Origin of the sequence: Marinobacter sp. CHS3-4, from assembly GCF_030053415.1 — a bacterium.
In the GTDB taxonomy this organism is placed as follows: Bacteria; Pseudomonadota; Gammaproteobacteria; order Pseudomonadales; family Oleiphilaceae; genus Marinobacter.
In genome coordinates this window covers 1,441,737-1,557,079 of record NZ_JASGBJ010000001.1, presented here as the reverse complement: position 1 = coordinate 1,557,079, position 115,343 = coordinate 1,441,737, and the positions used below count along the sequence as shown (strand labels likewise).

At 51.9% G+C, this 115,343-nt stretch carries 101 protein-coding genes (2 of these 101 cut by a window edge); 30 read left to right on the top strand and 71 right to left on the bottom strand.

The annotated features are described in order from the left end of the window. Positions 1 to 467, top strand: partial view of a response regulator gene (locus QLQ17_RS07175; protein ID WP_283208862.1) — the 3' end only. Its footprint begins 505 nt before the window's first position; 467 of the gene's 972 nt are visible here — the last part of the coding sequence; the start codon falls outside the window, past its left edge; the stop codon is at positions 465 to 467. A gap of 282 nt (positions 468 to 749) precedes the next feature. Here QLQ17_RS07175 and QLQ17_RS07170 read toward each other — a convergent pair whose 3' ends face one another. The 6 genes from QLQ17_RS07170 to QLQ17_RS07145 form a co-directional block, all read right to left on the bottom strand. Then, positions 750 to 1,961 carry an argininosuccinate synthase gene (locus QLQ17_RS07170; protein ID WP_283208861.1) on the bottom strand — a complete coding sequence of 404 codons (1,212 nt, stop codon included), beginning with the start codon at positions 1,959 to 1,961 and terminating at the stop codon, positions 750 to 752. A 75-nt stretch (positions 1,962 to 2,036) separates the two neighbouring features. Beyond that, complete coding sequence (locus QLQ17_RS07165) at positions 2,037 to 2,903, bottom strand: substrate-binding periplasmic protein (RefSeq protein WP_283208860.1); 867 nt, start codon at positions 2,901 to 2,903, stop codon at positions 2,037 to 2,039. Beyond that, positions 2,860 to 3,258, bottom strand: a complete 399-nt coding sequence (gene fliS, locus QLQ17_RS07160; protein ID WP_283208859.1) for a flagellar export chaperone FliS — start codon at positions 3,256 to 3,258, stop codon at positions 2,860 to 2,862. Before fliS ends, QLQ17_RS07165 begins: the two co-directional genes overlap by 44 nt. A gap of 18 nt (positions 3,259 to 3,276) precedes the next feature. After that, positions 3,277 to 5,253, bottom strand: coding sequence for a flagellar filament capping protein FliD (gene fliD, locus QLQ17_RS07155; RefSeq protein ID WP_283208858.1), 1,977 nt, complete (start codon positions 5,251 to 5,253; stop codon positions 3,277 to 3,279). A 218-nt stretch (positions 5,254 to 5,471) separates the two neighbouring features. Further along, positions 5,472 to 5,906, bottom strand: coding sequence for a flagellar protein FlaG (locus tag QLQ17_RS07150; protein WP_283208857.1), 435 nt, complete (start codon positions 5,904 to 5,906; stop codon positions 5,472 to 5,474). An 80-nt stretch (positions 5,907 to 5,986) separates the two neighbouring features. Further along, a complete protein-coding gene (locus QLQ17_RS07145; protein WP_283208856.1) occupies positions 5,987 to 7,495 on the bottom strand; it encodes a flagellin N-terminal helical domain-containing protein in 1,509 nt (502 codons plus the stop codon). A gap of 376 nt (positions 7,496 to 7,871) precedes the next feature. On the opposite strand from QLQ17_RS07145, the gene QLQ17_RS07140 reads away from it, so the two are divergent. Both QLQ17_RS07140 and QLQ17_RS07135 read left to right on the top strand, forming a co-directional pair. After that, on the top strand, positions 7,872 to 9,398 hold the full coding sequence (locus QLQ17_RS07140) for a flagellin N-terminal helical domain-containing protein (protein ID WP_283208855.1): 1,527 nt from the start codon (positions 7,872 to 7,874) through the stop codon (positions 9,396 to 9,398). Positions 9,399 to 9,442: 44 nt separating this feature from the next. Beyond that, on the top strand, positions 9,443 to 11,440 hold the full coding sequence (locus QLQ17_RS07135) for a tetratricopeptide repeat protein (RefSeq protein WP_283208854.1): 1,998 nt from the start codon (positions 9,443 to 9,445) through the stop codon (positions 11,438 to 11,440). Positions 11,441 to 11,461: 21 nt separating this feature from the next. Here the strand turns inward: QLQ17_RS07135 and sbcB are convergent, their stop codons facing one another. Both sbcB and QLQ17_RS07125 read right to left on the bottom strand, forming a co-directional pair. Continuing rightward, positions 11,462 to 12,907: an exodeoxyribonuclease I gene (gene sbcB / locus QLQ17_RS07130; protein WP_283208853.1), complete on the bottom strand. Its 1,446-nt coding sequence runs from the start codon at positions 12,905 to 12,907 to the stop codon at positions 11,462 to 11,464. A 47-nt stretch (positions 12,908 to 12,954) separates the two neighbouring features. Next, entirely contained in the window at positions 12,955 to 13,830 is an 876-nt protein-coding gene (locus QLQ17_RS07125) for a hypothetical protein (RefSeq protein WP_283208852.1), read from the bottom strand. A gap of 256 nt (positions 13,831 to 14,086) precedes the next feature. Between QLQ17_RS07125 and QLQ17_RS07120 the strand changes: the two genes are divergently transcribed. Both QLQ17_RS07120 and QLQ17_RS07115 read left to right on the top strand, forming a co-directional pair. Next, positions 14,087 to 15,103: a response regulator gene (locus QLQ17_RS07120; RefSeq protein WP_283208851.1), complete on the top strand. Its 1,017-nt coding sequence runs from the start codon at positions 14,087 to 14,089 to the stop codon at positions 15,101 to 15,103. A 2-nt stretch (positions 15,104 to 15,105) separates the two neighbouring features. After that, positions 15,106 to 16,071 (top strand): sensor domain-containing diguanylate cyclase, encoded by a 966-nt coding sequence (locus QLQ17_RS07115; RefSeq protein ID WP_283208850.1) that lies wholly within the window; start codon positions 15,106 to 15,108, stop codon positions 16,069 to 16,071. Between the two features lie 42 nt (positions 16,072 to 16,113). Here the strand turns inward: QLQ17_RS07115 and QLQ17_RS07110 are convergent, their stop codons facing one another. The 46 genes from QLQ17_RS07110 to QLQ17_RS06885 form a co-directional block, all read right to left on the bottom strand. Further along, positions 16,114 to 16,482, bottom strand: coding sequence for a histone-like nucleoid-structuring protein, MvaT/MvaU family (locus tag QLQ17_RS07110; RefSeq protein ID WP_283208849.1), 369 nt, complete (start codon positions 16,480 to 16,482; stop codon positions 16,114 to 16,116). Between the two features lie 172 nt (positions 16,483 to 16,654). Further along, positions 16,655 to 17,917, bottom strand: a complete 1,263-nt coding sequence (tviB, locus tag QLQ17_RS07105; protein WP_283208848.1) for a Vi polysaccharide biosynthesis UDP-N-acetylglucosamine C-6 dehydrogenase TviB — start codon at positions 17,915 to 17,917, stop codon at positions 16,655 to 16,657. Positions 17,918 to 17,952: 35 nt separating this feature from the next. Further along, positions 17,953 to 19,350 (bottom strand): MBL fold metallo-hydrolase RNA specificity domain-containing protein, encoded by a 1,398-nt coding sequence (locus QLQ17_RS07100; protein WP_283208847.1) that lies wholly within the window; start codon positions 19,348 to 19,350, stop codon positions 17,953 to 17,955. Between the two features lie 5 nt (positions 19,351 to 19,355). Then, complete coding sequence (locus QLQ17_RS07095; protein ID WP_283208846.1) at positions 19,356 to 21,125, bottom strand: SLC13 family permease; 1,770 nt, start codon at positions 21,123 to 21,125, stop codon at positions 19,356 to 19,358. Between the two features lie 20 nt (positions 21,126 to 21,145). After that, positions 21,146 to 21,766: an adenylyl-sulfate kinase gene (cysC, locus tag QLQ17_RS07090; protein ID WP_283208845.1), complete on the bottom strand. Its 621-nt coding sequence runs from the start codon at positions 21,764 to 21,766 to the stop codon at positions 21,146 to 21,148. Between the two features lie 43 nt (positions 21,767 to 21,809). Beyond that, a complete protein-coding gene (wecA, locus tag QLQ17_RS07085) occupies positions 21,810 to 22,880 on the bottom strand; it encodes a UDP-N-acetylglucosamine--undecaprenyl-phosphate N-acetylglucosaminephosphotransferase (RefSeq protein WP_283208844.1) in 1,071 nt (356 codons plus the stop codon). Positions 22,881 to 23,023: 143 nt separating this feature from the next. Further along, positions 23,024 to 24,199, bottom strand: coding sequence for a glycosyltransferase family 4 protein (locus QLQ17_RS07080; protein ID WP_283208843.1), 1,176 nt, complete (start codon positions 24,197 to 24,199; stop codon positions 23,024 to 23,026). Beyond that, positions 24,196 to 25,611, bottom strand: coding sequence for a heparinase II/III family protein (locus tag QLQ17_RS07075; RefSeq protein WP_283208842.1), 1,416 nt, complete (start codon positions 25,609 to 25,611; stop codon positions 24,196 to 24,198). The genes QLQ17_RS07080 and QLQ17_RS07075 overlap by 4 nt, the downstream gene beginning before the upstream one ends. Before the next feature lie 248 nt (positions 25,612 to 25,859). Next, positions 25,860 to 26,954, bottom strand: a complete 1,095-nt coding sequence (gene wecB, locus QLQ17_RS07070; protein ID WP_283208841.1) for a non-hydrolyzing UDP-N-acetylglucosamine 2-epimerase — start codon at positions 26,952 to 26,954, stop codon at positions 25,860 to 25,862. Then, positions 26,954 to 29,113: a bi-domain-containing oxidoreductase gene (locus QLQ17_RS07065; RefSeq protein ID WP_283208840.1), complete on the bottom strand. Its 2,160-nt coding sequence runs from the start codon at positions 29,111 to 29,113 to the stop codon at positions 26,954 to 26,956. Before QLQ17_RS07065 ends, wecB begins: the two co-directional genes overlap by 1 nt. Positions 29,114 to 29,249: 136 nt before the next feature. Further along, positions 29,250 to 30,401 (bottom strand): glycosyltransferase family 4 protein, encoded by a 1,152-nt coding sequence (locus QLQ17_RS07060; protein WP_283208839.1) that lies wholly within the window; start codon positions 30,399 to 30,401, stop codon positions 29,250 to 29,252. Next, positions 30,394 to 32,268, bottom strand: a complete 1,875-nt coding sequence (gene asnB, locus QLQ17_RS07055) for an asparagine synthase (glutamine-hydrolyzing) (RefSeq protein WP_283208838.1) — start codon at positions 32,266 to 32,268, stop codon at positions 30,394 to 30,396. The genes QLQ17_RS07060 and asnB overlap by 8 nt, the downstream gene beginning before the upstream one ends. 510 nt (positions 32,269 to 32,778) lie before the next feature. Beyond that, positions 32,779 to 33,660, bottom strand: a complete 882-nt coding sequence (locus QLQ17_RS07050) for a sugar nucleotide-binding protein (protein ID WP_283208837.1) — start codon at positions 33,658 to 33,660, stop codon at positions 32,779 to 32,781. A 12-nt stretch (positions 33,661 to 33,672) separates the two neighbouring features. Continuing rightward, positions 33,673 to 34,932 (bottom strand): class I SAM-dependent methyltransferase, encoded by a 1,260-nt coding sequence (locus tag QLQ17_RS07045; RefSeq protein WP_283208836.1) that lies wholly within the window; start codon positions 34,930 to 34,932, stop codon positions 33,673 to 33,675. A 62-nt stretch (positions 34,933 to 34,994) separates the two neighbouring features. After that, positions 34,995 to 36,011, bottom strand: a complete 1,017-nt coding sequence (locus QLQ17_RS07040) for a polysaccharide biosynthesis protein (RefSeq protein WP_283208835.1) — start codon at positions 36,009 to 36,011, stop codon at positions 34,995 to 34,997. A 949-nt stretch (positions 36,012 to 36,960) separates the two neighbouring features. After that, positions 36,961 to 38,118, bottom strand: a complete 1,158-nt coding sequence (locus tag QLQ17_RS07035; RefSeq protein ID WP_283208834.1) for a glycosyltransferase — start codon at positions 38,116 to 38,118, stop codon at positions 36,961 to 36,963. Further along, positions 38,119 to 38,652, bottom strand: a complete 534-nt coding sequence (locus QLQ17_RS07030) for a hypothetical protein (RefSeq protein WP_283208833.1) — start codon at positions 38,650 to 38,652, stop codon at positions 38,119 to 38,121. Positions 38,653 to 39,478: 826 nt separating this feature from the next. Next, positions 39,479 to 40,912: an asparagine synthetase B family protein gene (locus QLQ17_RS07025; protein ID WP_283208832.1), complete on the bottom strand. Its 1,434-nt coding sequence runs from the start codon at positions 40,910 to 40,912 to the stop codon at positions 39,479 to 39,481. Then, entirely contained in the window at positions 40,900 to 42,054 is a 1,155-nt protein-coding gene (locus QLQ17_RS17165) for a glycosyltransferase family 2 protein (protein ID WP_502867356.1), read from the bottom strand. Before QLQ17_RS17165 ends, QLQ17_RS07025 begins: the two co-directional genes overlap by 13 nt. Next, positions 42,051 to 43,307 (bottom strand): lipopolysaccharide biosynthesis protein, encoded by a 1,257-nt coding sequence (locus QLQ17_RS07015; RefSeq protein WP_283208830.1) that lies wholly within the window; start codon positions 43,305 to 43,307, stop codon positions 42,051 to 42,053. Before QLQ17_RS07015 ends, QLQ17_RS17165 begins: the two co-directional genes overlap by 4 nt. A 436-nt stretch (positions 43,308 to 43,743) precedes the next feature. After that, entirely contained in the window at positions 43,744 to 44,703 is a 960-nt protein-coding gene (locus QLQ17_RS07010) for a Wzz/FepE/Etk N-terminal domain-containing protein (protein WP_283208829.1), read from the bottom strand. Continuing rightward, positions 44,703 to 47,198 (bottom strand): SLBB domain-containing protein, encoded by a 2,496-nt coding sequence (locus QLQ17_RS07005; protein WP_283208828.1) that lies wholly within the window; start codon positions 47,196 to 47,198, stop codon positions 44,703 to 44,705. Before QLQ17_RS07005 ends, QLQ17_RS07010 begins: the two co-directional genes overlap by 1 nt. Positions 47,199 to 47,213: 15 nt before the next feature. After that, the gene (locus tag QLQ17_RS07000; RefSeq protein ID WP_283208827.1) at positions 47,214 to 48,707 is read right to left on the bottom strand and encodes a capsule assembly Wzi family protein; all 1,494 of its coding nucleotides are present in this window, start codon (positions 48,705 to 48,707) and stop codon (positions 47,214 to 47,216) included. A gap of 209 nt (positions 48,708 to 48,916) precedes the next feature. Continuing rightward, positions 48,917 to 50,824 carry a nucleoside-diphosphate sugar epimerase/dehydratase gene (locus QLQ17_RS06995; RefSeq protein WP_283208826.1) on the bottom strand — a complete coding sequence of 636 codons (1,908 nt, stop codon included), beginning with the start codon at positions 50,822 to 50,824 and terminating at the stop codon, positions 48,917 to 48,919. Further along, positions 50,821 to 51,996, bottom strand: a complete 1,176-nt coding sequence (locus tag QLQ17_RS06990; RefSeq protein ID WP_283208825.1) for a DegT/DnrJ/EryC1/StrS family aminotransferase — start codon at positions 51,994 to 51,996, stop codon at positions 50,821 to 50,823. The genes QLQ17_RS06995 and QLQ17_RS06990 overlap by 4 nt, the downstream gene beginning before the upstream one ends. Before the next feature lie 25 nt (positions 51,997 to 52,021). Then, the gene (locus QLQ17_RS06985) at positions 52,022 to 52,642 is read right to left on the bottom strand and encodes an acetyltransferase (protein WP_283208824.1); all 621 of its coding nucleotides are present in this window, start codon (positions 52,640 to 52,642) and stop codon (positions 52,022 to 52,024) included. Continuing rightward, positions 52,642 to 53,238 (bottom strand): sugar transferase, encoded by a 597-nt coding sequence (locus tag QLQ17_RS06980; RefSeq protein ID WP_283208823.1) that lies wholly within the window; start codon positions 53,236 to 53,238, stop codon positions 52,642 to 52,644. The genes QLQ17_RS06985 and QLQ17_RS06980 overlap by 1 nt, the downstream gene beginning before the upstream one ends. After that, entirely contained in the window at positions 53,231 to 54,499 is a 1,269-nt protein-coding gene (locus tag QLQ17_RS06975; protein WP_283208822.1) for a glycosyltransferase family 4 protein, read from the bottom strand. Before QLQ17_RS06975 ends, QLQ17_RS06980 begins: the two co-directional genes overlap by 8 nt. Before the next feature lies 1 nt (position 54,500). Then, positions 54,501 to 55,364: a glycosyltransferase family 2 protein gene (locus QLQ17_RS06970; RefSeq protein ID WP_283208821.1), complete on the bottom strand. Its 864-nt coding sequence runs from the start codon at positions 55,362 to 55,364 to the stop codon at positions 54,501 to 54,503. 78 nt (positions 55,365 to 55,442) lie between these two features. Continuing rightward, on the bottom strand, positions 55,443 to 56,414 hold the full coding sequence (fcl, locus tag QLQ17_RS06965; RefSeq protein WP_283208820.1) for a GDP-L-fucose synthase: 972 nt from the start codon (positions 56,412 to 56,414) through the stop codon (positions 55,443 to 55,445). After that, entirely contained in the window at positions 56,414 to 57,538 is a 1,125-nt protein-coding gene (gene gmd, locus QLQ17_RS06960; RefSeq protein ID WP_283208819.1) for a GDP-mannose 4,6-dehydratase, read from the bottom strand. Before gmd ends, fcl begins: the two co-directional genes overlap by 1 nt. Before the next feature lie 57 nt (positions 57,539 to 57,595). Next, a complete protein-coding gene (locus QLQ17_RS06955; protein ID WP_283208818.1) occupies positions 57,596 to 59,008 on the bottom strand; it encodes a hypothetical protein in 1,413 nt (470 codons plus the stop codon). Next, the gene (locus QLQ17_RS06950; RefSeq protein WP_283208817.1) at positions 58,998 to 59,708 is read right to left on the bottom strand and encodes a cytidylyltransferase domain-containing protein; all 711 of its coding nucleotides are present in this window, start codon (positions 59,706 to 59,708) and stop codon (positions 58,998 to 59,000) included. Before QLQ17_RS06950 ends, QLQ17_RS06955 begins: the two co-directional genes overlap by 11 nt. Further along, complete coding sequence (locus QLQ17_RS06945) at positions 59,705 to 60,778, bottom strand: N-acetylneuraminate synthase family protein (protein WP_283208816.1); 1,074 nt, start codon at positions 60,776 to 60,778, stop codon at positions 59,705 to 59,707. The genes QLQ17_RS06950 and QLQ17_RS06945 overlap by 4 nt, the downstream gene beginning before the upstream one ends. 10 nt (positions 60,779 to 60,788) lie before the next feature. Then, on the bottom strand, positions 60,789 to 61,613 hold the full coding sequence (locus tag QLQ17_RS06940; RefSeq protein ID WP_283208815.1) for a hypothetical protein: 825 nt from the start codon (positions 61,611 to 61,613) through the stop codon (positions 60,789 to 60,791). A 101-nt stretch (positions 61,614 to 61,714) separates the two neighbouring features. After that, entirely contained in the window at positions 61,715 to 62,818 is a 1,104-nt protein-coding gene (locus QLQ17_RS06935; RefSeq protein ID WP_283208814.1) for a polysaccharide pyruvyl transferase family protein, read from the bottom strand. 44 nt (positions 62,819 to 62,862) lie between these two features. After that, positions 62,863 to 64,041, bottom strand: a complete 1,179-nt coding sequence (locus QLQ17_RS06930) for a glycosyltransferase family 10 domain-containing protein (protein WP_283208813.1) — start codon at positions 64,039 to 64,041, stop codon at positions 62,863 to 62,865. Positions 64,042 to 64,138: 97 nt separating this feature from the next. Next, a complete protein-coding gene (locus QLQ17_RS06925; RefSeq protein WP_283208812.1) occupies positions 64,139 to 64,669 on the bottom strand; it encodes a class I SAM-dependent methyltransferase in 531 nt (176 codons plus the stop codon). Between the two features lie 30 nt (positions 64,670 to 64,699). After that, positions 64,700 to 66,499, bottom strand: coding sequence for an ABC transporter ATP-binding protein (locus QLQ17_RS06920; protein WP_283208811.1), 1,800 nt, complete (start codon positions 66,497 to 66,499; stop codon positions 64,700 to 64,702). A gap of 109 nt (positions 66,500 to 66,608) precedes the next feature. Beyond that, positions 66,609 to 67,094, bottom strand: coding sequence for a transcription/translation regulatory transformer protein RfaH (gene rfaH / locus QLQ17_RS06915; RefSeq protein ID WP_283208810.1), 486 nt, complete (start codon positions 67,092 to 67,094; stop codon positions 66,609 to 66,611). An 87-nt stretch (positions 67,095 to 67,181) separates the two neighbouring features. Next, positions 67,182 to 67,961 carry a 3'(2'),5'-bisphosphate nucleotidase CysQ gene (cysQ, locus tag QLQ17_RS06910; protein WP_283208809.1) on the bottom strand — a complete coding sequence of 260 codons (780 nt, stop codon included), beginning with the start codon at positions 67,959 to 67,961 and terminating at the stop codon, positions 67,182 to 67,184. Between the two features lie 58 nt (positions 67,962 to 68,019). Next, the gene (locus tag QLQ17_RS06905) at positions 68,020 to 68,937 is read right to left on the bottom strand and encodes a glycosyltransferase (protein WP_283208808.1); all 918 of its coding nucleotides are present in this window, start codon (positions 68,935 to 68,937) and stop codon (positions 68,020 to 68,022) included. Further along, complete coding sequence (locus QLQ17_RS06900) at positions 68,934 to 69,995, bottom strand: DUF354 domain-containing protein (protein WP_283208807.1); 1,062 nt, start codon at positions 69,993 to 69,995, stop codon at positions 68,934 to 68,936. Before QLQ17_RS06900 ends, QLQ17_RS06905 begins: the two co-directional genes overlap by 4 nt. Beyond that, positions 69,979 to 70,911: a glycosyltransferase family 2 protein gene (locus QLQ17_RS06895; RefSeq protein ID WP_283208806.1), complete on the bottom strand. Its 933-nt coding sequence runs from the start codon at positions 70,909 to 70,911 to the stop codon at positions 69,979 to 69,981. Before QLQ17_RS06895 ends, QLQ17_RS06900 begins: the two co-directional genes overlap by 17 nt. Further along, on the bottom strand, positions 70,904 to 72,829 hold the full coding sequence (locus QLQ17_RS06890; RefSeq protein ID WP_283208805.1) for a tetratricopeptide repeat protein: 1,926 nt from the start codon (positions 72,827 to 72,829) through the stop codon (positions 70,904 to 70,906). Before QLQ17_RS06890 ends, QLQ17_RS06895 begins: the two co-directional genes overlap by 8 nt. Before the next feature lie 119 nt (positions 72,830 to 72,948). After that, positions 72,949 to 73,386 carry a pilin gene (locus QLQ17_RS06885; RefSeq protein WP_283208804.1) on the bottom strand — a complete coding sequence of 146 codons (438 nt, stop codon included), beginning with the start codon at positions 73,384 to 73,386 and terminating at the stop codon, positions 72,949 to 72,951. 329 nt (positions 73,387 to 73,715) lie between these two features. On the opposite strand from QLQ17_RS06885, the gene pilB reads away from it, so the two are divergent. From pilB to yihG, 12 genes are all read left to right on the top strand, one after another. Further along, positions 73,716 to 75,431: a type IV-A pilus assembly ATPase PilB gene (pilB, locus tag QLQ17_RS06880; RefSeq protein WP_283208803.1), complete on the top strand. Its 1,716-nt coding sequence runs from the start codon at positions 73,716 to 73,718 to the stop codon at positions 75,429 to 75,431. A 2-nt stretch (positions 75,432 to 75,433) separates the two neighbouring features. Next, the gene (locus QLQ17_RS06875; protein ID WP_283208802.1) at positions 75,434 to 76,654 is read left to right on the top strand and encodes a type II secretion system F family protein; all 1,221 of its coding nucleotides are present in this window, start codon (positions 75,434 to 75,436) and stop codon (positions 76,652 to 76,654) included. A 66-nt stretch (positions 76,655 to 76,720) separates the two neighbouring features. Continuing rightward, a complete protein-coding gene (locus QLQ17_RS06870) occupies positions 76,721 to 77,599 on the top strand; it encodes a prepilin peptidase (RefSeq protein ID WP_283208801.1) in 879 nt (292 codons plus the stop codon). Further along, positions 77,596 to 78,204 (top strand): dephospho-CoA kinase, encoded by a 609-nt coding sequence (gene coaE, locus QLQ17_RS06865; protein ID WP_283208800.1) that lies wholly within the window; start codon positions 77,596 to 77,598, stop codon positions 78,202 to 78,204. Before QLQ17_RS06870 ends, coaE begins: the two co-directional genes overlap by 4 nt. An 81-nt stretch (positions 78,205 to 78,285) precedes the next feature. Next, positions 78,286 to 79,302: a hypothetical protein gene (locus QLQ17_RS06860; RefSeq protein ID WP_283208799.1), complete on the top strand. Its 1,017-nt coding sequence runs from the start codon at positions 78,286 to 78,288 to the stop codon at positions 79,300 to 79,302. Between the two features lie 30 nt (positions 79,303 to 79,332). Then, positions 79,333 to 80,079, top strand: coding sequence for a tRNA (N6-threonylcarbamoyladenosine(37)-N6)-methyltransferase TrmO (gene tsaA, locus QLQ17_RS06855; RefSeq protein ID WP_283208798.1), 747 nt, complete (start codon positions 79,333 to 79,335; stop codon positions 80,077 to 80,079). Positions 80,080 to 80,230: 151 nt separating this feature from the next. Continuing rightward, the gene (locus tag QLQ17_RS06850) at positions 80,231 to 82,465 is read left to right on the top strand and encodes a response regulator (protein ID WP_283209058.1); all 2,235 of its coding nucleotides are present in this window, start codon (positions 80,231 to 80,233) and stop codon (positions 82,463 to 82,465) included. A 41-nt stretch (positions 82,466 to 82,506) separates the two neighbouring features. Then, the gene (yacG, locus tag QLQ17_RS06845) at positions 82,507 to 82,695 is read left to right on the top strand and encodes a DNA gyrase inhibitor YacG (protein ID WP_283208797.1); all 189 of its coding nucleotides are present in this window, start codon (positions 82,507 to 82,509) and stop codon (positions 82,693 to 82,695) included. A 125-nt stretch (positions 82,696 to 82,820) separates the two neighbouring features. Further along, positions 82,821 to 83,378 (top strand): YfaZ family outer membrane protein, encoded by a 558-nt coding sequence (locus tag QLQ17_RS06840; RefSeq protein ID WP_283208796.1) that lies wholly within the window; start codon positions 82,821 to 82,823, stop codon positions 83,376 to 83,378. A 130-nt stretch (positions 83,379 to 83,508) separates the two neighbouring features. Beyond that, complete coding sequence (locus tag QLQ17_RS06835; RefSeq protein ID WP_283208795.1) at positions 83,509 to 85,773, top strand: hypothetical protein; 2,265 nt, start codon at positions 83,509 to 83,511, stop codon at positions 85,771 to 85,773. 84 nt (positions 85,774 to 85,857) lie between these two features. After that, positions 85,858 to 86,790 (top strand): glucosaminidase domain-containing protein, encoded by a 933-nt coding sequence (locus tag QLQ17_RS06830; RefSeq protein ID WP_283208794.1) that lies wholly within the window; start codon positions 85,858 to 85,860, stop codon positions 86,788 to 86,790. Between the two features lie 20 nt (positions 86,791 to 86,810). Then, positions 86,811 to 87,704, top strand: coding sequence for a 1-acylglycerol-3-phosphate O-acyltransferase, YihG family (yihG, locus tag QLQ17_RS06825; RefSeq protein ID WP_283208793.1), 894 nt, complete (start codon positions 86,811 to 86,813; stop codon positions 87,702 to 87,704). Here yihG and QLQ17_RS06820 read toward each other — a convergent pair. The 5 genes from QLQ17_RS06820 to zapE form a co-directional block, all read right to left on the bottom strand. Beyond that, positions 87,699 to 90,395: a LuxR C-terminal-related transcriptional regulator gene (locus QLQ17_RS06820; protein WP_283208792.1), complete on the bottom strand. Its 2,697-nt coding sequence runs from the start codon at positions 90,393 to 90,395 to the stop codon at positions 87,699 to 87,701. The genes yihG and QLQ17_RS06820 overlap by 6 nt on opposite strands. 209 nt (positions 90,396 to 90,604) lie before the next feature. Continuing rightward, positions 90,605 to 91,966 carry a DUF1329 domain-containing protein gene (locus QLQ17_RS06815; RefSeq protein ID WP_283208791.1) on the bottom strand — a complete coding sequence of 454 codons (1,362 nt, stop codon included), beginning with the start codon at positions 91,964 to 91,966 and terminating at the stop codon, positions 90,605 to 90,607. A 40-nt stretch (positions 91,967 to 92,006) separates the two neighbouring features. Beyond that, positions 92,007 to 93,914 (bottom strand): DUF1302 domain-containing protein, encoded by a 1,908-nt coding sequence (locus QLQ17_RS06810; RefSeq protein ID WP_283208790.1) that lies wholly within the window; start codon positions 93,912 to 93,914, stop codon positions 92,007 to 92,009. Positions 93,915 to 94,168: 254 nt separating this feature from the next. Continuing rightward, positions 94,169 to 95,353, bottom strand: coding sequence for a thiolase family protein (locus QLQ17_RS06805; protein ID WP_283208789.1), 1,185 nt, complete (start codon positions 95,351 to 95,353; stop codon positions 94,169 to 94,171). Positions 95,354 to 95,400: 47 nt separating this feature from the next. Continuing rightward, complete coding sequence (gene zapE, locus QLQ17_RS06800) at positions 95,401 to 96,498, bottom strand: cell division protein ZapE (protein WP_283209057.1); 1,098 nt, start codon at positions 96,496 to 96,498, stop codon at positions 95,401 to 95,403. Positions 96,499 to 96,662: 164 nt separating this feature from the next. Here zapE and QLQ17_RS06795 point away from each other — a divergent pair, with 164 nt between their 5' ends. After that, positions 96,663 to 97,103, top strand: coding sequence for a Z-ring associated ZapG family protein (locus tag QLQ17_RS06795; RefSeq protein ID WP_283208788.1), 441 nt, complete (start codon positions 96,663 to 96,665; stop codon positions 97,101 to 97,103). 3 nt (positions 97,104 to 97,106) lie between these two features. Here QLQ17_RS06795 and QLQ17_RS06790 read toward each other — a convergent pair whose 3' ends face one another. The 11 genes from QLQ17_RS06790 to QLQ17_RS06740 form a co-directional block, all read right to left on the bottom strand. Continuing rightward, positions 97,107 to 97,850, bottom strand: coding sequence for a Nif3-like dinuclear metal center hexameric protein (locus QLQ17_RS06790; RefSeq protein WP_283208787.1), 744 nt, complete (start codon positions 97,848 to 97,850; stop codon positions 97,107 to 97,109). A gap of 34 nt (positions 97,851 to 97,884) precedes the next feature. Beyond that, positions 97,885 to 98,946 (bottom strand): histidinol-phosphate transaminase, encoded by a 1,062-nt coding sequence (gene hisC, locus QLQ17_RS06785; RefSeq protein ID WP_283208786.1) that lies wholly within the window; start codon positions 98,944 to 98,946, stop codon positions 97,885 to 97,887. Between the two features lie 14 nt (positions 98,947 to 98,960). Beyond that, positions 98,961 to 100,268, bottom strand: coding sequence for a histidinol dehydrogenase (gene hisD / locus QLQ17_RS06780; RefSeq protein WP_283208785.1), 1,308 nt, complete (start codon positions 100,266 to 100,268; stop codon positions 98,961 to 98,963). Positions 100,269 to 100,437: 169 nt separating this feature from the next. After that, positions 100,438 to 101,085, bottom strand: coding sequence for an ATP phosphoribosyltransferase (gene hisG, locus QLQ17_RS06775; protein ID WP_283208784.1), 648 nt, complete (start codon positions 101,083 to 101,085; stop codon positions 100,438 to 100,440). Positions 101,086 to 101,106: 21 nt separating this feature from the next. Beyond that, a complete protein-coding gene (gene murA, locus QLQ17_RS06770; protein WP_283208783.1) occupies positions 101,107 to 102,369 on the bottom strand; it encodes a UDP-N-acetylglucosamine 1-carboxyvinyltransferase in 1,263 nt (420 codons plus the stop codon). 27 nt (positions 102,370 to 102,396) lie between these two features. Beyond that, positions 102,397 to 102,639: a BolA/IbaG family iron-sulfur metabolism protein gene (locus QLQ17_RS06765; protein WP_283208782.1), complete on the bottom strand. Its 243-nt coding sequence runs from the start codon at positions 102,637 to 102,639 to the stop codon at positions 102,397 to 102,399. Positions 102,640 to 102,721: 82 nt separating this feature from the next. Further along, entirely contained in the window at positions 102,722 to 103,048 is a 327-nt protein-coding gene (locus QLQ17_RS06760) for an STAS domain-containing protein (protein ID WP_283208781.1), read from the bottom strand. Further along, entirely contained in the window at positions 103,045 to 103,698 is a 654-nt protein-coding gene (locus tag QLQ17_RS06755; protein WP_283208780.1) for an MlaC/ttg2D family ABC transporter substrate-binding protein, read from the bottom strand. Before QLQ17_RS06755 ends, QLQ17_RS06760 begins: the two co-directional genes overlap by 4 nt. 45 nt (positions 103,699 to 103,743) lie before the next feature. Continuing rightward, complete coding sequence (mlaD, locus tag QLQ17_RS06750; protein WP_283208779.1) at positions 103,744 to 104,193, bottom strand: outer membrane lipid asymmetry maintenance protein MlaD; 450 nt, start codon at positions 104,191 to 104,193, stop codon at positions 103,744 to 103,746. 51 nt (positions 104,194 to 104,244) lie between these two features. Continuing rightward, positions 104,245 to 105,027 (bottom strand): lipid asymmetry maintenance ABC transporter permease subunit MlaE, encoded by a 783-nt coding sequence (mlaE, locus tag QLQ17_RS06745; RefSeq protein WP_283208778.1) that lies wholly within the window; start codon positions 105,025 to 105,027, stop codon positions 104,245 to 104,247. Then, the gene (locus QLQ17_RS06740) at positions 105,024 to 105,857 is read right to left on the bottom strand and encodes an ABC transporter ATP-binding protein (protein ID WP_283208777.1); all 834 of its coding nucleotides are present in this window, start codon (positions 105,855 to 105,857) and stop codon (positions 105,024 to 105,026) included. The genes mlaE and QLQ17_RS06740 overlap by 4 nt, the downstream gene beginning before the upstream one ends. A gap of 168 nt (positions 105,858 to 106,025) precedes the next feature. Between QLQ17_RS06740 and QLQ17_RS06735 the strand changes: the two genes are divergently transcribed. From QLQ17_RS06735 to yjgA, 12 genes are all read left to right on the top strand, one after another. Further along, on the top strand, positions 106,026 to 107,006 hold the full coding sequence (locus tag QLQ17_RS06735; protein ID WP_283208776.1) for a KpsF/GutQ family sugar-phosphate isomerase: 981 nt from the start codon (positions 106,026 to 106,028) through the stop codon (positions 107,004 to 107,006). Next, a complete protein-coding gene (locus tag QLQ17_RS06730) occupies positions 107,006 to 107,566 on the top strand; it encodes a KdsC family phosphatase (RefSeq protein WP_283208775.1) in 561 nt (186 codons plus the stop codon). Before QLQ17_RS06735 ends, QLQ17_RS06730 begins: the two co-directional genes overlap by 1 nt. Further along, positions 107,563 to 108,153, top strand: coding sequence for an LPS export ABC transporter periplasmic protein LptC (gene lptC / locus QLQ17_RS06725; RefSeq protein WP_283208774.1), 591 nt, complete (start codon positions 107,563 to 107,565; stop codon positions 108,151 to 108,153). Before QLQ17_RS06730 ends, lptC begins: the two co-directional genes overlap by 4 nt. Continuing rightward, on the top strand, positions 108,137 to 108,736 hold the full coding sequence (lptA, locus tag QLQ17_RS06720; RefSeq protein ID WP_283208773.1) for a lipopolysaccharide transport periplasmic protein LptA: 600 nt from the start codon (positions 108,137 to 108,139) through the stop codon (positions 108,734 to 108,736). Before lptC ends, lptA begins: the two co-directional genes overlap by 17 nt. After that, the gene (gene lptB, locus QLQ17_RS06715) at positions 108,714 to 109,439 is read left to right on the top strand and encodes an LPS export ABC transporter ATP-binding protein (RefSeq protein WP_283208772.1); all 726 of its coding nucleotides are present in this window, start codon (positions 108,714 to 108,716) and stop codon (positions 109,437 to 109,439) included. The genes lptA and lptB overlap by 23 nt, the downstream gene beginning before the upstream one ends. Before the next feature lie 165 nt (positions 109,440 to 109,604). After that, on the top strand, positions 109,605 to 111,140 hold the full coding sequence (locus QLQ17_RS06710; RefSeq protein ID WP_283208771.1) for an RNA polymerase factor sigma-54: 1,536 nt from the start codon (positions 109,605 to 109,607) through the stop codon (positions 111,138 to 111,140). Between the two features lie 37 nt (positions 111,141 to 111,177). Next, a complete protein-coding gene (gene hpf / locus QLQ17_RS06705; RefSeq protein ID WP_283208770.1) occupies positions 111,178 to 111,486 on the top strand; it encodes a ribosome hibernation promoting factor in 309 nt (102 codons plus the stop codon). Between the two features lie 98 nt (positions 111,487 to 111,584). Beyond that, positions 111,585 to 112,055: a PTS IIA-like nitrogen regulatory protein PtsN gene (ptsN, locus tag QLQ17_RS06700; protein ID WP_283208769.1), complete on the top strand. Its 471-nt coding sequence runs from the start codon at positions 111,585 to 111,587 to the stop codon at positions 112,053 to 112,055. 28 nt (positions 112,056 to 112,083) lie between these two features. Next, the gene (rapZ, locus tag QLQ17_RS06695; protein ID WP_283208768.1) at positions 112,084 to 112,965 is read left to right on the top strand and encodes an RNase adapter RapZ; all 882 of its coding nucleotides are present in this window, start codon (positions 112,084 to 112,086) and stop codon (positions 112,963 to 112,965) included. Between the two features lie 4 nt (positions 112,966 to 112,969). Continuing rightward, positions 112,970 to 113,239, top strand: a complete 270-nt coding sequence (locus QLQ17_RS06690) for an HPr family phosphocarrier protein (RefSeq protein WP_283208767.1) — start codon at positions 112,970 to 112,972, stop codon at positions 113,237 to 113,239. 109 nt (positions 113,240 to 113,348) lie between these two features. Beyond that, positions 113,349 to 114,710, top strand: a complete 1,362-nt coding sequence (gene mgtE, locus QLQ17_RS06685; protein WP_283208766.1) for a magnesium transporter — start codon at positions 113,349 to 113,351, stop codon at positions 114,708 to 114,710. 21 nt (positions 114,711 to 114,731) lie between these two features. Continuing rightward, a complete protein-coding gene (gene yjgA / locus QLQ17_RS06680) occupies positions 114,732 to 115,259 on the top strand; it encodes a ribosome biogenesis factor YjgA (protein ID WP_283208765.1) in 528 nt (175 codons plus the stop codon). Between the two features lie 2 nt (positions 115,260 to 115,261). Here yjgA and QLQ17_RS06675 read toward each other — a convergent pair whose 3' ends face one another. Next, positions 115,262 to 115,343, bottom strand: partial view of a carbon-nitrogen hydrolase family protein gene (locus QLQ17_RS06675; RefSeq protein WP_283208764.1) — the end only. 779 nt of this gene lie beyond the right edge of the window; 82 of the gene's 861 nt are visible here — the last part of the coding sequence; the start codon falls outside the window, past its right edge; the stop codon is at positions 115,262 to 115,264.

Sequence of the window (115,343 nt, the reverse complement as noted above, 5' to 3'; positions counted from 1 at the left end):
AGCAAATGGGCAAGTGTCTGAGGCAGGCAGAATCCAGAGGCGGGGCCACGGCCTACGTGCTTTGTGGCATCCGCAATTGGCAGGAATTGAAGCGCAAGCACACGCCAGCGGTTATCAGTGAGCTGGCGGTCGGTATTTCACGCCGGTTGAGCCACCTGATCCGCCCCATGGATTTTCTGTGCCGCGTCGGAGATAACCAGTTCGCGATCGTGGCCCACTTCCCCAACAGTGATTACTGCACAACCACCGCTTTCCGGCGAGTGTTCGACGGCATCAATCACAAGGCGTTCAAGACGACCGCGGGCTATTTGTCGGTTGAAGCAGGCATGGTGCTGTGCCGCGCGGACGCGCAAAACGGCACTCCCTCGGTTCAGGAAGTGGAGCGCGCGGCTGTACAGGGATTGGTGGATGCCTATGAGACGCGGCGATTCACGGAAACGGTTCCAGAAATTGCCGAGGGCGCCTAGCCACTTGTTTTCAAAGGGCGGGCAAGCCCAAAACAATCTGTAACACTGAGATACAGATCACGCACAGACAAGTCAGGTGACACGTCTTATTCTTACACCGTGGATGTAAGCAGTATCCCCCATGGTGGAGGAGCCGAGTAGTACCTCCGCCGCCATATGGGCCTCCTGCTTAGTCCGCCGGATAAACGAATTTTTCAGGCACTTTCGTTCTTTCCTTGTTTTTACAGCCAGCTCATTGAGCTGGCTTTTTTATGCCTGACTGTTTTTGGAAAGGAGCCCTTTTCAGAGCTTCCTTCCCTTGCCCGCGGCGATCCGCAGGCGCAGCGCGTTCAGCTTGATGAAGCCTTCCGCGTCTTTCTGATCGTAAGCGCCCTGATCTTCCTCGAAGGTCGCAATTTTCTCGTCGAACAGCGAATCTTCTGATTTACGACCAACCACGTCCACGTTGCCCTTATAAAGCTTCAGGCGAACGGTACCGTTCACATAAGCCTGGGTCTGATCGATCAGCGCCTGCAGTGCTTCACGCTCCGGTGACCACCAATAGCCGTTGTAAATAACTTCGGCATAACGGGGCATTACGCTGTCTTTCAGATGAGCCACTTCTCTATCCAGAGTAATGGACTCGATAGCGCGATGGGCACGGAGCATGATGGTACCGCCCGGCGTTTCATAACAGCCGCGGGATTTCATACCCACGTACCGATTCTCAACGATGTCCAGGCGGCCAATGCCGTTATCGCCCGCCATCTTGTTCAGGGTTTCCAGCACAACATGGGGTTTCATTTCTTCGCCGTCGATCGCGACGATGTCACCACGGCTGTACGTCAGTTCCACGTAGGTCGGCTTGTCTGGTGCGGCTTCCGGCGAAACACTCCAGCGCCACATATCTTCTTCGGCTTCCGCCCATGGATCTTCCAGATTGATGCCTTCATAGGAGATGTGAAGCAGGTTGGCGTCCATGGAATAAGGCGATTTGCCTTTTTTCTTCTCGACCGGGATGTCGCGTTCTTCACAATAGGCCAGCAGCTTTTCGCGGGAGTTCAGATCCCACTCGCGCCACGGCGCAATCACCTTCACGCCGGGCTTCAGTGCATAGGCACCCAACTCGAAACGAACCTGGTCGTTGCCTTTGCCGGTGGCACCGTGTGAAATCGCATCGGCGCCTGTTTCATTGGCAATTTCAATCAACCGACGGGAAATAAGGGGGCGTGCGATAGAAGTACCCAGCAGGTACTCACCTTCATAAATGGTGTTTGCACGGAACATCGGAAACACATAGTCACGAACAAATTCTTCGCGCAGGTCTTCGATGTAGATTTCTTTGACACCCAGTGCTTTGGCTTTTTCGCGGGCAGGCTCAACTTCCTCGCCCTGACCAATATCCGCAGTGAATGTCACTACTTCACAATCATAGGTGTCTTGTAGCCAACGTACGATGACAGAGGTATCCAGGCCACCAGAATAGGCCAGCACCACTTTTTTAATGTCAGACATGCCCTTGCTCCAGACTCAGCAGAATGGGTGTTTCTAAAATAAGGCGCACATTGTACGGGAGAGCTTGAGGAATGGCTATTGTGCAGAGGTTGCAGAGGCGGCGTCAGGCTCACCAGGGCCATCGTATTCCGGTCGACCAGATTCGCCAAAGAAAATTCTGTTCAGCTCACCGTTCTCGTCCATTAAAGCAATCGCCTCGCGAAACTTCATGGCCGCATCCGAACGCTGCGCTTTACCAGACATGTACAGGACCCCTGACTGCCCTGGTACATGCTTATTGTATCGCAGCACATCCGAGCTCAAACCCATGGCCTCTAACGCCTTGAGGATGGCATGATCACTGGCAAGAATTGCGGAAATACGGCCTATGGACAGCAGATCTATGGCCTGACTGATCAAGGTGACCGGCACCTTCACCACCTCGGTATTCTGCTCGAACGCCTCTCCAAGGTAGGTACCGCGGATGTAGGCGACGGATTTGCCAGACAGGGACTCGAGGGTTAACGGGTAGTCGGTCTCGGCCGTCGCAGCGAGAAGAATGTTGGCCTGAACGACTTTACCAAGGTTGACGGCCTGACGATCGAGGTCGGGGCTTTGAAACAGAATGCTGAAATTGATGTGCCCGTTCTTCAGTTCGCTGATGGCTCGCCGCACGGGGCGCAGCCGGGGTTCTACTGGCACATCCGTTAACTCGGACAATCGCCGCATGACATCGACCAGACTGCCGCTGGGCTTGCCACGTTGATCTTCGTACGCCCAGGGCCAGACATCCGCGATCGCAAAGGTAACCGGCTTGGTATCGCTTTCTGCCAGAGACACAGGCGCAACCGCTACACCAACCAAAAGGAGGGCGATAAAACGAAGAACACGGTTCAATGAACGGGTTCTTATCCCACCGTCAGACAGCGTGCTGCTGAGACGTCGCCTCTTCACGAATACCATCCCAACCGTCCTTGATCGAACGAAGCAGGTCCGCAACTTCGTCCAGTTTTTCCACATCGTTCTTCAGGTTGGCATCGAACAATGTCCGTTCCATGTACTCATACAGGGACTCGAGGCGAACCGCCAGATCCCCGCCTTTTTCGAAATCCAGGAAGCCACGCAGACCACCGATGATCTCAATGGCTTTGGAGATCAGCTTGCCCTTGCCCTCAAAGTCTTTTGCCTGCATCCGTGCCTTGGCCATATTGATGCGCTCCAGCGCACCGTTATACAGAAGCTGAATCAGCTTGTGTGGGTCCGCATCTGTGATGCTGGTCTGGGCATTGACGTTCTTGTACGCCTGTAAACCGTTCATACTTAACCCCTTTCAGGCTTAACTGTCTCTGTTGTTCTGTGGCGCCAGCGCCGCTAGCTGCTGGCTTACGTAATCCCGGGTGTTATTCAGTTGCGCAATCAACGAGTCTGCGGCCGTAAATTGACTGATTAACCGCTCTCGATAGGCCGAAACTCGTTCCTCGAGCCGGGCCCGATCTTCCTGAATACGCTGCAGGTCGTTGTTTAGGCCTTCGGTCCGCGAGCTGATCGACCCATCAGCGCCAACAAAACTCGTAACCAAATCAACGGCTTTTTCAGCAACGCCTTCTATAAAGGTTATTTCACCACGATTTCCGGTCTGGCTTCCCGCGATCCGCACCTGCAGGCCATTGGCGTCACCAAAACCGCTGTCAACAAACAGAACCTGTCCATCCCCGGATGCTGTTTGCCCGCCAATCGTGCCTTCAACGTCCAGTCCTGCGGTACCTGAGTCGACGGACAACCCAAGAGAAGCGCCGTCCTCTACTGACGTGATCGCAACGTTGGATTCACTGCCGTATTTGCCGGACGTAAACGTCAGCGCGCCAGCCCCATCGAGCCCCACCTGAACGGATTTGCCGGCCGCATTCAGTGCCGTGTTCGCAGAGATTTGCGCCTGGATCTCATCAGCCAGATCCTGAGCGGTCGCATAAGTGCCCGCTGAGAGCGTCAGGCTGACCGTCGTATCACCGTCAACCTCCAGCGACAGTTGATCATTTGACCCGTCAATCGTCACACCATCTGCCAGAGCGGCTGTGCCCGCGACGCTGCCTCGGGTTGCCGCCTGAGTCACGTTGATGTCGTAGGTGCCGGGTCGGGTATTGAGACCACTTCTCACAAACTCCACCTGCGAATCCGTAGCCCTGCCCTGTTCAGCGAACAGCGCGGTCACGTCATCCGGATTCGCCTTGAGCTGCTCTTCAAGTTTGGCCCGATCAAATTCCAATCCACCGGTTTCAAAATTGGTGGTGATGCCAACATCCGCCAAACTCCGAACCGACGAGTTTTCCAACCCGGGAACAATCCCGGTCAGCAAGCTGCGGAGCTGGTTTTGGATGCCACGCACGGTGCTGTCACCGGACAGTATGCCGCCCTGCCCCGTTTGTGAATTAAAGCCAGCCAGTCCGGAAATGGTGGACTGAAGGTTGTTGAATTTGTCGACAAAGCCCTGGACACGATCGGCAACCGCACCAAAATCCTGTTTTACTTCAACCGTCGAGGTGATGCCTTCTTCAGTAATATTAAGGCTCAGCCCATCGATCACATTCTCAATGTTGTTCGTCGAGCGGGTGATTTCGATACCATTGATTTGAACCACAGCGTCCTTGGCGGCAATGGTCTCTGTCAGGTTCTGAGTGCTCGTATCAAATGCAAACTGGGAGAGCCCCGACGAATCTGTGCTGTTTCCGTCATCGTCAGATACCGTCACACTGATCGCATTAGCCGTGCCCGTCTCCTCGGCCGACATGACAAGCCTGAAGCCCGATCCAGTATCGATGACACCAGCCGTCACTCCTATGCCTGCATCGTTGATTTCGTTGGCCAAGCCCTGAAGCGAATTGTTAGAGCTATCAATCGTGATGGATTTGGTTTCGGATCCTGCTCTGATCGTCAGAACACCGGTACCAATCGAGGCGTTGTCTTTGTTGTCAAAAGTTCCGGAAGCAAGCGACTGGGCCTGCGCCAGGCTATCAACCTGAACGGTATAAGACCCGCGGCTTGCCGCACTGTCGTCCACCGTAACGGCAACACCGTCATTCGATGAACTGGCAGAAAATGCCGTCAAATTATCTGGCGCACTGAGTTGCCTCATCGGCAGGCGCAGTTCTGTCACAGCGCTGCGCAGTGTCCCATAGGCGGAAATCAACGCTTCTGTGCGCTTGGTTCGCTGATCCAGACGCACTTCCGTCGGTTCACGCTCAGCCGCAACCAACTGATCAACCAAGTCGGAGTTCAAGACTCCCGAACCAACACCCAGCGATGAAATACTTGCCATTGCCATGCCTCCTCTGGAGGTCCAAATTCGTTACGCTCAGCCATTGTCACCTGAGCTGTTCCGGTTATCGACCAATAGCGGCAAAACTTTGCCCTTTTTTTCACCAGAATTGTAACGAGCTGTTAAACCATTATAGCCATAAAGCAGAACACCGCCGGACCCACTGGGGTGCGGCGGTGCTGTTCTCTTGTCCACATCAGTATTAAAGCGGCAAGGCTTTACACTTTGATGTTAAACAATGTCAGCGGTTCGTCCTGCTGCAAGTTTTCTGCCAACCTCACGGCCACCTCGTTCGGGATCTGGCGAATGACTTCTCTTGTGGATTGGTCCACCACCCTCACGATGGTTTCTCCAAGATCGTCATTCACTTCAAATTGCAGATCTCTCTGGACGTTCTGAACAAAATCGTTCAGTTGCGATACCGCTTCGTCCAGTTGCTCTCTCTGAGCCTCATTCCGGTTCTCCAGCCTTTCTGCCTTGCTTGGCTGCTGAGCGGACTGAGGGGAGCTTGCTGCCTTTGACTGCCCCGACGCGGCAGACTGGGCTGAGGCATTCCTGCCTTCCGCCTGAGCTGACGAAATTGCCCGAGCCGGAGCTTTTTCACTGGAACGAACCAGCTTCAATTCCGCGCTGTTCAGGTTAACGTCATTCATAGCTTACCTCGCTATCCTATGCGGCAAGCTGCCGGGGCTCCTTGTTTACAGTGCACCCCGGCTTAGCCGCTTCTCCCGGTTTACTGCAGGAGGGAGAGAACCTGCTGTGGACGGGCATTGGCCTGGGCCAGTACCGAGATACCCGCCTGCTGCAGCACCTGAGCCTTGGACAGTTTGGCGGTTTCTGCAGCAAAGTCAGCGTCCAGAATCCGGCTATTCGCTGCCGACAGGTTCTCGGCAGTGGTCGACAGGTTCGAGATGGTAGACTCGAATCGCGACTGAACCGCACCCAGCGTTGCCCGCAGGCTGTTGATGGAATCCAGAGCGCCGTCAACCACGTTGATGGCCGAGGAAGCACCTGACTGACTGGTGATATCAATTTCAGACGCTGCGCTCAGGGTGGCGCTGTTGGAAGTCGCCGCAAACAGGCCGCCTGTTGATCCCGAAGTCACGGTAAAGCTTTCTGAGGAGTTGAACTCAATGTCACCGGAAATTCGGGTAGAGTCGGTGCCGCTGCCATCATCAGTATTGTCGACGTCAGCGAGAGTCACCGCAGAGCCAGAATCGGTACCGTCGGCGTTCAGACCCTGAACATCAAATACGTTGTTATCAGTAGCGTCATTATTGCTGGCGTCAGCAATAAGAATGTCGTCACCGCCTTCGCTTGTCAGGGTGATGCTGGACCGGTCAGCGCTCAGCTCAGCGGTGATACCGGTAGTCGTTGAAGCCGCGTTAATGGCATCCGCCAGAGACGTTACGTTGCTGGAATCGTCAACCTGAGCGGATACTGTCACCGCAGTTCCGTCCTGACCTGTCAGGTCAAAGGAAACGGTACCAGTAGAGACACCCTCGATTCGGGCTTGAGTCGACGCATCGGCTTTGATACCAGTCGAGCCAGTCGCAGCATTGACCGACTCAGCGATGGACCTAGCGGAATCGCCTGCGCCAACAGCGACAGTCGTGGTACCCAATGAACCTGTAAGGGTCAGATCTTCCGCATCTACAACCGTACTCGCACCTGGGTCGGTAGCAGCTGCAACAGCTTCAGAGCCTGTGCCGTCAGTGGTCAGGCTAAAGTTACCGATCTGGTTGGCTCGAGCACTATCAATGGACACCCCGATGGTCTGGCCGGCGTTAGCGCCCACCTGGAAGCTGGCAGCTGTGAAAGAACCGTCCAGAACGTTCTGACCGTTAAACTGTGTGGTGTCAGCAATCCGGTTAACCTCAGCCAGCAGCTGATCAACTTCTTCCTGAAGTGAGGCACGGTCAGAGGCCGAGTTGGTGTCGTTGGCAGACTGAACCGCCAGTTCACGGATTCGTGCCAGCGAGTTCACGGTTTCGCTCAGTGCGCCCTCGGCGGTTTGAGCCAGTGAGATACCGTCGTTGGCGTTACGAACCGCCTGGTTCAAGCCACTGATCTGTGCGCTGAAACGGGTAGAGATCGCCAGGCCCGCCGCATCGTCTTTCGCAGAGTTGATGCGCAAACCTGAAGAAAGACGCTCGAGCGCCTGGTTAGACAGCTCTTGCGATTTGTTGAGCTGGTTCTGTGCCGACAGTGAGGCGACGTTAGTGTTGATACCGAGAGCCATAATGCTTCTCCTTCGACAAAAGCCGTTAATTCATGGATTAGGTTCGACGCCCGACTTTCAGACGCGCCGCCCTGTTGATCTGGGTAACGGCGCCTCCGAAGGTTCCTTTAGCAAAAAATACCACCAATTTGTAAGCGAATGTAAAAGCGGCAATTGCCTGCCAGTTTTCCGTCTCACTTCAATTGTGAACCGGCTTTACGGCAACTTCAATAGCGCTTTTACCGCTTATTTTTCAATGATATAGAGGTCTAAATGTAAAACTGGCACAGCCTTCGCTTACCACCCTGCAAAACGGCAATTTAATGAATTTCGCCGGCAAAGCACCCACCGTGACCGGGCGCCGAACCACCGGCATCTCTGAGCAGGGAGAATTGATATGCCTCAGATCATCAACACCAACATTGCGTCGCTGAACGCACAGCGCAACCTCAACGCCTCCCAGGGCGAAGCCAATACGGCACTTGAGCGGCTGTCTTCTGGCCTGAGAATCAATTCCGCCAAAGACGATGCGGCGGGCCTGGCGATCTCGACGCGCTTCGAAGCCCAGATTACCGGTCTGAACGTCGCCCAGCGAAATGCCAACGATGGCATCTCCCTGGCCCAGACAGCAGAAGGCGCGCTGGACGAAGTTACCAACAACCTGCAGCGCATTCGTGAACTGGCGGTACAGTCCGCCAACGCGACCAACAGCACGTCCGACCGGCAAGCCCTGAACCAGGAGGTGCAACAACGCATTTCCGAAATCAACCGGATTGCCAGCCAGACCAGTTTCAACGGCCTGAAGGTGCTGGACGGTACCTTCGGCGAGCAGACCTTTCAGGTCGGCGCTAACGCCGGTGAAACCATCGACGTCAGCGGCCTGGATTCACGCGGTGCTCAGCTGGGCTCGGTGCTCACCGAGAGCCAGAACCTCGGTGGCGCAACGGCAGGCTACGAGTCAGTCAATACCGCTTCTACCGCTTTGCAATCGTCACTGACTTTCCCGATTACGCTCTCTGGCGGGGATGACACGGTCACCATAAACGGCACCGCGCTGACCATACCGGCTGGAACCTATGCAGATGCAGACGCCCTGGCGTCAGCCATTCAGACCGAAATTGATACTGCGGTCGCCGGTGGCAATACCGACCTGAATAACCTGTCTGTCAGCTCCAATTCGTCGACAGGAGAGCTTGTGTTTTCCAACTCTCGCAACGAAGCATTCGATGCGGTCTTTTCACTGGATGACGATGATGACGGCAATACCTATACCGAAACGGTCAACATCGCCATTGCCGACGAGCCGGTCCCGCTGACCGATTACTTTGCTGAAGGCAACACCGTTTCCTTCGCCGTGGATGTGGACGGAAATCAGTTCACCTTGGCCGACGCCACATCGCTGAACGACATTGTGTCTCAGGTAAACGCCAGGACGGTCGATACCGGCATCCGGGCCAACCTGAACTCCGAGAACGACGAGATTATTTTCTCGTCCCAATTCGGAAATGACTTTGACATCTCCATCACCGCAACCGACCTGTTTGAAGAAGATGGGGTAACGCCTCGTGTCGACCAGACACTGAATGCGACGGTGGCCGACAACACGGTTTCTGTGAACGACCTTCAGATTGATACTCGCGACGGAGCCGAGCTGGCTCTGGTCGCTGTGGATTATGCCTTTGACAAGATCAACGGCTTCCGCGCCGAACTGGGTGCGGTTCAAAACCGATTCGAGTCCACCATCGCCAACCTTGCGACAACGTCTGAAAACCTGGCGGCCTCCAATAGCCGTATCCGGGATGCAGACTTCGCCGCTGAAACGGCTGAACTGGCCCGTACCCAGGTTCTGCAGCAGGCAGGCCTATCGGTTCTGGCTCAGGCAAACGCCCGGCCCCAGCAGGTCCTGCAGTTGCTGCAGGGTTAACAGACAGAGCGCTGAACGCGAACGATTGAAGACTGAGGTGTCCCATGCAAGCACAGCATCATAATCAAAGCGCTGATCAGCAGCAGGCCGTTGCGGCTCGACTGCTGATCCAGGCTCAGCTTGCCTACCGCGAGTCCAATGGCCCTGCGTCACTGGTTCAGCGCACGAAGGCAAGAGCAGAGTGTCGCGGCTACTTGAAGGACGCGCTTGCGGCAGAACCGGGCCATCCCGCTGCTCTCGGCCTGCTGGGACGGGTAGAGATGGACGACGGCGATCTGGAAGCCGCCCAGACTCTGTTTACCCGCAGCCTCGATCTGGATTCAGAACAGCCACAACAACACATCAACCTGGGTTACTGGGCACTTCAGTCTGAACGCCCGGCGCTTGCCGAGCAGTACTTTCTGCAGGCACTGGACATGGATCGGCAGTCCGCACCGGCTTTCTGCGGCGTTGCTCACGCCAAACGGATGCAGGGCGCGTTCGATGTGGCCTACCTGCATTACCGCAAACTGCTTGAGACCGGCCTTGAGTGGCCATCCATCTACAGCGGCATGCTGCAATGTGCCGCCCAGCTGGATGTAGCGACCGCCGATCAGGACCTGGCGCATGACGCCATTGCCTTGCTGAGTCACGATGGCCTTCCGCATCAGGAACTGGGACGATTTGTCGCCGCGATTATCCGCCAGCAGTACGATCTGGAAGACCCCAACGCCCAGATCTTTCTGGATGCGGCCAGTCAGGATTCGCTCCTGCTACTGGCACTGAACAAAACCCTGATGCCTGATCCGGCGGTTGAAGAACTGGTCACCCTGTTGCGCCGTTCAGTTCTGGCCGAAGTCGCAAAGACTGCGGAACTCCGCGACAACCTGCAGCCACTGGCATTGGCACTGGCAGTCTATGTGGATCGAACCGGCTATGCCCTGCCCGCCGAGGACGATGAGGAACGCCTGGTAGCCACAGTGAACGACAGCATCAAGGCACAGCTGGTTCTTGGCGATGCGCAAGATCAACTGATCGGCTCGCTGATGATCAGTGCCATGTACGGCGCACTGTTCCATCAACCCTTCGCGGTGGACCTCGGTGCCTGGAATCTGGTGGACTGGCCCGTAGCAATGCAGGCGACCATGGCCGCCAGCTATTACGACCGCGCTATGGAAGAAGCGATCAAACAGAGCTTTGATGAAAAGGCGGAAGAGCTTCACCTGGAAAAAACCGACGTCCCCCAGGCCTGGCCTTGCTGGTCTACCCTGTCCTATCGGACGCAAGCCAGCCTGAAAAACGCACTGACCCATGAACTGGGCCTGACGACCGATCATTGCCCGGATACGTTGCGAATCATGGTCTGCGGAGCCCGCTCCGGACAGCGCGCGATGGAGCTGGCGCATTATCTGAGCGACGTGGAAGTGATTGCCGTGGACGAGTCCCTCGCCAATATCGCGAAGGCCACCCGCATGGCAGACCAGTTGGGTATCAGCAACATCGTTTTCTGGCCCTGGTCGGTTGCGCAGAACTTTATTGCGGATGAACACAAAGTCCACTGGATCGAAGTGGGACGCTTGCCATCCGATAATATGACCGATCTTTCCCTGGCGGCCTTGGTCAACGCGGGCACCAACGCCGGGGCCATCGTGCATCTCCACACAAGCGTAAGCGAGCAAACCGATGGCGACCGTCAGATCAGACAGATGATTGCCAGGCACAATTTAAAGCCAACACGCTCTACCCTGCGCCAGCTCCGCAAGATGGTCATGAACAATCGCCAGGACCCGACCTGGCAAACACTGACGGAAGATTCCGATTTCTACGGCCTCGGCGGATGCCGTGACCGCTGGTTCGCCGCACAGAACGCCGAGCAGTTAAACGAACTCATGGCGCTGGTCAGCAACGAAGTGGACTGGAAGCTTGTAAAAGCCCGGGATACCGACGGCCACAGCCTGGCCACCGGCCCCGTGCAAAAGCAGATTCAGGCCGAAACACTGGGCAGCGAAGTGCAGAGCCTGATGGGCCAGGATCTATCGGTGTACTTCCAGAAACGCCGCTGAGTCGGTTAAACGCCGAGCCCTTTAAACATAAGGAATCAGCGACTCACCATAAAGCTGAAGCTCTTCAAGCAGGTGCCGCTTTTCCGGAGTCAAATCCGGATCAGCGGCCATCGACTGAAGGGTCGCAAAGAAGGTTTCCAGAGAACGCCAACCAGACTTCGGTTGCATCAGACGCTGCTGGCGAAATTCTTCCCACTTTTCCTGCTCTTCCCCAATCAGCGTTTCCGGGAAATTGCGGGCGCGGTAACGGAACAGCAATTCGTAAAGCCGCTCATCCTGAAAACGGACCTCTTGCTCTCCCAAGGTTTCGACCGGCTGATTCAATAGCCAGTTCAGGGTGTCGCGATCCTGCTTGCCAATAAATCCGCCGGCGTAAAGCTGCTCGTCCGGATCCGTCAGGTCGCCTTCGTGTGGCTGATCGAATGCCTCTGCGATCCTTGCGGGCAAGCCCTCTGCCTTGCGCAGTATGGATAGATTCCGGCGCAAGGCGTCGCCATCCAACTCCAGAGCCTGAAGGCGTTCCTCAGACAGAGATTTCAGCATCGCCGACGGCGCGAGCACCGGACATTTATTCAACTGCACACCCTTGAGAGGAAACCGGCTGACGCCCTCCCCCAGATTCGCCTGCGACGTGAAGACACGCTCACGAATCTGTTGTGGCGTCGCATTAATGAGTTCTGACGGGTCTTCCCTGAGGTCGTAAACAATCACCAGATTCTTGTTGGTGGGGTGATCGGCCACCGGCGCCACCATCGCGCAGCATCCTCGCGACGCAGGGTATTTGGCAGACACATGGAGCACCGGCTTCATGGTGGCGGTATCCAGCATGGCCCGGGCGGAGTGTTTGTCCTTATTCTGCAGCACGAAATCAAACAGCTTTGGCTGCTTTTCACGTATCAGCCGGGCGATGGCAATGGTCGCTTCTACGTCTGACATGGCGTCGTGGGCACTTTCGTGGCTGATGCCATTCGCCGCTGTCAGTTCTTCCAGCCGGAAGCTGGGGCTGCCATCCTCTTTCTTCGGCCAGTTGATACCTTCCGGGCGCAGAGCGTAGGTCAGGCGCACCATGTCAATGATGTCCCAACGGGAATTACCGTTTTGCCACTCCCGTGCGTAGGGGTCCCTCAGGTTTCGATACAGGGTATGGCGGGTCACTTCGTCGTCAAAACGCAGGTTGTTATAGCCCACTACGCAGGTGCCGGGCTGACTGAAAGCTTCGTTGATCTGCGAAATGAATTCGGCTTCTGAAAACCCCTCTTCAAGGGCTTTTTGCGGGGTAATGCCGGTAATCAGGCAGGCCTCCGGCGAGGGAACGTAATCATCCGTGGGCCGGCAATAGATAACCAGAGGGTCCTCAATAATATTGAGGTCGGCGTCTGTGCGCACGCCGGCGAACTGACAGGGGCGATCGTGAATGGGATCAACCCCGAAGGTTTCATAGTCGTGCCAGTAAAAAGAACGGATCACCGCTAACTGCTCCTGCGCAGAATCGAATGAGATTGCTGCGCAGTCTATCAGAACATGCCGGTACCGCGATCCACGTAGTGAGTCCGCTCGCGCTGAACCCCGTTTTGAAGGGTTTGCATATCCAGGGTCATGGCGGTGGGCAGGTTCATGAACACTCCCTGCGGCCCCTGAATCGTTCCGGCACCGTTTACCTGCTGCCAGTCAACGGATTCCTGCTGGAAAGCCAGGAACAAGTCGTTGGTGAAGCCAACCGTGCCGTCGCCATTATCGACACCGATGTCCATGGATTTAATGTTGGTCAAGGGCACGCATTCTGCGCTGGACGAACAGGTGCCTTCCGCACCCGGAATGCCAATCTGGGTTGCGCGGTGGTTGGTGGCTACGCCGGCATCATCAAACAAGGTCGCATCGACCGTTGTACCCGTACCGGTGCCATCATCAAGCTTGATTCCGAGATTACCGCTGAAGCTGGCAAAGTTGCCTGACAGGGTGCCGCGGGCTTCGCCAAACCCCATACGGAAGCCAGCCAGATCGTTACCGTTCCTGGCGAGTTCGAAATAGGGTTGCGCACCCTGGAAGCGAACGATGTCATCAACGTTGTAGGTTTGACCATCAATCTGGACACGGGTGTCGTCACGAACATAATGACCCAGCGCGAGGTCAGATACATCCAGATCTGCCCCGGAGCCATCCCCACCAATAATCGCGTTATCCACGTTCAGACGGGTTTTCACGTCCATGCCCATGGTGACACGCGTAAAACTATGGGTACCGTCGTCCACGTTGTTTACGGTCATCAATGCTTGCCCCTGAACCTGGCTCATTTCCTTATCGGAGATAGGCTCAAGTTCTGCCATTGCCAACGGCGATAGGCCCAGGCAGATGGTGAAAGGGACAGCATACTTGAATGCATCCTGTCGCATAGTCTCGTGTCTCTGATTTAGTCTTTGGGTCTAGCCATCCGACGCCCAACCCTGATGCCGCAGATTTCTACTGGCGCTTTTCACGCTCTTATTAACTCTGCTTTGGCATACGGCTTTCTTTTTCTTTGTTACATTGTGTTATTGCCGCAACGCCATAGTATCCCAGGCACCCCAGCCAATAGAGTGAGACAGTTCACAGGGCATAGAATTCGTCTATCCCACTGCTATACTGAAGAAAATAATAAGCGGAGCCCCCATGTCCATCCGAGTTCTGATTTGTGATGACTCGTCTATGGCGCGCAAACAAATGGCGCGTGCCCTTCCCAAAAACTGGAAAGCGGACGTCACTTTTGCCTTTGACGGCAAAAACTGCCTGGAAAAACTGGAAGAAAGCCAGGCTGAACTGCTGTTTCTGGACCTGAACATGCCCGAAATGGACGGCTACGAGGTATTGCAGACCATCCACGCACAGGATCTTCCGGTACTGACCATTGTGGTTTCCGGTGACATTCAGCCCGGAGCCCGTGAGCGGGTAAAAAAACTGGGTGCCATTGATTTCATTAAAAAGCCGACCGACACTGATCAAGTGGCCAGCATTCTGCGCGACTACGGTTTCCTGCAGCCCGAAGAATTCGAAACCCAGGAAGCCGGGGCGGCTGCAAAGGCGCCGTCAAAATCCGGGACTGTCAACCTGAATGACTACCTTCAGGAGATTTCCAACGTCGCCATGGGACGGTCTTCCGACCTGCTGGCGCGCCTGCTCAAAGTGTTCGTACGCCAACCCGTTCCTAAAATAGAGACGATCACCACCAGCGAGCTGAGCATGGCCATATCGGCGGCTGACGCTAACACGCCCTACTCTGCCGTTTGCCAGGGCTTTATTGGCGCCGGCGTCGCCGGCGAAGCCATGTTGCTGTTTGCAGACGCCAACTTCGAGGAAATGGCAAAGCTGTTGCTTTATGACGACATCCACACCGAAAATCTTGAGGTGGAAGTCTTGATGGACATGTCCAGCATCCTGTTTGGCGCATTTATCAACGGCATCGGCGACCAGTTGGACCTCAAACTCGGCCTGGGCCATCCAACCGTGCTCGGGCAGCACCGCAAAGTGGGCGACCTGCTTGACTACCACAGGCAGCGCCAGGAAAAGCTCCTGTGTATCGAGATCAGCTACGAACTTGAAGGCACGGACATCAGCTGCGACATGCTGGTGCTTCTGACAGAAGACTCGGTGCCGTTCCTTGAACAACGACTGCAATACCTGGTGGACTGACCATGGCAATCTCTGAAACGGAAGCAACCTCGTTCCACTGGCTGGTGGACATGCTCGAATCCGTCGAGGTCGGGCTGGTGATCATTGACCTGGAGTTTCGCGTTCAGGCCTGGAACGGGTTTATGGAACATCACAGCGGCATTACCGCCAGCAAAGTTCGTGATCAGGTACTCTTTGACGTGTTTCCGGACATCCCCGAAGCCTGGCTGACCCGAAAAGTCGATTCTGTCGCCATGCTGAACACCCGGGCCTTTACCTCGTGGGAGCAGCGCCCTTTCCTGTTCAAGTTCCGAAGCACCCGGCCCATCACCGACACCGAAGAGTTCATGTTCCAGAACCTGACCATCAGCCCCCTGTCTGGCATCAATGGCCAGGTCGAAAAAGTCTGCTTGATGGTTTACGACGTCACCGATATAGCCACCAGCAAACGAGCGCTGGAAAAGGCCAATCAGCAACTCGAAAAGCTGAGCATGACCGACCGCTTAACCGGCCTGCTGAACCGGGGAACCTGGGAAAACCTTCTGGATGCCGAATTCGAGCGTTATCGCCGGTACGGCCAACCCACCTGCCTGGTGATGTTTGATATTGACCACTTCAAGGCGGTGAACGACACCCACGGCCATCTCGCCGGCGATGAAGTCATCAAGCACACCGCGCAGGTGACCAAAGCCAGCGTTCGGCAATCTGACACAGTGGGACGCTATGGCGGGGAGGAATTCGGAATTATTCTGCCGGAAACCGGCGCCGACGGCGCACGCATCATCTGCGAACGAATCCGTGAGACTATCGCGGCAAGCACCGTAAAAACGGATGTGGCCGATATCACCTACACCGTCAGCATTGGCATCGCCCCCATTTCCGAAAAGCCGGAAAACTACATGCAATGGCTCCAGCAGGCCGATGAGGCGCTGTATGCGGGCAAGGAAGGCGGAAGAAACCGGGTGGTGGTGTTCGGCGAGGAAAGCTAGCGTGTGCGGGCGCACACGCTGCCTGGTAAGACAAGGATAGACTCAGTCCTGCTGCCAGCTCTGAACCGCTTCCTTACCGTGCTTTTTGCGCCATTCGTTCAGCGTCTTGTGGTTGCCGCCACGGGTTTGAACCACTTCACCCGTGTGCGGGTTCTTGTAGGTTTTCATCGGGCGCTTGGCGCGAGTGCCCGTGGAAGCCGCTGCTTTAGCGCCGGTAATGGTGGGGTCGATGGCCGACAGAATCTGCAGAACGTCTTTCGGCGATTTTTTGTATTCTTTCATCAGGTCGCGAACTTTATTCTCGAATTCCAGTTCACCTTTCAGCGCCTGATCCTGCTCCAGTTTTGCCAGTTCTTCAGAGAGCTTTTCCATAAGCTGCTTCTTCTGATAATAATCATTAATCTTTGCCATGGATAACAAAACCCTTTATTTGAAATCAAAACCTTTAATATGGAAATGACTGAAAGTCGCGTAAATAATAGTTTAATTATTCAACGGTGGCAAAATTTTTATTTTACTGTTCTTTAATAAAAAAAGCCGGCTTTGAATAAGCCGGCTTTCAGGTTTAGTTCAGAGGTTGAGATCAAAGCCTTAAATCAGCCTGCCCTAACGGCAGCACTCCTTTCAAATCAAATAGAACACCGTCTGGTTTCAAATACTGTCGTAATTGCTCAGACGACTGTTGGGCATATTCGCGATGAGGTACCACCAGCATAAGGGCATCGTAATCGCCTTTCGCCGGATTCTGCTCCAGAGCGATTCCATACTCTTCTTCTGCCTCATCAGCGCTGGCCCAGCAGTCCGTTACATCCACCCGGCAACCAAATTCCTTTAACTCTTTAACCACATCAATAACGCGGGTATTTCGTAAATCAGGGCAGTTCTCTTTAAACGTAAAGCCCATCAACAATACTTTTGCATTGGCAATCGTGTGCCCGGCCTTAATCATGGCCTTAACCAGCTCAGACGCTGAATACGGGCCCATGTTGTCATTCACTCTACGGCCCGCAAGAATGATTTCCGGGTGATAGCCAATCGATTGTGCTTTGTGAGTTAAATAATAAGGATCCACACCAATACAATGGCCACCGACCAGGCCCGGTTTAAACGGTAAAAAGTTCCATTTTGTGGATGCCGCCGCAATGACTTCGTTGGTATCTATCTTGAGCCGAGAAAAAATCATCGACAATTCATTCATCAATGCAATATTCAAATCGCGCTGGGTGTTCTCAATGACTTTTGCCGCTTCGGCCACTTTTATAGAACTGGCTTTGTGGGTTCCGGCCGTAATGACTCCCGCATAAAGCGCATCGACTTCGTCTGCAATGTCAGGCGTCGAACCGGAGGTTACTTTCATAATGGACGTAACGCGGTGCTCTTTATCACCCGGGTTAATTCGCTCGGGGCTGTAGCCGGCAAAGAAGTCCTTGTTAAACGTCAGGCCAGATACTTTCTCAAGTATTGGAACACAGACTTCCTCCGTGGCACCGGGGTACACGGTTGATTCGTAAATCACAATATCGCCGGTTTTAAGAATCTTGCCGACGCTTTCGCTAGCCTTTACAAGCGGCGTCAGATCGGGCGATTTGTACTCGTCGATGGGCGTGGGCACCGTCACAATGAAAATCTGGCAGTCACGAATGCCCTCCACCGTATCCGCGAAAGACAACCCAGTGGATCCCGAAAGCTCTTCACGGCTGACTTCCCGGGTGACATCGACACCTTCCCGCAACTCTGCAATACGCTTGGTGTTGATATCGAAACCCACTACCTCACGCTTTTCGCCAAAGGCAGCCGCCAGTGGCAGACCAACGTAACCCAGGCCGACAACGGCAATCTTTTTCATGGTGCAAACAATCCTTTACTTAGCGTGTGAAGGGCTCAGCCCAGTCCGGGAATCATTATCCCTGCAAGCCCGACAGAATGAAATTGGTGTCTTAACGATTCTTTTGCGGATTCGTCGCCGTGAACGATCCGAATTTCAGAGGGTGGCGGCTGAATGTCCGATACAAAACGAACCAGATCCGACTGACCCGCATGGGCAGAATAACCGCCGACCTGATGGATACGGGCCCGAATGTCATAACGCTGGCCGTCCAACTCAACCCACCCCCCTCTGGGGCCGTAGGTCAGAATATCACGGCCAGGGGTACCTTTGGCCTGGTATCCGACAAACAGAACGTCATTTCTCAGGTCACCCAGCATGGCCTTGAGGTAGTTCACCACACGGCCACCGGCACACATACCAGAACCAGCCAGAACCACACAGGGGCGGTGGGACCGGGTCAGGTAATCCACGGCATTCAGATGGTCTTCGTGGCTATCGATCACGGTCAACTGCTCGAAAGACAGCGGATGCCTGCCCTGGCGAACCAGCTCGGTGGCTTCGGCGTCCCAGAATGGCTTCAGGTCACGGTAAATCCGGGTGAATGTTGCGGCCAAGGGCGAATCCACCACAATTTCCAGATCGTGCCACGGCAGATCCGGTGCCACTTCGTCGTTACCGAATTCGTGAATCAGGCTTTCGATTTCGTACAGCAGTTCCTGGGTTCGTCCAATGCTAAACGCCGGCACCAACACGGTGCCACCGTCCGCCAGCGCATTCTCCAGAATCGTCTTGAGGCGATATCGGCGATCGACCCGGCTCTCGTGGTCCTTGTCACCGTAAGTGCTTTCAATCACCACCCGGTCCGCCTTCTCTGGCGGCTTTGGCTCGGGCAACAGGGGCGAGTGAGGGGCGCCCAGATCACCGCTGAACACAATCCGCTCTGGCTTTCCTGCAGATTCTGCATCGCATTCCACATAGGCGGACCCCAGAATGTGGCCTGCCCGTTGGAAGCGAATGGACAATGAACTGCCAGAATCCTCAAACACAGGATGCCACCGGTTGTAGGGAACCGGCACCAGTCGGGACCGAATCAGCCCCAGCACCCGTTCGATCAGCGCCCGGTCCCGGGTGAAACCAATTTTCAGGGCATCTTCCAGAATTTCCGGCAACATGATGGCCGAGGGTTCCGTGCAGATAATCGGCCCTCCAAATCCCGCCGCCAACAAATAGGGAATCCTGCCCACATGGTCGATGTGAACGTGGGTGACCACCAGGGCCTTGATGTGCTCAATGGGAAAATCGATCGACAGATCAGACGCGCCTGCCCTGTTGCCCTCTTCTTCTCCCTGAAACAGGCCGCAATCAATCAGAATGCCGGAATCGCCAACGTCTAACTCGTGGCAAGAACCCGTTACACCGGTCACCGCTCCGTGGTGTTTGATGTCAATCATGCCATTCAGAATTCCCAGACAAATGGAATCAGCCCTATGGCCATGGAACCAACAAGCACGCTCAACGGCAAGCCCAGCCGAATGTAATCGGTAAACTGGTATCGCCCGGGGCCATACACCATCAGATTCGTCTGATAGCCAAGGGGGGTAATAAAGGAGGCAGACGCAGCGAACATAACCGCCACGGCGAAGGGCAAGAAGCTGACGCCCAATTGTTCCGATACTGCCAAGCCAATCGGAAACATCAACACCGCCGCCGCATTATTGGTAATGGCTTCGGTAAAGGCTGCGGTTAGCACATACACAATGGCCAGCGCCATCCAAGGCGTTAACGGGCCAAACAGACCCAGCAGCCCGCCCGCTACCCATACTGCGGCGCCGGTTTCCGTCATTGCGGTGCCCAAAGCGAAAGACGCCGCAATCACCACCAATACCGGCAAATCCACGCTTCGTCGGGCGCGACTGGCGGTGATGCAGCCGGTGACGATCATGGCGCCGGCCGCCAAAAACGCCGCTTCCATGATCTGCAGCAGGCCAGACGCACTCGCCAGCACCATCAGCAGAAGAATCCCCAAGGCCCGCGGCGCCCGGTGAAAATCCGGCGGCGTGGAATCGTTCAGAGCACTGACCAGAAGAAAGTCGCGACGGAAACGGTATTGCTCCACGAACTGGTGGCTGGCTTCCAGCAGCAGGGTATCGCCCATTCGGAAGGTAATGTCACCTAGCTTGCCGGACACCCGCTTACCTTCCCGCGATACCGACAGGATCGCCGCATTAAAACGGGTACGAAAGCGGCTCTCGCGCACCGTTTTATTCAGCGCAGGGAATTCCTGGCCCAGAACCACTTCCACCAGGCAACGTTGATGGTTAGCCAGGTCCAGTTTCTGAATACTGGCCTGGGCCGCTTTCACGCCCTGAATCCGGCGCAGCTCGCTGGCACATTCCGGCGCCCCCACAAAATACAGTTTGTCACCTGCCTGCAGCATCCGATCCGGCTCTACAGCAGTAATAAGGCGCCCGCCCCGGTCTATCTCTGTCAGGTAGCCGTAGTTCAACGCACGCAAACCGGCCTGCGCGACGGTTTTACCCACCAGTGGCCCGGCAGCATCGACCTCCACTTCCACGCCGTATTCGCGAACCAGCTCCAACTCTTCCTTCATGCCACCACGGTCCGGCAACAAACGGGACGACACCAGCACAAGATAAGTGCCGCCAATCAGCAATAAAGGTATGCCAACCCATGCCAATTCAAACAGGCCAAGATTGACCCCCAGGCGCGCCTGCAGCATGCCGTCCACCACCAGGTTGGTACTGGTGCCGATCAAGGTGCAGGTGCCCCCAAGGATGGCCGCGTAACTGAGAGGGAGTAACAGGCGGGAAGCAGGAATGCCCAGGCGCTGGGCCCAGTCCTGAATGGCGGGAATGAACATAGCCACAACCGCCGTGTTGTTCATAAACCCGCTGAGAATACCGGTCGGCGCCAGCATTCGCAGCTGGGCGCCCTTTTCCGTTTTCGGGTGGCCCAGTAGCAAACGCGCGATCCACTGCACGGCCCCGGTTTCTTTCAATCCGGCCGCCACCACATAGAGCGTAGCGATGGTAATCACTCCCGGGTTACCAAAGCCGGATAAAGCCTCCACAGGGCCAAGAACGCCGGTAATCAGCAAAAACGCCAGGGCGGCCATCAAAACAAGATCCGCAGACACCCGGGTGATCACCAATGCGGCCAGAACCGTGGCGAGGGTCAGCAATGTCAGAATGGCTTGCCATTCCATGGGAGGATCATCCAGAAAAGTTAGCGTTGAAGCGATTGAGGCGGGGAAAAAATCAGCTGTCGGTCCAGAAGATAACGGATGAGCCGCTCTACGCACTCTTCAACCGACATCGTCGACGTGTCTAGCCGGACCTCTGGCCGCTCTGGCACCTCATACGGGGAATCGATGCCGGTAAAGTGCTTGATCTTGCCCGCACGGGCTTTCTCATAGAGGCCTTTCGGATCGCGGCGCTCACAGGTTTCCAGAGGCGTATCCATAAACACCTCAATGAACTCCCCCGCCGGGAACAGGTTGCGCACCAAACGCCGGTCACTGGTGAACGGCGAGATAAACGCACTGAGCACAATCAAACCGGCATCTGTGAACAGCTTGCTGACCTCACCAATGCGCCGGATGTTCTCAATCCGGTCGTCGTCCGAAAACCCAAGATCCTTGTTCAGGCCATGTCGAACATTATCACCGTCGAGCAAAAACGTGTGATAGCCGCGATCATACAGTGCCACATCCAGCGCGTTGGCAATGGTGGATTTGCCCGAGCCGCTGAGACCGGTAAACCACAATAGGCAGGGGCTTTGATTTTTTGGGGCGGCCCTGTCTGCACGGGTTACTTTCTGGTGGTGCCAAACGATGTTTTCGGTCATTGGGTCAGCTGCCTTGCTCTTATATTACTCATTTAACCGTGAACTATTCCTGGTCCACCACTTCCTGATTCTCCCGAAACAGAACCACTGCCCGCCAGGCGTGCTGAATGGCCCAGTTGTATCCTGCAAACAGGAACATAAAGGAAGCGAACATGAACCATTCCGGAATCACCAGAATCTCGCCAACGATACCCGCCAACGCAAACAGAATGGCGAGCATGGTGATCACGGCCAGCGCCTGGCGGTCCGACAGACCCGCGCGCAAGAAAATATGATGTAAATGATCCCGATCCGGCCGCATTACTGACTGACCTTTTCGGGCCCGCCTGATCATGATGGCCACCATATCCATCAGCGGTATCGCGCATACCCACAAGGCGGTGACGGGCCGAAAAGCGTATTCCCCCGCCTGAGCCCCATTGACCAACAGCCACACCACTGAAAATCCAATAAACATGGAACCCGCATCGCCCATGAAGATCTTACGGCGGAAAGGCGGAATCAACAGGTTGGCGCCCATAAAAGGCAATAAGGCCATCATTATCGAAACTGACAAAGCCAGTTCCGGCACAAAACCATCTGCCATTGCAAACAAGACGGCCAACCCACCAAGGGTCACCAAGCTCAAACTACCCGCAAGCCCGTCGATACCATCGATCATGTTATAGGCGTTGGTTGCACCTATCACCGCCGCAATTGTGACGACTGGCCCCAGCCAAAACAAATCGATAACTCCAAACCCCAGAAGGTTTCCGAAGGTAGTCAGATAGACACCAGAGCCATAAGAAAGCAGCGCGCCCAAAACAACCTGTGCCCAAAGTCGAAACTTGGCCGGAACATCTCTGGCATCATCGATGGCGCCGAGAATGACGAGCATCAACGCACACAATAGATAAATACCAAAACCGGAGGTAAACGGCATCGATATCAACCAAGCCACCAAAAGGCCAGCAAATGCGCTTAACCCGCCAATCAGGGGAATGGCGCCCTTATGGGACTTGCGATGATCTGGCAGATCAACCAAGCGCAATTTGCGTGCGATTGGTTGCAGAATTAGCAGTGTAAAAAGCGCAGCAATAACAGCAATCAATCCAGTAGAACTAACGGTTTCCATATTCATCCATGGCATCGCTGTAGGTGAAGTATCTTGCGCGGGCCCAGTTACTCAGAACGAAAATGAGTCTACTCCTTTGGCCAACGTAATTGTGATTGTTTTCACAGGCTTTAACAAACCCGGAACGACATAAATTTTTATAATTAATCTTTCACTGTCGCAATAACTTCGCCAGCCATTCGTTCAATAATCCTTGACCGGCTGAACTGTTCTATAAAATCACTGCGACGTTCAGTCTTGATCTCAAGTCGATTAAACGCCGCTTCCGCAGCCTCTACATCGCAAGGATGGAACACCGCCGAATTGGACACATGATTCTCAATGAACTCTGCAGAAAACCCGCTCACACCTGCCCACAGGGGCTTTCCGAGCGCTGCGTACTCAAAAATCTTAGAGGGCAGCACTTTTTTGAAAGCATCGTAGTCGTTCAGGTGCAGGAAAAGGATATCCGCATCTTCGTAACGAGTCAGAAGTTCATCCCGATTTATTGGCTCATCGATTACCACATTGGTACAGCCACGCTTATCAATCTCTTCCTTCAGCTGATCCCTTCGTCCTCCAGCCCCAATTAAACGAAATCTGAGACGACCCTCAAAACGCTTGGCCAAGGGAGGAATGATATTGTGAAGCCCTTGCCCCTCTCCCATATTGCCTGCGTACAAAACTTCAAGCTCAGACTTTTCCGGAACCGATGTTTCCGTGGGGGCCGCATCCAGGAACATCTGATCGACACCGTTTGTAAAACCGGACAACTCGATACCAGGGAAATGCTTCTGGAAATACGGCACGAATCCGTCCGACACTAAGTTGACTCTCGTGGCACGGCGAACGGCCCACTTCTCCAATCGGGAAAAAACAGGCAAGGCAAACGTAGTGATCGCGCCCGGCAACACATCTTTGATCGTGTCTACGAAAATGTCGCGAATATCAAGGTAGAATGGAATTTTTTTACGCCAGCTTACATAAGCACCCAGAATCGACATCATCAGACGTGAAGAACTGGCGTAAACAAGGTCATAGTCTTCTTTTGCCGTTAGCCGAAGCACGCTCGTAGCGTATGTGGCAAACGACTTAGACTGATCGACCATACCGCTTTTGTGTGCGGGCAGCGCAATACGGCGAATACGTACCGGACCATTCTGTTCTAGTTCTTCCGCGTCCACAGAAAAAGACGAATAACGATTGGGCAACGTGGTGATGACGTCGATCTGGCTGCCCTCAGGCACCTGACGGGCCAATTCATCAACCAACGCGGTATTTTTGAACGAACCTGCCGACAGATCAGGCCTGAAATAAAAAGAAAGGCATAAAATCTTCAAGAACTCCCCCAATTTAATTTTGAAATCAGTCGGTTGTGCGCGATATCAACAATAATGCACTGATTTTTTTCACTGACCCCAAAACGCGGGTGCCATGTTGACCCGACGACTCGAATGTTCGCAGCACCCTCGAAAGCCAACAATACCGTTCGCCCCTCTCTCAAAGAGAGCGAAACAGCCCCGTCTCCAATATGTTCGGCATGCAGAGATGGATGGCAATAGAAGCGAGCAACTGCCGATTCGAAGCCACCATCCAGCGAGTCTTCTAACGTCAACTGCTGGTCGGTCAGGGTTACCACACGCTTGGTAGCGACTTTCCCAGGCAACCTGCAATAACCGTCATGACAGGCACTGACGAGTAACCCATCACCATTTAACTGGGTAACCACATTGAAAGGCTTGGCGCGCCGCGCAACACGAAACCCACTCCAGACCTCGGAGGAGTTCTCGCCATCAACCTCGACCGTATTGTGCGCGGCTGTACTCCTTTGCCGCAGCCGCTCCTGCCCTGTCCCATATTCTGAAGTACCAGAGTTCACGAAAATTCGCTGACCGAACAGGCTCATTTCAAGGCTCAAGGTGTCTGCATGGGCATGGCCGGGCAGATAATCCGGCCCTACCGGAGCGGCATCGAACAACACGCAAGCAGGGCCTTTTTCCAAACGGAAATAACCGGATTCAGCCAACTCCGTCAGCCCTGTCTGCCGGTTTCTTGTGATGTTAAACCCAAGCCGGGCCGCATAATCAAACAATTCATTGCAATCCGGTGCGATGCCAAAAGCAGCATCGTTAAACAGCGAAATCTCGCCATCTGGGTGACGCATGGCGTCCAGCCAATGGATCATGCCAGGAATGGTATTGCGCAGCTGATGAGCAAAGCCTTTCGTCATGCGGCCATCAACGAACAATCCCTCAAGAGAGTCGGGGAACGCCAACAAAAGATTATGCAGATCCAGCACATCCTCTAGCGCCAATGCATGGTACATCGTACTGCGCTCGAAATGGCCTCCGTCCGAAAGGATTTGCTCCGGCAATTGCGTCTGAATAATGCCCACGCCGCGCTTCAGCCACCGATCCGCTTCCGCACCGGAGAAGAAGCAACCTGCAAATATCAAAGCCTTCGCATTGGCGAACAGGTGATTACCCAGCAAATGAAATTCCAGGCGCTTTTCTAACCAACGTGCCTGAACTGCAAGACTGCCAAAACAGGGCTGGGGCAGTTCGTTTCCCGCTAGTGCCCATTTCACCCAATTCACTATACGCAACGAGGTAGGATAAGGCTCCCATCCTGAGCCCAATGCAGGGCTGTTCTCTTTAACCCAACTTAATAACAGATCTCTGTGCCAGCCAGATCTTTCCTTCCCATTTTTTGCGTTAAGATCATCGAAATAGTGCTGATTGTAGCGCCACAATTTCTCCCTTTGTGGGCCATCCCAACCGATTCCCGATAGATGCCCTTCTTTACCCAGAAACAGGAAATTTTCGGGTGCAGTCAGACTAGGCTCCCGACAGGCAGGTATTACCCAACTTCCAGAAAGCGGTCGAATCGGCGGGGGTAGCGATAAATCAGTACGAGGCTTGTAATACCGGAACCAGAGCCGACCATATAATTGAATGGGTTTGAGGTACCGCAGGGTATGCCAGTAACGGGCAACAGAGCTCAAGGGCAAAGTAGCTGCTCCAAGGTTGCAACAATCCGTTCACCGGTTTTTCCATCCCAGAGAGGCGGGACAGTACCCTGCTTCCAGTCACCTGAAAACAAGCGATCAAGGGCTGGCGACAGAGCAGCCGGATCCGTACCAATCAACTCATTGGTGCCCTGCTCGACCGTTTCCGGCCTTTCGGTATTATTTCTGAGCGTCAGGCAAGGAACTCCCATTACCGTTGTCTCCTCGGTAATACCGCCGGAGTCCGTAATCACGGCCTTCGCATGCTTGACCAGATAATTAAATTGAAGGTATGGCTGAGGCTCAACAAGCAAGAGGTTGTCCGGCAGGTCAATCATATCGCGTAGCGTTTTCGCGGTTCGGGGATGCACTGGAAACACAACCGGGAGGCCGCTGGTACAACGTCCAATCTCCTGCAACATTTCAGCAAAAGCACCCGCAGAATCGACGTTTGCCGGGCGATGCAAGGTTGTTACAAAGTAATTACCGGGCGTCAGATCATGCTTGTCCCAGAACTCAGGTGGACTGAATTTGGGCATATTCGCCAGAAGCGTATCGATCATGGTGTTCCCTACCAGGAATATCCGCTCGTCTTCTATCCCAGACTTCCGGAGGTTACTCCCCGCCCATTCACTGGTGGTAAAAAACCAGTTGGTAATACTGTCCGTGACCATCCGGTTAATTTCTTCCGGCATACTCCAATCACCTGAACGAATCCCTGCTTCGACGTGAGCCACAGGAATGCATAACTTCTGAGCGGTGATGGCGCATGCCATTGTAGAAGTAACATCCCCGACAACCAGGCACAGTGCACTGGGAGATGTAGCGAGCAGTTGTTCATAACGAGTCATTATGCCGGCGGTTTGTTCCGCCTGCGTTCCGCCGCCCACTTCGAGATTTACATCTGGCGCCGGGATACCTAGCTGCTCGAAGAATGCGCCGGACATACTTGCGTCGTAATGCTGTCCAGTGTGAACCAGGCGATACTTCAACTTGCCGCCCGTTTCCGCCTTCCTCTGCAACGCCCTGATGATCGTGGCAATTTTCATAAAATTTGGGCGAGCACCAGCGATAATATCGACCAACATCAATTCTGATTCCTTAAATTCTCTGCAACTTCAATGGTCACTCGCGACACTTCAAAAATTTCGGCTCGAGAGATCGGCGAGGTACCACCATTACCGACCGCTTCTACAAATGCTGCTGCACACGGGCCCTGGCCTTTATCCTGGCGCCACAACCGATTTCCTTTGACGCCGGGCCACCCGAACGCCCTCAACTTGCGGAAATTATCCAGCTGCAATACCCGGCCTGCGCAAAAAACCTCCAGTCGTTCCTTGGGAAACCCCTTGTCGCCGTTGGAGAGATAATGAATTGTCCCTACAGAGCCGTCATCAAACGTCAGGGTGATAGTGGACCTGTCATCCGCAACATCAACGGAAGGATGCCGACCTACTGCAACGCTGAAATACCCGGTGATTGGAGCGCCAACCAGGTGTCTCAATAGGTCAATAAAATGGCATGCCTCCCCAATGATGCGGCCGCCACCCACTTCCCAATCCTGAGTCCAATGGTCCGCCGGGATAGCCCCCGCATTCACCGTCATCACCAGATTCTTTGGCTCAGCTACCTTGTCGAGTAGCGACTTTGCCGCAACCACATGAGGAGCAAAACGTCGATTAAAGCCAATCATCAACAATTGGTCAGGCCGCTTAGAAGCTTCAGCCTCAATTTCTGCCAATTCATCTTGATTAAGGCAAAGTGGCTTTTCACAGAAGATATGCTTTCCTGATCGAAGCCCCTCAAGCACCTGGCGGGCATGGCTGTTATGCCTGGTCGCGATTACAAGGGTATTAACAGAAGCATCTTCCATCAGGGCCTCGCCATCTGTGGAAGCCTGAGCAAACCCATGCTTCTTTCCGTAGTGGACAGAACTCACCCCGCCGCCACTAACCACCGTGTGTAATTCAGCGCCGGCGTCTTTGAAAGCCGGAATAAGAACACGTCCGGCGTAATTGCCGGCGCCGAGGAACCCCACGACGGCCTTTCCAGTCGTAGTAGAGGAGCTCGAGCCGCTGTCCTGAACGGTGCTATCCTCAACCTCACCCAGCGGGACGACCTTTGGCCCGACCCCATCCTGATATGGGTACTCCAACAAGATCCCCATCGAGGGCTTGCCTGAAGACAAAAGGTCATAGGCTTCTTCAGCCTGCTCTAACGTAAACCGATGGCTGATTAATGGATCTACATCGAGAGCACCCGAAGCCATCAAATCCAGGACCGCCTCAAAATTACGTTGTTCTGTCCAGCGCACGTAACCAATCGGATAATCCTGACCACTCTCCTCGTAGGCAGGATCGTAACGGCCCGGCCCGTAGGAGCAACTTACCTGGAAGCTCAATTCCTTTTCATAAAAATCTGCACGAGACAATTCAAGGCCGGTCACGCCTACCAGGACAATACGCCCCCGTTTCCGGCACATATTGGCCGCCTGGCTGACCGGTTCGTTGCTCCTGGTCGATGCTGTAATGATTACCGCATCCACGCCACGACCGCGAGAAAAAGACGCCGCTGCAGACAGTACATCTTCCCCGGCTCCCGGATTAACAACCTCAGCACCAAATCGTTTGGCCATTTCCAGTCTTGCAGGTTCAAGATCGATACCCAACACCCGGCAACCCTGCGCTCGCAGCATCTGCACCGTAAGCAAACCAATCAAGCCGAGTCCCGTAACTACCACACACTCGCCGAGTGTGGGGTTTGCCAACCGGATACCCTGAAGCCCAATAGCAGCCAGAACTGTGAAACTGGCCTGTTCATCCGTAACGCTATCTGGAATTTTCGCACTCAGATTTTTAGGCACACAGACTACTTGCGCATGCCCGCCATTGCTAACAATACGGTCTCCTAGAGCAATACCATCAACACCTGCGCCGACTTCAGCGACCTTACCGACATTGCAGTATCCCAACGCTAAAGGCTGGTCGAGTTTGCTCTGCACTGCATCGATAGTCGTCGCCAGGCCATCAGTGCGAACCTTATCCAGAACCATGCGCACCTTATCTGGTTGCTGGCGCGCTTTATCAACCCAGCTAGCCTTGCCGAAATCAACCAACATTCGCTCGGTTCCCGCGGAAACTAGGGTATGTGAGGTATTAACCACAACATAGCCGCTACGCAATGACGGTGCAGGTACATCGGCCACTGTTGTTTCGCCGGTTTTCAGGCTTTGTAGAATCTGTTTCATGAAAAATTCCTGATCTCTAAACGGCTGGTAACAGCTTTCAAACATAACGAGGCAAAGATGCGGCGAGAAGTGGATCTATTTTCAAGTTAGATTTCTCAGAGTCCGATCATTTAAGTGAATTCAGTTGCAAATTGCTTCAATCAGTTGCCTCTGTATCTTTGCGACCCGTTACTTCAGAGATGATTTCAGATATGTGCTCAACGGCTGGCTCTACGCCATAATTCGAAGCTGCCAGGACTTGAGCGCGAAGGGCGAGACTCATTCGAAACTCACGATTATCGATAACCCGACCTAGGGCGGTTTTAAGTTCGGTAACATCGTGTGGTGTAACAAGCAGACCATTCACGCCGTCCTTGATAACATCGGTGATATTGCCAACCGATGTCACCACCACCGCCAAGCGAGCCGCCATCGCCTCTATCATCGCATTCGGTAAGCCCTCTGACCAAGAGGGCAAAACAAAAATATCAGCCTCACGGAACGCCTGCACCAGATCATCTCCATCGAGCCAGCCAGAAAAGTGAATTACGTTAGTCAAACCCAGCTCTTGAACTCGCTTTCGGGCCAAGGTAGAGACATTTCCTTCGCCGACAAGATTTAGTTCAAACTTGCGACCTGAAGCTAGCTTTTCACATGCGTCAAGTAAATCTAAAACGCCTTTTTCACGATCAAGCCAGCCGACAAATAAAATCCGAGCGACTGCCCCGGCTTTTGGTACAACAGACCGCTCTCCTACTTCCAAAAGTTCACGGGTGGCTGTCCAGTTTCTCACTATCGGCGCATCGCTTGGCGAGCGTCCCAGGGTGCCAGTCACAAAATCGCGCCAGGTCTCGCCTTGACATAAGATTTTCGCTGATCCTGAGAACGCAAAACGGGTGGCTAAACGGCTCATCAAAGAACGCTGGAAGCTGTCAATTAGCCGTCCGCCTCGTGGAAACAACAGTGAAGGCACCCGCCGCAACTTTGCGTACCAAGCCATAGAGCCTTTCTCTATAACACTCGCTCCGACTGAGGTAAAAAGTAAAACGACATCAGGTTTCGTGCGTTCGAATCTGACCAGGAATATCAAAAAGCGCCGTGCTGCGAGCAAAAGGCGAACGGGTAGGGCAGGCGGTGGGTTGCTGAGCTGTGTGCTGTCGATCAATTCAAGGTCGACACGTCGTGGCAAAGTCGAAGTGAGCAGCGCTCTGCAGGCGGTGACATTTCCACCAAAAACATGACGATGAGGTGGAGGAAATGCCCCAACAAATAGTAATTTTGGACGTGAATTTAATGGCTTTTTATTCATCTTTTTCCGCCCATAGTGCAAGTTGCAAAAGTTTCCATAATAAAAAGCCACGCTCTCGTCTTTGGCTGCGATGCTCTTTAAACGCACGCTCTACCGAACTGCGATCGAATCCAAACCTTTGCAGAAATCGTGTATTGAGTATCATGTCACGGGAAAAATCATGTAATGATTCTCTTAGCCAGTGCTCGTAAGGCACTCCAAATCCAGTCTTGGGGCTATCAAGAATAAAATCGGGAACACGTCCTCGCTGGGAGTTTCGCAAAACGATTTTCTTCTCCATTCCACGTGTTTTCCAGCTTGAAGGAATACCAACTGCAAGCTCTGCAATTCGCTCGTCCAATAAAGGCACTCTGGCCTCGACCCCCCCTGCCATGGTGGCACGATCCACTTTGGTTAGAAACTGAGACGGTAATTGTACAGAAATGTCCGTTAACAGCATTTGCTGGACCGGCTCATGTGCTGCAAAGCGCTTGGCGGCATTTCGATAAGCCAGAAAAGGATCCGTGGAAGAGGATAAGGCCGCTCGTCGGCCGTGTTCCAAAAGCGCCTCTGGTGGATCATTCAGTGTTTCCACTGTCAGCAATAGCCCCATTCGAAGAGCTGCGTCGCAATTTCCCGTCGCTTCTGCTATGCGGGCTAGGCGCCGCCCGCTCTCGCCGCCATTGCGGAGCAGGGAGGAGAGCATTTTTGGCCAAAGTCTCCACCAGTGGGTATTGCGGAGGATCGCATACCTTCGGTAGCCGCCGAACATCTCGTCACCGCCATCACCTTGCATCACCACTTTCATATCGTCGCCCAATTGCTGGCAAAGCAAGTAAAGGGGAATGTTTGCCGCGTCCGCAAAAGGCTCGTCGTGGGCCCGCGCCAAGGTCATCAAAGTTTCTGGAAGATTTGCACCCTCGACCCTCATTTCATGATGGTCAAGTCCGAAGTGTTCAGCAACTTGGCGCGCACGCGGCAATTCATTGACCCCCTCCTCAAAATCAAAGCCAACGGAATAACTAGATAGGGGGCGCGACTGCACGTTCATAGCTGATGCGGCTATAGCAGAGGAATCTATACCTCCACTTAAAAAAAGACCAACAGGCACATCGGCCACAAGCTGTCGCTTAACCGATGCATCCAATGCTTCCCTAACCCGAACTGCCGCTTCTTGAGGGGTATCCGCCGTGGGTGTTCTTTCAAGCCAATCCTCGATGCGCCACCAAGGTTCTAATCGTTGCTCTCCATCTTCAATAATCATCCAATGCCCAGGCTGTATTGCCTGTATGCCACGATATAAAGATCGTTCCTCGTAAGCATTCCCGTACCAGAGATACTCAGCGAAGGCTTGCTCATTCAGTGAAGTGTCCACACCACCTGCAGCCAGCAAAGCTTTGATCTCGGAACCAAATGCTAGGCCATGTATAGAATTGGCATAGAACAGTGGTTTAACTCCAAGCCTGTCTCGCATCAAGATAAGCCGCCTACGAATAGGATCCCAGAGAGCAAAAGCGAAAATACCTTCCAGTCGCCTAAGACCTTCTAGTCCCCAAGCGTCGTAAACGTGAAGAATAACTTCCGTATCAGAATGCCCACGGAAAACAAATCCTTTTTGCGAGGACAATTCCCTTTTCAGTTCGAGGAAATTATACACTTCACCGTTAAATGCGATCACAGGGCCACGCGGGCGAAGCACCATTGGCTGGGCACCCGCATCAGACAAATCTTGAATGCTTAATCGTTGATGCCCTAGCCCAATGCCCCGCTCTACATGAATACCTTGAGCATCAGGACCGCGACGACGAAGAGTATCGGTCATCTTCGAAATCACTTCGCGTCCTATTTCAACATTATGGGGCACTAATACCCCGCATAACCCACACATAAGTAACTACTCATTTATTTCATTGGAGTGACGCAAACTTTCGACTAAAAATCTATTATATAAAACACACGTTTATTTTCGTAACTATGTAAATATAGAAACTACACATTATTTGACTGACTAAATACAAACGCTACTGCCGGACCTTAAGTTTTATAGCCTATCAAATGATCTAGCTTTATACTTAAAAATTACTGCAGAGCCAGGATTTCCTTCATCGCTTCTAATGGCCCAATTGCTAAAGATATAGAAGGAATGTGGGCACTAAGACAGCACAAACCGAAGATATGGCAACAAGCTACTACTTTCTAAACCCACTGCCTCACCGGACCTGACTTCTTCACGGTTCCAGAACGACATTAGAGTGAGATATTTACTTTGTTTGCATGGAAACTACTGCGAAGAAAGCGACATATCTATCGTGGCGACGAATTCTAGGCTATTTAGAACTAGATTATCACCGTCGAATTTCTTGCTTATTTATACTCACACAAATGATTGATAATTAATTCAATAGAGCCACCGAACTCTTATATCATCACATAGTTCAGCCAATAAATCTTCTCGCGAAGGAATGCTTTCCTCACCGAACAAACTAAAAAACCGGCTACAATTTAGGGTGCGGTCAACCATCGGTCTTTCAACAGGACGGACCTCGCAATTAAACTCTAGCCTTTCAGACAAAGATGCTAAAAGCCAAAATTTATTCCATCTCTGTCCGCCAATGTGAATAACACCCTCTGGCAGTATCGGCAAAAGAAGAATTAAGGACAAAAAATAAGCATATCTCCTAACACTTAAACCGCTTGAATAATAATTGACAAATCCACCCACAGATTGTTTATTTTTTACGCTCTCAAGAAACCATGGAATCAATCCATTTTGCCCCCTCGATAACGGGAGGCCAATAAACGTACCCCTTATAGTCAGACACTTTGATCGATAAAGCTCACCGATTGCCTTACTGTGACCGTAATCATCCGTTGCATCCGTTATATCACACTCCGAATACCTTCCTTTCGAACCGGAAAAAACACCATCAGTACTAATATGCACTACGGATACACCAACTGACGCAGCTGCTTCCGCTAGACGATGAGGGAATGAGCCATTGACCTTAAATAACTTATCCTTAGATACCGTTGATAGACTTGTGTTCTTAATTGCAACACAGTTCAGGACTACATCCGGCTCACTGATTCGTAAAAGATCATTTAAAGACTTTGGCTTCTCAGCATTGAAGGCAAGCGGGATGACTATTTCTCCGCTATTCGCATAAATCTTACTACGATCATTACCGGAAGGTAACAGAACCACAGCTCTACCTTTAAGCGCTTCACGAACATACGTCCCAAGAAACCCGCCACCGCCTAAAATAAGCACTCGCTTCATGAAAGAAATACCTTAGCGTTTTAAAACTTCGATCTCTGGCAACGGGATTAAAAATACACCATCATTCTCTAAATAATATTGGCTCTTAGAAACTATTTCATCCCTATAATTCCAAGCAGTAATTAAGCAGTCATCGGTTGGCTCATCCTTAAGAACTTGAGGCGAAACAATTGGAATTCCTACACCAGGGACATAGCGCCCTTGCCGAAAGGGTGATTCATCGACAATATATTTAACAACACCTGAATCAAATCCGCAATAATTAAGAAGTATAGTAGAACGACCCGCCGCGCCGAACGCAGACAAACTTCTTCCATCACCTACCCGCTTTAAAATAAATTCTTTTAGTTCAGAGCAATAGTTCTTTACATCAACACCGAATCGTTCATATCTTCCTAAGTCCGTTATACCCTCTTCCACTTCTCTACGGAGAGCTTCACACAGTCTGTCAGACTTTATTCTTGAACCAGATAATTCTCTCTCCGCGAAAACTCTAATAGTACCGCCATGCATCGGAAGAAACTCTACATCAAACATTGAAAATCCATGGCGCTTATAAAGAACGTCAAGTGAGTGCAAAGAGTAGTAACACAAATGTTCATGATAGACTGTGTCAAACTGAAATCCCTTCAATAGTTCACCGACATAGTGGACTTCAACCGAAAGAACTCCATCGGAGGCAAGGAGAATTTCAACACCATTCATCACTTCGTCAAGGTCGTCGATATGAGCAAAAACGTTACTTGACGTAATAATATTTGCTGGCCCCGAGCTAGAGAGAATATCTTTTGCAATACGTGAACCAAAGTATCCATTTATTATTGGTATTCCTCGCTCCTCAGCTAACGCAACAACATTTGGGGCAGCGTCAACTCCCTGAACACGAACACCCATATCCTGAAGCGGCTTCAAAAGCACTCCATCATTACAACCAAATTCTACTATAAGCCGCTCCGAATTCAGGTCGAACCTTTCGAACAGAGTGTTAGCAAAGTCAAAAAAGTGATTTTGAAGCGTGTTTGTAACCGACGAAAGATAGCGATAGTCAGAGAACAGAACTTCCGGAGACACAACATTCGGAATTTGAACTAAGCTACAGTTTTCACAAAACGCAAGATCCATCGGATATCTTGATACAGTTTCCAAATGCTCCTTTGTCACAAAGTTCCCAGCGAGCGGCATAAGCCCAAAATCAATAAACGACGTCAAAGAAGCAGAATGGCAACCCCGGCAACTATTTCGCCTATTGTACTTACCTATCTTTTCATTCATTTGTATTTTTCCCTATCCATCCGGCGCTATTTCAGGTGGCGTAAGTATATTAAAATTAAAACCTAGGGCTTGAGATCGATGATTTGGGGGAGCGAAAGCAAAAGCTTTTTAAGTTCTTTCTTGTTTAGACGATCCGTAGATTCGGATGTATAGTCTTCTAATTGAGATTCCGACGGCTCGCCCTCACTTATATATTTGTCGTAATCAAGGCCTCTATCATCCATTAAACAACGCAGGTAGTCACCCATATCCACCGAGTCAAGAATTTCTTCTCGAGTTGCTAAAGTCTCATGAAGTTTCTCTCCGTGCCGCATCCCCAGAACCTTTACCGGCACTTCAATACCCATAATGTCTTGCAAAACTTCTGCGATATCACCGACGGTGGCAGCTGGAGCCTTTTTAATGAAAATATCGCCCTGGCTGCCATTCTCAAACGCAAAAAGCACAAGTCCGATCGCATCGGAAAGCGGTAAAAGAAATCGCGTCATTTCAGGATCAGTGATGGTAATCGGGCCGCCTTTCTTTATTTGTTCAATGAACAAAGGTATGACAGAGCCGCGCGAATACATGACATTACCGTACCGTACGCAACATATAGTGGTCGAATCATTGTAACATCGTTTCGCTGTAGCACGAGCTACCTTTTCCATTAGGGCTTTCGTCATACCCATCGTATTCAGTGGATAGACAGCCTTATCAGTGCTTAAGCAAATCACTTTTTCAACCGATTTAGAAATAGCACTTTCGATAACATTATTGCTCCCATCAACGTTAGTCAGAACTGCCTCCATAGGAAAGAATTCACACGAAGGTACTTGCTTCAACGCAGCTGCATGGAAGACTAAATCAACTCCACTCATTACCTGGTCAACCACCGGTCTGTTACGTACATCACCAAGCCAGAATTTAACCCTAGAATCTTTAATCTTGGATCTCATTTCGCTTTGTTTTAACTCATCCCTACTGAAAATTCGAACTTCCTTAACTGGCTCAAGTAAGAGCCTATTTAGGACCTCATGACCAAAAGAACCTGTTCCCCCTGTTATTAAAACAGTTTTGTCGGAAAATAAACTTCGCATATATAAGACCCTTTCTAGTAGAATTTAATAAGATATTATAGCCAATGGCCATACGAATAAAAGGCTAAGATACCGAAAAAGTTTGACAACGCGTCGCCAATTCTTGCTAACGATGGACACCACCGATTTCGCAGACAAATAGGGTTCTCAGATCGTTTTTTTGGCCCGATCTCCGGTTATAACTAAAAGTGAAATTTCGTATATAGATTATATATTTACAGTAAGAGACCATGAAATTGGCCGAGAAACCAGGCAATCCTGTCAACGCACCTGAGCGTCGGCAGACTGAACTGAACGACGTTGTTGTTTCCAGCGTTATCCAATGGTGATTCAGGAAATCTCATTAACACCTATATCAAAGAACACAAAACGTTATAAAGAAAAAAGATCTACCAAGCCAGCATTTGCACAGATAATTAAAAATACATTATTCAAGCAACGTCAAGAATCTTATTACCCAAAGGCCAACGGTAAGCAATTAAACCAACCATTTAAGAGCTCGATTAAGCGATAAAGCACGCAACCAATAAATAGCGCGACTGGGAAACAATTATTAAAAATAATCAAAAATCGGTTTAATGCATATATAAACTTCGGGTTAGAATAAATTTTTATTTAGTTCGACAGACAAATTTTTGTATTCGAACTGAAGTTTTATGCCGGAAAACATTTGATATCGCTTTATTTACGAAATGTCAAATTTATTAACCCAAATACCGATATTAACTTATTTAAAAAATTTTAAGTCTGTAAAAATACATTCACCTAACCTAAACTTAAAACAACCAAACTTTAAAAACAGCAAATCATCTTGGATATTTTGTTTCGATCAAAAAGTGACCTCTTTGCTCATTTCATGAACACAGATCGTCAGCGGAGAACCTCAACCTAAAATAAAAAGACAAAAACACTTTTCTTGTGATAACGTAGAGAACGAATTTGATATGAACTAATTCGCTCTCTGAAACAGATCCAACATCAGACAAGTGCGCTTTTCCAAGTTAAACTCTTTAAATCTTTCCGCAGAACGATTTTTATAAACCTGAATCTGTGCTTTATTTAGACTCGCAAATTTTAAAAGTGCCGACTTAATTGAATCCACATCATGAGGATCGAAAAAAATTACGCCACCGCCTTCAGCTATTTCCGGTAGAGCGTCAACATCACTTAAAATGACCGGCAACGAATGTCCAAAAGCTTCCAGAACAGTTCTCCCAAAGGCCTCAGTAAGCGAAGGATGTACCAACGCTTCAGCAACCGCGTAATAGAGATGCACATTAGAGACGCGACCAGTGAAAATGATGTCACCATGAGATCCCTCTAATACCCTAGAACTACCCCATGTATCATTTTTACTCACCACACTATCATCAACTCCGCCAACCAGTATCAGGCCATAATCGCTCCCAAGACGGACTTCTTGGAACTTCCTAAAAGCATTTATTAGGTTCAAAACATTTTTATAACGCGTGAGCCTACCACAATACATAAAATACTTTTTTGTTTCGTCGAGTCCCAGGAGCTGAATTAAATCATTACGACCCGAACAAGTTTCCGGTACATTAACAGAATTGTAAACAATGGAAATACTGGTCCGGTATATACCGATATAGTCTAGAAATTTATTCGCCGCGAAATTAGAAATAGCATAAACGACTAATCTATCGCGAGAGATATGCCATCGCACGAGAATTTTGTAAATTAAATGACTAAATTTATTTTCGTATTTCTTACGGTAAACCATCCTAATTCCGAAAAGAATTTTGCGCTTCATAACAAAATTGCACATTAATAAATAGATCGACGGCATTAATAATGAGCATTCCACGTAGTCCTGAGATGAAAGATATCGAATAATACGTAACAAAACCAGAGGAAATAATATTAAGCGTAGCGATCTACTAACGCCAGCGAACCGTACTTCAACCCCAGCACTCATTAACGCGCTTATATATGAGTCATCAACTTCAAAGTCTCGACTATATATACTGATCAAAACAACAGAATGTCCTTTATCGACGAGACTGACTGCAAGCTCATGAATTGATTTCTCGGCTCCGCCTGGATGCGATATGCGATTTGTGACAAATGCAAAACGTTTTCCCATTTACAGCCTCAATATCAAAATAGAAATATTTAAAAGTGTGATCGAAGCGAACCAAGCTATCAAAAAACAATTAAGAACATTTTTAGTTAACCCGTGATGAGCTTTAAAAATTTTTAGCCCAAAAATCGCCAAGCAAATAAGAGCTAAATAGAACGGCATGAAATGCCGATCCTCCATTGACGTGAATATTACAGAAAACGTTCCCGCGAATAGGAAAATTCGAGAAATTCTGATAACAGATTTAGAAGCAACATCGGAAAAGAAGGAAAGTGGATGAAAAAAAGCAATCAGTGCAAAAGGAAAAAACGTGATTTTAAAGAAACTATTTAGAAATATGCTTAAATCGTATTCGTTGGTTGGAAAACTGTATAAGAAAGTAGCGGAGACTGGCTGAACAATCAGCATTGCCAAACCTGTAAAAGCTCTGATATAGAAAGGCTGAGTTAACACATATTTAATGCCGAGAGAATCCGAGTCGGATTCGGCTAATGAAAAAGCCAAATACTTACTATTTGCCAGTTCAACCAGGGACATATAAACCATCACTTGTTCTCGATACAGTATTAAGATAGCGCATCCGAAAACGAAGCTGATAAATATAACTGGAGTCCATCCGAAGCGGTCTACGCTTAACAAGCAGAATGGCGCTAGTACTAATAGGATGTACAAAGGAATCGCTTCTAGACGAATATGCCACATTAGTAAGAGGCCAAGAGCAGCCAAGGCTAAATATAAAGTGATATTTCTGTTTATTAGAAAGTTGATACTTGCAACGAACAGCACGGAGGTAACAAAAAGAGCAAAAGAATCGCGCAGTACCGCTAACCAAGTAAGATTTATGCAAAACGCTAAGAAAACAGATATCAGGACCAAATGAATAAAGTTTTGGCTGTATCCAAGGCTCTTAAGTAATACGAGTACTATTATAACTGATAATTGGCTTATAATGAAATTCGAAAAATTTAAGACATATTCGATTGGTGTCGAAATTAATTCAGATAATGAGCTCCAAAGCTTGAAGTATACTAAAGGAAGTTTATTATCACGTGGCGTATAAATTAGTTCTGACAGCGAGTTATAGAGGACAGTTGGAATGTAATATCTTGTAGAATCCTTCGTGGCTTGAAAGACGTCTAGATTGATATATGTCGACGCTCCAACTAAGAATGTCAGTAGTTTGAATAAGCAATAATATAAAAAAATATAGACTAAAATATCCTTTCGAAACCCGAAAAGCGCTGCAACTGCTATTTGAGCGATTAATTCGAAAGGTAGAAATAAATAAACTGTGTGACCGTACAGCGATCCCATTGCCAATGTTGATATAAGGCCAAAAAAACCGATGCAGACGATGTGGTACTTATACGCGCTGTGCATATTTATTCCGGTTCAACCACAGCGCTAAAAAATAGATCTCAGATATAAATTCCTTGTCGTTAGACATCTTTCTTATATAAGAAGAAGAAAAGCTCTCACATTCAAATATTTCCCCTAACATCTCCTCAGAATAAAAGTCAGAAGGCTTAAAACCAGCGGGCATCTTACCCATTTGGTCTGAGTCAAGGCCTAGTTTTTGTTTAAGATACGTTCTCAAACAGAGTTTATTTCTATAATTCGAAAGATCGTATAATTCATTAGGCGCTAATCCATTCATATAGTTAACTAAATATTTGTCGACCCAAGGGAAGCTTGCCTCTGCGTTATACACGCTCGCCGCGTTAATACTTTTGAAAGAGAAAACAAGAGTATCAATAACTAGACCTCTGATATTCGCTCGATTTTCGATATAGCCTCTGACACCTCCTTGATTAAACAAACCGTTTACATCGTAAAATGTATTTTCTGCTTGTGGAAAAAGCTTTATTGCATCAGCGTAGGTAAGCCCAGGGAATCCCATACACTCCGTCGGCGAAGACACATACTTTTTATATTTAGTCGGCAGAATTCTTCTAAGTAAAGGAAGCCTATACAGGGGGAGATACTTTGTGAATAGATAACGTTGAATTTCACGTCTAGATGGAATATGGCCCATGTAAAAGTCGTTTCCCATCCCATCGAAGATAGTTTTTTCAGTCAATCCAACGTTGCTGTGAAACACCGCCATCAAGGGCAACATATCAAAGGTAAAGAATGGCACATTTTGATAGAATTCTTCAAAAGTCGATCGATAAGTCTTAAAGTTGAGACGACTATTTTGTGAGAGAGATATAGTATGATGCTTGAAACCTAGTTTATAAGCGATCTTTTTTGAAATAGCGCTTTCATCGTTTTGTGCAGATTTAAAGCTTAGGAATTCGACGTCATTTTGATATCCGTTTTCTGCTAACGCTATGGCAATGCAGTTGCTATCTTTCCCAGCGCTATGTAGCAGAACACCACTACTTTTATTGAATTGATTCCTTACCGAATTTGACATCAATTCGCCGAAGGTTCTTGAATCAAATTTCTGTTCCCCGAAGGACAAGAACTCCTTAACTAGGCAAGTTTCTCTAATCGTCTTAACCGAAATAACGTTTCCAAGAAACCCTACTTGGATTCCATAGCTAAAAGGCAATATGTACACGTCTTTGTATATTGTTTGAGGTGGAATCGCTACCGAATTCTGAATAATACTCGATAATCCAAAAGTATTTATATCAAAATTATTTACAATAGCGATTATTTCATCGAAATTCGATGCAATATAAACCTTGCAACCCGAATTATCAATGTAAACAAACTTAAATAAACCATATTCATAATTGCATATCTTTTTAGGTTGTTCACTAAGTTCAGAGAAAGCTACGACTTCCATATCCACCCCAGTTTGGAGACACGTCTAGCACATGCGGAGGTCGTCGGAACAGAAAAAACTTCTACAATAAAGTTTGGAAAAATAATTCTCTGTAATCTGTTTTTAATTTTTTTAAAAACAATGTTTAATTTTAAATAAATTGCTTTGAAATAAATCGGTCGAACTTGGCTTCGGTTACCTAATTGCTTTACATGATCAGTAACGGCTGCCTCTAATCCCCGATATTTAGCAAGAATCAAAGCATAAAGAGGAACAGGATCAAAAACACTTGCTGAATAACCTAAACTGTTTAGACATTTTAATGCAGTTTCCGCCCAGATGGTCTCTCCCACCCAAAGAAAGGGTATCCTTTGGTCCCATTCATAGCCTTGCCTGCCACGAAAATGTGGTGCGTTTGATAGATCTCTTAAATGCGCTCCTGAAACATGGTGGGTTTGCTCTGCGGCGAAACCGTGCCCAGGAATCGTATAAGGTTGCTGAGTAACGAGAATTTTTTCGGCTACCAAACTGATTGCAATAGCGGAATCGATATCTGGAGATATGCCTGAAAAGTAAGAACCCCGTATTGCCTTTATCTCTTCAAGTATCGAACGTTTTACCAAGCCATGATAAAGCTTCCCAAAATCAAAGTCTAAATATCCACAGCACCCGTTCGTCAGAAATTTCTCAATTTCGCTTTTGGTACTGGTAACTACGTAGTCACTGGTCATTTGTCGACATAGGAATGATCCTCCCAGGCTCTTTTTTAGAAACAATGATCTACTGGTAGAGTCTGGCCACAAGTAATGGACTCTCGGTCTTATATTCACTGAGCATATGTTATTTTTCTGACAGTAATCCACCAAGTCAATTATCTGCGGGGTAAATGAATCATCATCTCCAATCGCACATATGTATTGGCCTTTGCAGTTCGCCACGCCATTTTCAAAGTTATGCGTTATATTTTTCGGACTTGTATTATGATAATAACTTATTTCATTATCAGGGAAGTCATTAAGATACCTTAATATTTCGGAATTATCCTCCGAAGAGTCCTGAATCACAAGCTCGACTCCTTGTATTGACAACTCGCAGAAATACTCAATTAAAGATAGCAGGTATCTATAACGATTATGTGTTGGCACAAGAATCGACAACTTCATGTATTGGCCTCACTAATTAGCTTTCTTACTTCGCGAACATTTAAAAGGAAAAGGCTCACAATGAGTACTATACTCACGGTCAAATTTGTTAATTCGTTCGTCTCTTCAATGGCCATATTCAATCCAAATAATAAAAATACAATTATACTTCGCATCCCCATTATTAATAAACGCTGACCCGAAATCAAATAAAGATAACAATACTGCAAAAAAGATACAGACAACCAGGCCAGGGAAACAACATAGGGCCCAATTTGATGATAATTGAATGAGATTATCAAAATATATACCGCTAGATTAACGCATGATATTTTAATATTTTTAACATTTAACATTTTTGATAGATTGAGATAATAGTAAGGTGCCGACAGGCTCTGGAAAATTGCCCCGGATAAGAGGATTAACGAAACTTCTAAATAAGAACGCTCTATTTCGACTGTCGGCAGCCATAGATCATATATTAGTTTTAAATTAAACCCTAAAGCAATATATAATGTTAAAAATAGTGCGTAATGGACTTTTGTCGAGTTTTTGAAGTAGTTAAAAAATTCTTCTTTTTTAAGTCTTGTATAAAGGTCGTTGTAGCTTGGAAAAAGTACGTTTATTATTGGTTTGTTTAATAAAGAAGGAATTACAGCAGCCATTGCGCACAATGTGTATACAGAATATTCGGCATCCGTTAAATAATTCAGCAGTATAAATTTATCTGTTTGCAGGAATGCGAAAGATAGAAACCCAGCAGCCGAACTGTACAAAGCGTATTTCACAACGATTTTTGGATTGAAAGGCAGGACAAGCTTTTCTCGGACTTTGACTAAGAAATCTCTATCTCGGATCAGAAGCATGACCAAAGACGCAATTAAAGATATATTAATTACCAAAAAGTAATAAAGTATGCCCAGATCAAGGTAAACAAAGCATAATATAACACCGGATATCCTCACAACCGAGATACAAGAAGCAGATGTGAAAACTAAATTAAACTTCTTTCGCGCTTGGACTTCGGCAAGGATAAGCGCGTTTAACGCGGTAAGAACGAAGCCAAAACAATACATTATCAAGATAAGGCCTTTCAGTTCTGTATTATCTGTTATTTTCTGAGCGAAAAGGAAAAAGGCCGTTGCCCCTAATACGTAGATACATAGTGATATGTTAAGTATCCGCCTAAAAAATGCGGGCTTTTGCGTGCTGGGTATTTCGTTTCCAGATATAAATCTTGTGGCTAAGGGCGCGAATCCGATATCTAGCAACATGAACGCCGACAAAAATACGTTGAACAGAGCTACTAAATAGTAGGAGTCTATTGAAACTGAAGACACAACAATTGGTGTTATGAAATATAGCGTTCCAGTATTTAATATTTGCGAGACAAAGCTTAATAGGTAAGTTTTTTTCACTTCAACCCGTGATTTTGTTGGTTTTTTGATTTGTTGATTTTAAAAATAACGCCGACGATAACATTCGTTTTGCCATCATTCATGCTTTCCGAACAAACTCAAAATTTTTCCATATTCTGAGGCATCGGTCACTCATAGCAGATGTGTTACAGCGCAGTCCCTTGTTGGTTGATTTGCGTAAATGGTCTTGGTTGTTGCGATTAAAATCTATTGATTGTTGGTCGTTTCTAGCTAAAATGGGAACGCATCCAAATTTTTCTGCTACTCTATTACTATTTACGTGGCTCTGAATTCAATTCACATCCTCGTAATAAACTTTTCCATTAGAGGTTTTTGGATAAACGACAAAAGTCACGATTAGCACAATGAGGATGCCAATGATTGCGCCCAATATTGTAACTATAATTGCTATCAGCGTTCTTTTAGGTCCGCTTTTTTCTCGTGGTACAACTGCGGGATCGACGGTTTCAAATACGTATTCTTGTTGAGCGCTAGCAAGCATCACAGTGCGGGTTTCGTTCTCTATTAACTGATAGAAAACTTTCCTCATATCGGCAATGTTGGTTTCACTTAACTTCGCTTTCAGGTAATCGATACGGGCCTCGGACTTTAATACATCCTGCTTGCGCATATGTTCGTTGATATCTTTTACGAGCCACTCTGCCCACTGCTTTGCCACTGGAGGTGCCTGACTTTTAACGCTTAGACTGACCATGCCGGTGTCTTTGCTTTCCGATACGCTAAGCTTTACTTTGAGGGCTTTTACTAAGTCCCAGTCGTTGGGTTTTAGGCTTTCACCTTCGTGGTTCATCATCCATTCTTCGGTGTCGGGATTATAGACCTCTCTGTTTATGACCCATTTTCCACTTTCCGAATCCCAAGCTTCTGTAGCCATCAGGGGAACCATAAGTTCATGACGATGAATATAGTTTGTCAGGAAAGAGCGTGACAGGAGCACTTCTTTAGCCATTACTGTTTGGTTCGCTCCGGCGTTGCCAATATTAATACCCGCCAAGCTCGCCAAACCTCCGAGCTGCCCGCCGATATTTCGCCTTCCTTCGTCCTGTGTAGGTGCCAACAACACACTGGCTTGGTATACGTCTGGTTTGCTGAGCGCATAAAAAACACCGCCTACAGCAAAGGTGAATGTGGTAGCAATGATAATCCACTTTCCGCGCCAAAGAGTTGCGAAAAGCTCACGAAGGTTTACTATCTCGTTCGGATTAGGTTTGGAATCATATACTTGGCTCATCACAGATTCCCCACGGCCGCAGCCCCCAAAGCAATCTGATAAACGATCTGGCTTACGTTGGTCCAAAGCTCCAACTGATTCAGCCTGTCCACATCAATAGGCACGATGATCGTGTCACCAGGCGCCAACTGCTGGCTTCGACCACCAAACCAACGACTTTCCTCCGGCAACATCACAGAACCATCCGCTCTCACCACATAGACCCTGCTTTCGTCAGCCTGTCGTGTTGGGCCGCCACTGCGGTTGAGATAGTCGTCAACGGTGAGCCCTTCTGTATGTAGATGGCTGGTTGGGAACTGCACTTCGCCAAACACGCTCACCGATTGGGGGATGCCCGGAATGGTCAGCGAGTCACCATCCTGTAGGCTAATAGGCTGGTATTCCTCATCAGAGACAACGGCGGCCAGGTCAATAACCATTCGGCCAACCGGGCGGGCATCCTGCACGTCCTCCAGCAAATCTTTTACCTGGTCGGTTCGCTCGGCGCTCTTCCCTCCCAGGTCATCGCCTTCAAGCTGAACACCTAACAGGTCGCCCTGAAGTCGCTCCTCGGCTTCCTGCAGCCGCTGGGCCTCAAGCCGCCTCAGTTTTTCGCGTGTGAAGACTGCGCCCTCAGGAAAAGCATTGGTGGTCAATCCGCCAGCACGCTGAAGAACTTCAGCTAGAGTCTCGCCATCGCGAATGGTGTATTCGCCGGGATAGCGGACCTCGCCTTCCAGTTGAATGGTCTTTGTTTTGGCAAACTCCGGAATGGATTTGATCAACAGCCTGTCACGGCTTTGCAATGCAACAGAGGCTTGGCCTTTCATTACGTCTTGAAGGTCCAGATCCAGGATACTGGTTTGTCCATTGCCGGTTTCATCTACGCCAAAGCGGGCTAATTCGGCCGTGTAGAGGGATGCTGAGTCTTTCAAGCCACCGGCGACATAGATCGCGTCGGCTACTCTCTTGGACGCAGGAAGCGGGTATTCGCCGGGGTATCGCACAGGCCCCGTAATCTGGATCGTTTGCTGGGGTGCGCCCGGCCTTGCCTGCGCCTTCAAGCGTTGCAGAACTGGTTCGAACAACGCCTCACGGGTGAAATTCCGCCCCTCTTCTCCGCCTTCGACTTTACCCGCGTCTGAAAAAATCAGGAGTTGATCTTCTTCCTGCAGCAATAGGTCCTGCGGCCCGCCTGAGTTTCGAACGGCCTCGCTCAGCCTTACGTTCAGAACACTCACCTGATCAGTTTCCCGATCCGTGCGGACGATGGCTGCATAGCGTTCGTCCGCCGCCGGCACTAGATCGGTGTCGAGGTTTTTAATCACCGAGCTCACGCGCATACCCGGCACCCACGCAAACTTGCCCGTACGTGTCGCGGCGCCCTTCACTTCCACGTATTGCCCGGTAATGTCTGAGATGGAGGCCACTTCAATTCTGTCGCCCGGTTTCACGGCGGCATTCCGGCCTTTCGGGATGGTCAGATTGGCTTCGGCAATAATCCGCAGGAAGTCGTCATTATTGCGCTCGATTCTGACAAGCTGGGGATAGGCCTGCGGCGTCAATCCACCGGCGAGCTTTACCAACTCTTGTAGATTGGTTTTGCCCTTCAGTTCGTAGAGGGCAGGCCGGTAGACTTCGCCGTCAATGCCTACCCGGTCACCAACCGCGGGGATGAAAATGACGTCGCCAGGTTGCAGGCGGCTGTCGTTCGATGTGTCGCCGGCCAACAGCAGGTCATAAAGATCCAGTTCGCCGACCAGTTCGCCGTCGCGCTTGTGCTGGATACGGCGCAAAGAACCGTTGGGCTGGATACCACCCGAAACATACAGGGCGTTGGTGATGGTAGAGAGAGAGCTGACGGTGTAGGAACCGGCGTTTCTCGCTTCACCCAGGACGAATACCCGCATACTGCGCAACTCGCCAAGGGTGACGCTGGCCTGCACACCAATGTATTGCTCGGACACGCGCTTTTTGATCTGTTGCCGCGCTTCGTCAAAGCTCAGCCCGGCGACGGTTTGTGGGCCGGACTGAGGGAAACTGATGGTGCCATCCCGTGAAATGGGCAGCTCCAGCTGCTGATTTTCCTTGCCCCAGAGCTGAACCCGCAACACGTCCCCTGGTCCAAGGGTGTAATTGTTGGGAATGGGAATTTCGGTGACGGGGGCGAAGGTGGTCGGGCTGCCGGCGAACAAGTCATAGCCGAAGGGCCTCAGCCCGTCGTTCTTCCTTGCCAACTCTTGTTCTTTTGCTGCTTCTTCCCGCGCTTTTTTCTGCTGTTCTGCTTCGTTCCTGATTGGATCGATCACATCCACACTTTGAGGCCGCTGATTCTGCGAACCTGTTGACCCGGCAATGGTATCCAGGTCTACGCCGTATTGGCTGGCCAGGGCTTCCTGCTGGGCCCTGGGCATGTTCTTGAATTGCTCGATTTGGGAAGGGCTAATGGATTGCGCCGCCACGCTTGCGGGCCATACGAACGTCAGTGCTATTAAAAGCTGCTTGTTAAGTTTCACTTGGTCAATCCGGTTTTAGAAACGATAGCGCCAGGCGGCGCCGACAGACCACTGGTCCTTCTCGCCGCTCAGGAATTTTATCTTTTTATCGGTTGCCTGGGCAGTCAGGTCCAGCCAGCCGTTCAGGAACTGTGTTCCGTACCCCAAAGACAACAAGGCAACCTGTTGATTGTCGCTCGGGATGTTGTAAAAAACGTCGTCGGCGGTGATTACCGTGTTATTTGTGCCGTCTATGTTCAGGTCCATATAGCTGACAGCGGCCGACAGATTTTGTCCTTCAGGAAAGAAATTAAAGACACCAACGGTAAAAGATTCTGCGTCGCCTTCAAAGGTGGACGCCATGTTGCGACCGTTGTAACGGTAACCGGTTCTGTATTGGCTGTGTTCGTAGGCTACGTTGGTGCTCACATCCCCCAGAATGTCGTCGGCCAGGGTGTTGCTGAACTCGAAGAACCACTGCTGGTCGCTGTCCATCAGTTGGCTGGTGGCGTCCACGCCCAGCAGCCAGGATTTCTTGGCGGGGGCGTAACCTGCTTCGTCTTCGCCCATGATTTGAGTGTAAAAGCCAAGAGATTGCTCACCCAGCCCGAAACCATAACGTATATCGATGCTGCCCAGTTGGTTGCCCGGCTGCTCGGACTCGGTGTCATTGTCATCTCCAATGAACGCCTTCCATAACGTAGAAACCCCTTCCGAACGCCCCTGACCGCCCAGCATAATGGCGCGCGAGAAGCCTATATCCAGGCCTTCAATGGGCCGCAGAGTCAGGCGCATACCGATCAGTTTTGCCCTTGGAATAACGCGATCGTCTATCAGCTGACCAGCGAACACCGTGAAATCCCATGGGCCAACCCATTCCAGCCAATCGCTTTCCGGCGCGGTGGCGTCTTTGCGGTTAATCCAGACAGCGGGAAGGGGCCTGGCGTTGTTGGACAGAATCAGGCTGCTTTGCCAGCCCGGCCCCCACCAGCGGTCGATGGCTCCAGCGCCGACCACCCAATTGCCAGCGGTTCCGGCGATGTAGGATCCGTCCAGGCGGTAGGATTGGTCGTCTTCCGGGTTGGCGGCGAAGGTGGGTTTCAGGCCCAAAGCCAGGGCCTCGCCCTGCCATTGCAGATTCAAGCTGGTAACGCCGTTTTCTCTGGGCGCTGCCTGAAAGTCACGCACGAAGGTGGGTTCGGAAACGGCCGCAAGTTCGTATTCTGCACGCCAGCCGGGTGACCCTTGCCGGTCCATCTCAAAATTCAGGTAGGCCCTGGCACTGCCGACGGCGGGCGCATCACTGGCAATGGAATTCCCGTTCAGGGCGCCTTTTACAGACCCCATCATGACCGGCCAGGTAGAGACGGTACGGTCAAGGTGGCCCCTGTCTGCCAGTTTCTGAAGGGCAAAGCGGGCCTGGTTGTCTCCGGGTTCCAGCCAGGGGGAAGCCTGGGCAATCGAGGCACCAAATACTGCGGCCAGGCACGCTACCGCCCCACCGACCAGGGCCAAGTGTTTTGAGGTCATAGAATTGAGTTGTCTTTCGCAGGGCGTAAGAGGGGGATAAACGGCAGGCGTTCGCACACCGACTCTGTCCCTGTCAGGTTGTGAATGGTGTATGTCAGATTTGTGACGAAGTTTACGGGAAATGGCGTTACAAGCAAATTACAAACCTCACCGAATCTGGCGCACCGGCCTTGCCCCGGTTAAACCTTGTTAAATAGAAACGAGACGAACTATTGCAAGGCCAGCCCTGGTTCTGGCTGACGCTGGATAAAGTCCGTGGGTGCGTTTTGAAGAACCCGCAATAGCTGTGGAATATCCTGTGCCCTGCAGGCAGCCTCAAGTTCCTCAATAAGCTTTTCAACGCCTTGCCAATGCAGCGAACGCTCCCTGGCCATCATGATCCTTGGGTGGGTTGTGCCGATCGGGTTATCGCCGATCAGCAGTTCCTCGTAAAGCTTTTCCCCCGGGCGCAATCCGGTATAACGCACTTCCACGTCGCCTTCCGGATGCTGGGCGCTTTTTTCCTGCAGGCCCATCAGGTGAATCATTTTTCGGGCCAGGCTGGCAATATTAACGGGCTCACCCATGTCCAGAACGAAGACTTCGCCGCCCTGCCCCATGTTGCCGGCCTGAAGCACCAGCTGGCTGGCCTCGGAAATGGTCATGAAATAGCGGATAACATCGGGATGGGTGACGGTGACCGGCCCGCCCTCCCGAATTTGGCGCCGAAACAGAGGCACGACGGATCCGGAAGAGCCCAACACGTTGCCAAAACGCACCATGGAGAAGACGGTGTCGTGGTCTCGCTCGGCCAGGCCCTGAAGCACCAATTCAGCCACCCGTTTGCTGGCGCCCATGACATTGGTGGGTCGCACGGCTTTGTCTGTGGAGACCAGAACGAAACGCTCCACCCCGGCTTGGATAGCCGCTTCGGCCATAAAGTAGGTGCCAAAGACGTTGTTCCGCACACCCTCAACGCAGTTGTGTTCCACCAGCGGCACATGCTTGTAGGCGGCGGCGTGATAAACCGTATGAACCTGGTAGGATTTGAAGACGGTTTGGCAACGCTGGCGATCCGTGACGCTGCCCAGCAGCGCATGCACTTCCACATCCAGAAAGTTGTTTTGGATGATGGCCTGAAGTTCCTGATCGATGGCGTACAGGGCAAATTCGGAATGGTCGAGCAATATCAGCGTTTTGGGTCGATGGCGGATGACCTGTCGACACAGTTCGGAGCCAATGGATCCACCTGCGCCCGTGACCAACACCTGTTTGCCCTGAAGGCTTTTCGCGATCAAGTCCGAGTCTGGCGCTACCGGATCGCGCCCCAACAGGTCCTCGATTTCAAGGTCTCGTATTTCGCTGATCTTGGCCTGGCCCGCAATCACCTCTGAAACTGACGGTACGGTTTGAACGGGTACGGTCACGGTTTCCAGCTTAGCCAGTAGCGACTTTCTGTCGATGGTCGGGTCTGGGTCTAGTGCAAGTAGGACGCGCTGAACCTTGTAAGAGGCAAGCTGCTGTTCAACGTTGTCGATTGCAATCACGGGCAACCCGTTGATCAGGGAGCGATGATGCCGCTTTTCCAGCGAGACGAAGACCACCGGGTTGAAATGGCCGCCCTGTTCCAGCGCTGAAGCCAGCTGCAGCCCGGTGTCACCCACGCCCACAATGGCAACGGGCTCTTTGAGCAACTTCAATGGCCGCCTTACCAGCATCCGTATGCTTAACCGGGAACCACCAACGAATAAAAATGCCAGCACACCATAGATGATGGGAACCGAACGGGGAACAAAGGCCTGAAACAGGTAGCCGAAAAGAATCACGGCCAGGGATGAAATCACAATACCGTAAACGATGGTAAGCAGCGCTTTGTCACCCAGATATCGGATAACGGCCCGGTAAAGGCCCAGTTTGATGAATACCAGGATGGTGACGACAAAAGATGCCAGTGCCGTGACTGCCTGCGACTCGTCGGGAAACCAGGTGGGTTGATCCAAACGCAAGGCGTAGGCTGCCCAGAAAGACACGGAGAGGCCGACCAGATCGGAGCACACCGAAATGATTCGCTTCTGGAATCGGGGAAGCGAGAAAAACGCGTGAAGGCCAAGCTTCTTCTTGAGACGTTCCAGATTCACGCGGCGGCCTCTTCCATTACTTTACGCAAGGTGTCGCAAGTCAACTGAATCTCTTCACGAGTCAGCGTTGGGTGAGCAAGGAACATCAAGCTGGTTTCGCCCAGCTCTTTGGCAACCGGTAACCGATGCGACGGGGCCAGCCCGGCATCCTGGAAGTTCTTTTCCAGATAGATTTCGGAACAGGAGCCGGAAAAGCAGGGAACGCCGTGCTCCTGGATGGTTTGTTGGATGCGGTCACGGTTCCAGCCTGGTTTCAGTTGCTCTGGCTCTACAAACAGATAGCACTTGTAACCTGCATGGTGAATATCGGCGGGTATGTCAGGAACCCTCAAGCCCTTGGTGCTGCGCGCAGCATCCCAGATTGCGTCGCAATGACTGTTCCGCTGTGCGGACCAGCCGGGCATGCGCTTGAGTTGAATGCGGCCGATGGCAGCCTGCATTTCCGTCATGCGCCAGTTGGTGCCAAACGATTCATGGAGCCACCGGAACCCTGGCGGATGCTCCCGTTCATAAACGGCTGACCAGCTTTTGCCGTGATCTTTATAGGACCACATGCGGGACCACAAGGCTTTGTCGTTGGTGGTAACCATGCCGCCCTCGCCCCCGGTGGTCATGATTTTGTCCTGACAAAAGGACCAGGCGGCAACGTGCCCCAAAGAGCCCACCGGTTTGCCTTTGTATTCGGCGCCATGTGCCTGGGCGCAGTCTTCGATGATGGAAAGCCCGTTCTGGCAGGCCAGTTCGTTGAGGCTGTCCACGTCACACGGCCAGCCTGCCAGGTGAACGGCAACAATAGCGCGGGTTCTTGGGGTAATAAGCGGGGCAACCGTGGCGGCGGAGAGGTTCTGCGAATCCCTGTCCACATCCGCAAAGATCGGCCGCGCGCCTGAGTTCACAATGGACGAAGCAGACGCCAAAAAGGTTCGGGCCGTGACGATCACCTCGTCGCCCTCGCCGATGCCAAGACCTTTCAATGCCAGGTCGAGCGCAACGGTGCCATTTGCAACGGCGACGGCATAGTCTGTGCCCGAAAATTCGGCAAATTCCCGCTCGAATTCTCGGCATTCGGTGCCTGTCCAGTAATTCACCCTGTTGGACAGGAGGACATCCCGCACGGCATCGGCCTCTTCTTCGGTATAGGCGGGCCAGCTTGAAAAAGGTCCGTTCAGCATTCAGTACTCAATCTGATGTAAGGGTTCAGGTTTTTATCGCTTTCGCCGGGCTACCAACGACGGTGGTGCCCGCAGGCACATCTTTTACGACCACCGCGCCCATACCAACGATGGACGCTTGACCAATGGTTAACAGTTGTTTTACCGACGCACAGGCGCCCACCCAGGCACGCTGTTGCACCGAAACGCCCCCGGCCAAGACGGCGTTGGGGCTGATGTGGGCGAAATCACCCACCTGGCAATCATGTTCTACCACGGCACCGGTGTTCACAATAGCGCCGCTACCGATGGACGCGCCGGCGTTCACCACGCTGTTGGCAAACAGCACACAGCCAGGGCCAATGGAGGCGTATGAACTGATCACGCTTGTCGGGTGAACAACGCTCACAAGGCTTGCCCCGGCGTCCAATAATTGGGTTTGCTTGTCTGCACGAATCTGGTTGTTTCCGATGCCAACCACCACGCCATCAAAGTCTCCCAGACGTTCAAGCAGTGCGGCGGTGTCTCCCTCAACGGGCCAGGGGCCGTTTTCCGTCAAGTCCGGCCAGGCATCGTCAAAGAAGGTCACGGCCTGCCAGCTGGACGCAAGTGCAGCATCGGCCACGACCTTCCCATGGCCGCAGGCTCCGAGAATGGCCAGGTGCATCAGTCTTTATTCCCGGTAAATTTGGACATGGTTTCTTCTCCCTCGCCGCTGATACCTTCTTTCACCAGAACCTTTTGCAGCGTTAGAAACAGAATCTTGATATCCAGCCACACTGAATGGTTGTCCACGTACCAGACGTCCAGCTCAAACTTTTCTTGCCAGGAAATCGCGTTCCGGCCGTTTACCTGGGCCCAGCCTGTAATGCCTGGCCGCATTTCGTGGCGACGGTACTGCCGCGCCGAGTAGAGCGGCAGATATTCCATAAGCAGCGGTCGCGGGCCCACAAGGCTCATGTCACCTTTTAGCACGTTCCACAGTTCTGGCAATTCATCCAGACTGGTGGCGCGCAGAAAACGACCGAAAGTGGTCAGGCGCTCTGAATCCGGCAGTGGATTGCCTTGTTCATCGACCGCGTCTTTCATCGTGCGAAACTTGATCATTTCAAAAGGCTTACCCCCCAGGCCGGGACGTTGCTGACGAAAAAACACGGGCGCCCCCAGCTTCACCCGCACGATGGCAGAGATCAGCAGGATCAGTGGCCACAGCAACAGTAGACCGATGACAGCACTGGTAAGATCGATCAAACGTTTAAGCACTGCTGACCCCATAGTCGCCGGGCGCCACTGTCGCTGCTTTTTCCGGGTGTCCATCGACCACCGCCGCCAATACGGATATCAACTGTTCAGCCAGATCATCCCTGGCAAAGTGGCTCTCTGCCAGTTGCCTTGCCGCCTTGCCGGCGCTTTCCAGCCATGTTGCATCGTGCACTGCCTGCTCAAGCTCCTGTGCTACCTGCGGGACTGATTTGCCCCACATGGAAAGCCCACACTGATGCTTTGCCACCAGTTCGTGCATCCAGCCACCGTAGTTGAGCATAACCGGGGTACCGGAAGCCAACGCATCGAAAAACTTGTTGGCGGAGTTACGTCGCATTTCTGGCAGATCAACGAAGATCGCCGATGACACCGTTGCGGCACTGAGCATGGCCGGGATTTGTGATTTTGGCAGTTTGTCTTCAATAAACAGGTTTGAGCCCAGAACACCCGCCGCCCTGGCCTCTGCCATAATCTTGTCACGCTCGGCGCCATCGCCGACGGCCAGAATTCGGATATCGGAGTCCAGCGATTGCAGCTCCCTGGCCAGTTCAACCAGGTACCCTATGCCATTGGTGGGGCCAAACGTGCCCGCATAAACCAACAGTGGCTTGTCACCCAACCACTCACGTTCAGCGCGAAAACCGGCGGCAGCCTTGTCATCATGCTGAAACTCGTCCAGATCGCTGCTGTTGGGGATGACCGCGACGCGCTCTGCGGGATACCCCGTTTGGACCACACCTTCCTTCATCCCGGGTGATAACGCGACGACCGCCTGAGAATTGTGATAAGCCCAATGCTCCAGTTTGCGGGCGGCAAAGCGCAACAGCGGATTGTTCAACGCACCGACGGCAATGGGCATTTCCGGCCAGAGATCGCGCACCTCAAACACCATCGGAATCCGTTTCTTTTTGGCGGCAGGAACCGCCGGTAGCGCAATGGTCAGAGGCGTGCTGGTGGCGAATATGACATCGCCGTCCAGTTCCAGCACCTTTTTGCGAGCGGCCATGGCGAATGAAAAGAAGGCTTTGATCCGCTGCATGAACCCCATATGGTTTGAATAAGGCACGGGATACCAATGCACCTGGATTCCGGATTCCTCGCTTTGATACCAGCTGGTTTTATCGGAGTCCGGTTCGCGGTAACTGGTGACCATCTGCACTTCGTGTCCCGCTACGACCATCCGGCGCGCCATCTCGTAGGAGCGGGTACCGCCGGACATGGCTGGAGTGTTGAAGTATTGGTGGAGGTAAATGATTCGCATGCTACCTGACATCCGGCCCGTGAAGTAAAGACTTCACCGACTGATAAGCCCTGACGGGCCACAGCCAGGTCAGTACGACAAACGCTTTGAATTTGGCAGAAAAAGACAAATCCTTCCGGCTGTCCGCAAGCATTTTATAGGCCCGTATGGGCGGCAGGAAGTTAAAAAACAGAAACAGCAGCCGCCGCTTGAGTGACCCGTTGCCAGTTTGCCCCCCGGTGACCCTTCTTATCTTCTGAATAATTTCTTTCGAGCTGATTCTGGCTGGGTGATAAACCAGAGCGCCTTCATCAAATTCCAGACGAAAGCCGTTTCTTGTGGCCCTGCGACACAATTCTGCATCCCCACCACTGAATCGGGAATCGTTAAAGTGACCAATGGCGTTGAACACCTTCGCGGACACCGTTAAATTCGCCGTCACCGCATAGCCATTGCTCACGTACCTTTTCTGTGGAAGGCCGAATATCATGTCGTAAGACTCGACAAACGTCTGCCTGTCAGTCTCGGCGAATATCTGAACGTCTCCGGCCAGCAAATCAAACCCCTGGCGTGCCCATCGCAGGATGCGGGGTATCCAATCTTGCGACGGGATGCAGTCGGCGTCGGTGAACGCAAAATACTCATAGTCACTGGCTACGCGTGCAAGCGCAAAATTTCTAGCGGAATAAGAGCCCGGCTTTTCACAGATCAGTACCGAGAACCAGCTTTGACCGAATGCGGGCACATGGGCCGACCCGTTGTCCACGAAGATCAGATCGACCTCGTCTCCGTATTGGTCAATCAAGTCCTTGTACAAGGGGAGATTTTTTTCGACGCGCCACCAGTCGTTGTAGACGGGGACGATAATGCAGAGCCTTTTGTTCAAAGCCGCCTCGGAGTCAGAGGGTTAACGAGTTAAAATCCAAAATGTCGAGATAATAGGTCTAACTGGCCGTTGGTTTATCTAATCCCGAAGATTATTGATATTGTCCTTGTACCACCGGTACGTATCCTTTAACCCCTTTTCCAGAGTTGTGTCTGCTTCCCAGCCCAACGCTTTCAATCGAGATACGTCCATTAATTTACGAGGAGTGCCATCAAGCTTACTCGTGTCAAAAACCAATTCCCCGTCGAACCCCACAACACGCTTCATTGTCTCGGCCAATTCCCGGATGGAACAATCGACGCCGGTACCAATATTAATGTGGGAAAGCATGGGCTGGGTGTTATCCGCGTACTTTTCGTGATTCAAATTCATTATAAAGACGCTGGCATCGGCCATGTCATCCACATGCAGGAACTCGCGCATTGGCTCACCACTGCCCCAGACAGTCACTTCCTCGGCGCCAGTTTCTTTCGCTTCATGAAAACGACGCATCATAGCTGGAATGACATGGCTGTTTTCATGATGGAAGTTATCATTTTTGCCATATAGGTTCGTTGGCATAGCGGATCGATAGTCGCGTCCATACTGCCGGTTATAGCTCTCGCACAGTTTTATGCCGGCAATTTTGGCGATGGCATAGGGTTCGTTGGTTGGCTCCAAAACACCTGTAAGCAGTGCATCTTCTCGCATAGGTTGCTGCGAAAATTTTGGATAAATACAAGAAGACCCAAGAAACAACAGTTGCTGGACGCCCGCCAAATGAGCGGAGTGAATCACGTTCAGCTCTATCATCAAGTTGTCGTAGATAAATTCCGCCGGGAAAGAGTTATTGGCGTGGATACCACCCACTTTCGCAGCGGCAAGATAGACCTGATCAATCTTCTCTTCGAGAAAAAAGGACTGCACCTGATGCATATCCTTTAGATCGAGTTGAGAATGCGAACGGGTAACAATGTTTGAGTGTCCCAGAGATTCAAGGTGCCGGACAATGGCGGACCCAACCATTCCATTGTGGCCAGCCACAAATATACGTGGAGCTTGGTTTGACATTATCCGTTCTCCAGCGTAACCGGTATGTCAAACCCATGCCTACGAAGCAATGCAGAACGCCGCGCATACTCGAGATCGTGGGAGATCATTTCTGCGCACATTTCTTGCGCCGAAATCTCTGGCACCCAGTTGAGTTTCGCCCGCGCTTTTCTCGGATCCCCTAGCAAACTCTCCACCTCTGCAGGACGGAAGTAACGTGGGTCAATTTGCATAATGACATCTCCAACGCTTACGGCAGGCGCCTTATCACCGGTGACCGCTTCAACCACCGCCCGCTCTTCAACGCCTTCTCCCTCAAATCGCAAACTGATCCCCAGTTCCTTCGCTGACCAAATAATAAAATCCCGAACCGAATACTGAACGCCAGTCGCGATCACGTAATCTTCAGCCTCATCTTGTTGCAACATCAGCCACTGCATGCGCACGTAATCTTTTGCATGTCCCCAATCCCGTAGCGCATCAATATTGCCCATGTATAGGCAGTTCTCCAGGCCTTGAGCAATATTCGATAAACCGCGGGTAATTTTTCGAGTCACAAAGGTTTCGCCACGCCTCGGAGATTCGTGATTAAACAGAATCCCGTTGCAAGCATACATTCCGTAAGCCTCTCGATAATTGACCACTGCCCAGTACGCATACAGTTTGGCAACAGCATAGGGAGACCGAGGATGAAAAGGGGTCGTTTCGCTTTGAGGCGTTTCTTGCACTAAACCATAGAGCTCCGATGTTGAAGCCTGATAAAAGCGCGTTTTCTTTTCCAGCCCCAGAAATCTGATAGCCTCCAGCAGCCGCAATGTTCCCATTGCGTCGACGTCTGCCGTGTATTCCGGTACTTCGAAGCTCACGGCAACGTGGGACTGAGCTCCCAGGTTATAAACTTCATCTGGCTGAGTTTCCTGCAGAATTCTTGTCAGGTTTGAAGAGTCTGTCAGATCGCCGTAGTGAAGTTTAAAGTTCTGATGCTCCACATGAGGGTCCTGATAAATATGATCAATACGCTGGGTATGAAACAACGAAGCCCGCCGCTTGATACCGTGCACCTGATACCCTTTCTCCAGCAAAAACTCGGCAAGATACGAACCATCTTGCCCGGTGACGCCGGTAATCAGAGCCGTTTTATTCATCGAAACACCTATTCTTTTAAAAACGAGATAACAAGCGAAGGCCCGGTCATGACGCGCTCAACCTTCAACTAAACCAATGACATCGTCGACAGGCTCTGAAAAATAATTGCGAGGTAAGCCCGCTGGTAATTCATCTGCCTTTTCTGCCAGCTCGACACCATTTTGAATAATCAATGCACTGCCAACGTCTACTAGCGGTTTAAAATTGCTCGCAGACTCTGGAAGTCTCAAGATTGCCACACCACAACCGGCGAGTGATGCTTCTATCAAGGCAGTTGAGTTCACACCCAGTACAGCGCTTGCTGAACTGCTTGCCTCAGCAAAACTTTTGGACGATTTTATCTCTATATTTTCTGGAATATCCGCCGCAAGTGCGTCAAGTTCGTCGCGAATGTCACTAGAAGACTCGTTAGGATGCGGCCTTATCGTGACGTTCCAATCAGGCCGCTCTCGCGCAAATTCGACTGAGCAGGCCACTATTTTTTGTCGAATAGGTCCTTGAGACAGGACCAATAGACTTTTCTCTCTTCTATCAACGACCCTTTTCGTCTCGAGGATAGCGTTTTCCATATGCGGCGCACCAACCACCTTCACCTTGCAGTTTGTCGGCAAGTCACAGTTGCGGTACCAGGCCTCTCCCCAAACAAGAATTTGACAGGGGAAATATGGGACATAATCCCAGCCCCTGAAATCGTAACCCAGATGCCCCCGATCCATCGAACCATGCTGGAATTCTGCGGTGACCATTCCCAATTCCTGAGCCGCCGCAATCGGCGCCTCCCGCCCGTAACTCACAACCACGTAAAGTGCTTTGAGCTTCATCAACCGAAAAAAGACCTTATAAACAGCCCTTTGTCCCTTGAAGGCCCTGACAGCTTTTACAATGAATGCTGCAACACCAACTCCGTTAATTTTCATGTCGCCGCCAAAGGCCTGCTTAATGGCATCAATTCGTGCCAGGTCTTCCCTACTCAAATTAAGTTTGATCAGCTTCCCTAAAGCCGCACCAAGATAAACCATCACATCGTTGTCTGGGGCGCCCCTTATTGCAGGAGTATTTCCGGGAGATGTTCGATCAAGTATCAAACTGTCGTTTCCTGAATCCGATAACCAGACGCGTGATGAGATAGGTTCTATCACTCTATCGTCTTGCAACTGCTTTCGGGAGTGGAGAATGACGACGCGCTTTGTCTGACGTTTGAGATACAGAAATGGATTCCGAAACACAAACAGGTTCCAAAAGCTTTTTATGAATTGCCCTCGGGTCTTTCGAAGCCTCTGGATTTCCGGATGGGGGAACTTTCCAATCCCATGAAGCAGACGGTAATAACGGAAAAGTGGAAACCTTACGAGCTTCCAGACATGAACGCCATCGATTTGCCACCTGGCAAGATCCTCGTCTTTTTCAAGGGATTCAAAGACCTTCAACGCTTCGTCGAAAGAAGTAGGAGCATTTTGGTCATTCGTCATAACCAGCGGTCTCTTGGATCAAGCAAGTTTGGGGCTGGCCAATGCCGCACAGCTTCCAGTAGGGATCGCTTACAATATCGCCCTGTGCGGCTAATCGGCACATCTGAGAATAGTCCTCAGGTGTATCAATGGTTAATCTGACATCAGATTGATTCTCAGCCGAATTTTCCATACTGATTCGGTTAAACTGTTCTCTGAGGCGATAGAGATGGCTGGTGACATGCTCTTTCTCGGCCTCAGCTACGGACGACGCCAGTTTCTGAAACAGCGCAGCAGAGACGCATTCCACCGCAATACCGTATGGGTAGGATCGGTGAAACAAATTGCTTACGCAGGCATCAGACTGGCTCATTTGAGCAAGACCGATATTTATCAGCGATGGCTCGAGGAGAGGGCAATCGGCATTGATTCGAACAAACCCTTCTAAATGGAAGGTTTCAAGAGCTTGCAAGGTACGTCTCACGAGGTTGAATGCATCTCCACGAAACACCGTGTATCCCTGCGCCTTACAGTAATCGACAAGACCGTCATCCACCGGCCTATCAGTCGTGAGCAATATATTGTCGGCAACATTAATACGCCCGGCCCTGGCAAACACAATGTCTATTAGCCGTCGATTGCCAATTTCATACATGGGTTTACCTGGCAATCGGCTGGAATCAGATCGGGCATAAATAAAACCGGCAGTACCCTGAATCATTCTCTTTGCATGCCCTTTTCGTCCATTTCGTCACGCCAATAATCTTTTGCAGATTGCCAGTTTGAAGTGCCTGGACCAGCGAAACCGCGATCCGGCTCGACCGCCTGATAACGACTGACCGATGAGTTTGTCCTGGTGCCCACCAGTTCGCTGAGGTCTTTTGGGGCGTATGCCGTGCTAGGGCGAACGAAGAGTAGATCCTCCTCAGTAATGGTATGGCCCTCAGGCAAATCACGAGATGCGTAGACGCCGCGACGAGCGCGGATACGAGTAACCTTTTCATTTTCTGCTGATTGATTGACGGGGCCACTCACGCCCTTCGCACATTGGTGCAACGTTTCAATGTAATCAGCCAATTGGTCCTCGTTCAAAGCATGTGCATGATCAAAGCCTGGCAGTGTCTGGTCGACCGTGAAGTGTTTTTCGAAAAAGGTAGCACCTTCGACGACCGCCATCGCTGCAGAAACCACTCCCTCCGTATGATCCGAATAGCCAATTGGGCAATCGAATGCATGGGAAAGCATCGCAATTCTGCGAATGTTTGCATCCTTCAATGAGCAAGGATAAGAAGAGACACAATGCATAAACTCAAGGTCTGTCAAGGGGAATCTTTGCCTGACAAACTGATAAGCAGCGTCGATCTCGGCGAGACTAGCCATACCCGTGCTTAGAATCACCCGCTGAAACTTCTGGCAGACCAGGTCAATCAATTTATGGTTGGTAAGGTCTGTGGAAGCGATTTTTACATAGGATGCACCCAAATGATCGAGGAGCTCCACACCATTCTCGTCAAAAACTGACGCTGATATATCTATTCCTTTCGAATGGGCATGAGACCAGACCTTTTCCCAATCAGCACGGGAGAGTTCCTCGTCTTTTCGTGCGTGAAACACTGGATTGTCTACATAACCCTCGCCATCGAAATAGGCTGGAAGATAGAGGCCTTCGGCAAAAATGAACTGGAACTTGACTGAATCTGCGCCCGCTCTTTTCGCTAAATCGACTAATTCAATTGCGCGCTGGACAGAGCCGTTATGATTGCTCCCAGCCTCAGCAATAATATTAACCATGTGCGACACCTCAAATATTGATTCGTTGATGAATTGAATGCGCAAGTAAGCTAGCCCCGTCTGGCAACGGATTTTCTAGGGCTTTTTCGTGCATTTTCGCCAGGGTTTGTCGATCAGAAACCAATTGAATCACCGACGGATAGAAAAAGGAATCACGAAGGAAATAAGCCAAGCACCCCTGAGATATCAAGGTTCCATTTTTGAATAGCTTGTCTCTGGTGGTCAGGGAAATTGCGGGAATTCCCTGCGCTACCGCCTCACTGATCAGCAGGCCATCGCCCCCAACAAACACATTGATATCGGCAAAAAATGACCACGGCTCGTCGCTGAAGCTTTTCTGAACCAACAGGGGGCGAGAGCAATAAAGTGGCTCAAGCGGCTGATGGTGCAAAACATAAATTTTCGAAATCAGAGGAACTTCTGAAAACCTGGCCACGAGTTCGTCCAGGTCAAAGGGATCTTCGCCACCAGATAGGCAAATGCCGACCTTTATCTCGTCAAAATCTAAAGCTCGGGCTTCCAATTGCCTGGTTGTGACGAAAGCAAAGGATTGATTTTCTTCTATAACTGCACCATCACCTATTGATGTCCTGAGTTCTTTGGAGACCGACCTTACTAGAACGTGCGTTGCCAGGTCGGCTCTGTCGCAGACAGGAGATATCAACACTCTGTGTCTGCATTGCTGGAGCATTGCTGCGTCGGAGTCCGGAATCGTTGCGGCATCAATTACCACATCCTGAGACTGAATAGTTTCTTCGCTGATCATGCCTAGCGTTTTTGCTTTGCCACGCCCATAGTCATCCGCAGCAATATAAAACCTGACATCAAACCCCATATCGCTCAATGCCGACCCAACTGCCCGACTACGCTTGAGGTGCCCCAAGCCTCCAGACGAGCTGGCCTGAGTGTACAAGCTTAGTAATTTAGCACCACTGCTCACCCCGAGACTCTTCCAGTATTTACGTATGCCTCCATCATGCTCTTGAATCGCGAAAGCTGTTCGAACTGAGTATTAGTGATGTTCCCCCACTGCTTGGTGACACCCGCCAGGTCACTAGAAGAGACACCACCCCGGTCTACCTCGGCCAGCAACTGATCCATAAAGTCATCTCCCTGCTCCACCATGTTCAGATAACAGGACTTCAGGCCGAGATCGTTAAAAAGCGAAAGCGCCCGTTCGTCGTAAACGATATTCACCGTGGGAACGCCGTAGGACATGGCAGGTAACGTGGCGTGCAATCGATAGCTGACCACTATATCCGCTTTCCTCAACAGCGCCAGATACTGATAAACATCACTTGTGTACACAGAGTCTACTTGTTTCGTGTACCTAAAGGCGGTCGCGAAATCCAGATCCCTGCTATCGTTGCAAAGGATTCTGATTCGCTTGTGCCCTACTTCACGAAGCCTGTCTATCACCATCTCTATCTGTTTCTGAATATCACTTTGAAACCGATATGGGACATTCATCAGACTCGGCGTTCGTATCGATATCAACGCTCCGGCGTCCTCGTTTTCAGGCAGTTCTGGCAGGCTTTCAGTGTAACGGCTCAGATTAATAGTCGGACACCAGCCAAGCTGATCCTTGCTGTTGATGTTGTGTAAATGTTCATGGGTTGCACTATCGCGCGACAAGGACAAATCGGACCGATCCAGCAGATTGCTGAGTTTGGAGTCTGGAATGACATCTGACCGATCTGAGAGGTTTCCACGTCGATCAAATATTCTGCCACGTGAATTTGAAAACAGCATAAGAGGTGGTTGAAGTGCTTTTAGCGCACGCGCATCGACATCGATCTCATCGTTTTCAAAGAGGTTACCACCGCCGACAATAACACCATCAGCGTATCGGTTGATTTCGTGGATTGTTGAGGACGTAAGCCCGGATTTGGCCGTGCTCTCGTGCTTGTTTGTCGCCGGGTAGTCAATAATCGATACTAAACGCCCAAAAGTTTCGTAAAGCATGTGGCGTAGAGCGAAATTAATAGCCTGATTGCCTACATTGTGACCAATCGGTCTTATATTAGCTATCGTGTACATTGGCCCTCCAAGGGACGACATTTGTTAGCAGATCGAGTAATTTATTATTTACCACGTAAAAGAATTATTCTTAGGGGCCTGAAATTCATCATGAAATTCTTCATTCTAGTCATTAATCCTATATTAAAAACGAACTTCAATTCCCTTACATCTCTTTCTTTCTCATCGAAATCAATCGACGACCAGTCTATATTTTTATTGCATTTTTCCGCGTACCAATTGTACACAGGTATGGCAAAATTGTTTTTTGTAGAAAATCTCTCGAAAATCTCATCTCTATTATCTCGAATACTTTCTAAATACTGATTGTATTCGGAATCCGGCATAGACTTGAGGTAGCTCAGCAACTCATCATTGTTGTCAAAGTCTCTTATGTCGACGTAACAGGATTTCGGAATCCAGCGATCAACCTCTGGACTACCAAGGTATACGGGAACACTCAACGCAAGAAACGAATCAAGAATTTTTTCACTTATATAATTATTTACAATCACATTTTCTATAGTAAAGTTGAACTTGTATTTATTTATAGTTAAGTACTTTTTGATATGCGGATTAAGTGGGCCTCTAAAGTTGACCATATCAGCAGGCCAGTTTCTTCCATATATATCAATCTCACTATAATTAACTATACTTTCACGAATCCCGTAAATTTTTTGCAAATTCAAATTTTGCTCTTTGAATTTTTCAACATTCTCGTGATATTCACTACGGGTTTCTCTCCGTAGAACCATGCATGCAAATTTTCTATTCGAAGGTACTGTGTTTTGTTTGTAAACCAAAAAATTATCGTAGCTCAAATTTGCAAATACAAAAGAATCGCCATCAACATGTGTGGTTAGGTAAGTGAGGATAAAATCGTGATAGGTTTCCATGTAATCCCTGCTGGTTCTCAGCGGGGTATGGGCATCGTAAGATCTCATTACAATAGGAAATCTACCCTTTAATTTGAGCAAATGCCCCTCTACATCCCGTTGAACATCGCCCTTACCGAACGGAACATGATATATAACTGCGTTTGGGAAGTCTGATAAAGAGTCCTGATATTCATAGAAATTGTAAACATTGAAATACTTGGACAGCATGAAGTAATGCCAGGACAGCGTCGTGCGCATCTCTTTCAGCCCGGCTTCGCTCTGCGCCTTCATTTCGTCTAAGAGACCAATATATTTATATGTTTGCTCTCTAAAGGCCAAGATAACAAATAGATCAATTTTTTCCATGTGATCAGTATCGAACCATTTATAAATTATATGATTTTACGCTCTGCTTCCGAATACGCTTGACGCTGGCTTTTATCAATTCAGAAAATGGAATAGTTTACTTTCTGGTTACTACATTCAAGCTCATGCAGCGGCCATTCTCAAAATCCATATGAGGAAGGTACGCACGACTAAAATCATCGTAATCAGCAGGTAGGAAATCTCGCCAATCGTACTTTTCTATTCCCTGAAACCCCGCTTCTTTAAAAAATGCTTCCAGGGTTCTAAAATCGAAAGCTACGTGATGAAAATTGTAGTCGTAGGTCTGCCCACCGTAGAGAAGACCCTGAAAACTACCCAACTCACGGCCCGCGAGGTATTCAGCAACCACTGCCTCGAAGTCAGGTACTGCAACCCTCAACAATCCTCCAGGCTTTAACACCCGCTTCCACTCAAGCAGAACAGTGACGACCTCGCTCCTTACTACGTGCTCCAATATGTGAGAAGCATAAATCTCTGAGACTGTCTCGTCTTCAATCATGGTCAACTTGCGGGTATCACAAACATAGTCAACATGATCAAAGTTGATAACGTCGAGATGTTTAAATCCTGGAAGGTATTTTTTTCCGCAGCCAATGTGAAGTTTCATTTTTATACCTGATTTAATTTTCCGGAATGTTTATGAGAGCTCGGCCATGCGCTTGAATTTTTCATTGCGCTCAGAAAGCTCGTAATAGCTTCCTTTGTCAATAACGCTGCCATCTTCCAATAAAAATATGACATCGCACTTCTGAACGGTCGCCAAGCGATGCGCAATCATGATGATCGTTTTTTTACCTGCAAAGTCATGAATTGCATCCATTATTAATTTTTCAGTAATTCCGTCCAGGGCGCTTGTAGCTTCATCTAAAATGAGGACATCCGCGTCATCGTATAACGCTCGTGCGATACCTATCCTCTGACGTTGCCCACCTGACAACTGAACACCACGCTCACCTACTAACGTGTCCAATCCATCAGGTAAGTCCTTCAGCAGTTCATCAAGATGAGCCATGCTGGCTGCGCGGTTAACCTGCGTTTCGTCGATATCCGGCTTCGGAATACCGAATGCGATGTTCTCTCTTATGCTTCGGTCAGAGAGAAAAATCGCCTGGGGCACAAACCCGATGCTGTTCTGCCATGCACGCCGACGAGTTTCGTTGATTGGGACTCCATCCACAAGGAGTTCGCCTTTTTGCGGCTGGATCAAACCCAAGAGAATGTCGATCGCCGTCGACTTACCAGAACCCGATGCCCCCACAATGCCAACGACCTGATTCGCCTTGATATCTATGTTTATCCCTTTCAGTGCTGAAATCGTTTTCCCCGGGTAGGTGAATTCAACATCCTGTAACTGAAGTGATTGAGTCAGATGGAGACGTGAATTGGGGTGGCTGGTATCTGAAACCTGCTTGTCCTCGCTCGAGGCTTTGAGCTCTTCTCTTATCGCTTCAAACGCAGGGGCAGACCCACGAATCATCGAAACACTGCTGTATATTTGCTGGAACGCTGGCAACAATTTCAGGCCAGCGAGCGCGTATACGGAAAGCAATGGCAAAATCGCCCCGAGATTCCCTTGCTGGGATCCAAGTAAATAGAGGACCAGAAATATCAGACTACCGAACGCTATCAATTCCATAACATATCGGGGCATCTGAGCCATTACGGTCATTTTTCCCTGAGCATCTGCATACTGCCGGCTCACTTCGCCGAAACGCTCAGTGAACAACGCCTGCCTTCCCAGCAACAAAACATCCTTAACACCGCCGAAGCCTTCGCTCATCAAACGGAATCTTTGGCCCTGTGCCGAAGAAATCATCCTTCCCTTTCTTGTAAGACGCCTGCGCACCAACTTGTACATAAGCCAGTAAGCGACCACAAAAATCCCAAACCCAGCGATCGCAACCCGAGGGTTATAAGCGAACATGGCCCCGGTAATCATTAAAGCCATGAAGATTCGGGCGTTCATTTGCATCAATGGGCTGATCATCTGGGTTGTAACCCGGCCAGCCTCTTGGGCGATTTTGCTGGTCAAATGACTACTGCTGCCGCTGGCATGGAACAACCAGGGCTGATGCAAGTAATAGTGGTAAAGACGATTCCCAAGCTCAGCGCCAACCCTTGCGCCATACATTGATAAGCGCCAGATCGTGTACATTGAGAGCAAAGCGGAAGCGACCAGTACTCCCAGTACTCCGATACCCATCCAGAATAGAAACTTTTCCGGGGTTTGTATTCCGCTTGCCTCGTAAACTTTGGCCAGGGTTCCATCGCCCTGGAGCTGATCCATATCGCCAACCACAGCCATGAAAGGGCCGATAGAAATGACGCTGGCCAGTTCGGCAAGCGCCATAAGCAAGACAAGCACCTGAAGACGAAATAGCTTTTTACGCTGCTCATCAGTCAGCAAAGAGTAAAGTTCTTTTAAGTTGGCAATCATAGTTGTTCAATTTCCCTGGCGAGGGGTATCGCGCTGACTGGAAGACACGCATCACCTGTCACACGACGACCTGAGAAGTCAGCCAATCGCATACTGGCCCACCAAATCTTCAACATTGATCCTGAATCGAGGACAAAGGCACTCTGACCGCCTGCTGTTTCTGCATGAAACTAATAAGCACAATCGCTCGCTCTTCACCATCGTAAGCCTGAAAAATGGCGCTAAGTCCCGCGAAGGGGCCACTAGCAATCTCAATTGACTGTCCGGGTTTAATGCCACCTTTGCTTTCAACTTGTTCAAGCCCCGACTTGATAAGCTGGATAGTTTGATCGTCAATTACCGCAGGCTTATTAGCAAAACTAACCACCCGTATGACTCCCCGGGTAGAACGCAACTTACTCCAAATGGGGTCGGCGTTATCCAGATTTATAAAAAGATAGCCAGGGAAAAGCGCCTCATGTTTTTTAATGCGCTTGCCTGCCCTGATTTTTTCCACGGTAACTTTTGGGTAAAAACAGGTGACGCCCTGATTCTGAAGGTTTTCCAAAGCGCGATTGCCCTGGGCGGGTTTATGTTGAATAGCGTACCAAATCATTGGACCTACTATGCAGGTGCATTTTTCGCACTAATTTAACACACCTGCAAAATGCTGTCGGGCTCATTGACCACTAGATGCTGATACTTAGCGGTTTTTTGACCTGTACCAGTTGCCCGCAGCAACAAAGAACGGATTCAACACATCTTCCTTGCCATACTTTAGCGACTCACCTTCCAGAGTTTCGACTTTACCTCCAGCCGCTGAAAGCACTGCATGAGCGGCGCCGGTATCCCACTCACAAGTGGGGCCAAGTCTGGGATAAATATCTGCATGGCCTTCTGCAATGCGACAGAATTTCAGAGAGCTTCCCGCCTGGACGAGCTCGAAAGGTTCGAATTGCGAGATAAAAGACTTGGTCTCATCGTTAAGATGGTTCTTACTGGCGACGATCCGAAGTGTCTCTTTGGGTTCAGCAACAGAGATTCTGTGGACTCGACCGTTGCGGTCGCGTTTGTAGGCACCTTCCCCTTTGACACCCCAGTACGCTTCTTTCAGAGCGGGAGCAGTGACGACGCCAAGCACGGGCACACCATCTTCGATCAAAGCAATGTTGACCGTGAATTCGCCCGTACGCTGTGTAAAGTCTTTCGTACCGTCAATGGGGTCGATCAACCAGAATCTTCGCCAATGCCGACGCTCTTCCCAGGATATATCCGCACCCTCTTCAGACAAGACCGGTATGTCACGTGACAGCGCACGGAGGCCCTCAATAATGATTCGGTGGCTAGCAAGATCGGCCGCAGTGATGGGCGACTCATCGGCCTTGTAGTCAACCTTAAAATCGGTCATGTAGATGTTGAGGACCTTTTCGCTCGCAGCGTCTGCAATTTCAATGGCTTTATGCAAATAGGTTGAAAGAGTCATATAAACGTTCCGGATCAGAATTTACAGTGGAGAGGCGTATAGTGTTCAACCGGCAACCTTACCTTCGCTCACTACGTGCGCCAAGGTACAACCTCAACTTTTCGAATGTCTTGACGACATAGACCAGACAAGCAACGTTAAGAACGGCCACTTTCTGGCGAAGTTTCGGAAAACGGCGGTCGGAAAGTACCAGGCGGAGCTGTGCCGTAAGAGAACGCCCACTTCGACCAAGCCTTGTATTATTCCCATCGAGCTTCTTGATATCCCTCTGCCCACCGGTGACTCTTCTGGTCTTGGTGACTATCGAACCGAGAGTCCGACGCGCAGGATGAAAAACCATGGCCGATCCAACATAGGAGAACACATACTGCTTTTCCTTGGCTCTGGAGCACCATTCAAAATCCCCCTTTGACCGAAGTTGGCTGTTGAATAGGCCGACTTCGGACAGGCACTCACGCCAGCACATCAGGTTGGCAGTGACAGAATATCCGTTTTCTTCTACATTCCGGCGTTGCGAAAATCCGAGAATCATCTCAAACATTTCAACGGCAGAAGGCGAATCAGGCGACGATGAAAACAATTCCACTGCGCCGCCACATATTGTGTTCCGGCCAAACTCCAAAAGCGCCCGAATCCCATGCTCTAGCCAGACAGAGTCGGCAACGCAATCAGCGTCGGTGAAAAACAGCACATCACCGCTGGACAGTCCTATCCCTTTATTTCTCGCGGCGTAAGACCCAACGACACCCGACTCCTCTCCGATTTTGAGGTCGATCGATAGGCGTTGACGGAGCTTCTCGAGGACCTCAAGTGTTTCATCCGAGGATCCGTTATCAATGCAGATGACCTCAAAGCGACTTTTATCGAGACTCTGTGCTTGCAAAGACTCAAGCAACCTATCGATCATGGATGCAGCATTGAAGCAGGGAATGATGACGCTCGCGAACGGCTCAGAACTGGCAAGTGGCACTGTCATATCGACGCTTTTAACTCGGTTGCGGACACTCCCATGCCTGTTTTTTCAATGAGCGATGCGGCGTAATCTGCCACTTCCACCGTATCTTCAAGTAGCCGAGTCCAGCGAGCTTTGCGTTCGGCTGCAGTAAGTGCAAGCTGATCATCAATCGCCGGGCGAATCGACTCAAAGGTCAGGTTCGTGACATTTTTGAGCATCCCGTAGCGATGCTCTTGCTCATTGCAATAGCCGCGCCCTGTGTGCGCCGCGTAGATGGCTGGGACGCCCAAAACCACACACTCGGAAGCCATGGTAGCGCTTTCGCCAACGAATAGGTTTGAAAACGCCAGGACGTGATGCAATTGGGATGGATTGCCTGCGTAGGAAAGATGTTGAAGGTCCTTCGGCAAATCAGACTCTGATGAAATGATAACCTTGCCCTTTGCCCCCAGATATTCAGCCACCTCGCGTAAGAGATCCAGAGACCAGCCCGTTTCGCCAACGTCATGGTTGGCATTCCAGGAAACGACTCTTAGAACAAACGTATCGCCACCTGGAGCAAGCCCATTTTTCACCGCGGTTTCATGGCAAGGCGTAAACCAGGTCGGGTGAAGGTAAGCAAGTTCATGATACCCCTGATATTTAATATGCGCCTTCGGTAGCCAGCTTTCATAACAGTTTGGAACGGCAACCAGCGAAGCGAATGGATAGGTCAGAAGGTTTTGAAGCTTGGCATTTTCTGTATCGTAAAAAACAACGGAGGGGATACGAAACAAAAACCCGACCTGGGCAACAAATATGCCACCGATCGCCGTCATTACGTCAGGACGAAACTCGCGAACTACTTTGCTAAGGGCAAAATTCCTGGTAACAAGTTCACGGAGCAGCCCAAGACTGCCCGAAGTCGAGGCATTGGACAGCGGACGATGGGCCCAGCCGTGCTCATCCAGGAGCCTCAGAGTCACTTCTTTATCCCTGCTTGTGACGAGAACCTCGTGACCCTTTCGGGTCAAAATCTCCGATATCCAATGAAAGAAATGCACATGCGCAGGGTGGCAGATATCAATCAGTATCTTCACCCGATTCTCCAGATTTGGCGTTGAGCCCTTTATTGGTTGCTGGGCTTTGCGTAGACACTGAATCTTTGTACATAAGCTGGGTAATCTGCTCTGAGACCAACCCCATCAGAAATACAAGAATAGCGGTGGTTAGCATCAATGCACTCATGTTGGTGAATCTTCCCTGAGTCACATAAGTGAACAGGTAGTAGCCCAGTCCTGTGAAAAATACCAAAAAGCTCAGGGGGAAAAATAGTTTGAGTGGCGAGTAAAGCGTTCCAATTTTGAAAATAATCAACAGAAAGCGAATACCGTCTTTGATGATATTAATGTGGCTGGTGCCTACTCGCTTCTCGACTTTAATGGGCACATAACAGACTGCATACCCTGCCCGAAAAAACGCCATTGTGCTCGTTGTTGGGTAGGAGAACCCATTGGGCAACAATGAAATAAACTCTTTGAACTTTGCAGCTCTTGCAGCCCTAAAGCCTGACGTCAGGTCTTCCACCGTTTGGCCAGTCATGTAACTCGCCAAACGGTTGTAGAACTTGTTAGCTACGCTACGCCCCACACTTGCCTGGGAGCCCTTTGTTCTCGCCCCCACGACCAGGTCATAACCTGCTTCAAGCTTTTCAATAAGCCGCGGAACGTCGTCAGCGCTGTGCTGACCGTCACCGTCCATGAACACGAGGATGTCACCACTCGAGGCCCTGACCCCCGATTTTATTGCAGCGCCATTGCCCATTGAGTATGGGTGACTTACAACATGAGCACCCAACTGACGGGCCACGTCTGCGGTGTTGTCAGTGGAGCCATCATCGACAACGATCAGCTCCGATTCCGGTAGTATTGACCTGACGCCAGACACTACCTTGCCAATAACTGAGCCTTCGTTTTTGGCCGGAATAATAATCGACACAGCTGGCTCGTTAATCAACGGAAGACTCCTCTGACTCTTTATTGTTGTTTAATTGTCGATCAATTCGATCGAATAGTTCTTTATATTGTTCCATTTTTTCTTCACTGATCCCTGTTCCTGCGTCGCGCTCTATAGCCACTTCCAAAGCCTGTCTGGCTTGCGCGTATTGATTTGCTCCCAAGAAAAGACCTGCTATGCGAGTAGCGGATGATACTGAACGACTTATTTCATCCACTTTTTCGTATAGCCTGAGCGCTGCATCTCCGTTACCTGACTTTAAATGAATATTTCCCGAAATCACCAATAAAGATGCAATGCCGGTGGGCCTCGCGTCCTCAAAGCGCTCGGCCAGCTCAAGCACTTCCGCGTAGCTGACAGCAATTGAAGGGCAATCTGCGCCAATCATCAAGTCTTCAAGATGCTTTGCCGCAGGCCTGAGTCCATCGGTCCATCTGAAAGAATCGAAATCAGCTTTCAGCTGCGACGGATCGAATCGCAGCGGTCTATCAAAGGCACAGGAAATGCCTGCAGCAATAAAAGGAATGCTCAGATCATAACCAAACGTCTCATGGGAGCGCTCCAGATGATCGAGTGCTGCATCAGGAAAGCCCCTGTTAGCCAGATGCTGAGCAAAGGTTCGCTGGGCTCGTGGCGAATCCGGATGCTCGGCTGCCCATATAGGTATGATCGTATCTTCATCTCCCCACTCGCCTGAAAAGCCCCAGGTGATCGACGCTGCCAACAACAAAACAAGCGGAGGGAAAATGAGATAGAACTTCTCAAACTCTCCCGAAATCTTACGAAAGCCCTCCAATATGAGTGCCATGAACGCAAATGACAGGCCGGCTATAGAGAGATAGTTGCGATGCTCGAAATACAGTTCAAGAGCGACCGTTGTTGACTCGATTAAGTGGCCAGCATAAAACCAAAGTACCCCCAACGAAAATAGAGGCAAACGCTGTTTCATTACAAAAGCCGCAATAACAAGCGCTGCATGAGCCAGAATAGAAACAAGGACTACCGGATTGAAAAGAGACGAGTAAATCGGAAAATCGTCTTGAAATAACCCTAACTTATAAACTTGGAAGGTCACAATTGAATGCAGGTAATTCCAGATAATAACCGGTTCGGTTAAAAGCCTCTCAGAGAAAGAAAAGTCGCGATAGACATAACCGCTATCCCAACGAGGCAAGTACATAATATAGCCGATGATTACTAGGCTGGGAATCCAAAGAGCAAGCCTGCGCCACCAGTAGAGCAGCTGCCCTCCTCCAAGATTCCTCAAAAGGGTGAGCTCGACCACTGCCAAAAACACTGGCAGCAGGGCACCATTCTCTTTGCTAAATATGGCCAGCACACCGCAGATGCCGGCGTTCAGGCAGAGATACACTATCGTCCTAAGACTGGTCTCCGGGTCCCGGCGCCTGAGCCAGACATGTATTGCGACACCAAGCAGAAGGAACAATGCAGACAGCTGCGTCATCCTTTGCACGGCGTAAAGCACGGTTGAAACCTGAAAAGGATGTAAAAGCCACAGACCTGCCGCAAACAAAGCAACCCAATCAGCTCGCGTTTCATCAAATTTAATAGCGGCCAATTGCCGAAACAAACAGAACAACGTAATGCCAATCAGCAGATGCAGGAAAATATTAGTCGATTTGAAAATCGCTGGATCTGATGGCCAGGCATTGTCATTAATCAGAAACGAAATCTTCGATATTGGTCGGTCGAGAGGCCCTGCATTGCCAATGGACATATATTCTTCAAAAGACTCGATGTCGGTAACGCCAACTTCCAGAGCCCCCAGATTGTCAAAGTCGTCCAGCATGAAAGGACCACTTAGCCCAGGAGAGAAGGAAAACCATCCAGCCATTAAAATCAGAATCAAGCCGAATGAGATGGTTAAAGAATGGCTCTCGATTCGCGGCAATTGCATTGTCAGCGGTTCCTGTCTCGAATTTTTGTTTTACAAACACAAAGGCCCTCCGAAGAGGGCCTTTGTAGTGCCTACACGGGTAACGCTACGCTACCATGCGGAGGCTATGGCACAAGCCATTACTGGCGACAGTTCGCTGGACGATATTTATCTTCCAGGGAACCACCGGTGCAATCAACTCGTACACCGCTACCAGAACCGGACACTTGGTAAATGAAGGTCTCGTCTTCCAGACCACCACCCAGTGCGCTTGCCAGCGTGTAGGTCAGCTCTGAACCACCCGCAGAAGTAGCGAATGCGATCGACTTGATGTAATCACTCTGACCTGCGTCTGTGCTAATACCAGCTGCTGTGGTAGACGACGGCATTTGGCCCGTGCTGATGTAGTACTCAGCTACGTTAGTACGAGCAGCACTTGCAATGGTAACAACTTCACTGAACTTGGCGCGGATGGTGTAGTCCTGATAGGCAGGAATTGCCACTGCGGCCAAGATGCCGATGATCGCTACAACGATCATCAGTTCGATCAAAGTAAAACCCTGTTGAACTTTTTTCATAATCACTCTCCAGATTTCGTTTGCGATATTCCTTTGATCAAGGAACAGCTGCCTAGGGATTAGCAGAATGCGTGCCAAAACCAGATCAGAGCCCGAATTCTATTATAATCAGAGACCTAACTATAGAGCGCTTTCGTGTACAGATGGAAAAGCAGGACCAAGCTGTGACTCTCAAAGTCAGGAGGTGACAAATTTCGTCACCTGATGCCTGCCCCGCGCAGAAAATGGACGCATCACGACCAATGCCTTTCCAAACGCATACCGTGCAACTAAACTGATTTCGACGGGCAACCTCTATTTCAGCAACTTAAGCGGCACTTTTAATTTTTATGGCTAACAACACCTCGAACGTGACTCTTACGGGATTGGCAAGACGCTTCGTTGATGACGGTCTTTTGGACGAAGCGACCGCAAAAGACTCCTTTATTCAGGCATCCCAGAATAAGATCCCGCTGATTACCTATCTGGTTCAGAATAAGCTTGCCGATAGCAGTGGCCTCGCCTTCTCTGCCGCCATGGAATTCGGTGTATCGGTTCTGGACTTGAGCGCCTTTCTACCGGAAATGATGCCGGAGAAGTCCGTCGACGAAAAATTGATTCGCAAGCACAACGCGCTACCTCTTTATAAACGTGGCAACCGCCTTTTCATTGCTGTCTCGGATCCCACCAACATCCAGGCCCTTGACGAAATAAAGTTTAATACAGGCCTGAGCACAGATGCCGTTCTGGTTGACGACGCCAAATTAAGGGAGGCGATCGACAAGTATCTTGAATCGCAAGACACCACCATGGGCGATCTGGATGACGCCGACCTGGAGGGCGTCGAGACTGAAGGCGGAGATCAGGAGGACGATGCGGTTGTCGCAGCCAGCGACGTTGATGATGCCCCAATCGTGAAATTCGTCAACAAAATGCTATTGGATGCCATTCGCGGCGGAGCATCAGACGTCCATTTTGAACCCTACGAGAAAGTCTACAGGGTCCGTTACCGCACAGACGGTATTCTTAAGGAGATGTCCAAGCCTTCCATCAAGCTGGCTCCGAAAATTGCAGCTCGTGTAAAAATCATGTCCCAGCTGGATATCTCCGAACGAAGAGTTCCTCAGGATGGCCGCATAAAAATGAAGCTGTCCAAGACAAAAGCCATCGACTTCCGGGTCAACACACTGCCCACGCTGTGGGGCGAAAAGATCGTTCTGCGTATTCTAGATCCCAGCCAGGCCAAAATGGGCATCGATGCCCTTGGCTATGAAGAAGACCAAAAAGAGCTCTATCTGGATGCGCTCAAACAACCTCAGGGCATGATTCTGGTTACGGGTCCAACGGGATCGGGTAAAACCGTTTCTCTTTATACGGGGCTTAACATTCTGAACACGCCCGAGCTAAATATCTCGACGGCGGAAGACCCGGCTGAAATCAACCTTGAGGGCGTGAACCAGGTGAACGTCAACACCAAGGTTGGCCTTGGGTTTGCGGAGGCACTCCGTGCGTTTCTGCGCCAAGACCCTGACATCATAATGGTTGGCGAGATTCGCGACCTGGAAACCGCAAACATTGCGATTAAAGCAGCTCAAACCGGTCACTTGGTACTATCAACCCTCCACACGAACAGCGCCGCCGAAACCCTCACCCGCATGATGAACATGGGCGTCCCCTCCTTCAACATCGCCACTTCTGTCAGCCTGATCATTGCGCAGCGATTGGGCAGAAGGTTGTGCAGTGCCTGCAAAGAGCCCCTGGACGTGCCTCAGGACGTTCTTTTGAAGGAAGGGTTCACACAGGAACAAATTGATACAGGGTTCACGTTGTACCGCCCAAAGGGCTGTGATAAATGCAATGGAGGATATAAAGGCCGCGTCGGTATTTATGAGGTGGTCAAGATTACCAGTGAGCTCGCCAACATGATTATGGAGGAGGCGAGCTCGATTAAGATTGCAAAGCAGGCCGAGGCCGAGGGCTTCAGAAATTTGAGAACATCCGCCTTAAGGAAAGTGATTGAAGGTGTGACCAGTCTCGAAGAAGCCAATCGCGTGACGAAGGATTAAGTATGGCTGAGAAAGCAGAAAAACTTCAGGCGTTTGTCTGGGAAGGTAAAGACCGAAAAGGCAATAAATCTAAGGGCGAGGTATCAGGCACAAACCTTGCGCTGGTGAAAGCTCAGTTACGCAAGCAGGGCATTATTCCGGATAAGGTCAAAAAGAAGCCCAAGCCTCTGTTCGGCGGCAGCAAGAAAATAACGCCTTTTGACATCGCTTTGTTCACCCGTCAAATGGCGACCATGATGAAAGCGGGCGTGCCGCTCGTCCAGAGCTTTGATATCGTAACTGATGGTCTGGAAAATCAGGGGCTTCGTGAGCTTATTGCGACAGTCCGAAACGACGTTGCGTCCGGCACCAGCTTTGCGGGAGCTCTTCGTCGCCATCCGAAACACTTTGATGATCTGTATTGCAACTTGGTCGACTCCGGCGAAAAAGCCGGCGCGCTGGAACAGATGCTTGATCGAATCGCGCTTTACCTCGAAAAAACCGAGACGCTCAAGAAGAAAGTCAAGAAAGCGATGACCTATCCGATCGCAGTTATCGTGGTCGCAATGATCGTCACCGCGATCCTTCTGGTTAAAGTAGTTCCCCAGTTTGAGTCGCTCTTCCAGGGATTTGGCGCTGACCTGCCTGTATTTACCCAATTCATCATCAATATATCCGAATGGATGCAGGAATGGTGGTTTATCGTGTTGCTGGGCATAGTGATAGCCATCTTTGTGTTCAAAGAAGCATTGCGAAGATCCCAGAAATTCTCGGATTTTATTGATAAGTATTTGCTCAAGCTGCCCATCGTCGGGGAGATTTTGGATAAATCCGCCGTTGCAAAATTTGGCCGGGTCTTGTCAACCACCTTTGCCTCTGGTGTGCCACTGGTGGATGCATTGGAATCCGTTTCCGGAGCCACAGGTAACGCCGTTTATCGGGATGCCGTTCTTCAGATACGGGATGATGTGTCGAGTGGTACCCAGCTGCAGGCGTCAATGAAAATTACCGACGTTTTTCCAGTAATGGCGGTACAGCTGACCGCCATCGGTGAGGAGTCCGGTAATCTGGATGAGATGCTTGAAAAGGTGGCCGACCACTACGAGTCCGAAGTGGATGACATGGTCGACAACCTGACAGCGCTGATGGAGCCCATGATAATGGCGGTGCTGGGCGTATTGGTTGGTGGCCTGATCGTGGGCATGTATCTTCCTATCTTCCAGATGGGTCAGGTCGTCGGTTAAAGCCGGTCATCACCCCCTCTTCCTTCCTGGGGAGAGGGGCCCGCAATTGTTCAAATCGAGAGTTGAATGGGCATTCTTGACGAGCTTCTGGCTACTCCAGCGTTGCTTTACCCGATCATCATTTTCTTTTCTCTCTGCGTCGGCAGTTTCCTGAACGTCGTCATCCTGCGCCTCCCCAGAATGATGGAGCAGGACTGGCGCTGCCAATGCGAGGAGTTTCTTGAACTCCCGGAAGAGAGCCGACAAGCGACCGAAGCGGTCACGCTCTCGAAACCGGCCTCGACTTGCCCATCCTGTGGCCATGGCATCAAGCCGTGGGAGAATATTCCGGTTATTAGCTATCTGGTTCTGCGGGGCAAATGCTCTTCCTGTAACGCAGGTATCTCCCCCAGATACCCGATTATTGAGGCGATCACCGCTCTGTTCTCAGTGGTTACTGTGTATGTAACAGGCCCAAGCTACGCAGCGCTGTGGGCACTGTTGCTGGTCTGGGCATTGATTGCGCTGACGATGATCGACTACGATACCCAGTTACTCCCAGACAGCATCACCCTGCCAATTCTCTGGCTGGGCTTGATCCTGAACTACTTTGGTATGTTCACGGAGTTCAATCATGCGTTCTGGGGCGCCGTTGCAGGTTACTTGTCGCTCTGGTCAGTTTACTGGTTGTTCAAACTCGTTACTGGCAAAGAAGGCATGGGCCATGGCGATTTCAAACTGCTTGCTGCACTGGGCGCCTGGCTGGGCTGGCAGCTGTTGCCAGCCGTGATTCTGCTTTCTTCGATCGTCGGCGCTGTGGTCGGCATCAGCCTGATTGCTTTTCGCAAACACGGACGGGAAGTGCCTATTCCTTTTGGCCCCTATCTCGCCGCTGCCGGCCTGCTGTGCCTGTGGTTCGGGCCTGAAATCCAGGCCGCCTGGTACGCCTACCTGGGGGTAGGATGAAGTCTGTCGGCCTTACCGGCGGCATTGGTTCTGGCAAGTCCACCATTGCCCGGCTGTTTGAAGAACATGGCGTTCACTGGGTTGATGCTGACGATGTTGCAAGGGAGGTGGTGGAGCCCGGCACGTCAGCTCTGAAGGCCATTGCCGAACATTTCGGGCATCAGATACTTCAGGACGATGGCGCGCTTGATCGCGCGGCGCTCCGTGCTGTAGTTTTTCAGGATGACCATGAGCGACGCTGGCTCGAAAAGCTGCTCCACCCGATAATCAGAGACGAGCTGATCAAACAGCTGCAACCAGAGGACTACGACCTGCCCTACACGTTGCTGGTGTCACCGCTGTTACTCGAAACCGATCAGCACACACTCGTGGATCGGGTTGTAGTGGTCGATATTCCAATAGAAGAACAAATCGCCAGAGCCACTTTGCGGGACAATAACACTGAGGAACAGGTGCGCAGAATCATCAAAGCCCAGATGCCAAGGGATCAACGCCTGAAAAAAGCCGATCACGTTATCGATAATTCAGTAAGCCTCGATGACGCAAGGGCCACAGTGAGTGCTCTGCACACGCAATTAGTCGACGAACTTCAAAGGACGAAGTAGCTCCCGTTGAAAGCACGCCCGGTCCCAAATCTCCCCGCTGCCATCCTTGCCGCAGCTCTGTGCATCACCCTGACCCCAGTGATGGCTTCTGGAGAAAATGCCCCGCCACTGACCATCGACCAGGAAGGCCCCGGCCCGGTAGATTCCCTGCCACTATCGTTTTATACCTTTGACCCGAAAGAATACTGGCGGGAACCAAAGGATTCCTACTGGATGTCGTTTTCGAACTGGATCCTGACCCAGGAGCGTCGACAGGGGCAACGGGTTCAGTCGCTTGGCGAGTGGGCAGACCGGACCTTGTCTGGCAGCACTCAGGCTCTGCCCAATAATGAAAGCTATATTCGTGTAGGGTTCGCTACTGAATCAGAATACGGTGACCCGGCCCAGTTTGAGCCCGAAGCACGGTTTCGCCTGGACGTCCCCACAGTCGAGAGAAAACTCAGGCTGGTTGTCGAAAGCGAAAGCGACGAACTGATTCCGCTAGCAGAGCGACGCCGTGACAGACAACTGACAGAAACCGAACGCAGCGATACCCAGGCGACCGGCGCACTGAGATTCATATCCAATGTGGGCGACGCCATCAATCTCAATAACGACATCGGTGTCAGGCTGCGGCTACCCGCCGATGCCTTCTGGCGCGCCACTGCCCGGAAGCGCTGGCAGACGGCGTCACCATGGACGTTAGCGGTCAAGCAGCGCATCTACTACTTCCATCAGGATGGTTGGGGTGCTCGTAGCTGGTTCGGAGCCAGCCGCGACCTCGGAAAAAACTGGCAGGGGCTACTGGCCAGTGAAATCGAGTGGCTCCATTCGGAAAGAAAGTTCGAGTTTTCCCAGGTGCTCAATACCTACAAAAGACTGAACAACAGAGCCACCATCAATCCCAGGGTCGGCATTTTGGGGGAGAGCCAACCCAACTGGCGCCATACCTCTGTGTTTGCAGACATGACTTACCGCTATCGCCTGCACAGTGACTGGTTGTTTGGAGAGATTATTCCTGCGCTTGAATTCCCAAGAGAAGAGAGTTTTAAAGACCGAGCTTCATTGATACTGAGGATCGAACTCTTCTTTTCTGGCAGTATTAGCCGGCCCTATTAATTCGACCTGTTTGAAATGGCCACCAGAATCATGAGCCGACACAACGCCCGGCCTTCTGCCGACGCAATGACAATGACGCCTATTGCGTTCGTAAGGTCCTGTTTCAAAGATAAATTCGGCGTGCCGCGTCAGCCTGGATTAACCCGTCACGCCCACGCAACGCTGGTCATGGCTTCACCATTCAACCGAGAAGACGCCTTCAGAGGCCTGGAAACGGCAAGTCATCTCTGGCTGATATTTCAGTTCCATGAAGCGATCCGCGCGGAATGGCGGCCGGTTGTCCGCCCCCCCAGATTGGGAGGCAACCAGAAAATGGGGGTATTCTCCAGCCGGTCCCCTTTTCGGCCCAATAGTCTTGGACTGTCTGTTGTTCGCAATGAAGGGCTGAATCGAGATGCAGACGGCCATCTGGTGCTGAACATCAGCGACCATGATCTCATCGACGGCACCCCCATTCTGGATATCAAGCCGTACCTGCCCTTTGCCGACTCCGTTCCGCAGGCCAGCCTGGGCTGGGCAGAAGCACCGCCGACAGAAAAGCTGGATGTTCTCTTCACCCCAGAGGCCGAAGACCAGTTGGCTGCTCTGGATTGCGCCCGATACCCTGACTTCAGGGCGCTGATTGAGGACGTCGTCAGCTATGACCCTCGCCCCTCTTTTCGGCGGGGCCGCGACGAAGACAGAGTTTATGGCGCTCACCTATACGACCTGAACGTTCGTTTTCGCTTCGAACAGGACGAGACCGGCAAACGTGTTCTGGTGCTGACGGTCTGTTAAACTCTTGCGATTGCTTCAGGACACAGGGAAACGTGCATTGCTTCCGATCCGATTTGTCAGACGCTTAGGGGTCCGCCCGTTGGCGGCCAGGTTGCTGGTGTACGTATTGCTGTTCAGCGTTGTCTTGTCGCTGGCGGCAACGGGCCTGCAGATGATTGGCGAAGTCGAGCGGCGCACTGCCGAGCTGAAGAACACCCAGGAAAAAGCCGCCGAGCTGGTTGCCGGCAGCATGAGCAACAATCTTTGGCTGCTAAACTATTCCGAGGTCGCCAACAGTCTGGACGACATGCGCGCCATCTCCACCATTCAGCACGCCCGCATTATTACAGCAAGCGGCGAAGAATTCAGTACGGGCACCTATCCGGATGGCGAGGTTCTGAGTCAGTCCTTCCCTCTGGTTTTCAATCGTGAATCCATGCGCAGCCCTGAAACCATGGGCACGCTGACCGTTACCTCCTCGATTGAAGCGGTTTACGCCGATATCCTTGATCGTGCACTTTTAACCCTGCTCTTCCAGTCACTGTTTGTCATGCTTGGCACTCTGGGCTTGTTACTGATTGTTCGCCTGACGCTCTCCCGACACTTGGAAACCATCGCCGATTATGCCGCAAGACTGAATCTGGACGCGTTGATCGAACCTCTGCAACTGAAAAGACGTCCGCCCCGGAATGGCGACGAGCTGAGCGAGCTTGAGCAGGCGCTGAACACCATGCGGCTTCAGCTTCTGGAAGACACTCAGTCACTGCGGCAGACATCTGCCCAGTCTCAGGATGAAAGGGACGAAGCGGTACGTGCCAACCATGCCAAAAACCAGTTCCTGGCCAATATCAGTCACGAGCTTCGCATACCACTACAGTCGGTGCTTGGCTACGCGAACCTGCTATCGGACACCCCACTGGATCCGGACCAGAAAGATTACGTAAACACGCTGCTGAATGCTTCGGAAAACCTGGCGGCCATTATCAATGATCTGCTGGACATCTCCAGCATGGAGGCCGGCAAGCTGGTGCTGGAGCACCTGCCCTTCGATCTGCGAGATACCCTGAACGATCTGGTTCACATGCTGGGTTCTCGCGCCCGAGAGAAAGGCCTGGCACTGGAGCTCAGAATCGACGAAAACCTCCCATGGGCGCTGGAAGGCGATCCAGTCAGGCTCCGTCAGGTTTTGCTGAACCTGACATCCAACGCCATCAAATTTACCGACTCCGGTCACGTCCTGATCAGCATCGAAGTGCTTGGCAAACGGGATAACAACGTCAGGCTCAGAATGTCAGTTGAGGATACGGGCATAGGCATCGCGCCCGAGGACATGTCTCTGGTGTATGAACCGTATATGCAATTGGGGCAACGCTTCCAGAGACAGATGCCGGGCGCTGGCCTCGGGCTGACGATCTCCCGGCAGTTGGTGGGGCTGATGAATGGCACTCTGGACCTGGAGAGCCGACCCGGCGAAGGCACAACTTTCTGGGTAGAGCTGTCACTGCCGGTGGCGGCCGAAAGCAAAAGCAAAACCCGTCCAGATACCAGCATGATCCGTGGCAAACGCGTTTTGGTGGTCGACTCCTATGAGCTGTCTCGGAAAATCACCCTCGAAATGCTGTCACGTTACGATCTGACAATCGAGGCGGTGAAGTCGGCCGGCGAAGCACTGACGTCCCTACGGCAGGCCTCTGACGCAGATGCTCCCTACCATGCAATCATTCTGGACGGTTTTGTTCCAGACATGGACAGCGACCTGCTATGCCGGCAAATCCGCAGCAATCCTCAGTGGGCGCTGACACGGCTGTTGATTCTGTCTTCCAACCCTCAGCGCGGTGACGCCGAGCATTTCCGGCAGGCCGGAGCTGACGCATTTTTGAGCAAGTCACTCCGGGAGTCCTGTCTGACACCGATTCTGCATCACCTGTTTGCGGATGCCGCCAAGAACGAGCGACGGTTTCTGACAAGATTCTCACTGCAGGCCGTTACGGATGATTCCCGACGCCAGGAACTTCCCTGCGGCCGCATGAAAGTGTTGTTGGTTGAAGACAATCCCGTCAATCGCACGCTTTCGCAGCGACTGCTTGAAAAGCTGGGCTGCGATGTCCTGACGGCGAATGACGGCGAGGCGGCAGCAGGCCTGTGGCAATGGCATCCTTTCGACCTCATCTTCATGGATTGCATGATGCCGAAAGTCGACGGATTTGAAGCAACCCGACGCCTGAGGCGATGGGAAAAGTCCAAGGGACGTCAGCCAGTACCCGTCGTGGCTCTCACCGCCAGTGCCATGGAACAGGACGAAGAAAATTGCCGCCAGGCAGGAATGGATGCCTTTGTTGCCAAGCCGGTGAACATTGAAATGCTCCGAGCGGTTCTGGAACAATACTGCAAAGCCAAGTCGCCATAACCCGGTATCCACACTTCACCAAAGCATCCAACAGAGCTCTTATGAACGTAGAATGCCCCACTTGCCGAAAATCCATCGAATGGAGCGAACAGAATCCCTATCGACCGTTCTGCTCGGAACGCTGCAAACTGATTGACCTTGGCGCCTGGGCAAACGAAGAGTATCGGGTACCAGCCGAGAACGCCTCGCCGGAAGATCTGGATCAGGGTGGAGACACCACCAGTCATTGAGCAGTAGTCGAAGGCCTTCGTAACTTGCAGCTTTCCATCTTGTAATACCGTTAACCGGTTTTAAGTTGAGCAATAACAGACAGACCGTTAACATCCTTCAAACTTTTTCATTCAAAGGTAGTAGCATGAAAGCGTCCCGTATTCCCTTGATTCTGCTGTCACTGGCCAGCTCTTCAGCGTTTGCTGCCGACGCGGATATCAGCCTCACCAATGACTCGGTCAAGGGGCAGGCCAACTTTTTCGAAACCACATCTGACATGCAGTTAGGCGCCGGTTACACCTATCATGAAGGCGGGCGTCACATTGCAAACCTCGACTTTCATGCTCAGGGGCGCACCGCGCTCGGCAACCTGCCAACCACTGCCGGTCTGGGATTGCGTGGCCTGGGCTGGGAACAGGACGGAGCGGATGGAGGCGCCATCGGCCTTGGTGGATTCGCCACAATCAATGTCCCGACTGTGCCTGGCCTTTCATTCACCGGCAGCTTGCATTACGCGCCGAGCATTCTCTCATTTGGTGATTCAGACGACATGACCAGCCTGGAACTGCGCGGCAGTTATCGGGTGATCCGCAATGCAGAAGTGTTCGTTGGTTATCGTTATCTGAATACCGAGCTCGCCAATTTTAACGACGACGTGAATCTCGACGAAGGCGTTCTTGCCGGAATGAAGCTTTTCTTCTGATTCTGCCGATAGCCGCTGCCCGCACAGGCGCGGCGGCTTTTCACTGCCTCAAAACCGTGCCCCACCTCACTCTTTATTTTCGTCCTGCTTGGTAGACTGTCCGAAAGGAATGAATCTTACAGGAACCCGTATGTCTTCGAGCGTTTTCGGCACTGAAATCAACAAGGCAAAACGCTTTGTTATCGCTGCATCCCTGGTGGCCAGCGGCACTCTGCTAACTGCCTGCTTTAGCACCAATGACGGACTCGATGGAGCGACTAGCCGGCCAAACAGTTTCCCCCCGGCGCAAAATGCTCTCGACGACTTTACCTCCAGCAGTACAGGCGACAGCAGCAGTTCGGCGGAACTGGAATCTAACCAGGTCAGGGTTACTCTGGAAGTGCCTGAAGCCGTTGCCGGCGACGATGGCGAAGAAACCCGTCGCAATCTCAGAATCGTCAATCCCGACACGCTGATTGTCTACCGTACGGACCAGACCCTGGCCCAGCTGGGATCACTGGATGTCAGAATTACCACAGACGACGACAACCGCAGGATTATTACATTCAAAGACGGGTTACCCCTGGGGCCGGACGTCATCATAGAGGCCAGCTATGGCGGTGAGACATTGCGGTCACTCGCTGCAGATTCCGATCGGGACATCAAGATCAATCCTTTTTCGGAGTACCTGGCATCTGAAACGCTTAATTCTTATTCAGCCAGCGATCTTGACCGGATTCTTGATTGCGTAGAGGACCAGGGAGGATCCCTGTGCCTGAACAAATACGTCTGGGGCACACTAGCTGACCAGGTGCACGACTTTGAAATTGACATACCATCAACGTTAGATGTTCAACAAGCCGTTGATTTTTTGAGTGGAAGGGGTGATTTCGCCGGTTACGTCGCCTCGATGGCCGATTATGCTCTGCTGGGACAGGAGTCATCCGGCAAGATCAGTGCGAGCTCTGCCGACTACAACAGCGTACTTTGGATTGCGGAACTGGGTCAGACGTTCCGCGAGTCCTCGCTGGATGGTTCGGGCCAATGGGGTGTACGAACCGCTTCCGAAAAGACCGTGACGGATAACAACGGCACCGGCTACTTCTATCCCGGGCTAACACTGACAACCTTCGACATCTTCAATATCTTCGTTACCTCGCTTGCCAGCGACATCCCCTACGACCGTGAAACACTGATTCACAGTGCCGCAAACCAGTTTTTCGAGCGAACCCAGTGGGAACTGAACACCCACTCGTCATCCCCCGGAGCCGCGACACTTGAGGACGAGCAGCGGTTACTCGCTGGCCGGGCACTTTATCAGAGCATTACCGGCCGCAGCAGCTCGCAGATCATTGGCTGGACCCGCAATCCCTACTATCTGGACGCCTTTGCGCCTGGCGAAACCGACACGCCGGACCGCGTCGTGAGCAGCTATTTCACCGCCGGCAAGGCGATCGAACTCGAAAGCCAGAACCGACAACTGAAGCGAGTAAAAACTCTGGAAGACCACTACCTGTCGGTGTTCGAACTGAATCTACTCCGAACCGACACTGAACAAGGCTTCAATACTGACAAGCTAGAAGGTGACTACAACGTCGTCTATCTGGCTGCGAAAATGACAGAATGCTCGGCATCTGAATGTAGCGGCAACGATGTCATGGTCATTGAATCAGGTGTTGGCAACTGGGAAGTCTCAAACGAGAACATCAACCAGACGATGGATACCCGCTTTCTGCGTCGGGACATCAATGGCCAGGTTACAAGACAGGAACCCTCCGATAATCCGGACCTGAGAGACGCGAGCTGGCTAGTCAGTGAACGCCCCTCCCGCGTTTTCAGCGTGGGCCAGGGCCAGGTTCTGAAGAACCTTGGCCGGCTCAGCCTCGACAGAGAAGCACCTGCTTCAGGGCCAGATGAGCAACCACAGGTCGGGATTGGGGCTTCTACGCCCGAGGGTACGTTGATGGCCTTTAATATCGATACCTCTACGATCGGCAAAGGCATCCTCATTGCCGGAAAAGACACGAACGGTACATCACGGCCCAGCAGTGGCGAATTCAGGCTGCAAGGCGTAGGCATGGCAATGGCTGCCAATTCGAACAGACTGGCGCACTTCAATAACGCCACTCTGTCCATCAGTTCATCCAGCAGCGCCAGCCTGGCTCTGCGACAACTGGACGTGATTCATGACGTGGCTGGCGAATCCGTATCGGAGCCAACCTCCTCAAGTTCAACCTCGCCAATATCAATGGGCTACAGCGGTGACGATTCAGGATCGGTCAGTTTCTCCAGTACGGACCTGAACCTTGAAGGTTTCTATACCGACGACCAGGATCAATTCTATCTCCAGGTTCGACAGACAACTGCGGATGACGAATTGCTGGGCCTTGTGCTCGCCACGCGAGTGCCTCAGTAGAAAGTCATTGCCCTGACCCATTCCGGCAAAAACCACGTATTCCCTGCTATAATTCCGATCTAATTCAGGTAAATGCGAGGTTTTATGTCCGCCGGTATCAGGGCACTTTTTCTGATTGTTCCATTGGTTCTTTTTGCGGTCTGGGGCGCTCTTCACGTTCCAACACCGGATGACGCTGGCCGGTTTCCTGGAACGCACCAGGATATCTCTCTGGACGCGATGCCTGATTTCCCACGCTGGGCAAGCGCCGAGTTACCCGATTTTGCCAGCTATCAGGACGTCAACGAGAAGAAAGACGCCTTCTTTTCGTTCCTCTATCCACGAATAGTGCTGGCCAACTCCCGAATTCTGATCGAACGCCAATACCTGGAAACACTGAGCCGTAAAGAACAACTGAGCGAGTCTGAAAAGCGCTGGCTCGAAGAGCAGGCTGAGCGACTTCGTGTGGATGAGGAGCCCGGAAGTGACGAACTCTTCCGTCGCCTGCGTAACCGGCTGGATGTCATTCCCCCGTCACTCGTGATGGCTCAGGCGGCCAACGAGTCTGCCTGGGGCACTTCCCGATTCGCGAAAAAAGGTAACAACCTGTTCGGCCAGTGGTGTTTCTCCAAGGGGTGCGGTATCGTGCCGAAACAGCGGGGCGAGGGAAAAAGCCATGAAGTGGCGGACTTTGCCACCCCGTATCGCTCAATCAGGTCCTATATTCAGAATCTGAACAGACACCCCAGCTATCAGCTTGTTCGTGATCTGCGCAAAAAGGCTCGGGATGAAGGCCGTCTTGCAAGTGGATCGACTCTGGCTGCCGGGCTAAGCCTTTACTCCGAGCGTGGGGAAGACTACATCAAAGAAATTCGCAGCATGATCAGATTTAACAAACTGGCCCGTTACGATCAGGCGTTCAGGGATGCCGTATTCAGCAACGGTACCAAAGCGCTGGCACAGCTCGCATCCAGCGGAAAGGAGACAGCCCTCCTTCCCAGCCAGGCAAAAGCAGACTCCACGTTTAACGAGGGCTGACGTTGTTGGGGAACATACGCTTGCCGGGCGCTTTCAAGGGCGTCCTGGCAATTCTACTGGTCATCCTGAACACTCTTTGGCTATTTCCGATTCTGCTGGTATTTGCAATTATCAAACTGCTCATACCCGTTCGAGCCATAAGGAAAGGCTGCACGCGTGTTCTGGGCCGAATTGCCTGGTTATGGATCGGATTCAACAATCTCTTGGCAGACAGCCTCCACCAGATTCACTGGGACGTTAGAGGGGCCGAGGACCTGCGCCCTGACCAGTGGTATTTCGTGACTTGCAACCACCAGAGCTGGGCCGATATCCCTGCCATACAGCACGCATTGAATAGCCGAATTCCACTGCTCAAATTTTTCCTGAAGCAACAACTGATCTGGGTTCCTTTCCTGGGTATCGCCTGGTGGGCGCTGGATTTTCCGTTCATGCAGCGCCACACCCGGGAACAGATCGCCAGAGACCCAAGCCTTAAAGGCAAAGATATCGCAGCGACACGCGCGGCTTGTGAAAAATTCCGTTTTACGCCGGTCACGGTGTTCAACTTCATGGAAGGCACCCGGTTCACGTCCGCAAAGCACACGGCTCAGCGCTCTCCCTACACGCACCTGCTCAAACCTAAAGCGGGAGGAACCGCGTTCGTTCTGGAAGCCATGGGAGACACCATCACTACCATGCTGGATGTAACGATTGTTTACCCGGACGGAAAACACGGTATCTGGGACTATGCCTGCGGCCGCATCAATCGCATCATCATAGATATCAGAACCCTACAGATTCCTCAGCGTTTTCTTGGCATGAACTATCAGGAAGATGATGAGGTCAGAGCCGATTTCCAGGTCTGGGTGGGACAGCTATGGGCGGAGAAAGACCAGCGAATCGATCATTTGCTGTCAGACAGCAATCGCCTATAAAAGGCCCAACTCCCGTGCCCGAACAATGGCCTGGGTTCGCGATTTCACTTCCAGTTTCGCATTGATTCTACGCGCATGGGTTTTTACGGTGTGCAGTGAAATGTGCAGATTATCCGCAATATCCTGATTCGAAAAGCCTTGAGCAATCAGCTCAAGCACTCCGCGCTCCCGTTCACTGATTGGCTCTGCCAGAGCAATCGGCTCTGCGCCGGATGCACCGGCAATCCCATATCTGCGCCCCAGTTCTTTGGTGAAATCACTATCGGGCAGTCTTGGCCAGGTTTTCTCGATCAATGGAGCCAGCTCACGCCGTAATTCTGAAAAAGGACTGATGTAATGGGCTTCACTGGCCAGATTAACGGCATCCAGCAATAATTTCTGTGCCTGAGCAAGACCATTCTTTCGCGACGCGATAACGCTTTCCAGCAACCTGACGTGAAGTTCCAGTCCAAAAGGAACCATTTCCTGATGCCTGTCGCGAATCGCTTTCAGTGTGCCTGCCGCTTTATCATCTTCATTTCGGGCAATTTCAAGACGCGCCTGCAGGCAGTCCAGTAGGCCGGGCATCATCGGAAACATATCCGGCACACAGTTCTCCTCGCGCCAAGGAGCGAGCCGCTCCAGTGCCTGGGAGGATGCATCCAGCTGTCCGGAAACCAACCAGGTGCTGATTTTCAGTGCCTCAAGAACTGGCACGTACACTGCCGCATCTACCTTCCATGCCTGCATCGCCCTCTCTGCTCTGCCAATCCAGGTAAACGCTTCGTCAAGTCTTCCATTCGTACGACAGATAAGCACTCTGATGCTCAGGGCTAACAGGAGAGCCAGATCCCTTGTTTGCTCTGCATGTCGAATGCAGGTAACCAACAACCGGTCAGCCTCGGACTCACGCCCCTGATGCCAGAGCACCATTACCAGATGAAGCTGGAGGCGCACCTCGCCCACTCTTGCAGCACGGGCCGAATCATTCATCGCCATATCCAGCCCGGTACGGAGCAACTGCTCGGCATGTTTAAGCGCACCCTTGCCCAGTTCGATTCGGGCATGAGCGTATACGGCGAGCGCCTCCGACCCGGCATCACCAGCCTCCCGTGCCAGACGGACAGCATTCCGGTTGGCTTCCCTCGCCTTGCTGAAATTGCCTTGAGCACAGAAGGCACTTGAACGCACCAGCTCGGTCACCAGTCTTCCTTGCGCCGAGAGCTTGTCTGATTCCAAGGCACGGTTGGCACATTCCAGAGCCTCGTCAACTGCGCCTTCACCTCTCAATACAAATCCGCGAAGCGCGTCTATACGGCATCGCCAAAATTCGTCTGTATCAGCCTCGAGATCGCTGACCAACTTCCGGGCCTGGACAAACTGGCCGCCAATGGCGTGCACCCAACCATACACAATTTTTAGGCGGGGACTTTCAACAAACAAGGACTCCGGAAGGCTGTGGCGCAGCGACAAAAGTGACGCCGTGTCCTGGCCAATCAGCAGCGCTTCAGAGGCATCAGAGGCTATACGAACGGCCTCATCATGGGCTCCCGCTATCAGGGCGTACCGAAGCGCCTCCGGAACCTGATTGCGACGGCTAAACCAACGGCTCGCCTTCAAGGCTCGGTCTTCTGTCCCATCTACGGCCGGCGTTTTCAACCAATCATGTACGAGTGGCTTAAAGCGGAACCATTTGCCTCTGCCGGGAACCTGGCGGATGGGTATCCCTGCCTCGGCAGCGGCCGATGGCCTGAAAGCGTGATCACAGGATGAGTCCGCCAATGCAAGAAAAAGGTCATCTGACACCACATCCAGCTCGGCCATGATACGCAGTGAACGCTGTTGACCCGGCGTCAGGTGGATCAGCACAGCATCGCGAAGGAATCGCTCTACACTTGCTGATTCCTGAATTGGCAGTCGGGCATCAGGATCCGCCTTGATCTCCTGCTGATAAAGACCAAGAGGTGTAACCCAGCCTTCGGTGAGAGCGTAAAGATGCTCCGCGGTGATCGTCGTCATCGCCTGACGCTCGAGAGAGCCTTTCAGAAAGTCGAAGGTTTCAGCGCGTGATAGCTCAAGCTCATCCGGACCAATCCGCCGGAACCGACCCGCCAATTCCAGTGAGTGGGTTTCAAATGGAAGCGGTTTCCGAGACACCAGGACAACGGAAAGATTGGCTGGTGTTTCCAGGACAAGTTGTTGAAGAAGTCCGATAGAGGCTGGGTGGGCAATGATGCCAACGTTGTCAATAACCAAGGTTCTGGCGCCACTGAAATCGGCAGACTCGAACGCAGACAGAAGCATCGACAGAGCGTCCGGGTAACTGGCTGCATTTTTTGAGCTTCGACCACCGAACTTCGAACGAGCAGCAACCGCGACTTCAAGCAACGCAAGCAGCCGGCCTGCATCGTTTTCTAGCCCCGTTAGTGTCAACCAGCTCAGTCTGTCGGTCAGACCGGTTTCGCGGAACGCCGCACAAAGCGCGTGAGACTTTCCATATCCGGGAGGCGCCTCCAGAAACAGGACACTTCCTGGCCCGGTTGCAGCAGTGATGTTTTCTGTGAGTTTCGGACGAGCCAGATAATGTTCGACAGGCTCTGGCATTCGTACACGTTGGCGCAGTAGATCTCTAACGAGCTCCCCTTGATAAGAACCACCCAGTGCCGACTGGAACTCATCATTGGCAGCACAGCCATCATCAAATGGTTTCACGCATTGCCCCGTTGGAATCCCGGAAATACGGGGTCTCCCCCTTTATGTCCGGCAAATAAGACGTCTCGGATATAGTAATGTTGGCGACCATCATCGGGTACGCCTTTAGTATGAGTAGGCAGAGGTTAAACCAAGACAGGGGCTTGCTGCAAAAAAAAGGCGAGCCGCATGGCTCGCCTTTGTCATTACACCCAGCGGGTTAATGCGTTTTAACGGGTACCCGCACGACGCAGGGCCGCTGGGGTGTATTCCCGTGAAGAACGCTCAATACCGAAGGTGTAAGGCTGAGGCTCTTCGTTGGTCAGGCCCAACACCAGGTAACGGCCGGACAGAAGGTCGTACAGGGTCTCGACCGCGTACCATGGCACGTTCTGATCGTAGAACTGTAGATTGTGTGCTTCTGCCACACGCCACAGCTCGCCTCGACCATCGTAATGGTCGATGACAGACGCCTGCCAGGAATCTTCATCAATGTAGAAATCACGCTGAGCATAGATGTGGCGCTCACCGTCTTTCAGAGTCGCGCGAACGTGCCATACGCGGTGCAACTCATAACGAGCGTAATCCTGCTCGATATGGCCGGCCTTGACGATCTGATCATAGGTCAGATCTCGGTCAAGCAGCTTGTAAGAGTTGTATGGGATGTACATCTCTTTCTTGCCGACCAGCTCCCAGTTGTAACGGTCAGGCGCGCCGTTGTACATGTCGAAGTTATCCGATGTACGCATACCGTCAGCGGCGGTACCCGGACCATCATAGGCTACCTGCGGTGCCCGGCGAACCCGGCGCTGACCGGCGTTATATACCCACGCGCGACGAGGCTCTGCAACCTGGTCAATCGTTTCGTGTACCAGAAGTACGTTACCCGCCAGACGGGCCGGCGCGGTAATCGCCTGTTTGAAGTAGAACAATACGTTAGCATCTTCACCTGGCTCGTAATCTTCCAGGTAGGTGCGCCAGGTCAGTTCGTCCTGAAACTTGACCACGCTGAAAGCACCGCCTTCCGTCGGAGTCACCTGACCCACGTTACGCATTACTGAACCACCACGATAGCGGGTGATGTGGTTCCAGATAACCTCGAGACCATTCTGAGGAATCGGGAACGGTGTTGCGGTCTGATAGTTACCCAGCCCGTTACCGTCCTTGATCAACTCAACCTTGGTTGCGTTGGCCATGGTGTCCTGCATGACCTGATCCGGATAGCCAGCGGAACGGTGCGTTGTGTACACAGGCATTTTGTAGTCGGGATAGCGTTTGATCATGGCAACCTGACCCGGGGACAGGTTGTCGGCGTACTGATCAACGTTGCTTTGATCGATAGTGAACTTTGGCTGCTCGTTCGGAAACGGGTTCACATAGATACCATCGTTTTTGTAGCCGGCAGGTGGTGTTTTCAGGCCACCATCCCAGGCAGGGATTTCCCCGCCGTTTCCAGCCTTCTCAGCACCCATCGGAGTCAGCGTGTCGCCCAGTTTGGCAGCTTCACTCTCGGAGACAGCCCCGTATGCGTTACCGGCAAACAGCGCCGCCGACAGGATACCTGTGGCCAGTAATTTCTTGTCTAGTTTCATCTAAAAATACCTCGTTAAACGAATTCAGGCACAGTCGGTTTTAGAACGAGTACGAAACGCTCGCACTGACGAAATCCCGATCAGTCAACTCATTGAACGGTTCGCCATCCATGAAGTTTGTGTACCCGATATTACCTGTGATCGAGTTCTGATATACGGCCTCGAGTGACACACCGATTGCCTTGCGGTCTTCAATGAAGTTTCCGGCAGGCTGTGGCGCATAACCATCCACGTCATGGCTCCAGGCCAGCTGCGGGCTCAGGTTTACACCAGCCAGGGCATTCGGATAGCTCCAGACCAGACGAGCACGATAACCCCAGGAGAAAGAGGTGGTGTACCCTTCGTTGTTACAGTAGTTCGAGTTGGAGTTCGCACCGGCGTTGTTCAAAGCCGGAATATCTGATCCGGACAAACAAGCGTCCCTGCCTGAGGATCTTGGAATAGTACCAATGCCAAACGTTCCTGAACGACCATATCGTGCTTCGTCATAGCCCGGCAGGTCATGAACATAAGTTGCGCCTACCTCAGAGATGAAGGACAGACGGCTCGCGCCCATGACCTGGTCGAAGAACTTGATCAATGTCATCTGAGCTTGTGACACGTTGTACAGATCATAGCCACTGATGCTTTCACCGCTTAGCTGACCGCTTCCGACAGGAACGCCCGCTTCTTTTTCACGCGCGATTTGCAGCAAGCTCAAAGGCCCTTCAGAGTCAACAATCTGCAAGCCACCGAGAATCAGCTCGAACGAACTCCACTGAACCGGCACATTGTCCCTGAAGCTGTATTCAGCACCCAACGACCAGCCTCCTGGGGTGGTCGTATTGATACTGATGCCGTAAAGGTCAATGTTCTCCGGATACTCAATGAAATAGTCGTTGATCTGGCCAACAGAGTCCCCGACCGTACCGCTAACCAGTGGAAGCCTGCTGTTGTACTTGATGTAGTAGAAACCAAGCTCGGAATCGTTTAGCTCCGGCACATACCAACGGACTGCGACACCAAACTGGTCTTTGGTGTCTGCGTCTTTGTCTGGAGCACGCAGGGCCAAGCCGGCGTTGTTCTCAAGATAGAACTCCTGTGGAGCCGAGCTGGCGAGAATGACGGGGCCGCACCCATCAGCAGCAAAATCGTTCGTCGAGAAGAAGGTTCCACAGTCGTCAGGTTTTACAGGCTCCCAGTCAGTTTGTACAAAGCCTTCAACCGTGATGTTTTCTGTGATACCCGCAGAAACGTAAAACATTTCCACTGGCAATAAGGCATCTTTGAGTTCAGAGCCTGGCGCTCGAAATGCAGGAACGTCTACCGGATTGATGGTATTGATACCGCCTTGGATAAACGTACTTTCACCCCAACTAATCACCTGTTTACCGTAACGGAGACTGACGGGAACGTTACCGAAATACCAATCCGAGAACACGTAGGCGTCAAGCAAATCAGCGCCTGACGCGTTGTCATCGGCCTTGGAGTTCAACTCCCTGCGCTGGCGACTCTCATCCTTAAGTTCAAAATCATAGTAATAGCGTCCACGGACAAAACCGCCTACGCGAGTGAGTGTATCGCTATCAACACTGTAATTAAGGAACAGATCAGTGTTGCCTTTGACGATTTTGGAGACCGTATCTCCCTTATTAAAGTTCAGGTTACCGTCGTCAAAGTTGTTGGACGAGGCCGCTGAATTCTGCAAATTCGGATCAGAAGCCGGGTTCGGTCCTGCACTCGTTGGATTCGGTGCGTATTCCGGCCCGAGGTTACCTTCAGCAATCAGACGCTCATCCCGGTGAGTGGTACGCCAGGTAGCACCTGCTGACAGCGTGGTGTTCAGAGACGCTTCCACATCTCCCATATAAAATGAATAGGCGGATGCCTGACCGGACATACCGGCTGCAACCGCGACGGCCAGCGGCAATTTGACCCACTGCTGCCATTGATGTGTTCTTCTTGTCATTGGAAGGCTACTCCATTGTTGTTCTGAGTCGCTGCTCTGATTATTGGTGTTCACGATGTTTGGAGGCTTCATGCACAGTGCTCGTGATGTTGGCACTATAGCTAACGCCATCGGGCGCTTTGATCAGTCAAAAGTATGATTTTACGATTACACCCCTCTGAACGGCAGGCTCCCCTCGCACCGAATCAATATAGACAACAAATCCGGATGCAACCAGCCGCTACAGAGGGTTTCTGAAAATCGATGACCATCGATTAAAGCATTTCGATAGCCATGGCGGTCGCTTCACCACCACCGATGCACAGTGCCGCTATGCCTTTTTTCTTCCCATAGTGCTTCAGCGCGTGCATAAGGGTCACCAGAAGACGAGAACCGGTGGACCCGACGGGGTGCCCCTGGGCGCAGGCGCCGCCGTGAACATTGACCTTTTCCGGATCCAGGCCCAGCTCGCGAATCGGCATCATGGCGACCATGGCAAAGGCTTCATTGATCTCGAACAGATCCACGTCGTCTTTGGCCCATCCGGTCTTGCCAAACAGGGTCTCGATGGCACCAACGGGGGCACAGGTGAATTCAGACGGATGCTGCGACTGGGTGCTGTGACCTACAATCCGGGCCAGGGGCTTGAGGCCCCGTTTTTCTGCCTCAGACTCCCGCATGAGCACCAGCGCGGAGGAACCATCTGAAATGGACGACGCGTTGGCCGCGGTAACAGTGCCGTCCTTTTTAAACGCCGGACGCAAGCTCGGAATCTTTTCAATATTGGCATTGTGAGGCTGCTCATCGTCCTCAACAACGACATCCCCCTTGCGGGACTTAACGGTCACGGGAATGATTTCTTCCTTCAAAAGGCCCTTCTCAATGGCCGACTTCGCGCGCGTCAGCGACTGAATCGCGTAGGCATCCATATCCTCACGAGAATAACCTTTCTGATCCGCCATATCCTGAGCAAACGATCCCATCAAACGACCAGTTTCAGCGTCTTCCAGGCCATCGAGGAACATGTGATCCTGGGGCGCATCGCCCGGCCCCATTCGGTAACCCTTGCGAGCGCCCAATAACAGGTACGGAGCGTTGGACATGCTCTCCATTCCGCCGGCCACCATCACATCGTTGGTGCCAGCTTTGATCAAATCGTGTGCAAACATCGCAGCTTTCATGCCAGAACCGCAGAGCTTGTTGATGGTGGTCGCCCCCGTGCTGTCAGGCAAACCCGCCTGGCGCATGGCCTGACGTGCCGGCCCCTGCTTCAGGCCTGCTGGCAACACATTACCCATGATCACTTCCTGCACATCTTTAGGCTGAAGACCGGCACGGCGAATAGCCTCGGCAATACTGATGGCACCTAGCTCCGGCGCAGAAACAGACGCCAGACTGCCCTGGAAACCACCCATCGGGGTGCGCGCCCCACTTACGATAACAACACTGTCACTGCTCATGCTTGATCCTCTTGAAGTTCACTACTGAAGAGTCATAACCTCACGGTTCACGCCTTGTGTGGCGCCTCCAGATACTCTCTGGACTGCATTTCCAAAAGCCGTGATTCCGTTCTCTCAAACTCAAACCCGAGGCGCCCGCCGGCATACAGTTCGGTGATTGGGGCCTCTGCCGACAGAATTACCTTTACGTTCCTGTCGTAAAACTCATCGATGAGGTTGATAAAGCGACGCGCCTGATCATCGGTATCATTACCCATCACCGGTACATTACTGATAATGACAGCGTGAAATTCCCGCGCCAGCTCGATGTAATCATTCTGGCTCCGCGGCCCATCGCACAGGGTTTTAAAGTCAAACCAGACCACGTCGTCGGCGTGATCGATCGCTTTCAGTTTGCGACCGTTAATATCAAGCTCCAGGCTGTGACTGCCCGCCTGAACGGCCAGGCTGTCGTAGCTACGCTGCAGACTGGCATCCGATTCAGCATCCAGGGGATAGTGGTAAAGCTCCGCCTGTTCCAGTGAACGAAGCCGGTAATCCACACCACCATCCACGTTGACCACATCTGTATGCTTTTTCACCAGTTCAATTGCCGGCAGGAAACGGGCTCTCTGGAGGCCGTCTTTATAGAGACCATCAGGTACGATGTTCGAAGTGCAAACCAGTGTGACACCGCGACTGAACAAACCGTCCATCAAAGTGGCGAGAATCATGGCATCACCAATGTCCGACACAAAAAACTCGTCGAAACAGATCACTCTGGTTTCATCGGCAAACTGCTTCGCAACGATATCGAGTGGATTTTTCTCGCCTTTCAGCGCTTTCAGCTCCCTGTGTACCCGCTGCATAAAACGATGAAAATGCACACGCATTTTGCGCTCGAAGGGCAAGGCCTCGTAAAACGTGTCCATGAGGTAGGTTTTGCCGCGGCCAACGCCACCCCAGAAATACAGGCCTTTAATCGGATCCTCCTTCCCCTTCTTCATCTTGAGACGAAGTTTGACCATTGGCTTATGCCGTTCTCTTTCCGCGGCGACCAGTTTGTCGTACAGTGACTGCAAACGACGAACTGCATCCTCCTGGGCGGAGTCTCGCTGGAACTCCGGGCGTTCCATGTCTTTCTGGTAGCGTTCCAATGGTGTCATTTGGGGAGCCATCTGGGTGCGATTCAATTCGTTCATGGATGCAAATCCCGATATCGGGTTCAGAGTCGGGGTTGGAATTCTCGGCCGCGTATTGTGGCCGATTTTCGGATTCGGCGCCACGTTGCGCCAGATACAGCCGTATTATCTAAAGGACGATTCACACTATGACTAACCTGATTTTGGCCGCCGTCGCCGCCCTCGTCGTCGGTCTGATTATAGGCATTCTCATTGGCCGCTCCGGACAAGGCTCAACTCTTCGCCAGCGTCGTGCAGAGCAGCAAATTGAGGAAATCAGGAACGAATACACGCGCTATCAGGCGCAGGTCAACGAACATTTTATGGAGTCTGCCCACCTGCTGCGTCGATTCAACGACAGTTACCGGGACGTTAACCAGCACATGGCCAGGGGCGCGAACCGGTTGTGCAATGACGAAGAGTGGCTGCACGAACTTGAACAGGAAAACTCAAAGGCGCGCCTTGAAGGCAACGCGACCGACAAAGACGGCGTAGAACCTCCCCGCGATTATGCTCCGAAAAGTGACCCTGAGGAAAAAGGCACACTGTCAGAAGATTTCGGCCTGCCCGAGAATCAGCAGAAAGCCTGACCGTTATACCGGGTTGTCACAGTCTATAAATCGGTGCTCGATACCGAATGCCGCCTCCAGCGCCCTCCCCAGGGCCTGGACGCCGTAACGCTCTGTTGCGTGATGACCGGCGGCATAATAGTGAATTCCGCACTCGCGGGCAGTATGAGTCGTTGGCTCAGATATCTCTCCACTGATATAGGCATCCAGCCCCGCGTCCAGAGCCTTGTCAATGAAGCCCTGGGCGGCCCCCGTGCACCAACCGATTCGGGATATGTTTTCCGGGCCTGACCCTACATGCAGCGGAACCCGCTCTAGAGCACCAGAAAGCCTGTTTTTGAGCTCGCTAGGCGAAAGCGGCTCGGCCAGCTCGCCCTGCCAGACCAGTCCATCCATCGGCCTTGGAGTTCGTATATCCAGTACGTCCGCCAACTGGCGATTATTACCATACTCGGGGTGGTCATCCAGTGGCAGATGGTAGGCAACCAGATTGATGTTGTGCTGCAAAAGGCGCTGGATTCTGGCCCTTTTCATGCCACGAATCGCCTGATCCTCGCCTTTCCAGAAGTAGCCGTGATGCACCAGAATCATATCCGCACCGGCTTCTACGGCTGCGTCAATCAGTTCCTTTGAGGCAGTGACACCGGTGATGATTCGGTTCACATCCTCAGTTCCCTCCACCTGAAGACCGTTGGGACAATAGTCTTTGAAATCATCCGGCGAAAGCCAGCCTGTGAGGGTATTCAGTATCTCGGTTCTGGAGGCCATGCATTCTCTCCTTTCGGGCAGACTGACGACGGGATCAAGCAGATATAAGCTCTTCAAGGGCCTGTATCAGGCGCTTGTTCTGATCGGCCGTACCGGTCGTTATACGCAGGAAATCCTCGATACGCGCCTTGTTGAAATGGCGCACGATCACACCTCGTTCTCTCAGGCCCAACGCAAGTGACTGTCCGGTGTGTTCTGGGTGGCGTGCAAACACGAAATTGGCTTTGGATGGCAGCACCTCAAAACCGAGACCTTCCAGCTTCTGAGTGACCCACTCACGCTCGCCCACAACGCCTTCACAGGTCGCCTTGAACCAGTCATTGTCTTCAAATGCAGCAATGGCCCCGGCCAGGGCAAGCTTATCCAATGGATAAGAGTTGAAGCTGTTTTTGACCCGATTCAGCGCCTCAATGAGTTCGGGATTGCCAACTGCAAAGCCCACGCGAAGACCAGCCAATGAACGCGCTTTAGACAACGTCTGGCAGACCAACAGATTGGGATACAGATTGACCAGCGCGATGGCCGATTCGCCACCAAAGTCGACGTAGGCCTCGTCCACAACGACAACACGATCCGGATTGGCGGCCAGAATGGTCTCTACCGAATCCAGAGCCAGAAAGCGGCCCGTCGGCGCATTCGGGTTAGGGAAAATCACGCCGCCGTTGGGCTGAACATAGTCTTCCGGGTTGATCTCGAACGTATCCGTCAGCGGAATTTTCTTGCCCTCAATGCCATACAAGCCGCAATAGACCGGATAAAAACTGTATGTGACGTCGGGAAACAATACCGGCTGACCATGCTGGAACAGTCCATAAAAGATGTGAGCCAACACCTCATCAGACCCATTCCCCAGAAACACCTGATCTGGACTGATCTGGTGATAGCGGGCAATGGTCGCTTTCAGCGCTTCGCCCTCGGGATCGGGGTATAGACGGAGATTGTCACCGAGCTCGCCACGAATCGCGTCCAGCACTTTGGGTGATGGCCCAAACGGATTTTCATTGGTATTGAGTTTGACCAGGTCGGCCATTTTGGGTTGCTCACCCGGCACATACGGCACCAGGTCATGAACCCTGGGGCTCCAGAACTTACTCATAATGTGTCGCCCTTTCAGTCTTTGACCCGATATTCAGCAGAACGGGCGTGAGCGGTCAGCCCCTCGCCCCTGGCCAGAACCGAGGCAACTCGCCCCATCCTGTCTGCGCCAGCCGCACTGAAACCGATGATGGATGAGCGCTTTTGAAAATCGTAAACGCCCAGCGGCGACGAGAACCGAGCCGTTCCACTGGTTGGCAAAACGTGGTTTGGCCCAGCACAGTAATCGCCAAGCGCCTCGGCCGTATAGCGGCCCATGAAAATCGCACCCGCGTGACGAATCTGATCTACCAGTGCTTCAGGTTCTGCCACGGAAAGCTCAAGGTGCTCTGGCGCAATCCGGTTGGCCACCGAGGCAGCCTCTGCAAGATCGTTCACCTGTATAAACGCAGCGCGGTCAGTCATTGATGTGCCAATAATGTCGGCGCGCTCCATGGTTGGCAGCAGCGCCTGGACACTCTTCTCGACGGCATCCAAAAACTCCCCATCCGGACTGATCAGAATCGACTGGGCCTGTTCATCGTGCTCTGCCTGGGAGAACAGATCCATGGCAATCCAGTCGGGATCCGTCTGACCATCGCAGATCACCAGAATTTCCGATGGGCCAGCGATCATGTCTATGCCCACGGTGCCGAACACTTCCCGCTTTGCAGTTGCCACGAAAATGTTGCCCGGGCCAACGATCTTGTCCACGGCTGGAATGGTATCGGTCCCGTAGGCCAGCGCACCTACTGCCTGAGCCCCACCCACACAGAAGACACGATCCACCCCGGCAATGTAAGCCGCCGCCAAAACCATGTCGTTCACGACGCCATCCGGTGTCGGAACCACCATGATAATTTCGCCAACGCCAGCCACTTTTGCCGGAATAGCGTTCATCAAAACGGAAGACGGATAGGCTGCCTTACCGCCCGGCACGTAGAGACCGGCCCGGTCGAGAGGGGTCACCTTCTGACCAAGAACCGTGCCATCATCGTCCTCATACTGCCAGGATTTCTGGTTCTGGCGCTCGTGATAGTCGCGAATTCGCTCTGCTGCCTTCTCCAGAGCGGCCCTCTGATCCTCGGGGATGGCTGACAAAGATTGCTGAAGTCGATCTTTGCTCATTTCCAGATCGTTCACAGAGCCGACCTTCAGGCGATCAAACTTCTCGGTAAATTCCAGAACGGCAGCGTCGCCGCGGGTTTTAACCTGATGCAGGATATGGCGAACCGACTCGTTGACTGATTGATCGACACTGTCGTCCCAAGCCAGCAAACGAGCCAGCTCGGTATCAAAGTCGCTTTGGGAAGCATCCAGTCTGGTAATACTGATATCGGTCATTTCCAAATCCTGTACGGGATTGATCAATAAGACTTCTTAAGTTCCCCAAGGCCTGGGGAGTGGTCGGGGACGGTTGACCAAAACTGTGCGGAGCCATGGATGGCGGAGCCCAAGCGCCACATGGATGTGCCGAAGGAGCGTGTTTTGGGCGACCGTTCCCGAGCGCGACCTACTCTGCAGCGCGACGATGGTCCACTGCCGCAGACATTTTCTCAATTATGGGGTTGAGAGCACCGTGTTTCATCTTCATCGACGTGCGGTTCACCACCAGACGACTGCTGATGTTTTCAATCAATTCTCTTGCTTCAAGGCCATTTGCCTTAAGCGTATTGCCAGTGTCCACAATATCGACGATCTCATCAGCCAAATGCAGAATCGGCGCTAGCTCCATGGCGCCATACAGCTTGATAATATCCGCCTGCCGGCCTTGGGCCGCATAATAGCGACGCGCGATATCTACGAACTTGGTGGCCACCCGGATTCGGCCAGTTGGCGCTGGCTGGCCTTTCAAACCTGCGGTCATCAGGCGGCAGCGTGAAATATTCAGATCCAGCGGCTCGTAGAGACCTTCACCACCGTGCTCCATCAGCACGTCCTTGCCGGTCACGCCAACGTCGGCGCCACCGTACTGAACATAGGTGGGCACGTCCGTGGCGCGAAGCACCAGCACGCGAACGTCCGGATCGGTGGTCGGAAACACCAGTTTTCGGGATTTTTTGACATCATCGACCAGTTCAATGCCAGCTTCTTTCAACAACGGCAGCGTTTCATCAAGAATCCGGCCCTTGGACAGGGCAATGGTGATGGAGTCAGTCATGCTCTATTCCGGTCAATGTTTTTAGCCTGGCAGGCGGCGAATGCTGGCACCCAACAGCTGTAGTTTTTCCTCAATACACTCGTAGCCGCGGTCAATGTGGTAAATGCGATCAACGATGGTGTCGCCATCAGCCACCAGCCCTGCAATGACAAGGCTCGCAGACGCACGCAGATCTGTGGCCATCACCGGCGCACCGGTCAAATGGTCCACGCCTTTGATGATCGCAGCGTTACCTTCCAGCGTGATTTCTGCTCCCATGCGAATCAGTTCCTGGAGATGCATGAACCGGTTTTCAAACACCGTTTCTACAATGGTTCCAGAGCCTTCCGAGACCGCGTTCATGGCCGCAAACTGCGCCTGCATATCTGTCGGAAATGCCGGGTAAGGAGCCGTTCGCAGGCTGACGGCCTTGGGCCGGTTTCCCTTCATGTCCAGGGAAATCCAGTCTTTACCGGTGTCTATATCGGCACCTGCTTCTTCCAGCTTAAGCAGCACGGCTTCAAGCAGGTCTTCACGGGTATCCTTCAGCTTGACCTTGCCACGGGTTGCAGCTGCTGCCACCAGATAGGTACCGGTTTCAACACGGTCCGGCAGGACGTCATAATGGCAACCATGCAACCGCTTGACCCCGTTGATTTCGATGGTCGCAGAACCATGGCCTTTGATGTCTGCGCCCATGGCAATCAGGCACTCGGCCAGATCCACGACCTCGGGTTCGCGGGCGGCATTCTCGAGGATGGTCTTACCGTCAGCCAGCGCCGCCGCCATCATGAGGTTCTCGGTCCCGGTCACAGTAACTGTGTCCAGAAAGATGTGAGCACCTTTCAAGCGGCCATTGGTTTTCGCTTTGATGTAGCCGTTCTCGACTTTCACTTCGGCACCCATCGCTTCAAGGCCATGGATGTGAAGATTGACCGGCCTGCTGCCAATCGCACAGCCGCCAGGCAGCGATACTTCCGCCTCGCCAAAGTGAGCAACCAGCGGGCCAAGCACCAGAATCGACGCCCGCATCGTCTTTACCAACTCGTAAGGTGCATGGAACTGTTTGATGGTGTTTGCGTGCACCTCCACACTCATTTTCTCATCGATCATCAATTCCACGCCCATTCGACCAAGCAGCTCGATCATGGTGGTGATGTCGTTGAGATGCGGAAGATTTCCCACAGTGACCGGCTCATCAGCCAGCAGCGTTGCAGCCAGAATCGGGAGTGCAGCGTTTTTGGCCCCGGAAATCCGGATTTCACCAGACAGCGGTTTGCGGCCTCTGATCAGAAGTTTGTCCACGATAAATTCCTGTTGTTGTTGGGGCTATCAGCCCTGGCGAGCCGCCCACTCCGCGGGAGTAAATGCTTTCGGGTGCAGGGCATGAATGGTTCCATCCATAACGTGCTGGAACAGAGCCTTGTTGATCATTTGCTGTCGCTTGATCGTCGTTAAACCCTCAAACACCTCACCCACGACAACGACGAGATAGTGATTGCCATCCACCTGGACTTCTACTTCACAGCCCGGCAGTGCTTCTTTAACCAACTCGACGACTTCAGGGGCTTCCATAAACTTTCCTCAGGCGTTTGTGAACCAAGGGCGGGATTGTAACTAATTAAGGGCTTCGGGTCAGCTATGGCGGATCAGGGATTCAAGCATGAGGGGCCGACGATTCCAGCCCTGGCAGGTGATCGCCAAGACCACTCAGTGACGCAAGAGACAAGAGCCTTCCTGTCACACCTTCCAGACGGAGGTTAAGACTGTTGGCACCGGCCCTGCGAAACCAGCACAACAACAGCGACAGCACCACGCTGTGGGCGGCGCCTAGGTCGGACAGATCGACAATCAATTCTTTCCCGGCATTCTGGGCGAGCAGCCTCTCGCCCTCCTTTCGAATCCCCACAACGTTCTCCGAGGTAATCTCCCCGTCGACCTTTAAGCGGTTTCCGTCAAGGGTCAACCGGGGAGAGCTGTTCATGAGTTGCCCACTTCCTGTTCCAGGTTCAAAGAATCAATCGCACTGCCCCAGTTATCAATCACCGCCTGAATCTTGCCACGGCGCTGTTCCATCTCCTGGCTGAAACGATCGCGGAAGGCCAACCCGATGTTTACACCCTCGACGATGACGTTTTCCATCATCCAGCGACCTTCGTCCGTTTTGTACATGGAGTAGGTGACCGGGTACCGGTTACCCGACGCGCTGATGACTTCCATCTGAACCGAGGCGCGCCCAGCGTTATCAGGGTTGATCAACGCTTCTTTTACTTTTATTTCAAAATCATCGGCGCTAACCAGGGCCTGAGCATAGCTGTCGAACAGGCTGCGTTTGAACTTTTTAACGAATTCGTCACGCTGCTCAGGCGTCGTCTGACGCGCATACCTGCCCATCACACGGGCTGCAATACGCCTGAAATCAACAAAATCACTTAACTCATCGTCCATGCTCTTGTAAAAGGCTTCCGGATCCTCCGAATACAGCCCCTTCTCGGCACTAAGCTTTTGAACAAGCTGTTGGGTATTCTTATCCACGTATTGTTTCAAATCGTCCTCCGGGCTCGCCAGCGCAGGCGCCGAGGCCCCAAAAAACACGAGAAAAAGGGCCCAAAGGCCGGTTCGGAAGTTAAGCATTGGTTTCTCCTGTCTCAACCAAGATTGCACGCCAGTCCATGTCAACTACTGACCAGAAGCAAAATTTGAAATCAGCCGCTCCAGATTCATGGCAGACTGAGTGGTGTAAAAGGTATCTCCGTCTGCCAGAGATTCCATATCGCCGCCAACCGATACATCAATATACTGCTCGCCCAACAGGCCGGATGTACGTATTACTGCAGCGCTGTCTGCCGGTATATTATCCACGCTGCCGTCAACTGCAATCGCCACGAGGGCCTGAAACGTTTCACGGTCCAGTGTGATATCCCGAATGCTGCCGATGGTGACACCAGCCATGGACACCTTCGCCCTTGGCGTCAGGCCACCAGCGTCGTTGAATTTGGCATACAGGGTATAGGAATCTTCTGATGATTTCGGGGTCAGCCCACTCACCTGCAAGGCCAGAAACAGCAATGCCGCCACGCCTGCCACCATGAAGAGCCCGACCGTCAGGTCAGCCGTTTTTTGTGCCATTTACGAACCCTCTACTGTTTCAATCATTGTACTACCGCCTGTGCCTTCGGATCAGAAATCTCCGAACATCACGGCAGTCAGCACGAAATCAAGACCTAAAACGGCCAGCGACGAAAACACCACGGTTTTTGTGGTAGCCGAACTAATGCCCGCCGAGGTCGGCACACAATCGTACCCTTGATACACGGCGATCCAGGTGCATACAAAGCCAAACACCACGCTCTTTACAACACCGTTGAGTACATCGGTGGTGAAGCTGACCGACGATTGCATGTTGCCCCAGTAGGAGCCCTCAAAGACACCCAACCATTCAACGCCAACCAACATGCCACCCCAGATACCGACCACAGAGAAAATGGCCGCAAGCACGGGCACGGAAAGGAATCCGGCCCAGAAGCGAGGCGCTATGACCCGTCGAAGGGGATCAACACCCATCATCTCCATACTGGAAAGCTGTTCTGTCGCTTTCATAAGGCCAATTTCTGCCGTAAGCGCTGAACCGGCCCTACCCGCAAACAACAACGCCGTTACTACAGGCCCAAGTTCACGAACCAGCGTTAGGGCAATCATCTGACCAATGGCCGCTTCCGAGCCGTAGTCACTGAGTATTGTGTAGCCCTGAAGGCCAAGCACCATCCCGATAAACAGCCCGGAAACCACAATGATGGCCAGAGACAACACACCCACAGAGTAGATCTGCCTGACCAGCAACGGGAAGCCAACGCGCGGATCAGGCACGCCCGCCAGTGCGCCAAAAAGGAATTGACCCGCGCGCCCGACGGATTCAATCATTTCGCGCCCGTGCCGGCCGAAAACCACTATTCTATTAATCATTGACCATCCCCGTACTGGCCGGGGCCAGCAATCCCCCAATCCGCTGCGGCATCAACAGATGGAAAATGGAAAGGTACGGGGCCATCAGGACGCCCCTTCAGAAACTGCTGCACTTCGTCGGAGGGATGATTCTGGAGCTCTTCCGGCGTGCCATCGCCAATGATACGACCACCGGAGACGATGCAGGCGTAGTGGCAAATGCTCAGGGACTCGGGAACGTCGTGGGATACCAGTACGCTGGTCAGCCCCATCGACGCATTGAGATCACGAATCAGCTTCACAACAACGCCCATGGCAATGGGATCCTGGCCAGCGAATGGCTCGTCGTACATGATTAATTCCGGATCCAGGGCGATGCTGCGCGCCAGTGCCGCGCGACGGGTCATACCACCGGACAGCTGTGCCGGCATGAGATCCCTGGCGCCCCGCAGCCCGACCGCTTCCAGCTTCATCAATACAATGTCTCGAATCATGTCGTCCGGCAACCGGGTATGAACCCGAATCGGGAAAGCGACGTTTTCAAAGACGCTCAAATCGGTGAACAAGGCCCCGCTCTGGAACAGCATGCCCATCTTTTCCCGAAGGCGGTAGAGCGCTTTCCGGCCAAGGTCGGGCACCGACTCGCCTGCGACCATCACTGTACCGGCCTCAGGTTTCAGTTGACCACCAATCAGTCTCAACAACGTGGTCTTTCCGGTGCCGCTGGGCCCCATGATCGCGGTAACTTTTCCTTTCGGAATCTGCAGACTGAGACCATCAAAGATACGTCGTTCTCCACGGGAGAAAACCACGTCTCTTAATTCAATATAGGGATCTTTTGCCACGCTCATGCCTGTATCCGAATCAATATTCAGAGCGCTACAGTATGCCAAGCTGATTGGAACCTCAATCGGTCCGCGACATTATGAACGGATGTCAATGCGACCTCTCAGCCTGGACGGAAGTGATATACTCTGGCCAAACCAAAACCAAACGCCAATCCGGGAACTGGAAGCCGAATGAACAGCGAATCAACCCCGACTTTCCGTGAGTCCGCCCTCAGAGCCATCAACATAGAGCGGAACGCCATCGATGCACTCCTTGACCGCATTGATGACAGCTTTGTGAAAGCCTGTGAGGTTATCATGGCCTGTAAGGGACGGGTTGTTGTGACCGGTATGGGCAAGTCCGGTCACATCGGCAACAAAATAGCGGCGACCCTGGCCAGTACGGGCACTCCCTCTTTTTTCGTGCATCCGGGCGAGGCCAGCCACGGGGACCTGGGGATGATTACAGGCCAGGACGTGGTTCTGGCCATATCCAACAGTGGCAACACCAGCGAAGTACTCACGATTTTACCGCTGTTCAAGCGCATGGGCGCTCCACTGATCAGCATGACCGGCAATGGCAATTCCACGCTGGCCAAAGAAGCAGTCGCCAACCTGGACATCAGCGTAGCTGAGGAAGCATGCCCGCTGGGGCTCGCACCCACTTCCAGCACAACGGCCACTCTGGTTATGGGAGATGCGCTGGCAGTTGCCCTGCTGGAAGCAAGGGGCTTCAGCGCCGAAGACTTCGCCATGTCCCATCCCGGCGGCAGCCTTGGCCGCAGGCTTCTGCTTCGGGTGTCCGACATCATGCATGCCGGTGAACAAATACCCAAAGTTCAGGAAGACACGCTGTTGAGCGGCGCCCTGATCGAGATCTCCCGAAAGGGGCTCGGTATGACGACCGTCGTGAATACCAATGATGAGCTGTGCGGTGTATTTACCGACGGCGACCTGCGCAGAACCCTTGACCGATCCATTGATGTACATGCGACCGCCATCAGCGAAGTGATGACCCGGAACGGGCAAGTAATCCACGAGGACCAGTTGGCTGCAGAAGCCCTGAAAGTGATGGATGAAATGAAAATAAACGCCCTGCCCGTGATCAACCGCGACGGTGTTCTGACCGGTGCCATCAATATGCACGACCTACTCAGAGCCGGAGTCATCTGATGAAATCGTCGCTCCGCCCGACATGGCCTGAGGCCGTGATTGAAAAAGCCGCCACCATCCGGCTTTTGGCACTGGACGTGGATGGAATAATGACCGACGGCAAGCTGTACTTCACCGCCAGCGGCGACGAAATGAAAGGCTTTAACATTCTCGACGGCCTGGGCATGAAACAGGCAATGGCTGCCGGCATCCAGGTTGCCGTTATCACCGGGCGTCGTTCGCCGCTCACCGAAAAACGTATGAGCGATCTGGGCATTGATAACCTGATACAGGGTCGCGAGGACAAAAAGGTAGCGCTGGACGAATTAAGCGACACTCTGGGTATTGAGGCGGCCGCCATTGCGTATTTGGGGGACGATCTGCCAGATCTTCCCGCTATCCTACATGCCGGCCTTGGCGTCACTGTGCCAAACGGCCACTGGGCTGTGCGCGAGTCCGCTGACTTCTGCCTCCAAACGGCAGGCGGACAGGGAGCGGTCAGGGAGCTCTGCGATCTGCTGCTGTTCGCCCGCGATCAGCTGGAGGAAACTCTCGCTCCCTATCGGGAGCCCGATGCATGAACCCGGACTTCCTGACCCGCAATCCCAGGCTTCGCAACCTCGCTTTGGCCATCACAGTAATTGCCCTGGTCGCGGTACTTTGGCAGAGCGATGAAACCGCCGAGCCGTCGGACGCTGCCGCCCTCAGAGGCGAAGCGGAACCAGACGCCTTTGTCGTAGGCGGCCAGTTCCTGTCCTTCGATGAAACCGGCCACTTAACGAACAGAATCGAGAGCCAGCGAGTAGAACAGTTCGAGTCTGATCAGCTAACGCGAATGCAATCCCCCAGGGCGACCCTTTTCGGCAAGGCAGGAGAAGCCAGCTGGAAAGCAGAAGCGGACCAGGGGCAGTTGAAACAGGCCCAGGAGCTGATGGAACTGTCTGGCAATGTACGGATTATTCGCCTGGCCGACGACAGCGCCCCCCTGTCTCTTTCAACAGAGGCACTTACCCTGAATAATAGTGACCGAACGATTTATACGGACAAACCAGTTACCATCGAGGATCCATTGGGAGTGACCAGGTCGACTGGCATGAAAGCGTGGATCGACGATCGCATACTCGAACTCAACGCCGAGGTGGAAGGACGTTATGAAATCGGCAAGTAACGGTTTACGGAATTCACCGCGTGCCATTGCTGGTTTGGCCCTGACGATGGCCCTGCTATCGGCACCAGCCCAGGCCTTTGATCTGGATTCCAACACCCCGATTCGCGTCAATGCGGATAACGCTCGCCTGGACGACAGCAAAGGTATTGCAACCTATACCGGCGCTGTAGAAATGAGCCAGGGAAACAGCAAACTGACTGCCGACCGGGTTGAACTGCACCGCAGCCCGGAGGGCGTCAGCCGAATCGAAGCGACGGGCCAGCCCGCCCGATACCGACAGCCGGCCGTGAAGGGAGCGGGTGAGACGAACGCCCAGGCCCACTCCATCACCTGGTCCGCCGAAGATAACCGCGTTACCTTTGAACGCGATGCCGTCATCGAACAGGATGGCAATCTGTTTCGCGGTGATGTGATTCATTATGATAGCGTCCAGCGGGTAGTCACTGCAGAAGGATCCCCCGATCAGGCTGACGGCAGCGGACGGGTCGAAATGGTAATTCAGCCGCGCAGTGGTCGCAGTACCGAAAGCACTAACAGCACATCTGACGGACAGGCAACCGATGGCAGTTCTGAGAGCCAGTAAGCTGGCCAAAAGTTACAAGCAGAAAAAAGTCGTCATCGACGTCTCTCTGGAAATCCGCAGTGGCCAGATTGTGGGCCTGCTGGGCCCTAATGGTGCGGGTAAAACCACCTGCTTCTACATGATTGTGGGCCTGGTTCCCGCGGATAACGGCCGGGTAACCATCGACAGCAAGGACATCACCCCATTACCCATGCACGGTCGGGCCAGACAAGGCATTGGTTATCTGCCTCAGGAAGCGTCTGTTTTCCGCAAGTTAACCGTGCGTGACAATATCCTGGCGATTCTGGAAACCCGCAAAGAACTCAAACGGGACGAGCGTGAAGCCAAAGCGGAAGAACTACTGAACGAATTCCACATCACCCACATTCGAGACAGCGTTGGCATGGCTCTGTCAGGCGGCGAACGCAGAAGAGTCGAAATTGCCCGTGCGCTGGCCATGGAGCCCGCGTTTATTCTGCTGGACGAGCCCTTCGCGGGGGTTGACCCGATTTCAGTCAGCGACATCAAGCAGATCGTTCGCCACCTGCGGGATAAAGGCATTGGCGTTCTGATCACCGATCACAACGTGCGGGAAACCCTGGATATCTGCGAGAACGCTTACATCGTAAGCGGAGGCCACATCATTGCCTCGGGCAACGCCGATCAGATCCTGGCCAATCAGCAGGTCAAAGAGGTGTATCTTGGCAATGAATTCAGGCTCTGAAGCGCATCACGCGACGCCATACCGTGGTGGCCTGATTGTTTTGCCAATCACAAGCAAGTACACTCGGCAAAGAACTTGCTTGGTGAGGCAAGTTGCTAGCATACATAGATTTTTTGTCAACGATTTGTACACGAGAGACTCAGTGACGGATCCTGAATCATGGTTATGAAAGCCTCATTACAGTTAAAGCTGGGTCAAAGCCTGACCATGACCCCCCAGCTGCAACAGGCTATCAGGCTCCTGCAGCTCTCGACGCTTGACCTTCAGCAGGAAATCCAGCAGGCGCTGGAATCCAACCCCATGCTGGAAACCTCGGAAGACGAGGAAACCAACGCGGAAAGCGAAGACATCAAGGATCCCGTTGACGATTCAACAGGCAGCGACGACGAAGCCGCCAACGCGGCGGAGGCAGAATCAACGCCCGACTGGGATGAGTCCGAAAACGGCCCGGACTGGTCGACTGAAACAGAAACGTCCTCTGACAGCATCCCGGACGATCTGCCCGTCGACACAGCCTGGGATGACATCTATCAGTCTGCACCTAGCTCGAGCCCACGCAACGACGACGAAAGCGACCACGATTTCGAAACCCGTAACTCCCCGACCGAAACCCTGCACGACCATCTGGAATGGCAGTTGAATCTGACACCGCTGAGTGAACGCGATCAGGCCATCGCCCATTCCCTGCTGGATGCGGTGGACAATAGCGGGTATCTGACGTCGCCGCTCGAGGAAATTCACTCCGGCATGCTGGATGACGCCGACGAGGATCCGCTGGAACTGGATGAAGTTGAGGCCGTACTCCACCGGCTGCAACATTTCGATCCGCCCGGCGTATTCGCCCGGGACCTACAGGAATGCCTGCTGATCCAGTTGAACCAGTTGCCGCCAGAAACTCCCTGGCTGGCCCAGGCAAGACTGGTCATTACCCACTACATCAATTTGCTGGGTAACCGTGACTACGCCCAACTCCTGCGTCGCAGCCGACTCAAGGAAGACCAGTTAAGGGAAGTGCTTGCGCTGATCACTGCGCTGAATCCCCGGCCCGGCGATTCCATTGACCAGGCTGAGCCCGATTACGTCATTCCTGATGTCATTGTGCGAAAGCACCAAGAACGCTGGCGCGTAGAACTGAACCCTGAAATTGCGCCGCGCATTCGCGTGAATGCCAGCTATGCTTCACTTATAAAGCGTGCAGACAGCAGCGCAGACAATACCTATTTGCGGGATCAACTGCAGGAGGCCAAATGGTTTATCAAGAGCCTGCAGAGCCGAAATGAAACCCTGCTCAAGGTGGCAACGCGCATTGTTGAGCACCAGCAGGGATTTCTGGATCATGGCGAGGAAGCCATGAAACCCCTGATTCTGTCGGATATTGCACAGGCTGTAGAAATGCACGAGTCGACCATATCCAGGGTCACCACGCAGAAATACATGCATACGCCGCGTGGCATATTTGAGCTGAAATACTTCTTCTCAAGCCATGTCAGCACGGATGAAGGCGGTGAATGCTCCTCAACGGCTATTCGGGCGATGATCAAGAAACTGATTTCGACCGAAACTCCGAAAAAGCCGTTGAGCGATAGCAAAATTGCAGCCATGCTAGGAGAACAGGGTATCAAAGTGGCCCGCCGGACCGTGGCCAAATATCGCGAAGCGATGCATATACCACCGTCCAACGAGCGTAAGAGGCTGGTATAGAAGTGTTACCGGCCGATCATCAAAACAGGAGACGCCTATGCAACTCAATATTTCAGGCCATCACGTAGAACTGACTCCCGCACTGAAAGATTACGTATCCGGTAAATTTGAAAAGCTCGAGCGGCACTTTGACCATATCAGTAACTGCCAGGTAACCCTGGAAGTTGAAAAAGTGCGCCAGTTGGCGGAAGCGACCATGCACGTGATCGGTGGTGAGATCCACGCAAAGGCAGAAAGTGAGGACATGTACGCGGCGATTGATGCTCTGGTTGATAAACTGGACAGGCAGGTTCTCAAGCACAAAGAAAAGAATGTAGATCGTATGCACGGCAACGGCGCTCGCTAAGCGAACACCTTCTCCGGCATGACAACCAATCGAGCTGCGGCGCTGACAGACACACTGGATAGCGCCGCAGCCTTTTTTTACGGGATTTACGTCGATTCATGACCGACACAACCCTGACTATAGACAACATTCTTGCTCCGGAACTCACCCTTTGTCGGGTACCAGCGTCGAGCAAGAAGCGCGTAATGGAAACCATTGCGGAACACATCCAGCACCAGGACGAAACCCTCAGCGAATCCCAGATTTTTAACAATCTGGTGTCCAGAGAGCGACTTGGCAGCACCGGCATCGGCCAGGGCATTGCCATTCCCCACTGCCGACTGGACGGCCTCGACCATGTGGTTGGCGTGCTGATGACCCTGGAGGAAGGCGTTGGATTCGACGCCATCGATAATCAGCCCGTTGACCTGGTTTTCGCGTTGGTCGTGCCCAAAGAGGCCACCAGCGAGCACCTGGAGCTGCTTAGCCAGATCGCCGAGAAATTCAATAACAGTTCATTCTGCGACCATCTGCGCCAGTGTACCGACGGCGAGACTCTCTATCGGCAAATGCTGACAGAGAGCCACTGAACCCCTTTCGCTTTCGAGGTGACCCGGCATGAAACTGATTATCGTCAGTGGCCGCTCAGGATCAGGCAAGAGTACCGTTCTTCATGTTCTTGAAGACCTGGGCTACTACTGCATAGACAACCTCCCTATCGGGTTACTTGTTCCATTAACCCGGGAAGCAACCAGCCAATCCTCACCGGGCCGACTCGGAAAAATGGCCGTCAGTATCGACGCCAGAAACCTGTCGAGCGAGCTGAGCAACTTCGAAAGCCTGTACCGCAGCCTTCAACAAACCGGCGTGACGGTCGAAATCATCTATCTGGATGCTGATGAACAGTCGCTCCTGCAACGCTTCCACGCCACCCGGCGCAAGCACCCTCTAAGCGATGACAAAACCTCGTTGAGGGAAGCCATTGGCAATGAAAAGCTGCTTCTGGAGCCACTCTCAAAACTCGCCGATCTGTACATCGAGACCACCGGCATGTCCATGTACGAGCTGCGGGACATGGTTAAGCAACGGGTTGCCGGGCGTCGTGAGCAGGAACTGGCTCTGCTGTTTCAGTCGTTCGGATTCAAGCATGGCGTTCCTCTCGATTCCGACTTTGTCTTTGATGTGCGCTGTCTGCCCAATCCCTACTGGGATACGTCACTTCGCCGCTTCGTGGGTACCGATCAGCCGGTCATCGATTTTCTGGAAAAGGATCCGTTAACGCGCAGAATGGTAGACGACCTCATTAACCATCTGGACAGCTGGTTGCCCGCATTTGCTGACAGCAACCGTAGCTACATGACCATTTCCATCGGCTGCACCGGCGGCCAGCATCGTTCGGTCTACATCTGCGAGCAATTGGGCCGGTATTTCCACGGCAAGTACAGCAATGTCCAGGTTCGCCACACCGAACTGCCTCACCTGCAGAACCGGGAATCCTGATTCCATGATCCGACGCACCACCACGATCATCAACAAGCTCGGCCTCCATGCCAGGGCTGCGGCAAAGTTGGTTGCCACAGCCTCCAAGTTCGACAGTGTGGTAACAATCGCACGCGATGGTAGAGAAGTCAGTGCCAAGAGCATCATGCCAGTCATGATGCTGGCCGCCAGCCAGGGTGTTGAAGTGGAACTAATCGTCGATGGTGATGACGAAGCGGAAGCCATGGAAGCAATCGTGGCGTTGATTGAAGACTATTTCGGCGAAGGTGAATAGACCGGCCTGACAATTCGGCGAGGTCCGTAGGGCATTCACCTACAACACTCTCTCACCAAGGCAGCGTAACTCCGCTATAATGCGGGAGTTTTCCGACTGCGGGTGCTCTATGTCCGATATCCTTGAAAAAAGCCAGGCTCGCCAACGTCTTCGCTCACTGAGCGAAGCGCTGGACAGTGGCGCCCTGAAACAGGTAGCCCGAATCCTGAACGGTGGCCTGAGCCCTAGCGATATTGCCCACTTACTGGAGTCGTCACCCCCTCGCCAGCGTGCCCTGCTCTGGAACCTGGTCGACAAACAGCTGGAAGGTGAGGTCCTCCAGTACCTGAACGATGACATCCGAAGTTACTTCCTGAGCCAGCTTAACGCTCAGGAACTGGCAGATATCATCGAAGATTTCGAGTCGGATGACCTTGCTGACCTTCTGCAGCAGTTGCCGGACACCGTGATCCAGGAAGTCCTGGACACCATGGACGAACAGGACAGGCAGCGGGTAGAAGAGGTTTTATCGTATCCGGAGGATACGGCCGGCGGTCTGATGAACACCGACACCATAACGGTGCGGCCAGACATCAGCATCGACGTTGTTCTGCGTTATCTGCGCAGGCATAGGAATCTTCCGCCAATGACAGACAGCCTGATTGTGGTCAGCCGGCGGGACGAGTTCATCGGCATGCTTCCCATCACCAAAATGCTGGTTTCAAATCCTGCGTCGACGGTGCGCGAGGTCATGGACACCGATATCGAACCCATTCCGGTGACCTTGTCAGATAATAAGGTAGCCACCCTGTTCGAACGCTATGACCTGATCTCTGCACCGGTGGTCAGCGAAGAAGGCCGGCTGCTTGGCCGGATTACCATCGATGACGTGGTCGACGTCATTCGAGAAGAATCTGACCACTCGCTGATGAGCATGGCCGGCCTGGACGAAGATGAAGATACCTTCGCACCCATTCTCAAAACCACACGCCGGCGGGCCATCTGGTTGGGCATTAACCTGTTGACGGCATTCACGGCCTCCGCTGTCATCGGGCTGTTTGAGGCAACCATTGAGAAAGTTGTCGCACTGGCGGTTCTGATGCCGATTGTCGCCAGTATGGGCGGCATCGCAGGCAGCCAGACACTGACCCTGGTTATTCGGGGCATGGCTGTTGGCCAGATCAGCGGCGCCAACGTAGGCTGGCTTCTCAACCGGGAATTTGTGGCGGGGGCACTCAATGGTTTGCTCTGGGCAACGGTGGTGGCCACAGCGGCCTCATTGTGGTTCAAGGACATCATGATTGGCGCTGTGATTGCGGCCGCACTGATCATCAACCTGATTGCCGCCGCGCTTGTGGGGACAGTTCTTCCCCTGTTCCTTAAATCACGTAATATTGATCCCGCTCTAGCTGGCAGCGTGATTCTCACCACCGTGACCGATGTGGTGGGCTTTATGTCATTTCTTGGCCTTGCGACCCTCATTTACGGCTGATACCGGAAAGAAAAACATTCTATGAACCACTACGACGATCACGAGCAGGAAGAGGAGTACGGCAAGAGCAAATCCCAGGTTAAAAGGGAGATGCAAGCGCTGCAGGATCTCGGCAAACGCATGCTGGATCTGAGCAACGATCAGCTTGCCACACTGCCGATCAGTGAAACTCTCAAGTCTGCCATCGAGGAATCCCGCCGCATCCGTCAGAATGAAGCGAAACGGCGTCACCTGCAGTACATTGGCAAAGTGATCCGTCAGGAAGACGATCCGGAGGAATTGGCGCGGCAGATTGATGCGTTCGATGCCGGCAGCGAGGAGCACACACGACGCCACCACCTGGCAGAGCGCTGGCGTGACCGCATGATTGCGGAAGGCGATTCGGCGGTCGGTGAGTTTCTGGAATACTGCAGCTCGGCTGACGTCCAGCATCTGCGAAATCTTGCCCGGAACGCCCGCCGGGATGTTCAGAAAGAAAAGCCAACGGGCCAGCCTCGGAAGCTTTTCCGCTACCTGAGGGAGTGCATCGATGACGCGGAGTCAGCTTAGCTCTAGAGCCTGCGATGCTCCCACACCGGCATTTGCGTTCTGATCGTTTTCACCTGGTCGAGATCCAGTTCTGCGGAAACCACG

What these genes read in the sequence shown, in the direction of transcription:
- QLQ17_RS06935 (WP_283208814.1), bottom strand. Translation starts at nt 62,818, where the DNA reads ATGTACACGATAGCTAATATAAGACCGATTGGTCACAATGTAGGCAAT.
- QLQ17_RS07010 (WP_283208829.1), bottom strand. Translation starts at nt 44,703, where the DNA reads ATGAGCCAAGTATATGATTCCAAACCTAATCCGAACGAGATAGTAAAC.
- QLQ17_RS06940 (WP_283208815.1), bottom strand. Translation starts at nt 61,613, where the DNA reads ATGGGGTTTGATGTCAGGTTTTATATTGCTGCGGATGACTATGGGCGT.
- lptA (WP_283208773.1), top strand. Translation starts at nt 108,137, where the DNA reads ATGAAATCGGCAAGTAACGGTTTACGGAATTCACCGCGTGCCATTGCT.
- cysQ (WP_283208809.1), bottom strand. Translation starts at nt 67,961, where the DNA reads ATGACTCTTTCAACCTATTTGCATAAAGCCATTGAAATTGCAGACGCT.
- QLQ17_RS07100 (WP_283208847.1), bottom strand. Translation starts at nt 19,350, where the DNA reads ATGATTGACATCAAACACCACGGAGCGGTGACCGGTGTAACGGGTTCT.
- ptsN (WP_283208769.1), top strand. Translation starts at nt 111,585, where the DNA reads ATGACCGACACAACCCTGACTATAGACAACATTCTTGCTCCGGAACTC.
- fcl (WP_283208820.1), bottom strand. Translation starts at nt 56,414, where the DNA reads ATGTCAAACCAAGCTCCACGTATATTTGTGGCTGGCCACAATGGAATG.
- cysC (WP_283208845.1), bottom strand. Translation starts at nt 21,766, where the DNA reads ATGACCGAAAACATCGTTTGGCACCACCAGAAAGTAACCCGTGCAGAC.
- QLQ17_RS06710 (WP_283208771.1), top strand. Translation starts at nt 109,605, where the DNA reads ATGAAAGCCTCATTACAGTTAAAGCTGGGTCAAAGCCTGACCATGACC.
- QLQ17_RS07065 (WP_283208840.1), bottom strand. Translation starts at nt 29,113, where the DNA reads ATGAAACAGATTCTACAAAGCCTGAAAACCGGCGAAACAACAGTGGCC.
- QLQ17_RS06795 (WP_283208788.1), top strand. Translation starts at nt 96,663, where the DNA reads ATGACTAACCTGATTTTGGCCGCCGTCGCCGCCCTCGTCGTCGGTCTG.
- rapZ (WP_283208768.1), top strand. Translation starts at nt 112,084, where the DNA reads ATGAAACTGATTATCGTCAGTGGCCGCTCAGGATCAGGCAAGAGTACC.
- QLQ17_RS06850 (WP_283209058.1), top strand. Translation starts at nt 80,231, where the DNA reads ATGATTGGCGAAGTCGAGCGGCGCACTGCCGAGCTGAAGAACACCCAG.
- QLQ17_RS07060 (WP_283208839.1), bottom strand. Translation starts at nt 30,401, where the DNA reads ATGAATAAAAAGCCATTAAATTCACGTCCAAAATTACTATTTGTTGGG.
- QLQ17_RS07140 (WP_283208855.1), top strand. Translation starts at nt 7,872, where the DNA reads ATGCCTCAGATCATCAACACCAACATTGCGTCGCTGAACGCACAGCGC.
- QLQ17_RS06945 (WP_283208816.1), bottom strand. Translation starts at nt 60,778, where the DNA reads ATGGTTAATATTATTGCTGAGGCTGGGAGCAATCATAACGGCTCTGTC.
- QLQ17_RS06815 (WP_283208791.1), bottom strand. Translation starts at nt 91,966, where the DNA reads ATGAAACTAGACAAGAAATTACTGGCCACAGGTATCCTGTCGGCGGCG.
- QLQ17_RS07035 (WP_283208834.1), bottom strand. Translation starts at nt 38,118, where the DNA reads ATGGGAAAACGTTTTGCATTTGTCACAAATCGCATATCGCATCCAGGC.
- QLQ17_RS06985 (WP_283208824.1), bottom strand. Translation starts at nt 52,642, where the DNA reads ATGCACCTGGCCATTCTCGGAGCCTGCGGCCATGGGAAGGTCGTGGCC.
- QLQ17_RS07025 (WP_283208832.1), bottom strand. Translation starts at nt 40,912, where the DNA reads ATGGAAGTCGTAGCTTTCTCTGAACTTAGTGAACAACCTAAAAAGATA.
- lptC (WP_283208774.1), top strand. Translation starts at nt 107,563, where the DNA reads ATGAACCCGGACTTCCTGACCCGCAATCCCAGGCTTCGCAACCTCGCT.
- QLQ17_RS07040 (WP_283208835.1), bottom strand. Translation starts at nt 36,011, where the DNA reads ATGCGAAGTTTATTTTCCGACAAAACTGTTTTAATAACAGGGGGAACA.
- QLQ17_RS07030 (WP_283208833.1), bottom strand. Translation starts at nt 38,652, where the DNA reads ATGTCCCTGGTTGAACTGGCAAATAGTAAGTATTTGGCTTTTTCATTA.
- QLQ17_RS06930 (WP_283208813.1), bottom strand. Translation starts at nt 64,041, where the DNA reads ATGGAAAAAATTGATCTATTTGTTATCTTGGCCTTTAGAGAGCAAACA.
- QLQ17_RS06690 (WP_283208767.1), top strand. Translation starts at nt 112,970, where the DNA reads ATGATCCGACGCACCACCACGATCATCAACAAGCTCGGCCTCCATGCC.
- QLQ17_RS06735 (WP_283208776.1), top strand. Translation starts at nt 106,026, where the DNA reads ATGAACAGCGAATCAACCCCGACTTTCCGTGAGTCCGCCCTCAGAGCC.
- tsaA (WP_283208798.1), top strand. Translation starts at nt 79,333, where the DNA reads ATGAGCCGACACAACGCCCGGCCTTCTGCCGACGCAATGACAATGACG.
- fliS (WP_283208859.1), bottom strand. Translation starts at nt 3,258, where the DNA reads ATGAACGGTTTACAGGCGTACAAGAACGTCAATGCCCAGACCAGCATC.
- QLQ17_RS07135 (WP_283208854.1), top strand. Translation starts at nt 9,443, where the DNA reads ATGCAAGCACAGCATCATAATCAAAGCGCTGATCAGCAGCAGGCCGTT.
- QLQ17_RS06950 (WP_283208817.1), bottom strand. Translation starts at nt 59,708, where the DNA reads ATGATTCAGGGTACTGCCGGTTTTATTTATGCCCGATCTGATTCCAGC.
- mlaD (WP_283208779.1), bottom strand. Translation starts at nt 104,193, where the DNA reads ATGGCACAAAAAACGGCTGACCTGACGGTCGGGCTCTTCATGGTGGCA.
- QLQ17_RS06860 (WP_283208799.1), top strand. Translation starts at nt 78,286, where the DNA reads ATGGCTTCTGGAGAAAATGCCCCGCCACTGACCATCGACCAGGAAGGC.
- QLQ17_RS06925 (WP_283208812.1), bottom strand. Translation starts at nt 64,669, where the DNA reads ATGAAACTTCACATTGGCTGCGGAAAAAAATACCTTCCAGGATTTAAA.
- QLQ17_RS06885 (WP_283208804.1), bottom strand. Translation starts at nt 73,386, where the DNA reads ATGAAAAAAGTTCAACAGGGTTTTACTTTGATCGAACTGATGATCGTT.
- QLQ17_RS07050 (WP_283208837.1), bottom strand. Translation starts at nt 33,660, where the DNA reads ATGAAGCGAGTGCTTATTTTAGGCGGTGGCGGGTTTCTTGGGACGTAT.
- QLQ17_RS07110 (WP_283208849.1), bottom strand. Translation starts at nt 16,482, where the DNA reads ATGGCAAAGATTAATGATTATTATCAGAAGAAGCAGCTTATGGAAAAG.
- QLQ17_RS07115 (WP_283208850.1), top strand. Translation starts at nt 15,106, where the DNA reads ATGGCAATCTCTGAAACGGAAGCAACCTCGTTCCACTGGCTGGTGGAC.
- QLQ17_RS06810 (WP_283208790.1), bottom strand. Translation starts at nt 93,914, where the DNA reads ATGACAAGAAGAACACATCAATGGCAGCAGTGGGTCAAATTGCCGCTG.
- QLQ17_RS07165 (WP_283208860.1), bottom strand. Translation starts at nt 2,903, where the DNA reads ATGGTATTCGTGAAGAGGCGACGTCTCAGCAGCACGCTGTCTGACGGT.
- QLQ17_RS07045 (WP_283208836.1), bottom strand. Translation starts at nt 34,932, where the DNA reads ATGAATGAAAAGATAGGTAAGTACAATAGGCGAAATAGTTGCCGGGGT.
- QLQ17_RS06730 (WP_283208775.1), top strand. Translation starts at nt 107,006, where the DNA reads ATGAAATCGTCGCTCCGCCCGACATGGCCTGAGGCCGTGATTGAAAAA.
- coaE (WP_283208800.1), top strand. Translation starts at nt 77,596, where the DNA reads ATGAAGTCTGTCGGCCTTACCGGCGGCATTGGTTCTGGCAAGTCCACC.
- yjgA (WP_283208765.1), top strand. Translation starts at nt 114,732, where the DNA reads ATGAACCACTACGACGATCACGAGCAGGAAGAGGAGTACGGCAAGAGC.
- tviB (WP_283208848.1), bottom strand. Translation starts at nt 17,917, where the DNA reads ATGAAAAAGATTGCCGTTGTCGGCCTGGGTTACGTTGGTCTGCCACTG.
- mlaE (WP_283208778.1), bottom strand. Translation starts at nt 105,027, where the DNA reads ATGATTAATAGAATAGTGGTTTTCGGCCGGCACGGGCGCGAAATGATT.
- QLQ17_RS06990 (WP_283208825.1), bottom strand. Translation starts at nt 51,996, where the DNA reads ATGCTGAACGGACCTTTTTCAAGCTGGCCCGCCTATACCGAAGAAGAG.
- QLQ17_RS06955 (WP_283208818.1), bottom strand. Translation starts at nt 59,008, where the DNA reads ATGACGAATGACCAAAATGCTCCTACTTCTTTCGACGAAGCGTTGAAG.
- QLQ17_RS06755 (WP_283208780.1), bottom strand. Translation starts at nt 103,698, where the DNA reads ATGCTTAACTTCCGAACCGGCCTTTGGGCCCTTTTTCTCGTGTTTTTT.
- hpf (WP_283208770.1), top strand. Translation starts at nt 111,178, where the DNA reads ATGCAACTCAATATTTCAGGCCATCACGTAGAACTGACTCCCGCACTG.
- QLQ17_RS06840 (WP_283208796.1), top strand. Translation starts at nt 82,821, where the DNA reads ATGAAAGCGTCCCGTATTCCCTTGATTCTGCTGTCACTGGCCAGCTCT.
- QLQ17_RS06740 (WP_283208777.1), bottom strand. Translation starts at nt 105,857, where the DNA reads ATGAGCGTGGCAAAAGATCCCTATATTGAATTAAGAGACGTGGTTTTC.
- QLQ17_RS06835 (WP_283208795.1), top strand. Translation starts at nt 83,509, where the DNA reads ATGTCTTCGAGCGTTTTCGGCACTGAAATCAACAAGGCAAAACGCTTT.
- QLQ17_RS07015 (WP_283208830.1), bottom strand. Translation starts at nt 43,307, where the DNA reads ATGTTGCTAGATATCGGATTCGCGCCCTTAGCCACAAGATTTATATCT.
- rfaH (WP_283208810.1), bottom strand. Translation starts at nt 67,094, where the DNA reads ATGATTTGGTACGCTATTCAACATAAACCCGCCCAGGGCAATCGCGCT.
- QLQ17_RS07170 (WP_283208861.1), bottom strand. Translation starts at nt 1,961, where the DNA reads ATGTCTGACATTAAAAAAGTGGTGCTGGCCTATTCTGGTGGCCTGGAT.
- QLQ17_RS17165 (WP_502867356.1), bottom strand. Translation starts at nt 42,054, where the DNA reads ATGAAGTTGTCGATTCTTGTGCCAACACATAATCGTTATAGATACCTG.
- QLQ17_RS06830 (WP_283208794.1), top strand. Translation starts at nt 85,858, where the DNA reads ATGTCCGCCGGTATCAGGGCACTTTTTCTGATTGTTCCATTGGTTCTT.
- QLQ17_RS06790 (WP_283208787.1), bottom strand. Translation starts at nt 97,850, where the DNA reads ATGGCCTCCAGAACCGAGATACTGAATACCCTCACAGGCTGGCTTTCG.
- QLQ17_RS06765 (WP_283208782.1), bottom strand. Translation starts at nt 102,639, where the DNA reads ATGGAAGCCCCTGAAGTCGTCGAGTTGGTTAAAGAAGCACTGCCGGGC.
- QLQ17_RS07095 (WP_283208846.1), bottom strand. Translation starts at nt 21,125, where the DNA reads ATGGAATGGCAAGCCATTCTGACATTGCTGACCCTCGCCACGGTTCTG.
- gmd (WP_283208819.1), bottom strand. Translation starts at nt 57,538, where the DNA reads ATGAATAAAACGGCTCTGATTACCGGCGTCACCGGGCAAGATGGTTCG.
- QLQ17_RS07120 (WP_283208851.1), top strand. Translation starts at nt 14,087, where the DNA reads ATGTCCATCCGAGTTCTGATTTGTGATGACTCGTCTATGGCGCGCAAA.
- zapE (WP_283209057.1), bottom strand. Translation starts at nt 96,498, where the DNA reads ATGACACCATTGGAACGCTACCAGAAAGACATGGAACGCCCGGAGTTC.
- pilB (WP_283208803.1), top strand. Translation starts at nt 73,716, where the DNA reads ATGGCTAACAACACCTCGAACGTGACTCTTACGGGATTGGCAAGACGC.
- fliD (WP_283208858.1), bottom strand. Translation starts at nt 5,253, where the DNA reads ATGGCAAGTATTTCATCGCTGGGTGTTGGTTCGGGAGTCTTGAACTCC.
- QLQ17_RS06870 (WP_283208801.1), top strand. Translation starts at nt 76,721, where the DNA reads ATGGGCATTCTTGACGAGCTTCTGGCTACTCCAGCGTTGCTTTACCCG.
- hisD (WP_283208785.1), bottom strand. Translation starts at nt 100,268, where the DNA reads ATGACCGATATCAGTATTACCAGACTGGATGCTTCCCAAAGCGACTTT.
- QLQ17_RS07000 (WP_283208827.1), bottom strand. Translation starts at nt 48,707, where the DNA reads ATGACCTCAAAACACTTGGCCCTGGTCGGTGGGGCGGTAGCGTGCCTG.
- lptB (WP_283208772.1), top strand. Translation starts at nt 108,714, where the DNA reads ATGGCAGTTCTGAGAGCCAGTAAGCTGGCCAAAAGTTACAAGCAGAAA.
- QLQ17_RS07145 (WP_283208856.1), bottom strand. Translation starts at nt 7,495, where the DNA reads ATGGCTCTCGGTATCAACACTAACGTCGCCTCACTGTCGGCACAGAAC.
- QLQ17_RS06890 (WP_283208805.1), bottom strand. Translation starts at nt 72,829, where the DNA reads ATGCAATTGCCGCGAATCGAGAGCCATTCTTTAACCATCTCATTCGGC.
- QLQ17_RS06920 (WP_283208811.1), bottom strand. Translation starts at nt 66,499, where the DNA reads ATGATTGCCAACTTAAAAGAACTTTACTCTTTGCTGACTGATGAGCAG.
- QLQ17_RS06905 (WP_283208808.1), bottom strand. Translation starts at nt 68,937, where the DNA reads ATGACAGTGCCACTTGCCAGTTCTGAGCCGTTCGCGAGCGTCATCATT.
- asnB (WP_283208838.1), bottom strand. Translation starts at nt 32,268, where the DNA reads ATGTGTGGGTTATGCGGGGTATTAGTGCCCCATAATGTTGAAATAGGA.
- QLQ17_RS06805 (WP_283208789.1), bottom strand. Translation starts at nt 95,353, where the DNA reads ATGAGCAGTGACAGTGTTGTTATCGTAAGTGGGGCGCGCACCCCGATG.
- wecA (WP_283208844.1), bottom strand. Translation starts at nt 22,880, where the DNA reads ATGGAAACCGTTAGTTCTACTGGATTGATTGCTGTTATTGCTGCGCTT.
- QLQ17_RS06975 (WP_283208822.1), bottom strand. Translation starts at nt 54,499, where the DNA reads ATGCGAATCATTTACCTCCACCAATACTTCAACACTCCAGCCATGTCC.
- hisG (WP_283208784.1), bottom strand. Translation starts at nt 101,085, where the DNA reads ATGACTGACTCCATCACCATTGCCCTGTCCAAGGGCCGGATTCTTGAT.
- yacG (WP_283208797.1), top strand. Translation starts at nt 82,507, where the DNA reads ATGAACGTAGAATGCCCCACTTGCCGAAAATCCATCGAATGGAGCGAA.
- mgtE (WP_283208766.1), top strand. Translation starts at nt 113,349, where the DNA reads ATGTCCGATATCCTTGAAAAAAGCCAGGCTCGCCAACGTCTTCGCTCA.
- QLQ17_RS07125 (WP_283208852.1), bottom strand. Translation starts at nt 13,830, where the DNA reads ATGCGACAGGATGCATTCAAGTATGCTGTCCCTTTCACCATCTGCCTG.
- hisC (WP_283208786.1), bottom strand. Translation starts at nt 98,946, where the DNA reads ATGAGTAAGTTCTGGAGCCCCAGGGTTCATGACCTGGTGCCGTATGTG.
- wecB (WP_283208841.1), bottom strand. Translation starts at nt 26,954, where the DNA reads ATGTTGGTCGATATTATCGCTGGTGCTCGCCCAAATTTTATGAAAATT.
- QLQ17_RS06875 (WP_283208802.1), top strand. Translation starts at nt 75,434, where the DNA reads ATGGCTGAGAAAGCAGAAAAACTTCAGGCGTTTGTCTGGGAAGGTAAA.
- QLQ17_RS07150 (WP_283208857.1), bottom strand. Translation starts at nt 5,906, where the DNA reads ATGAATGACGTTAACCTGAACAGCGCGGAATTGAAGCTGGTTCGTTCC.
- QLQ17_RS06760 (WP_283208781.1), bottom strand. Translation starts at nt 103,048, where the DNA reads ATGAACAGCTCTCCCCGGTTGACCCTTGACGGAAACCGCTTAAAGGTC.